Source organism: Vibrio sp. H11 (genome assembly GCF_004804295.1).
GTDB lineage: Bacteria > Pseudomonadota > Gammaproteobacteria > Enterobacterales > Vibrionaceae > Vibrio > Vibrio ostreae.
Map to the genome: position 1 here is coordinate 226,902 of NZ_SSHN01000005.1, position 115,343 is coordinate 342,244.

Below are 115,343 nucleotides of genomic sequence, written 5' to 3' on the forward strand. Positions count from 1 at the left end.
TTTGCCAATGAAGTCGTGAACGGCCTGGACGCAGTTCAGATGATGTCTGAACACTTCAAGAAAAATTCAACAACAGTCGATATGGGAGCCGCTATGACGGTTGCAACAAATAACCCTTCCGCCTCGGCAGACTTGCCAGCGGAAACCCAACCAACCCCTCAACAGCCAGAGCAACAAGCCACGGCTGATACAGGTGAAACCTCACCTTCTGCCCCGTCGCAAGATGCTGCGGCCATGGCCGCAAACGCGGCAAACCAAGAGCGTGAACGCTGCATGGGCATCATGGCGTTGCCGGAAGCTCAATCAAACCCGGCGCTGGCGATGGAACTGGCGAAGAACGCCAATATTTCCGTGGATATGGCGAAGAACTTACTGGCAGTCGCCGGTCCGGGCGCATCAACCAGCAACAACGCTGCGCTGGCGGCAATCGGCGCTGAGCATGGTGACCCACTGGCGCAGGATGTCAGCACCGGCGCTGCGTCGGAAGAGCAGAAAAACGCGAGCCGCCTGGCGGCTTCTTATTCACGCATTGATTAAGGACTAGTGCATGGAACTCCCTCAATACACCCCGGACGACTCGCTGCTGAGCGCCCCGGTCACCGGCCGCGTTTTGATTAAAGCTGGCCAATCTTTTCCGAAGTTGACACCTCTGATGCTGGATGCAACGGACGCTGCCACATTGGTGGCATGGGATGGCACACCGGGTAAAGCCCTGGTGATGTCCGCAAAGCCGGTCACTGACAACGGCTCAGATCAGCGCCAAGCCGCTTACCTGCAAGGCGGCTTTCGTATCAGTGCGGTGAACTGGCCGGAAGGGGTCGATACCGACAAGGCCAAGCGCGCCGCGTTTCTTGGCTCCGCCATTTATGTAGACGACGAAGCGTAAGCGTCGTCTTTTTTTTGAATTCTGATTAGAGAGAGCCACATGGCAGATAACTTCACCACACGCGAATTACTGATGGCAATTCATGAAGCCGGTGTTCGTCGTGACAACTTTTTCCAGCGCTTCTTTTTCCGTGAAAGCTATACGTTTGAAACGGAGAAAGTCGATCTGGATATGATCCCGAATAAAACCAAGATTGCGGTGTTCTGCTCACCCATGATTGGCGCGGCCATTGACCGCAATCAGGGTTTCAAAACCTCCTCGTTCAAACCTGCTTATGTCAAATCCAAGCACCAGGTCACCGCGAACCAAGCGGTGAAACGTCGCCCAGGCGAGAAATACACCGGTGAAATGAGCGCCGGTCAACGCCAGGAAGCGATTGTGATGCAAAACCTGGACATGGAAGAGCAAGCTATCCGTGACCGTGAAGAGCTGATGTGTGCGGAGATGGTTTACGACGGCAAAACCATCATCGACAGCGAGTTCATCGAAACGCCGTATGAAATCGACGCCGGTCGCCGAGCCAGCAATAACATCACGCTGATTGGTGAAGCGATGTGGGTTAATCAGGACTTTGAGACCTACGATATTTGCGTTGACATTGAAACGTGGGCTGAAAATTCCGATGGTTTGACCAACACCCTGATTTGTGACCCGAAAACCTGGGCGTTGATGCGCAAATTCAAGAAGTTCAACGAAAAACTGGAGACGCGCCGCGGCTCAACGTCTGAACTGGAAACGGCACTGAAAGACCTGGGTAAAACCGTCAGCATCAAAGGTCAGATTGGCGATGTCACTATCATCGTGGTGAACGAAGAGTACACCGCGCGTGATGGTTCTACCAAGAAAGTGCAGCGTGATTATCACCTCATTTTGGGGAACACATCAGTTCGCGGCGCTCGCCTGTACGGTCAAATCCAAGATATGGCGGCGCAGCGCGAAGGTGTGGATGTGGCCGAGCGCTATGTTAAAGACTGGACCGAAAACGGTGACCCGGAAATCCGTTACACCAAAACGGAATCGGCGCCCGCGATGTACATGATTGACGTGAACCACGTCGTCGTGGTGAAAGTCGCCGAGTAATCGCTCGGTTTAAATCAATCACAATGGGGCCATGGCCCCATTTTTTTTGGAAGGTCCCATGACTAAAAAACAACTCCTGCAAAAACGTATCGATGAGCTTTGCGAAGAGCTGGGTATCACCGAACCAAAATACACCGACAAAACGACGGAAGCGCAGCTCAACACCATCATTGATGAGCTGGAAGAACTCTTGCCAGATGAAGGGGATGGTACGAATGAGCAATCAGGAACGACCGCCACATCGTCAGATCCTGACGTTAACCATGCTGCCAGTGAAAAAACACCGGAAAGCACAACGTCAGATAATCCGGCACCGGCTGAAACGTCTGTGTTGGTCCAAGGTAACGTGCTGGCTGAAGGCGCCGTGTTGACAGACGAGGGTAACGCTCCGGAAGTCAAAACAAACGATACCGGCGATCTTCTGATTTATGCGAAGAAAACGTTTCAGTGCCGTTCACACGGTGAAATTGAAATCGTTTTGCAGGGGCAGGAAAAACACTTGGAAGAGCAAGCCGCTGTGGATGCGGTTGACGCCGGTGTTGCGGCTTTTGTTGCCAGCATTAAGGGCTAACCATGTTTGATAGCGAGTTCGATCGGTTGATGGATGACGCTGACCACGCCGTTTATAAGACCATGGGTGTTGAGGTCCGGATAAACGGCGGCGACTCCGTCACGGCCATTTATGACGAAAACCTCAACGAGTTTGATGCTATGTCTGGCCGGGTCAGTCGTCTGGCTTTTCGCCGCACGGACAATGTCCGGGTGAAGCGGAATGACCAGATCGAATTCGTTGCCAGCGGGAAAACAGCCAAAGTAACCAGTGGCCCTTTCTATGAAGACGGCGAGACGGTGGTGGTGTTATGAGCGCGATTGATGATCAATTAGCCCTTGCGGTTAAGAACCTGGCTGGCTTGCAAAAATCTGCGGTACCGCGAGCCAGCGCGATGGCGATTAACCGCGTCGCCACAAGGGCGGTGGTGCACTCAATCAAGGATGCGGCTAAAGCCATCAAAGTCACGCAAAAAGTCATCAAACCAAGGGCCACTGTTCGTCGGGCATCAGCTAAACGCCCGGTGGCTTATGTGCGGGTGCGTCGAAACGATTTACCCGCTATTTCTATCGGCACGGCCCGAACGCAGGTGAAGCGTAAAAAGGGCCGAATGCTGGTCAGCAGTGCGGTACGCGGGGAGCGAGGCCGTTTCGCCAAACGCGCGCACTCGGGTAATACCGCGATTGTGGTTGGTCGCCACAAGTTTGAGAACGCGTTTCTCCAGCAATTGAAAAATGGCCGCTGGCACATCATGCAGCGCACCAGTGACCGCCGTTATCCGATTCAGGTGTGTAAGGTGCCGGTATCGGCTGAAATCACCAGCGCGTTTGAGCGTCACAGTGCACGCTTAATGAAATCCGATATGCCCAAAGAACTGAACAGCGCGCTGCAGCAGCAAGTTCGTTTGGTTGTGAGACGAGGAGCCGTCCGTGGAAATTAACCGTCAGATACGACAGCAAGTGATCAGTGACTTGAAATCCAACCTGAACCCGCCGGATGGTGAGCCGACGATAGCCACCTTTTTTGACGGCTTTCCGGCGTACATCAATGTGCCTGAGAGCAGCGTTTATGACGAAGGTGGAGATATACCGGCCATCGCGGTCAGCTTAGGGGACGGAGAGTTAGGCTCCAGTTCACTGAGCGAAATCACCTGGTCAGCCAAGATGGTTATCCGGGTGTATCTGGTTGCAGATACGGATGTGGATGCTGATTTGGATGCGATTGGCGCGAAAGTCCTCAAGGCCATCGGTCAGCACTACGATGCTTCCGGTTTACTGGAGAACTGCAATCGAAGCGGTTTTGATTACGTGCGGGACGATGAGCAGCCTTGGGGCATGCTCGATCTTATTTTTAACGTGGAATACAACGAAGAGGTTTAACGATGAGTGGAGTCACTGATCTTACCAAAGCGATTAAAGGTGCCGGAACGGGCTTCTGGCGTTTAAAAGACGGGGAGGATGAAACCTCTCTGACTTATGCCGATTACTTGGCGGATGATAAATGGGAAAAACTGGCGGGCCTGAAAGAAATCACGCCCAATGAAATCACTGTGGCCGATGAAGACGACAGCCGTCTTGATGACGATGACGCGGAATGGACCAAAACCACACCGGGCCAGAAAACGCCTGGCGAAACCTCTCTGGTTTTAGAATGGAAACCTGGCGAACTCGGTCAGCAAAAACTGATTGCTGATGTGAACAATGGTGTCACCACGGTGTATCGCAGCAAATACCCCAATGGCGCAGTCGATGCGTTCCGCGGTTACATTAACCAGTTGGGTAAAACCGTGACCATCAATGAAAAAATGACGCGCACCGTCAAATTCATGCAAGTGGGTAAGCCAATTATCGCGGAAGACCTGATTGTTCAACAAGCTAATGCGGGGGCGTAAGCATGACGGCCTCATTCCTTAGCAAGAAAACAGTGCCTGTCGGTGACGGCTCGGTCACCGTGACCCAGCTGTCCGGGCTGGAGCGTTATGAGTATATCGAGTACACCTCGAACTTAGAGCAGCCAACCATGCCGGTTAAACCGGATGATTCTGCACCCGAAAGCGAAAAACAGCAGTATCTGGATGCGATGGCCAAGGTTATCAACTTATTCGGAAAAATCACGTTTCAGGCCCGCGCTCGATTAGTGGCTTATGGCATGAAAGATTTGGATATGCCAAATTTGGATGAACGGCACCAGTACGTGATGGCACACTTCACGGAAGAGCACATCAATACACTCCACGATGAAGTGGCTCTGTTTTCCGGCATCCCGTTACCCAAAGCCAAAGAAACGGCAGAAGAACCGAAACAAACCGAGCGTAAAGAGGGTCCCATTGACCCAAAAGCGTAGTCCTGGCTGAAAGAACCTTTGCTCAAAGTCTGGCGCGTGAATTCAAGCTGCTGTGCTGGCGTCGTGCGCTGGACTCCATCAGCGGAGAAATGGTGGTTGAGTGGCAAGACCATTTCTTACAGCATGGATTTACCCATGAAATGGATAACTGGCGGTTCGCCTCAGCTTGTGCATTTAACTGGAATGTCACGGAAATGGCTGCAGGCATCAAGAGAAATACACCTCTTTCCTATCGTGACTTCCTGCCTAACCCAGAACCGATAAAAACCGATGAACCTGACGAAGAGCAGCTGATGGCCATGGCGGCCGCTGCCGGAGGAGTGCGTTTTGAGTGCCCAAGTAGCTGATTTTAATATCCGATTTAACACGGAAAATGCGCAGTTTAATCGCGATATTGATTACGCCAAAAAGATGCTGCGTGGCTATGCGCAAGAAGCCGAAGCGGCCAATGATTCGACCGCTGGCTTTGTTAAGAAGTTAGACACCGCCAGTCAGAGTTTTCAGGATTTACGTTCAACGGCGCTCAAAGCAACCGGGGTTATTTCAGCCGGGCTGGGTTCTCTGGCCACCGCAACCACGATGATGATCAGCAAAACGGCAGATCAAGCCCGTGAAATTGAGCGCATGGCCGGTGTGGCTCAGGTTTCCGTCGAGCAGATTCAGGCGTTAGGTTATGCCTCTGAGCAGTACAACATCAGTGGCGATAAAATGGCGGAAATCCTGAAAGATACCAACGATAAGTTGGGTGATTTCACGGCTAACGATGGAGGTGAATTTCAGGACTTTTTTGACAATGTTGCGCAGAAAGTCGGCTTGACGGCAGATAAGCTGAGCAAGCTTTCCAGCCCAGAAGTGTTGGTCGCGGTAAAAAACGCGATGGATGAAGCCAACGTTCCGATGAAGGAGCAGATCACTTACCTGGAACAAATCGCTGATGAAGCGTCCAGTTTAATGCCCCTGTTGGAAAATAACGGCAAGAAGCTCTATGAGTTGACGGACCGTTACGATGATTTGAACGTTGCCATGTCGGAATTCGACATTCAGAAGTTCAAAGACATGGACCAAAAGCTCAATGAAGTGGGCATGAAGATCCAGCGCTCTTTTGCCAATGCGGTACTTGGCTCCAGTGATCAGATTGACTGGTTTACGGACAAGTTAACCACGGCAGTGGATTACTGGGGGACGCTGTTTGACAGCATGGCGGACACCCCTCGCACGGAATCAGGATTAGTCAGCCGACTGTCAGATTTGCGTTCTCAGCTGAAAGAAGACCAGGCTGCGCGGGAAAAACTCACTCAGGAGTTTGAGAAGTATCGCGGTGTGGATCGTCAGAGCCTGCCGAGTATTAACCCGTTTGGTCAAAGCAAAAATGAACTGGCTAACATTAACACTGACCTGAGTCTGGTCAATGAAAGCATTGAAAAGGGTCAGCAGGAAATTGACCGACTGCAGAAGAAATACAACACGCTGCGCTTCGGGATGAACTACGACACGCCTCAACCTGGCCTTCGAACTGATACAGGCACCAGCAGCGGCAGTGGTAACAGTGATGAAGTGGCCAAGCAGCAGAAAGCCAGCGCAAGCATCCTCTCCTCACTCGACAATCAATACGCCTCAGAGCGTGAAAAGCTCACGCTGGCTCATGCCGATCGTCTGGAGGAAATCGAGAAGCTGAATGTTTCTGAAGCAGAAATTCGCCGTCGGGGATATGACTCGATGGAAGCGCTGCGGGATGAGTATCGCGACCGGGAAAACGACTTTTACGAGCAGCAGCAACAGGAGTTTACCGAGCGCCAGGAAGAAGCGATGCAACGTGAACTGGATGCTTATGCTGCCAAGGAAGAAGCGAAAACCGAGAAGGCAAAAAGAGAAGCTGAAGTCAGAGCGGCGACAGAAGATCGCATGGAGAAGCAAGTTCTTCAAATGAAGATGCAGGTCGCGACTCAGGCTCTTGGCATTATTGCTTCAACAGCAAAAGAAGGGTCGGCGTTACAAAAAGCCGCTTTTTTGGCTCAGAAAACCATGGCTGCTTTGACTGTTTATCAGCAAGGTGAAGTTGCTGCGACAGCCGCTCTTGCACCACCACCTATCGGTTTAGGTCCGGTCGCAGGTATGGGTCAGGCTACCGCAATTCGTGGTTTGGCCGCAGTCAGCGCCGGGATGATCATGGGGCAAGGTCTTGCTGGTATGGCCCACAGCGGTATTTCTGAAATTCCGGCCGAAGGTACCTGGTTACTGAATAAAGGTGAACGGGTTTATACCAATGAATCTGCCAACCAGATCGACAGCATGTATGAGCGCATTATGTCTCTTCATGACAGACCGTCCTTTCATGAGGTGGGCAATCCGTCAATCAGCAGTTCAATGTCATCGGCGCCATCCTCAGACAGTCAGCCTATCAACCAATATTTCACCTATACCGCGCTCGGCTCTCGTGAAATGCAGCAGATGATCATGGATCATCGTGAGGATGTGTATAACGCGGTGGCGGCGGTGAAACGAGACCGAGGGGAGACCCTATAAGTGGATTTATCCAAGTATTGCAAAGACCTCCAGCTTAAATCTAATTACCCGTCAGAAAGCAATGAAAGCCCCAACCTCCACGTGGAAGTATTAGACATCCCGGGTCATCGGTTTGAACTTGAGTACACCAGCCGAAAACTGAAGAGCCAAGATGAACACATGGAGTTTTGGACCATGGTAGAAAGCATGCGGCCCGCCGTCGCATTCACCTGGAAACCACCGATTATCAGCAAAATCCGTGGGGTGGGTGGGAATGCCATTGCACAGGAAACCGCGCCGGGTGCCTTTGAGTTTTCGGTTTATAACGCACCGCCAGATGTGGTGTGGTTAAAAGCGGGGGATCTCATCACACTGGCCAATCAAACCAAAGTGTATCGAGTCATGGCTGATGTCACCACGAACCAGACCGGGGCCGGAGTGGTGAAAGTGAACTGCCCGATTAAGAAACGCATTCCTGCCGGTACGGTGGTGAACGGCAGCGGTGCAGAGTTCACTCTGATCAAAAAGCCCGGTTCTAAGCCGCAGTCTTATGACTTGAAAGCCGGAACCCCTTTTATCTCTTATGCCAAGTTAGATTTCATCGAGTTTCTATGAAAAGTTACCCTCAAAACATCGTGGCCATGCTTGAAAGCCGTCTGGTGACGTACGCCTACTTACTCAAGTTTTCGCTTGAAAATGAGCTGACGTTTACCAGCGCTGGCCATGACATTGAATATGGTGGCTCGGTCTATCAGGCATCCGGATCGTTTCAGGGGTTAGATTCACTCAACCGGACCGCTGAAATGCGTGTGTCAGAAGTCAAATTCGGGTTCAGCATGGCGGACCCTGCGATTGTCGCCACTATCCTGGGGACCGATGTTTTTAAGCGCGAAGTTCGAGTGGAACGTGCATACCTGAGCCAAACCACCGGTGAAGTATTGTTCGTTGAACGAGTGTGGTCCGGAACGGTAGTTGGCAAATCGGACGACGATGCTGACGCGCAGGTTCAGCTTACTGCCGCCAGCCGGTGGTCTCAGTTTGAACGGACGAACACCTGGCGAACATCCCCACATTCCCATAAAAAACGTCATTCCGAAGATGAAGCGATGAAATATGCGGCCATGGCCTCAAATACTGTGTATTGGGCAGGGAAAGCAGGAGCGAAATAGTGTTTGAGATTATTGCCTTAGTTGTCTCTATTGCAACTGCTGCCTATAGCATTGCTATGGCTAAGCGGATGAAAATGCCGGACCAGGAGCGCGGCGGCCTGGCCGTGAACCGTTTTGGCATTGATAAAGCGATTCCGGTGATTTACGGCACAAGACAAGTGCCGCCGGTTATCGTGTACCAAGGGGTTAAAGACGTATCCGGCGATCCGGATAATGAAGTGTACTATGCGATTCTGGTTTGGACCGTGGGTCCGGTCACCAGTATTTCGGATTTTACGTTTGATGATTTATCGTATTCAACCTTCGGCGTGTCTACGACGCCAGGGGACCAAAGATTGGAGCATTGCTACGGCAGTGATGATCAGACTATGCCTGCGTGGTTTCGTAATGAAGCCCCGGATGATATGTCCGGCATGGACTTTCGTGGCCTGGCGGTTACTTATCTAAAATTACGCATGGATGACGAATACAAGCGTTATCCTCAAGGCCGTCCGGAGTTTAAGGCGACGATAACAGCGCGCTCATCCAACCCCGTTGAAGCACTCTACGACTACCTGTTCAATGCAGACTATGGCTGTGGCTGGGATGTCGACTGGGATGCTGAGCATAACGAACTCATGCGTTCGTATTGCAATAACACCTATGAAGGGCAGCGATTGATGACCTGTAATATGGTCATTGATACCGAGAAAAAATTGCAGGAGAACGTGGAAGACATCCTGCAAACCTGTCGCGGTTATTTGATTGAGGGGCAGTTTGGTCTGAAGCTCGAAATTGACCGAGCCAAAGATCCGGTCATGCACGTCAGTGAAGATATGCTGACCGGCGGTATGTCTTCGGCGTCCGTTAATATCAACCAGCGCTACAACTCGGTGACTATTCGCTTTCCTAACAAGGATTTGAAGTGGAAAACGGATGAAGTCACGTTCCCTGAGAAAAACAGTGCACTCCATCTTCAATGGTTAGACGAAGACAATGGTGTTGATCTAACCAAAGAAGAAACGGTGTCGGGTATCGATACCTTTGAGCATGCCATGCAGTATGCCGAGGTGCTGGCGAGAGCCAGCCGGGACTCAACCACTCTGAACTTGTCGGTGCAGTCATTCATTGGCTGGCAGGTGGAAGAAATGGATGTGGTTACCGTGGCGTCTCAGTCGAGAGGCTGGACAGCGAAGCCCTTTTCCGTCCGGGAAATCAGCTACAAGGAAAAAGAGACCAAGTTAAAACTGGTCGAGTATCAGGACAGTCATTACTTGTGGCACCAAAAGCCACCGAAGCCGGATTATCCGGACACTGAACTGCCTAATCCAAATAAGGTCGCTCCTCCGAGCGACCTTTCTTTTTTAGTGTCAGACCTACCGGGTGTATCCGGCGTTCTGGCATGGAACAGCGCCGGTGGCTACACCGACGGCTATGATGTCATCGTCTTGGCCGATGGTGAGGAAATCTGGCGTCAGAGAACCCGAACCAAATACGTTTCTATTCCAGTATTTCTGAGCGGTCGCTATGAGCTTGCCGTCAGAACGGTCGGCGCGATTGCGGTATCTGGCTGGTCGGTGTTGAGCATCGACATGGTCGCCCCGGACGCCCCGTTTGAAGTGCAGGTGGACGCTGGGAATACCTACATCATCCTGCGCCCCAAATCGACCACACTGGCGTTTGGGACCGAGTACGAGTTTTGGTTTAACGACGAATTACGCGGTACGGGCGTGGCCTGGCAAATTGAGGGTCTGCAACCGGAAACCCTTTATTCATTTCGTGTCCGCGCAGTTAACGCCGTGGGTCAGAGTGAGTTTGTCCAGGTATCCGCTGCAACCACCAATGACGCCTCGGTGCTGCTGGATATTTTGGCCGGCAATCTGACCCGTGAGATCCTGGACGATAATCTCAACGCCTATTTTGATTCACTGGATGAGTCACTCAGTGAACTGAACCAGACCATCAAAGCCAACGAAATCACGTTGACGGAGATGATTGGTGATGTGGAAACGTCCGTGGTGGAGCTTAAAGACGTCACGGAAGTGAACCGGGTCGCGGCCACACAGGCGATTCAAAACATCACTGGTGATGTGGATGGCGTCAAACTGGACCTGCAGCGCAAAGACATGCAGCTGCAGGCGCTGACTCGCAGTAGCGAAGATGGCGCACGCAGTGCCTTTGATGCGGCGGTTCAGATGCACACGTTTATGCAGGAGCATGAACGGAGGTTACTGGAGGGTGAAACGCTCACCGATGCCGTGGTGTACCGAGATCCTGAAACTGGCCTCATCATCAACCGGGCCTACCAGTACACGGATACCCGTTACAGTGAAGCATCGCTGCGTATCGATGGCGTGGCCGCACAAATCCTGCTGGCGACACAAGACATCAGCCGGGTCGAAACGGAAACCGGTGATCGCCTGGTGTCGGCGGAGGCGGCGATTCAGCTCAATGCCAGCGCGATAACACAAAAAGCCTCTTACTCCGAAGTGAGTGAGGCGATTTCTGGGGCCATGGCCGCAATCACGCCTGCATACTCGTGGCAGTTCAACACCACCGAAGAGGGGTGGCCAAACGTCACCTGGAATGTGGGCGGCACCATCACCGGCACTGTTTTCTCGCGTGATGATTTGTCGTTTGACGGCGATGAAAACTCAGCGCTGCGCTTGCGTCTGAAATCTGATGCCGGTGGCACCCTGTCCTGGAACGGTGGCAATCAGAATGTGGCCATTCCCGCGCCCGGCGTGTCCGGCGAGTTTGAAACCATCATCGTGTCGCTGTCAGAGGCTGATGGCTGGACCGGTACCATTACCAGCATTCGCCTGGTCATGGACGCGGAAATCGCCAGCATCGAAATTGGTAAGCCGTCAGCGTCAGAGCTGCAACTGCAAGACCTGTCTTATCGGGTTACGCAGGCTGAGCAAGAGCTGGATGCCGAGAACGCGCGCTGGGGCGTGTACATCACTCAGGATTTCTGGAACGAGAACGCGCTCAAACAATCGGATGTGCGCGCTCAAATCGATGCCTGGAACAGCACGTATGGCGTCACAGCTACACTGCAGAAACTGTCTGACAATGGCACCGTAGATAAAGCCAACTCTGCACAAAGTTGGATTGATGGCGCTGACGCGCATATCACCGACCTGGTGGTGGCTTACAACGGAAAATCGGGCGGCACTGATGAGCAGATGGCCAAGCAGGCAGAGCAACTGCAGGCGGCGCAGCAGAAAATTGATGCTATAGATGCAGAGATTGATCAGACCGTCGTCAGTATCACCAATGTTGATAATGCGACCGGTGACCGCGACCGTGGTTATCAAGCCATGCTGGCGAGTTTTAATGACTTTTTGAGCACTGGCGAGTTTGAGACAGAAAAAGTGTCTTTGTCTTATGCACAGCAGAAAGTCAATGCTCACAGCACGGAACTGGCCAGCCAGGCTCAGTCACTGATGCAGCTGTTTGCAGCGAGAGATGCCCAGCAGGCTAGCATTATTCGGCTGGACAAAGCGACCGCTGATAACGAACAGGCGATTGCCGAGTCTAACCAAACGCTGACCGCGCAGATTGAGGACGAGAGCCAGGCGCGCATCAAGGCTGTATCTCAGGTGCTGAGTGACCTGAACCAGTCGATGGCGACGCTGCAGAGCAATCTGGAAAGTCAGCTGGACGACGAGAGCCAGGCGCGCATCAATGCCGTATCTCAGGTGCTGAGCGACTTGAATCAGTCCATGGCGACGCTGCAGAGCAATCTGGAAAGCCAGCTGGATGAGGAAAGTCAGGCACGTATTAGCGCCGTGTCGCAGGTGCTGAGTGACCTGAATCAGTCCATGGCGACGCTGCAGAGTAATCTGGAAAGTCAGCTGGACGATGAGAGCCAGGCGCGCATTAGCGCCGTATCTCAGGTGCTGAGTGATCTGAATCAGTCGATGGCGACGCTGCAGAGTAATCTGGAAAGTCAGCTGGATGATGAGAGTCAAGCGCGCATCAGTGCGGTATCTCAGGTACTTAGCGACCTGAATCAGTCGATGGCGACGCTGCAGAGCAATCTGGAAAGTCAGCTGGATGAGGAAAGTCAGGCGCGCATTAGCGCGGTGTCACAGGTGCTGAGCGACTTGAATCAGTCGATGGCGACGCTGCAGAGTAATCTGGAAAGTCAGCTGGATGAAGAGAGTCAGGCGCGTATCAATGCCGTGTCTCAGGTACTGAGCGACTTGAATCAGTCGATGGCGACGCTGCAGAGCAATCTGGAAAGTCAGTTGGACGAAGAGAGTCAGGCGCGTGTCCAAGACATTTCTAAAGTGGTGTCAGATACGAATCAGGCCAGAGCGGATTCGGAGCAGATGCTGGTGTCTCAGATTGCCAACGTTGAGAACCAGTTGCCGACCGATGCGGGCCGCGATGCGCTTTTGGCGGCGTTCGACAGCCATCGACAAGAGGAGAAGATTAGCGGTCAGGACATTTCATTGTCTTACGCCAATCAACGTCTGACGACACTGAGCACCGAACTGGCCAGTCAGGCTCAATCTTTGCTGGAGTTGTTCGCGGCGCGAAATGCCCAGCAGGCGCAACTGACCCGTTTGGATAAAGTGACCGCTGATAACGAGCAGGCGATTGCGGAGTCTAACGAAACGCTGAGCGCTCAGATTGATGACGAAAGTCAGGCGCGTATCAATGCGGTGTCACAGGTACTGAGCGACCTGAACCAGTCGATGGCGACGTTGCAGAGTAATATGGAAAGTCAGCTGGACGATGAGAGCCAGGCGCGCATCAGTGCGGTGTCTCAGGTACTGAGTGACCTGAACCAGTCCATGGCGACGCTGCAGAGCAATCTGGAAAGTCAGCTGGACGACGAAAGCCAGGCGCGCATCAATGCGGTGTCTCAAGTCGTCAGTGATTCCGCCCAGGCACTGGCCAGCGCGACACAGCAATTAACTGCTCGTCTCGATGATCAGCAAGCGCAAGTGTCCTATCACGCTGAGGCGTTTGTGGATGATGATGGCAAGGCTGTGGCCAAAGGTGGCTTGACTACCGATGTGAACGGCCGGGTCAGCGGCATGGTGAACACCAATGACGGTGAGCAATCTGCACTGGACATCATCGCTGATTATCTTCGTGTTGGGGTAATGCAGGATGAAAACTTTGTTCCGCTGATGCAGTTGGATGCAGAGCTTAGGGAATTAGTCTTGCGTGGCCGTTTGTTGCTTGGCGATGGCGTGGAGTTGAAAAACGCCTCGTCAATTCAAGCGCAAGTCGGTGCCGGTTCATACACGCTCACGCTGCGAAATGGTGCGTTCCCGGATGATGCAACGGCAACCAATGACTTTGTGTCGACCTACGGTCGCCAGCCAGAAAAGGATGCGCACCTGACCTACCGCAACGCGGCGGGTACAGCCTCATCCATGAAACGCTGGACCGGATCGGCATGGTCGACGCCGACCATGATTATTCACGGCGATCAGATTACGACCGGCACGGTAACGGGTGACCGTTTCGTGGCCGGAACGGAAATCCTGACCCCGGTTCTGACCGGCGGCACCGGTGATTTTTCCGGTACGGTTACGGCCAAAGACGGTTCCTTTATCGACAAGGTGGAAATCGGGTCAGCCGGTGGCTATCGGGTGTTTATCCGCAGCGTGGCCAATGCCGGTTACAACGTGATTGAGGTGGTTAATTCATCCGGTAATGTCGTGTTCGCGGTTCAGGGCAACGGCAACCTGTATTCGGTCGCCGGCGGTCACTTGGATAATCTGACAATAGGGAGTAACTGCGACATTCTGGGCAAACTGACGGCAAATCAGATCGTCGGTGATCTAGTGTCAGCGACCAAAGTAACAACGTCTAAGACTGAGTATGAAACCACTTGGGATCGCCGGAGATGGATAACGATTGGTAGCTTTTCTGGCAGAAATAACCAAAACAGTACAGTGACCCTGGCTGTGTTGCCGTTCTCTTTGTCTTACAGAATGACAAGGCCATATTCTACATCAGGGGGAGCCGTAACGACGTATTACTGTCGGGTCGTTTTTGATGGCGTTGAAGGTTCGAGAACCACGAGTAAGTTTAGATACAATCTTGAGTTGGACCCTGGGGAGTTCGTGTCACCAACGGCCAGTAAAGACTATGAACCAGGCGAGGAATTTAATGTGACCATCCAGGTTTATGCTGATATTGGTCAATCTGGTTTCTTCTCTTACATTAATGCACAAACCGACACGATCGCTCAGTTGTTCCGTAAAGGCTCAGCTTTTTACTAATCAAATCACCCTATTCAAACCCAGCTCCGGCTGGGTTTTTCTTTTTAAGGACACAAGTTTATGAGTTGGATCCAACTAAATGTATCAGTGGCCAACGGCAGCGATGTCGTGACCGTCAACAATAATCTGTCGACCGCTAAGGTGCGCGTTGGTGATGCGTTGATTTTGGCAGGCTTTCAGCCGGTTGAAATTGTTGGTGTGTACGCAAACAGCCTGACCATTGCCAGCAACTGGGAAAACTCTGCGCAGAATGGGGCCATGGCCGCAGTGATGCCCACTTTTGGCGACTTTGATAACGCCGCCGCTACGATGCGCCAGTTTACTCAGACCACGCAAGGCAATTTTGCAGCCATGGAAGCATGGTGGACCCAGCAAAGCGGGTCAGTGACCTTTAAAGGCCAGGATGGCGCAGAGCACCAGGTGCGCTCGGCCAAACAGATGGACCAGGACGTCCAGGAAAAAACGGATGCCGTACAGGCGGTGACCGATGAGATGGTCAGCCTGGTTGGCGCTCAGGTCGCGCTGACACAACCGGATGTGTATATCCCGTTTAACGATAGTCTGCAAATTGTCCGTGGCTACGGTACGCACGACAAAATCGACGTATCATCGGCTCAGGATGGTTCGGTGATGGTAGAACTGCCGACCAAATCGGTGGAATTTAGCCGGGCGAGTGGGCGACAGGTCATTAATAAAAACGGTGTCTATAAGTCACTTGAAATTGATAAACCAGGCATTAGCAGTAAAGGTATTGGAATCTTTAAAAACTTCACGAATAGTTTAATCAGAAGCCAAGACCAAGAATCAGCGTATACAATATCCAACGTCACGTTGACACCAGATGCAGACACTCCACTAGATTCTGATAGTTATCTTGTCGCTGAAACAACCGGGGATACGAGCCATTATGTCCAATCGAGGGTAGTTGTCACCGATCTTCCTGCAGGTGAAAAAATTTCGGGGGTCTGGCATATCAAGGTTGACCAAGAACAGTGGTATGGAAAATCAAATGAGTTTTTTTCATTTTTCATCTACAACTGGGACAACACGATCGACAATTCAAAAGTTAACATCGCGTTTGATGAACAAGGCGAACCGATAGTTACTTCTGGTGAGGGGTTCAATATTACCCCGTTGAACAATGGTTGGTATCGCGTCAATATCAGCCATGAATTGCAGTCCCCATCAACACAGATTCGCCTGCGATTACTTATGGTTAGAAATGGCTCGACGCTTTACACAGGCGACCCTAGCCGATACATGAAAACCGTCGGTTGGCAAGTGGTCATAGGTTCCTCATGCACTTTACTTCCTTATGTAAAAACGGAAGATAATCCAGTCACGACCTCATCCGATGTTGTGACATTTCCGGTTGAAGGTAACTTACCAGTGACTGGTCAGTCATGGTGTTTTGCCTGCGAGACAGACTTAGCGCAAGATCTTGGAGACTCAAATCGCACGGTACTTTCTGTGGGTAATGCCTCAACGATAGGTAACTTTATCGGCTTGGTGGCAACTGCGTCCAATTCATTTGTTTTTAGATCTGGAGGCAACGCATCCGGCGACACAAATCTTGGCTCAATATTTAATAACCCTGCTTATATACCAAATGGAGTTAACACTCTTTCGGTACAGTACAACGCTGATTCTTACACGGCATGCCTATATGTAAATGGGGTTAAGAATAGTATCGGTGACGTTTATGTGGGTAAGATAACAATGCCGTTTGATGGGGTTCTGCGTATCGGTGCTTCGTCTGGAACCTGGCATTTGAATTCTCACATCAAGAATATTAAGTTCTTTTTCCGGTTGCTATCTGAAGCGGAACACAAGTCTCTAGGTGGTGCTCAATGAACTATTTACCTTTGTATTTAAGAACCGAAAGTTACAACGAATTCTTCTTAGCTTGCGCGGATGCGGGGCTGGTATCAGACGGAGAAATCATCACATCCAGCCATAATCACTCAATGATTCTGATAGGCAAGCTCTACAAAGAGACCGGTGTTACCCTGAAAGATTCTGATGGGAACGACTATCCGGAAATGGCAGCTCTGCCGGGGTATCATGTAAACCTGCGCTTCAAAGAGCCTGTTGGTTTGGAACACCTGGCCGTTGAGCCGGAAAATATTCTGGTTCAATGGGCTTAATGATTTTAAATGAGTTGATTATCCTTAAAAGCAATAATTACTGTGACTCATCGCTTAATAAATAACATAGCGCTGACTTAATGCTAACTTATTGATCTGTAATAATTGAACAAGAGTCTCAATAGTGATATTTTCATATTTCTTCTGAAAGTGTCTTTGTATAGGCACTACCTAGCCAACTGAAGGTTTTATACAAGATCTGTATGACCTCATGGGGAAACCCGTGAGGTTTTTTTTCGATTTTGAGAGGATACAGGTCAGTTTAAAGCTGAGAAAATTGGCCAAAACTATACACTTCAAACTACTAACAATCTAAATTCCGCCTGCAAAAACTGTTAGTGCAACATTAGTAATACCAGCAATTACTTTAGAAATTCCTTTCCTAGTCCGAGTCTAGTATCAAACGCATTTCTTTCCATGTAACTCTCCTCCAGATTTACATTATCTCTGCTATGCATTTACTTGCATTTTAAGTTCCATTTTGTGAGGTTGTAGTGAAAACTGGAACATTACTATTCTAGATTTATCGCTCATATGTTATTGTTTGTCGCGTCCAGTCAGGTTTCTCACGAAAAAATTAAAGTAGGTACATTAAATGGAACAAGAGATTGAATATAAATACGCCAATTACTCAAGCGTCATACTTATGATTTTAAAGGACATAAGGTTAGAAAAAGGGGTTCATCAAGGAGCTATTGCTGAGCGTATAGGTAAAACACCTAGTGCCTGGACCAAAATAGAAAATGGCCAGTCAAATTTAACTGTTGATGTGCTTGTTGGAGCTTGCTCAGTATTACAAACGAGTCTCTCTCAGATAGAAAACTGGTGTAGCCTATACATCCCTATACTTAGCGCCCATGGATTTCATATACAAGTTGGTCACGTTAGCACAGAAGAGGATCAATTGTTAAAATATGTATCTGATTATTACAATAGTAAAGGGTATGAAAAAATTAAGCATACTCAAGAAAGAGTAGGCTTTTATAGTTACAATCCTTTATTTTTAGGAACTACTAAAACACCAACTATTGTTAGGTATTGTAGTTATATTCAATATAGAGATTGGATAAATAGTGGTGCTGAAGGAGTCCCCCCTGCATGTTATATGGATATAATGAATTTCGAAAACGGATTTTGAAAAATCGTATTTATTAAAATGTGAGTTTATCAACACTTAATCACCGGCACGTCGCGCCATTTTGTTGTGTATTGCGGGGTGAGCATATCTCTCCGCATATGCCATTTCTGATTAATTCCTTGTGCACCAAGAAACAGTGTATCGGTACCATATTGGCCATTCAGGGCATCGAACACTTTCATCAGCTTATCGTTGCCCGGGTTTGAATTCAGAAGGTCCAACTGCTCATGCCGGCCATCCACTAATTCAATCAAACCCACTCCGATTTTGTAATAACGCACACCAGGCTTAAACAGCTGACTGGCTGCTTCTGATGCTATTTTCACTAACTGCGTGGAATCAGAAGTAGGGTAGGGAAAGTGATGAACACTACGAAAACTGGCGGGCTGATCATCAAACGGAGAGCTAGACGCAAAGCACAACATGACACGGCAAAGAGAGTGCTGCTTACGCGCTTTATGTGCAGCAATGCCGGCATGTTTGCTTAATGCCTGCTGTAATGATCCAATATCAGTGATGCGCTCACCGACACTGCGGGTTGAGTATATCTGCTTCTTATCGGCCCGGGCGGTATCCCAACCTTTGCAAGGTAAACCGTTTAGCTCACGCACCGTTCTCTCAACTTCAACGGAAAAATCCCGGCGAGCCTGCTGAGGTGCGTATTGTGCCAAATCATAAGCGCTGTTGATCCCCATATGCTTAAGGCGTTCTGAGATACGCCGGCCAATCCCCCAGACATCCGCCGCATCAAGCTGCTTCAGAATATCAACGCGTGCCGGTTCGTTATCGATGACACAAACGCCCTGGTACCCGGGAATCTTTTTCGCGGCATGATTGGCTATTTTAGCCAGAGTCAGGGTGGCTCCCATGCCGACACAAACAGGCAGCCGGCACTCTTTCCATACTGTACGCCTGAGTAAGGTACAATGTTCGCGCATATCAGTAATGGCTGGAAAGCAATGATGGAAGGAGAGGAAAGACTCATCAATCGAATAGATGTGCTGCTCCGGTGCGAAACGTCCAATCACTTCCATCATCTTTGCCGACAAATCGGCATACAGCTCATAATTGGATGACAGAGCAATTACGCCTTTCAGCTCGCACAAAGCTTTTACCTGAAAGTAGGGTTTGAACTTCTCAACGCCGGATTCCTTAGCCTGGCGGTTGGCCGCAACTACGCAACCGTCATTATTTGATAGAACAATAACGGGCTTACCGCGCCAGTCCGGGCGGAATACCTGTTCGGCGCTGCAGTAAAAAGAATTGGCATCAACTAATGCAAACATCACCGGCTCCGGGAAGCGAGCAGATAACTCGGACGATGGCAGCGTATAGACCGGATCACCACACCTTCAATTGAGAACGTATCCTGGCTGCCGATATAAACAGGCGGCATCGCGTCATTGGCTGATACAAGCAGCCGACGAGACATATCTATCATCTTGCAAACAAACTCACCGTTGTAGTTCGCGACGATCACATCCTGGTTTTGTACAGTCACATGGCGATCGACAATCAGCAAGTCGCCGTCAAAAATCCCGATGCCCTGCATCGACTCGCCAAATGCCTGACCAATAAACGTTGCGCTTGGGTGCTCAACCAGGAGTTCATCAAGGTCCATTCCTAGCTGAGTATACTCTGCCGCAGGAGATTCAAAGCCGGTAATGCCGGCGCTTGCATGTATCGGGATAACTTTCATACCAATCAAAATAACTGTACATATATACAGTTATTTTGATCTTAAAGTGAGAATGAGTCAAATAGAGAATGAAAGAATAAGTGAGATACTGATGAAGTGAATAGGGAAAAACGTTGAGGTAAAGAAGGGGAGAATGGGATGTTGTAGGAGGAAGAAAATGACGCTAAACCTATGCTGATCCAACTACTGTATAACTACACCCTAACTACACCCTTAATACACCTACAAACTAGTCAAGTATTGTAAGTGTTTGATCTTAATTGGTAAGTTGGATTTTTCAGGCTTTAAAAACGGTGAAACCCCGATGTTGGTAGCATCGGGGTTTCGAATTTTTAGATATTTCGGATGGTAAGGCCGATAATCTTTATGCAAAAGGCTGGATTAAATCCGGCTAATTCCCTGGTGAGGAATTAGATGCGGATGAAGTCCATGTGCTCAACTTTTGGCTTGAACGCGTGACGTTGAACGTCTTGTGGTTTAACCTTAACTTCAGCACCATCGATTACTAGAACGATAGTTTCGTAGAATTCAGGCTTATCCATCTGGTTGATCACGTCATCGTGGTTCAGAGCGATAGAAACTGGCGCAGCCTCACCACCGTAAACGATAGCAGGGAATTGACCAGCGTGACGTAGGCGGCGGCTCGCACCTTTACCTAGCTCAGTACGTACTACTGCTTCAAATTTCATAGTATTTACTCTCAAATTAGTAAAAATAGATAGTGTTACAGCAACAATGCGACCTTGTTGCTGTGTTAAAGTTTTGAAACCAACGAAGAGTTAGCATCAAAACGAGCGCGGATACTAGCATTCAAACGGCTTGTGAGCAATAGAATTTCTTTCGGTTCGATGCTGTATGATGCTGATTTGCCCGATTTTCGCTGGTTTTGCAAGCGTATGGTTGATTGATTTTCAAAACTAGCTTGGTTGACTCTGTTTGGGCGCAGACAGCGGCAATGCTGATAGTCCGAGTCACGGTGTAGGCTGTTTCAGGGTCAGTGTGACTTTCAGTCCACCCAGTTTACTGCGTGATAAAGTCAGTTTGCCCTGATAACTGTGCGCCATTTCACTGACAATATTCAGTCCGAGTCCAGTTCCTGGTTCACTTTCGTCCAGGCGTACGCCACGTTTGGTTGCACGATGCAAATCAGCCTCATCGATGCCCGGGCCGTCATCTTCAACGGTAATTTCCACCCGTTGTTTATCAAGGGTACGGCTATAAACTCTAATCAGGGATGATGCCCACTTATAGCCATTTTCCAGTATGTTGCCCATCATTTCATCAAAGTCGGTGCTTTCGACACTGACTTCGAGTTCTGAATCCAATTCGTTGACCAAAATGATTTCACGTTCGGCGTATACTTTATCAAACGCGATGGATATGGCGTCAACCCGTTCACTCGGGTTGGTTTTGGCTGCCAGAATATTGGCCGAGCCGGCCATTCGGGCCCGGCCGAGATGATAGTCAATCTGAGATTGAATCTGATCAATAGAAGGTTGCAGCTTGTTTTGCTGATCCTGGGGCAGTTGTTCGCTTTCGTTTTTCAGTACCGACAGCGGGGTTTTCAGAGCATGGGACAGGTTACCTGCATGATGACGTGCGCGTTCCAGCAGTTCCTGGTAGTGAAACAGCAGGGCATTGAGATCGCGGATCAGCGGAGCGATTTCTTTCGGGTAACTCTCATCCAGACTCGATTGTTGCCCTTTGCGCAATGCAACCAGCTCTTTTTGCATTTTCGCCAGCGGCCACAGCGACCAGGAAATCTGTGCTCCAATCAATATCAGCACGCCGATAAACAGTAAACCGAGGATGCCCCACAATTGGCCTCCGACCTGTTTCAAGGTCGCCATGATGGGCGCTTCATCCACTCCGACCACAATGTTAATTGGATTGGAGAATTCCCGCAGATAAATGGTACGCGACAGCACAATCAAGGGTTCATCTTTGGCGCCAAAGTAACGGGTTTTAAGTGCATGGGTTTCTTTGGTCATCGAGCGGTCCCACAGAGAGCGTGAGCGCAACTCCTGGCTGCCGACTTTGGCGGTCCAGTACAGACCGCTGTAGGGCTGATAGAAACGGGGATCTGACAAGCGGATGCCAAGGCTCAGGCTGCCACGGTCATTGGCGCCGAGGTTCGCCGTGATTTCATCCATCGAGAGAGTAAGCTGCTGCTCGGCATCGGCAACCAGGTAATCTTTGATAAGGCTTGGAATCAGATAACCGGCCGCAAGAATCATCACGCCTAGCCATAAGGTTGCAGCAAGCAATAAGCGGGTTTTCAGACTGAGTTTTCTGAGCGGCGAGGACTTATTCGGCATTCAGCTGATATCCCAGGCCGCGCACGGTTTTGATGATTTCAGGTGCGACTTTTTTGCGTATCCGACCGATGAACACCTCTATGGTATTGGAGTCACGATCAAAATCTTGCTTGTAGATGTGCTCAACCAGTTCGGTTCGTGAAATCACCTTATCCGGGTTGTGCAGAAAATAGGCGATCACTTTATATTCCAAAGCCGTCAGGCTGACCGGCGCGCCCTGCCAGGTTACCGTGGAAGTGCGAGTGTCCAGACTGAGCTGGCCGTAAGACAAAACCGGTGAAGCACTACCGGATGCTCTGCGTAACTGGGCACGCAAACGCGCGATCAGCTCCAGAACTTCAAACGGTTTGGTGAGATAGTCATCTGCGCCCGCATTCAGGCCGTCAATCCGTTGGGTTAGCGTGTCACGCGCACTCAGAATAACGACCGGTGTGTTGATGTTCTCATCCCGGATGCCTTTAAGCACTGTCAGGCCATCGAGTTTTGGCAGGCCCAAATCGAGAACAATCGCATCCCAGGGCTCAGAAGTGGCGCGATACAGCGCATCGACGCCGTCTTGGGATAACTCTGCGACCCAGCCAGCCTGATCCAGGGCGTCGATAATTTGTTCGCCCAAGCGGGTATCGTCTTCGATAACCAGAATTTTCATGTATTTTCTCTTTGTTATTTTTTATTCAGCATAAGGCGCCCGGTGGACGCCATATCTTATTCCGAGTTAGCGTTTGATAAACTCAAGCACGTTACGTCCTTCAATAGACATTAGCTCAAGGGTGGTGGCGTTGTATTCCACCTCAATCACTTTATTGTCATGCACCAGTTTGAGTTCGTAGATCCATTCGTTGTCGTCTTCTTCGAGTTCGACTTTAATCACGCGGCCATAAAGCTGTTCATCAATCGCCGCATATAATTCTGAGAACGGGCGGATACGGCCCTGTTGTACAGCTGCAAACACTTTGTCTTGGTCTTCATCAATCTCGACTCGCGCTCCATGTCGTTCTGCATCTTGCAGAAATTCATGACCGGCACTTTGCTGAGCCATAACCGGTAATGACAGGCAGCCCAGCAGGGTGATCCAAGTACGAAGTTTTAAGCTTTGATTTAACATATGTGATTCCGTCCGATTGTGGTTAACGATTTGATGCTCAGTATACGAAGCACAAAATGAACCCAAGCTGAATTGTTTGTTAAGCTAACATCTGGTTGCATATTGGTGCAATGTCAACAAATCCATGGTATTGACGTTGGATGCTATCGTTCAACGCAGTTCATCTTCAAAAATTTTATCGCGCATTTTCCAGAAACGACCGGACTTGCGCGCGATGACAAACTGCGGCGGGCGGAAGCGATGCTGGTTGTTGACCACTTTGGCCGGCGATGCTTCGTCAAACGGACGATGTTTGTCTGCCAGATGAGGACGCACAAAACGCTGTTTAAAGGTTGCTTTTTGTTTCGGGGTACTTAATGACCAAAATTCATGCACTTGGGCGTTGTTGTCTCCGCGGTAGGTGACTTTCAGTTGGGACTTGCCTTTGTCGTCTTTAAGTACTGATAAGTCCATTTCCAGGCATTCGAACACCAGCGCATCTTTCAGATTGAGCGCTTCTTTAAGCTTTTTGTCCGGATCAACCAGGGTCGCGTCACACTCATGGCAGATGCGTGCGGCGATGTCATTATCAGCGCCGCACTCGCCACAATATTTGGCACGGAAACGGTAGCCACAATGTTCCCGCTCGCCGGTCTCTTCATCGGTAAAGTAGCCTTGGCAACGGCGGCCAAAATGTTCAAGCAGAAAGCCGTTGCTGTCGAGCTTACCCCAGAAATTATTATTGAAGCCGCATGCCGGGCAGGGAATAGTGATGATTTCACTGTCTGAATCCGGTTTCGGATCGCCGACCTCAGGCTGATACAAATCGTAAGTGTTGCCAGCATAGTCTAATACCAGACATTCGGTTTTACCCGGTGACAGACGCAGTCCGCGCCCGACGATTTGCTGATAAAGGCTGACTGACTCGGTCGGACGCAGGATCGCAATCAGGTCAACGTGCGGAGCGTCAAAACCGGTTGTCAGGACAGACACGTTAACCAGAAATTTTACTTCACGCAGTTTAAAGCGTTGAATAATGGTGTCACGTTCCGGTGAGGGCGTATCACCAATCACGATGTCGGACTGTCCTTGTGGCAGTAAGGCGAGAATTTCCTGCGCGTGACGCACGGTCGCCGCAAATATCATCACGCCTTGTTTGTCTTGGGCGAGGTGAATGATTTGCCCCACAATTTGTGGTGTTGCCCGTTTGGATTGCTCAATCACCATATCCAGTTCTGACTCTTTATAGCGGCCGGTATTCGCTGGCTTCAATTGAGAAAAGTCGTAACTCAGTACCGGCGCGTCAATCAATTTGGCCGGGGTGAGGAATCCCACATCGAGCAGATAAGTGATCGGCAGTTCAAAAATACAGTCGCGAAAAAAGCGCGCGTCTTCACTGCGCACCAGGCCGCGGGTGTGATACTGGTAGATCCAGCCCATGCCTAAACGGTAAGGGGTGGCGGTCAGTCCCAACACTTTCATACCCGGATTGAGGCTGAGTAAGTGGGTGATGACTTTTTGATAACTGCTGTCTTTGTCATCCGGGACACGGTGACACTCATCAATCACCAGCAACGAAAACTGATGTTTAAACGCATCCAGATTGCGCACCACAGACTGGACCGACGCAAACACCACCTGCTGATCGGTTTCTTTACGGCCCAGGCCGGCGGAAAATATAGCGCCCTTCTGGCCATAGCCTTCATATTTGGCGTGGTTTTGCTCAACCAACTCTTTGACATGGGCAAGCACTAATACCCGGCCTTTGGCCAGACGAGCCAGTTCCGCAATCACCAGGCTTTTACCGGCACCTGTCGGCAGGACGATAACCGCTGGCGTATTGTTGTGACGAAAATAATGAATGACGGCTTTTACCGAGTCAGCTTGATAGGGGCGAAGTGTATACATACAGTCGGACGATGAATTCTGTGAAATAGCTCAACTATTTAATGTGGGCTCTGTATAATACCCGACTTCGAGCAGATGAGGTATGCATGCGTTTAGATAAATTCCTGTGTGACGCCCTGGGCACCACACGTAAAGAAGCCACTCAGATCCTGAAAAGCGGCGATGTCACCGTTGATGGTCAATCGCAAAAAAGTGGCGCATTCAAAGTCAGCGAGACATCCGTTGTCGAATGGCAGGAGCGTGAAGTTACGCTGAGTGGCCCACGATACATCATGTTGTTCAAACCGGAAGGGTTTGTTTGCTCTCACGAAGATGGTTTTAATCAGACTGCATTTGTGTTGCTGGATGAAGCGAACATGCGCGGGCTGCATTTTGCCGGCCGCCTCGATGTGGATACCACCGGTTTGGTCTTGATTACCGATGATGGTCAGTGGTCGCATCGTATTACGTCGCCAAAACACAAATGTGATAAAACGTACCGTGTGTGGCTGGCTGACCCAATTCAACCGGATTACGCAGAGAAACTGGCGCAGGGGATTGAGCTGCGTAATGAACGTGACATGACGCTGCCAGCTCAGATGGAAGTGGTGGATGAAGCGGAAAACGAACTGCTGCTGACCATCCATGAAGGAAAATATCATCAGGTTAAGCGTATGTTTGCCGCTTTGGGTAACAAAGTCATTGGCCTGCATCGCGAACGGGTGGGGGATATCGTGCTGGATGATACCCTGGAGCCGGGTGAGTACCGCTTCCTGACTGAAGACGAAGTCGCGTCGATCTGGAAATAACCCTGTTAGAGGCTTGAGTCACAGTCGCGTCTGTCCTCTCTATTCCCTCTCTATTCCCACTCTGTTGTTTACTGAGTAAAGAGGAAGATATAAGCGGGACACACGTACTTAAGCGCACATACTTAAGCGGGACACTCGCAGTTCAGAGGTTTATACAGGTGCGGTATAGGCATGCAAGTGCATACTGGCGGTAAGAGAACAAGGACAGATGTCAGAAAAGGTGTGTGTCCTTTTTATTTTCTCCTTAGTAAGAGTGTGTCCCCGTAAATGGTCGCCCATAAATGCCTGACTGATTGCAACGACTTGTGTGTCTGAATAGGCGTTACTCAGATACTGCATCGATGCTGGTAAAGGCCTGGTTGGTGTTTGTTCTGTGCTGGACACTGAGTTCAATTAGGAACTAAAAATCGAATTAGGAAATAGTTTATTTCCTAATAAGAACTAGAAGTTTCTCGGCTTTGCCATAAGCTAGAGAGTGGAAGCAATGTTTTCGATATTACCCTGTCGATTTGAGTCTGACTTGGCGTTATCTGCCTTCGTTTCTCCGCGCATGAAATTTTCTGTTGCGGGCTCACTCATTTCTCGTCGTTAGACCTGATTGTTCGGGATGTCGAAATCGAATCAATAAGTGCGGCACCTGGTGTCGCACTTCGTATTTTTATCAGAGTGGAGATGTATGACCTCAACGAATTCCCCCCTTAACTACGATGCGTCGAAGATAGGCTTTTTGTTATTTATTGTGCTCGGTGCGATTGGTGCACTGACTCCGCTGGCCATCGATATGTATCTGCCAGCCATGCCAGCTATCGCCCAAGATCTGGGGACCACTGCTGGCCAGGTGCAGATCACGCTGACCGCTTACACGGCAGGCTTTGCTATCGGCCAACTTTTGCATGGCCCTCTCGCTGATAGTTATGGACGTCGCCCGGTGATGTTGGGCGGTATTTTCCTGTTTGCGGTAGCGGCTATGGTCAGCGCCACCACGCATGGTATTGACGCGCTGACTTATGTGCGGGCGGCACAAGGTTTTGCTGGTGCTGCTGCTGCCGTGGTGATTCAGGCTGTGGTACGCGATATGTTTGACCGTGAAGATTTTGCCCGCGCGATGTCGTTTGTCACCTTGGTGATCACGATTGCACCGCTGGTCGCGCCGATGATTGGCGGTTATCTGGCGGTTTGGTTTGGCTGGCGGTCGATCTTCTGGTTACTGGCTGCTTTTGCTGTGGTTGTTATTGCCATGGTGTTGTGGAAAATTCCGGAGACCCTGTCTGACGAAAACCGACAGCCGCTGCATTTTCGCAGTACGATGAAGAACTATCTGCGTCTGTGTCGCAGTGGTCAGGCGATGGGGTTAATTATGGCCGGAGCTTTCTCGTTCTCGGGCATGTTTGCCTTTTTGACCGCAGGTTCATTCGTCTATATTGATCTGTACGGCGTGAGCCCGAGCGAGTTTGGCTATCTTTTTGCGCTGAATATCGTCGCGATGATCGCTATGACGACTCTCAACGGCCGTTTGGTGAAAAAAGTCGGTTCGCATGCCATGCTGCGTTTTGGTCTTTTTGTACAGTTACTGGCTGGGCTGGGGCTGTTTATCGGCTGGTTCACCGGCGCTGGCCTGTGGGGGACGGTGCCGTTTGTGGTGATGTTTATTGGGACCATCTCTACTATCGGCAGTAATGCAATGGGGCTGCTGCTCAGCGGGTATCCGCGTATGGCCGGGACGGCGTCTTCTTTAGCGGGCACGTTACGTTTTGGTACCGGCTCGGTTGTTGGTGCATTGGTGGCAGCGATGCCTGGCGGAGAAAGTTGGCCAATGATTTTCGTTATGGCCGGATGTTCGTTATTATCTGCGAGTTTTTATTGGACATTAGGAAGAAAAGCATAGTGTCAGACTACTATCTGGAAATTCAGAACGTCGTAAATACGGCGTTAGCAGAGCTGAGCGCAGAGCATAGCGCCGGGAAAGTGGCCGATGCCCCGGTCGCAAATAACCATTTTCTGGTGCACTGGGTGACTAAGGCGATCAAAAGTCAGCGTTTCCACCGCTGTGTGAGTGACGATTTGCTGCGTTGGCAAAAGGCTGGCCGCTCAAAGGGCAATCAGTCTGAGCTACTTTTTACGTTTAAGCGCATTTCTGCTTACTACGCGCAATTTTTTGCCGGTGATGCCGCCGCGGAGTGCAACGTCATTACAGATAAAAAAATTGAGCAGTTCCTCGATACGATGGAGCAAGCGGATTGGGAAGTGTCAACTTCAGAGCCTCTGGTAGGTTGCGGTAAAGTACAGATCTTTACCGACGGCCAGAACTCGCTGGCACTGTGTGCCGAGCAGTGCGAGTCGTGTTTTGACGGTGAGCTGCTGGTTAAACCGATGAGCTGGTTTGTCCGTGGTTACCACGCCGGCTTTATTGAGAAGGCGGCCGAAGCAGGTTTTATGCTACATAAGCGCACCGATTATAAGTCGAACGTGAAGTACCACGGCGAGTATTTGATCTATCCGGGTAATCAGGGTCAGCAAGTGGCTGAAATCCCTCTTAGCTTTAAAGCTGATTAAGCCGGTAAATCACGCTTGAGTTTTGTAACAGGAGAGGAATACCTCTCCTGTTTTTTCATCTTTAAACAACCTACCTCAGAAACGGTAACGCCAATAGACGGCCCCAAATATCCCCTCATAGCTTTGCATCACATCCCCCATGTTCTCTTCCTGCACGAACAGGTAGTCACTTTCACGGTATTTTTCATAGCGGATATTAAGTAATACATTCTGGTCGTCGGAGATTTGATAGTCACCGGTCAGCTCGAAGCGATGTGCGCTTGCTCTGTTATCAGGATAGCGGTAACTGTTTGAGCTGGCGTCGGTTTCACCTGTACTGCGACTATGGGAATAGTCGAAAGAGATCTGCAGGGTATCGTGGAAAAAGTCATCTTTGCTTAATCCCAGACCAACCGTAGTGACGTAATCCCTTGAACGGGTGGTATAGCGGTTCCATCCGACTACGTCACTATTAGCATGATGTTGTGCTGCGCGAATATATTGCTGAGTAATAAAGGCGTGTCCGTTTACACCACTGTCGAGTGCAAAGTTGACCGAAGCATCATAGCCGTAATCTTTGCCATCACTGATGCCGATATCCGGAGTCGGGTACTGGTCATCGGCATACCAGGTTTCGACAACCAGCTGCAGGCCGGGGGAAAACTGATAACTGCCGTCAGCGCGCAGTTCCAGCCTGTCGCGATCGGCGAGATAATATTGTCTCAGGTGCGGGGCGTCGGGATCGCTGTTATTCCAGTCAGACCCGTCACGAGAGGCATAAGTGAGTTTGCCACCCAGTGTCCAATCGGCCTGAGGCCGATAGCGTGCCCCGATATAACCCGCTTGCTGTTCGGTCTGCTTCCGGTCGGCGTAAGGGCGTCTGTCCCGTTTATATTCATAGCCGGCGTTAAGACGCAGAGAGCGCGACAGTTTATGATTTGCCGCGACCTCTAACCGGGTGCGGTCGCGGTCATACGCTTTGCGTGTGGTGCCTATCACGGTGTGACGGTCTGAATCATCGTTGCGATCCAGATAATCAGCACTGACTTTAACGGCGGTCTTGCGGCTGAGCTGATTATGGTAATCAGCACTGAGCTGGACAGTGTTGATCTCACCGCGAAAGCTGTCTGACAGCACCGGGGATTGAGGAAATGGGTTCATGCCACTTTCTGATGTGCTGCGTGACCACAATAATCGACTGTTAAAGGTTTGTTCTTCGAGCCTGTAGTTGCCGGACAGTGCCAGTTGGTGGAAATCATTGTCAGGCTCATAGGCGATCTGGTTTTGATACGGGTTAGCGGCCAATCCGTAGTGTAGTGCGGGCTCATCATTACGGAAAAATGAGCCTTGGTAGGAGAGGTCGGTCATCCAGTCCTTGGCAATATAGCTGATACCGAAATCGGTATTGAGGGTTTGGTTATCTATCGGCTTAGGAATAAAGCCAGGATTATTGCCAAGGCCGGGATTCACAAAAGTATATAACGCGCGAGTGCCGGTCTTACGCTCGTGTTTCATCGCTGCATGAGGTTGCCACGGCGAATGGGGAGTATATTTAACGCTTAATTTGACGGATTCACGCGTGGTTTTTGGGCTGAACGTATCAAGTGTGCCACTAGTCAGGTAGCTGCCATTGTCGTGATAAACGCTGAGCCAGGAATAGCCAGCAAAATAAGGGGTTTCACTGTAACTGCCCAGGAAACGCAGACCATCATAGCGACCGTTTTCCCATTCCAGCAGGAATCGTTGCAGGCCGAGGTCGAGGGCCGTGATGCGATTGTAGTAGCCGTCGTCTTCATACTGTTCCATGTTGATACTCAAAGCGGGATTAATCGATTTATTGAGATCACCCGTGCCGTAGACCGGTGTGTTCCAGTTATTAAAGCGGGCGCCTTGATCGTTATCCAGATACCCCAAGCCGAACTGAATATCGCCGTGCCAGTTTCCATCGCTGCTGCAGGGCTCACATTGCCAATCTGCTGTATCGAAGCTGGCGCTGCGCTGCAAAGAATAATCTGCGTGGACAAGGCTGGCCGCGGGCAATGCCAAGGCAATCAGAACCGATAGTAAGGATAATTTCATCTCTGCTCCTTAGTTTCTCAGCGCCTGTCCACGAGGGTGACTGGAACCGTGCACCTGGCTGTGACAGTTGAGACAACTTCCGCCGCGTACGCGCAGGTCACTGACGGCGAATTCGACGTTAGCATGTGGGACCTGATGACATGACTGGCACAGCTGAGGCAGTCTCTGTTTCAGCATCGCCGGGTTGACAGAACCATGCGGGGTGTGACAGGCAGTGCAATCTTCACTGACCGGTTCGTGCTCCCATAAAAACGGGCCGCGTTTTTCTGCATGGCAGTCGTAACAGGCCGCGTTGACGGACGGTTGATTCAGGCTGAATTCATTGACGCTCTGGTGCGGGTTATGGCAATCGCTGCATTGCATTGTCCCGTTGAGCATCGGGTGACTGGTGCGTTTATGTAAGTCAGCTTTGGTCTGGCTGTGACAGGTAGTACAGGTCTGAATTTGTTGCCCGGCATCGAGCATGGGATCTTGTTTTTTATGCACCCGATGACAACTGGAGCAGGACAGGCCTTCAAAGGCGTGTTCGCTGCTGTGCCAACTGGCTCGTTGTGTGTCCTGATGGCAGGACAGGCATACGCTGTTTTGTTTTTCAGCCGGAACCGGCGAGTCCGGGCCAAAGGTGATCATGGGCTCTCGCAACTGGCCCTTACGCGGAGAACGGGCATGATTGCCAGCCGGTCCGTGGCAGGCCTCGCATTGCTTATCTCGCATCGGACCGTGGATGTTAGCTATCTTGCCGTGAACATTGGCAAAAATGCCGCTGCCCGGGTGGTCCGATTCGTCATCATGGCAGCGCAGACAACCCTCTGCGCCGCGGCGTGAATAATTTCCCGCGCTGAACTTTTGATCCAGCGTTGTCTCAGCTTCGAGCCTGGCATCATCGGCAACGCTCTCTTGCGCATTTAGCGTTGGGGACAATACCAGTAGCACGAGCATGATAAAACACCACAGCTGCACACCTTTTTTCATAACCCATTCCTGTTTTGATGCGTTATTGATCATTCGTTGGAAGGTTGTCTTGAAGCCTCAGTCGCGATAATCATAAACTTGGTGAACCTTATCAACGCCTTGCGATTGCCCGATGGCATGACAAGATGCGCACTGCTCTGAACCGACAGCGTCTGCCGCATTATCGGCGGCAAATACTGCGCCATTACTGAGCATATGCGTCAGTATTGCGTCGCCGGCAACATTATCGGGGTCGGCGTTGGCCAGCGCTGATTCCAGATGGCAGGCTCCGCAGGCAACCAACGCCGGGCTGAAATATTTGCCTGATGCCAGTGATGGGCGGGTATTTTCGCTCGTCGGCAGGTTGTATTGGCTGTTGGTATGGCAAGCTTCACAATTGTTGAGTGCGCCCGGAAAACGTGACTCTCCCGCTCTTGCCGAACCATAAGCATGAAAAGAGTGGACATGGTATTTGAGATCCGCGGCCATACCGGGATAGAACGCGGACCGCTCAGAATTGTGGCAGTTTTTACATTGCTGGAAGTCGCTTGCCGCATGAGGATGCTCGCCCAGTTTATGAATCGTTAACGCTTGGTGACAGGTATTGCACCTATTGATATCCGCCGCCACCGGCAGTTTGTGGGTCAGGCTGACACCACCGGTATCAAAGGAAGAGGCGCTATTATTGGCCGCGATGACAAACGGGTATTTAAGCAGGTCTATCCCGGTGAAGTTGCTGCAGTCGCTGAGTACGGCATTTCTTCTGTCGCCACAGAGCGGAATGTCAGCCAAATTGACCGTCAGTTTGGAGAGCGCCCCGGGTTTGAGAGCTGCCGTGCTGAAATCTTTGTGGCAGGTAAACAGACCACTTCCCAGGGCAATACAACCGTCACCCAGATTACCGTCTGCAGCCATATCCAGCCCGTTATTGGCTAACATCAGGCCATCGCCATTATCCCAGTTGAGTAATAAGTTAAGGTGGCCGTGTTCATTGATGAAGGAGGTAATATCATCCAGGCTACTCACCGCGCTGCCGTCTTTTTCGATGCGCACATCGACTTCAAATTGACTGTTAATGAAACGGGCCTGTTCAATCGAGATCTGCAGTGAATCTCTTGCGACAGCCAGGTTTTGTAAACGAGTCATGTGGACGGTTTTAGCGCTTCGGCTGGCATCCTGGCCAATAATGGGTTCATTGTTACCGTCGAGGTCGTATGGGCGGTGGCATCCGGTGCAACTGTTTTGCACGACGCCGTTACGAACCCAGTTGGTGCCGACCTGATTACTGTGCGCGCCACGATCCCGGTACAGGTGGCAGCTTTCACAGGCAACCTGACTCGGATGCTCGAACCAGTTGTTGGCATCCGAGGCAAGCGTGGTATTGTCCGAGTGGCAAGTGGTACAGTTGCGGGTATCTTGCGGGAAAGGGTTGCCTTCAATAACCAATCCATCGATGTCCGTCACTAATTGGTCATTACTATCAACGGGTTGCTTGTAGGTGGTCAGATCGCTGCTGCTGGTGCCGATTTTAAACACATTACCGTGATACTGATGCACCAGCACTGCCAATGGACGGCGGCGGGGAGCCGCTGCCGGATTACTGTCGTTATGGCACGCAGTACACACAGCAATGTTGTTGTCGATTGAGCGATAACCGGGACCGTGATGAAGGGGCTCATTCATATGACAGTTGGCACAGGTACCCTTTTCTATCACGTTTCGGGACACAGTATTGTCTGAACGGGTGCCGGGTACCCATTCAAAAATCTGAGTGAAGCCAAGGTCGTGATCGCCATAGGCCATCACAATGCGATGTAATTTATCCTCATCCCAGGCAATAAAACCGCCGTTATCGGCAGAGTCGGCGGGGTAGGGGTCGGCAACGTTCAAAATATCCGTGATAGCGAAGGTGTAACGATAACCTTGGGCCGTTTGTACAAGCTCTCCGTCCCAGACATTTTCCATTTGTGCCCGGTTATCGCTGGCATTGCTGCTGTGATGAAAACTCTTCCAGAAGGTGTTGCCGTTGCGTCCGTTGTAGGCATAAGCGGCGCTGGTGCTGTCATCGGTATCCATCCGGGCTGGCATCGCTTTCAGCACGGCAATGCGAAAGTCTTTGCTACTGTCGAATGTGACACGGCGTCCTGCGCCATCTGTGACTTGAAAGTCGACGACCAGTTTGGTGTCTGTCCCGTTCTCTGCGGTCAGCAGTGCAGGGGTGTCAATGTTGACACTGAAGGTGGTTACGTCAGGTGGCGCCTGATTTTGATCATTTTTGCTGCCGGGCCCACAGGCGCTCAGTAACAGGCTGAGCCCCAGGAATAGCACAGCTGTTTTGCTTATTGTCATTGTCGTGCTCCCACCTGAACTTTATCCCTACTTCAATGGAATAACAGCGCAACGGATTTCTTGTTTGCAGATTGTTTATTACTTATATGGCCGTAAACTGCTTATATATTTGAATCATCGGAATTTATTGTTTTGATTTCTGATAATCATTTTCCGCCGTTTTTAGGGCTGGTTTAGCCATGTTTTACAAAAGTATAGACAGAGAAAAAATCATCACCATATTTTTATTGTGGATTTTAATCTATAATCACAAAACTCGATTAGAATGATTTTGCAATGTCATCGTGAGATCTGGCTGGCTATTTTTTTATGATATTAGATAAGTAGCAGAATAACTGTAGTGAGTGAGAAAGCCGGGCTGGTTATGTTTATAAAATATGTTGCTTATCTTGTCGTTGCCTTGATGGTTGATGCTGTTTATTAATTAAAAATATTCTACTTACTAAACATGGAATTATAACATTGGATATAAGTATTAGTTTTATTACTCTAATTTAGGATGAGCGAACATGTTTAACTCTTTAAAATTAATAATGCTGCAACTATCTTTAATAACCACTAGTACATTTTTTAGCATTGCTTCATGTGCTTCCGGCACTGATCTAATCCAGCGCTTTGAATGTGAAGCCTGCCATGGCAAGGATGGTGTATCACAAAGTACAGACATCCCGACCATTGCCGGTATTGCTGAGTTTAATCTTATCGATCAAATGCTGAGTTATCAGGAGGGTCGACCAGCTGCCAAAGTGCACCATGTCAGCGGTGACACCAGTCAACAAGGGGATATGGCCACCATCGCAACTGCGCTCACTGAACAGGAAATTGAGCAACTGGCCGCTCACTACAGTGGGTTGCCTTTTGTTCGAACTAAGCAGACATTCGATGCAGCGCTCGCTGCCCGGGGTAAAGTGATTCATGCTGAAAACTGCGAAAGTTGTCATATCCAGGGCGGTAGTGATGCGATGGAAGAAGTGTCGGTTTTAGCTGGTCAGAAAAAAGGTTATTTAATTAAAACCTTGCAGCAATTTTATAACGGACAGCGTTACGTAGATAAGAAAATGGATCAGGCAATTAAAAGCCTCACTCAGTCAGACTTATTATCGTTGGCTGAATATTATGCGAGTATGCAATGAATTGCTTTTAGCGAGTGGTATCTATGAACTGGTGGAAAAAGCCTAATTCAAAATGGCTACTTGGAATCCCTTTAGGCGGAATGTTAGCATTTATTTTAGGTGCGCTGTCCCTTGGTGCATACCATGGAGTGATGGACTATACAAATAACAATGCTTTCTGTTTCTCGTGTCACATCGGCATGGATACCATAGTTGAAGAGTATCAACAGTCGGTTCATTTTAACAATACCAAAGGGGTTATTGCTGCCACTTGTGCCGATTGCCATGTACCACGTGAATTGATACCCAAGTTAATAGTAAAAATAACCGCCAGTGCGGATGTAATTCATAAACTGACGGGAGATATCAGATTAGATAATTTTGAAACTGAGCATCGGCCGCGTCTGGCAAAACACGTGACGCAGCAGTTTATCGACAATAAATCCAAACAGTGCCGTTATTGTCATCAGATAGAGCGGATGGAGCTTGAGAATCAGGCGCGCACAACAGCCCGGCGTCATCAGATGATGGAAGAGCGGGGACAGTCGTGCATAGATTGTCACGCCGGTATTGCTCACAAGTTACCCCAATCTGAGCAATCTTCCCAACCCGCGCAATCTGAAAATACCCAAGATGAAAGCAGCGAGCCGTCATCGAGGGCTGTGAATCCTTAGTCCTGGTGACGACTTGCCCCGATGTTGTTGTGACCCTTGGGGCTAATCGTCGTGCTCCGCCAATTGGCAGATTGCTCTCACCATGCCGTTAAAAATAAACAGGTGGGCCGGCATCATGGCAAACCAGTAAAGTAATCCTGCAAACCCTTTTGGGTGCCACCAGGCGGTAATATTCAGCTCCCTTACGTCACCTTGATCTTTAATCGTTACTTCTAAGCGACCAAGCCCCGGACCTTTCATACCAAATAACAGAGAGAGGAAATGCGGCTTTTCGACCCGAATCACTTTCCAGGAGTCGATAAAGTCACCCACCTTAAGTTCCGGGCCGGGAGGCGATACCCGGATTGGCTTGCCTCCACCGACCAGAAAATCCAGCCATTCTCGGGTGCGCCACAGAATGTTGGCAAAGAAATAGCCCTTCTCCCGGCTACCGATCTGCTGTGCCACCTGCCACAATGCGTCAGCAGAGGCGTGTGTCCTTATAGTGGCTCCGGCACATTTAGGATAATAGCCGTAGCCGGCTTGCCAGCGCTGCAAAGCGGCGGGGTCGAATCCCCAGACGTTGCTGCGCACGAAAGTGCCTTCCTGTTCGATGGTGGATTTCGCTGCGTCATAGTAGCTGATTAACGGTTGCGGATAACGAGTGCGAATCGTGTCGGAATCGGTGACGTAATCATGTTCCAGTCCGGCTAATAACGCCCGGCCAATGCTTGATGGTACTGAGGTGACCAGACCCAGCCAATAGGACGCCATGGCTGGCGTCAGCATGCGGGTTGACCAGAGTCGAAAAGGTTTGCCGGTCAGCTGACAGATGACTCTGAACTGATCACGATAAGAGAGTGTATCCGGGCCGCCGGCTTCCAGTATCTGATGTCCAGATGGATTTTCCTGTGCCAGTTTGAGCAGATAGTGATTCAGATTTTCCAAAGCGATCGGGTTGGCTTTGGAGTCGACCCATTGAGGCGCAATTAACAGAGGCAGGTTATAGACGAAATCACGCATGATCTCGAACGCTGCTGAGCCTGGGCCGACAATCACCCCTGCGCGCAATTCTGTCACCGGGACGTGACTCTGGCGTAGAATATCACCGGTCTCTTTCCTTGCCTTAAGATGGTTCGACTGGCCTGTGGCTGGTTGCAGCGCGCTGAGATAGATGACGTGGCGTACCTGGCTTTGGTCCAGTGCGGATTTAAAGTGATGAGCAAGGGATAACTCATATTCGATAAAGTCATGGCCTTGCGCCATACCGTGCACCAGAAAAAACACCAGCTCGAACTGAGGCACGAGCTGAAGTGTTGCCTGCTCATCAGCCAGGTCCAGATGGGTAATCGTCAAGTGCGGATGGGGTGAGGTTCTTAGCGTCAGGTAGTCGGTCTGGCGAGCAGCCGCGGTGACATCGTAACCTTGTTCCAGTAATAGAGGGAGGAGCTGCGATCCCACATATCCGGACGCGCCCAGAACCAGAACTCTCTTCATGATCGCCTCTTGCAATGGAGTGGTGTGATTAGGTGCATAAGCGTATAATAACGGTTCATTTTTAGCCTTGCTATCAAACTCTTGTCCAGAGGTGGTCGGTTGTCTGTTGTGTCTCAAGTTTTACATTACACCAAAGGTGATTTTTTTCGTCATCTGATTGCGATTGCGCTGCCGATCAGTTTGCAAAGCATCATGTTTTCCAGTCGCGGCTTAGTCGATGTGTTGATGCTGGGACAACTGGGCGAAGCTGAAATTGCCGCTGTCGGCGTCGCTGCGCGTGCAACCTTTGTGACCACGATTATGTTGGTGGGCGTGACAACCGGTGGCGCTCTGCTGACCGCACAGTACTGGGGGGCCGGTAATCAGCGCGGGGTGCGCGAAAGTACCGCATTAACCTGGCTGGTTTCTATGTTTTTTGCGCTGTTCACTGTGGCACTGTTTCTGATTTTTCCCAGTGAGATTATGGCACTGGCCACTGAGTCGCAGCGTGTTAATGGGCTAGGCTCCCAGTACTTAATCATCACTTCTTTCAGCATGCTGGCGGTTGCATGCGTCAGCAGTATGGCAGTCGGATTACGAGCCATGCATAAACCGGGTATCAGCACTTTTTTCAGCGGGATTGGGATCCTGGCGAACGTTTTCCTCAACTGGTTACTGATATTCGGTAAATGGGGATTTCCTGCCCTTGGTATTCAGGGGGCGGCGATTGCGACTGTGATCAGTGGATTGGTCGAAGTCGGCTGCCTGTTTGGTTATTTGTATGCCAAGCAGCATTTGTTGGCGTTCCATCTTGGCGATATTCGCGCGGTACTGGTGTGGAAAACGATAGTCCGGTTTCTTAAGCTCTCTTTGCCGACCACCGTCAATTTTCTCGGCTGGGCGGGTGGGCTGTTTGTCTATCATGCCATTATGGGGCAAACCGGTGTTCAGGGTTTAGCGGCACTGTCTGTGATGACGCCGGTAGAGTCAATCTCGCTCAGTCTTTTGATTGGGATGTCGAATGCGGCCGCGGTGTTAGTCGGCAACCAGCTTGGCGCCAGAAACTTTGACGCGGTTTATTATCAGGCGATTGGTATTGCGGTAGTGAACGTGGTCGCCGCCGTGGTGGTGGCATTTTTACTCTATCTGGTGCAGATCCCCATTCTGAATTCGTTTAGTGCACTGACTGAGCAGACTCGCGATCTGGCGGACAAATTCATCGTGATTCTGAGCCTTGGAATAGTTCTTCGTTCTGTGCCTATGATGCTGATTGTCGGGGTATTACGAGCTGGCGGCGATGTCAAATTCTGTCTTGCCCAGGATACCGTCGCCCAGTGGTTGATTGGCATTCCTCTGGCGGCATTTGCAGCCATCTATTTACAGGTGGCGCCGGAATGGATTTATCTGCTGTTTCTTACCGAAGAAGTGGTGAAATGGTTTGGTTCTATTTGGCGTACAAAAAGCAAGCGCTGGATGCGCAATTTGATCGAAAACTAGATATATGACATCTTACCAATGCATCTTGATGTATATTTTGTGACCCCATGTCCAAAATACTTTCTAGAGTGCGGGAATTAGTGTAGATTCTCAGTCCTTAATTTATCGACGGTGAGTGATTTAATGTTACAACTGATAGACCTGTCCAAAGGATTTATGGATGGCGATGAGTTTCACCCTGTATTACAAGGGGCAGAGTTGACGTTAAATCGGGGCGATCAGTTGGCATTAATGGGCGAAAGCGGCTCGGGCAAGAGTACGCTGCTCAATCTGATTGCAGGTCTAGACACCGTCGATTCGGGTGAAATCTGGTTTCCTGATTTTGCCATGCACAAGAATGCAGAGCATAAACGCACAGCCTTTCGCCGTAATAATATTGGTCATATTTTTCAGCAGTTTAATCTGTTACCAACCTTGAATGTTGCCGACAATATTCGTTTTTGTCGTCAGCTTAAAGGGCTGCCAGAGGATCAGGGATTATTGCGCCAGATTTTATCGGCGCTGGATTTAATGCCTTTGCTTGGTCGTTATCCGGAAGAAGTCTCCGGTGGGCAGCAACAGCGTGCTGCGATTGCGCGCGCCTTGTATATGGAACCGACATTATTGCTGGCCGATGAGCCGACCGGAAGCCTGGATGAACGTAATGCTGAAGCGGTAATGCGCTTGCTGACCTCACTGGCGCATCAACTCGAGTGTTCCCTGCTGTTAGTGACCCACAGTGAAAAAGTCGCGAGCCATATGGAAGGGTGTATCCGCCTGCAAGGAGGGCAGTTACATGTTATGGCCCGTAGTTAAAGCACTACTCGGGCATTACCGTCGTTACCCGCTACAAATTTTTCTCGTCTGGCTCGGCCTGACACTCAGTGTTTCCCTGTTAGTTGGCGTTACCGCAATCAACAACCATGCTCGTCAAAGTTACGAACATGGCGAAAAGCTGTTTTCTAACCCTCTTCCTTATCGAATCCGTACCAAACACGTCGCCAATAAAATTCCGCAGGGCTTCTACGTCCAGTTGCGTCGGGAGGGTTTCAACCAGTGTGCTCCGTTTGACAGTTACCGACTGACAACCAAATCCGGTGCTGATTTCACTCTGCTCGGTATTGATCCGGTCGCCATGCTGCCGCTGGGGAATGGTCTGACATTAGATCAGATGAGTATGTTGGCACTGATGCAAAAACCGTCCCCTTTGATGGTGAGTCAGGATTTTGCTGCGCTGCAAGGCTGGTCCGCCGGCGATCCGGTGACTCTGGACGATGGCACTGAGCTCGGCCCTGTGGTGATTGATACGCACAACTTGATTAACGGCACTCGGATTGTTGCGGACCTGTCATTAGTTCGTGAGCTGAGACCAAGCGCTGGCTTGTCGGTTATCGCCTGCACGGATATGCCGCCGGAGAAGCTACAACAACTGAAAAGAGCTCTGCCAAATGGAATGACGTTAGTGCGCAGTTCGCGCGCAGAGCTGGAATCTCTCACTCAGGCTTTCCATATGAATCTGACCGCGATGGGAATGCTGGCGTTTTTGGTTGGGTTATTTATTTTCTACCAGGCGATGTCGCTGTCGCTCATCCAGCGTCAGCCTTTGGTTGGTATATTACGTCAAACCGGGGTCTCTGGCTGGCAACTGGCGAAAGCGTTATCACTTGAGTTGCTTGTTCTGGTTATTCTGAGCTGGCTGTGCGGCAATGTGTTTGGCCTGATGCTGGCCAATAAGTTAATGCCAGCGGTATCGGCCAGCCTGGCTAATCTGTATGACGCCAACGTAGGGCTGGCGATAGACTGGGATTGGAGCTGGAGTTCATACAGCTTATTTATGGCGATTTTCGGGGCGTTTGCTTCTTGTGCATGGCCATTGATCCGGTTGCTAAAATCGCAGCCGATACGACTGACAACCCGTCTTTCCCTGATGCGTTTTGCCCGTTCTGAATTCACCTTACAAGCCTTGATTGCGAGCTGCCTGTTTGTGGCAGCAATGGCGGTGTATCAGGCGCCGAAAACTCAGTCGTCCGGCTTTGCCATTATCGCGTTACTGCTGATCAGTGTGGCTCTGATGACGCCATTCATAATCTGGAATGTATTTAAGAGTTTCTCTTACACCATGCGCTGGGTAAAAGTACGCTGGTTCTTTGCCGATGCAGCAGCGAGTATGAGTTATCGTGGCGTAGCGACAATGGCATTTATGCTGGCTATGGCGGCCAATATCGGGGTGGAAACCACGGTCGGCAGTTTCCGTGAGACGACAGAAAAATGGCTGTCACAGCGTCTGGCGGCTGACTTATATCTCTATCCAACCGTGAGTTCGGCTGCCCGGATGAGTGAATGGCTGTCGAAACAACCGGACGTCGATAATGTCTGGTGGCGCTGGGAGAAAGATTTCTCGACCAATAATGGTGCTTTGCAGGTGGTCAGTACCGGTACTTCGCAAGGGGAACTGGATGCTCTGACGGTGAAGCTAGGTGTGCCTGACTACTGGTATCATTTGCATCATTCGCGTGGCGTGATGGTCAGCGAATCCATGGCGATTAAACTGGGCATACGACCGGGTGATTATATCGATCTCTCGATGCCATTGGGCCAGGGCTGGCTGGTGGTCGGCGTCTATTATGACTATGGTAACCCTTATAATCAGGTGCTGATGTCTCATCGCAACTGGCTGTACGCTTTTGCTGGTACGGGGAATGTCGCTCTGGCCGTGAAGATGAAAGATGATACTCAGGTCAACGTGCTGAAAAAGCGTCTTGATTCGGTATTCAGGCTCGATTCGGAACGGGTGTTCGACAACCATAGCCTGCATAAAAAAGCCATGCGGGTCTTTGACCGGACTTTTGCTATTGCCGATACCCTGGGTAACATCACCTTGTTAATTGCGGTGTGTGGTATTTTCTTTGCGACCGTTGCCGGTGAAGTCTCCCGTCAGCGGCATATTGCTTTGCTGCGTTGTCTGGGCATGTCTGGAAAAGAACTGGTCGCAGTCGGGGCGTTACAGCTGTTTGTGTTTGGCGCGATTTCTCTGATTATTGCGCTGCCGTTGGGGATTGTATTGGCTAAGTTAATGATTGATGTTGTGATTCGTCAATCGTTCGGGTGGACAATGGCATTGCAAATGATTCCGTCTCTTTATATGCAAACCGCCATGTTGTCGATGCTGGCTCTGATTATTGCAGGGGCTCTACCTGTGATGCGATTGGTTCGTCGCTCGCCAATGAAATCATTAAGGGATGCGCTGTAATGGCAGTACTGAATAAAAGACTGGTGAAGCTGTTGGTGGTTACGACCGTATTGGCGGTTATCGCATTGATCGGTTCATTGCTGTATGCCATCTTCGCTCCGACCCAATACCAGCCCGATGACAACGATTTGGATTCTCTGTTTGCCTCACAATCGCAAAAAGTATTTGAATCGGCACTGCCGGGTAAGTCTGTGGTTTTACCCGCAGACTTCGCTATGCATCCGGACTATCAACATGAGTGGTGGCACTTCTTTGCCAATGTCAAAGATACGCACGGCAACGAATATGGTGTGCAATGGAATTATTTCCGTATCGCGCGTGATGATCTGGAGCATCCGGGCTGGGATAACTCCCAACTCTATTTTTCACATGTGGTGATCTCGACCCGTGATCACGTCTGGCGTGAACAACGTATGGCCCGCGGTGGTATCGGACTCGCCGGGCTCAATGCAAAACCTTTTCGGATGTGGATTGATAACTGGTCCTGGAGTGCTAAAGATGAGAACCCGTTCCCCGGGCGTTTGAGCGTTAATACCGATTCTTTCGCGTTGTCGCTGAAGATGGAACAAACCGGACAGTATGTGATTCCCGGTGAGCAGGGTTATCAGGCCAAGCATAACCTGATGCCGGTTGCGTCATATAATATTCAGGCGCCGTTTATCAAGGTACGTGGTTCGCTTAAACTTAGCAATAATATGCCTCCGGTTGCAGTTGAAGGGACGGCGTGGATGAGCAAAGAGTGGGGCAGCGGTTTGCTGGCAGAAGGTCAGCGTGGCTGGGACTGGTTCGTGCTTGACCTCGATCAGGATACCACACTGACAGTCAGTCGATTCCGACACAATCTGCAGTTACCCTATGTATTCGGAACCTTGTCGACCCGCAATGGTAGAGTGATCACACTGAATGAATCTGATGTGATGATCACCCCTCTGCACATGATGTCTTTGGCGAACGGTAAATTAGTCCCGTTGCAGTGGAATATTTCGATCCCGAGCCAGAATATCAATATTACCACCAGTGTACTCAACCAACATTTGTGGCTACCCTTCGCTCTGCCATACTGGCAGGGGCCGATTTACTCGTTCGGAACACACCGTGCTCACGGTTTTATGCAACTGACGGGTTACTAAACTATCATTTTCTGTAATACGTTAAAAACGACAAACACTTCATACTTATGAGTCGGAACGGGAACATCTTAGATCTTCCCGTTTTGTTATTTTCCCTCAAAAGCGGTTTTCTTTACTCGATTTCCTATACTTAGAGTTTGGGATTGTTTAAACGGAATAAACGTAACATGAAGCTTAACTGTTCGGGATTTTCGAGGTTTATGTTCATTACAAGCGATTTCTCAAGCGATAAGTGAGTGGATACACTCAATTTATTCTTTTGTTTATCGTTGACTAACATAACGACAAGGACGATTTAATGACTGACACAATTCGTGACTTTTTCAAAATGGAATCAGCCGGAGGGATCATCTTAGTGATCGCTGCGGTGGTTGCCATGACCATTGCAAACTCACCTCTCAATGAATTCTATCAGGGTGCACTGCACAGCTACCTGTTTGGTATGTCTGTTTCTCACTGGATTAACGATGGCCTGATGGCTGTGTTTTTCATGTTAATTGGCCTGGAAGTAAAACGTGAGCTGCTGGAAGGGGCACTGAAGTCGCGTGAAACGGCCATTTTTCCGGCTATCGCCGCTGTAGGTGGTATGCTTGCGCCGGCACTGATTTATGTGCTGTTTAACTCGGGAGATCCTCAAGCTATTCAGGGGTGGGCGATCCCGGCGGCAACTGATATCGCGTTTGCTTTGGGTATCATGGCGTTGTTGGGAAATCGGGTGCCGGTGAGCCTGAAAGTATTCCTGTTGGCGCTGGCCATCATTGATGACTTGGGTGTGGTTGTGATCATTGCGCTCTTCTATACCAGCGATTTATCAACCATAGCGCTGACAATTGGCTTTATCATGACGGGTGTGCTGTTCCTGCTTAATGCTAAACACGTTACCAAAATCAGTGTTTACATGGTGGTTGGCCTGATTTTGTGGGTTGCGGTACTGAAGTCGGGTGTTCATGCGACACTGGCCGGTGTGGTGATCGGTTTTGCAATTCCTCTGAAGGGCAAACAGGGTGAGCACTCTCCGCTGAAACATATGGAACATGCACTGCATCCTTATGTGTCGTTTGGTATTTTGCCTCTGTTTGCATTCGCTAACGCAGGTATTTCACTGGCCGGTGTTTCTCTGGCTGGTCTGGCTTCAACCCTGCCTTTAGGTGTTGCGCTTGGCCTGTTACTGGGTAAACCTCTCGGGATTTTCACCTTCAGTGTTGCAGCGGTAAAAATGGGTGTGGCTAAATTGCCGGAAGGTATTAACCTTAAGCACATCTTTGCAGTATCTGTGCTGTGTGGTATTGGTTTCACCATGTCGATCTTTATTTCCTCACTGGCGTTTGGTAGCGCCAATGCAGACTACGACACCTATGCTCGACTGGGTATTTTGATGGGTTCCACCACAGCAGCGATTCTTGGTTACGGCTTGCTGAGTCTGTCACTGCCAAAGAAGAAGGTTGAGAATGCGGCGTCTGCTCAAGTAGACAACAGAACCTGATAAGGGCAAATGTCCGAAAAATCTAAACGAAAGGCCCCGCAGGGCCTTTTTTGTTGTGTCTGGCTTCGTTCTTTACCACTTTTGCTGCATTATGACGCCCGTTTCGTGGTGGCGAAGGCCCAAGATGAAGATGGTCAGCTATTTCTTTTTGGTGGTAAAAATCGTCCATTCTTCAACTACTTTTTCTTTTAAGCCCACAACGGTTGCTGTAACGCGCCTGTTTACCGCATGCGCTGAATTGGAATCGCCATCGTCGACTAAGCGGCTTTCACCATAGCCGATAATCCTCACGCGCTTAGCGTCAATACCGTAAGAGAGTAATTTGCGTTCTACCGCGTCTGCGCGTTGTTTCGATAAGTCCAGGTTATAATCATTTGTGCCCACTTTACTGGTATAGCCCTGAATCTCAATAGAGGCACTGGGATATTTTTTCAGAAACATCGCCATTTCCTGAATTTGATCGGAAAATACCGGGTTGATTTCATAGGAGTCATGGGCAAACAAAATATGTAGCTGGCGCTTATCTGAATCCTGAATCACTTCACCGCAACCATCATTATCGATCAGTGCTCCTTTGGGTGTATCCGGACACAGATCACGTGCGTTGATCACGCCATCCCAATCGTCATCTTGCAGATCGGCAACCTGATTCGCCAGCGGCGTTTTGATGTAATCATATTCGTCACCAGCCAAGCTGGGACAAGCTGCCAGGCTGATCATGACAGAGAGTGAGAGAATGGTTATTTTCATATCAGTACTCCACTTTCTTGGTCCATTCCTGCGGAATATCGACCAGCAGGGCGTCAATCAATACGCCAACCGCATTCATAACACGATATTTTGCGTATTGCTCGGCATAGTGCGCATCCAGATAATCCCGGCGAGCTTCAAACAGTTCATTTTCTGTGTTTAGCAGGTCAAGCAGGGTTCGCTGGCCGATCTGATACTGCTTCTCGTAAGCAATCACGGTTTGCGATGCAGAATCGACATGGTCTGCCAGAAAGTCCTTTTGTTGCAGAGTTAAGTCGAGCGCGCTCCAGGATAGTCGCAGTCCTTCTTCCACCTGACGGTAGGCGTTATCGCGTAAATCTTTTGAGCGATTGAGCTGATATGCAGCACTTTCACTGCGGTCACTGTCGCTGCCCCCGTTATACAGGTTGTAGTTTAAGCGTAGCATCGCGATGGTTTCGCTCGCTCCGCCGCGATCACCACCTGCATCATCACGCCAAGTCTGGCGTGCTTCAAAATAGATGGTCGGATAGTAGGGGCTTTTCGACTGCTTATACTGGAAGCGGGCAGCGTCGACATCCGCGGCTGAGACCTTGATGACCGGATGGTTGTCCAGAGCAAGCGCCATAGCATCGGTCAACGACAACGGAATTTTAGCGGCGTCTGCGCGGGGATAAATCAGGCCGAGTGGAGCCTGACCGACCAGACGTTCAAACTGTGTGTGAGTGTCAAACAGATTATTCTGGGCAGCTAATAAGTTGCCCTGTGCCCGGGCTATCCGTGCTTCAACCTGCGTCAGGTCCGCAGTCGAGCCGATACCGGAGTCTACGCGTCGCTTGATATCCCGGTAGATGCGTTTATGCACAGCCAAATTACTTTCTGACAGAGCCAAAACTTCTTTTGCTTTAACTGCATTGAGATACACATCAGTCACCTGTAGCGCAAGGTTAGAGGCGTCATCAAGCAGTTGTAACCGCTCGGATTCTGCATCAGCGGCGGTACGGTCCATATCGTTCAGAGTGGCATTACCATCCCAAATCAATTGGTTAAGAATAATGCTGGCTTCTTTGCGGGTCAGGTCTGTGTCTTCGTTGCCGGTGGAAGAAGCAGGGCGGATACCTTCGTACCCGATGCCTGCATCAAGGTCCAGCGTAGGGAGATAAGCTCCGGCGGCAGCATCACTCTCTTTAACACTACTGACGTATTGGTTGTAACTGGCTTTTATTTCAGGATTATTTGCCAACGCAAGCGCTACAGCCTGCTCAAGTGTCTGAGCTGAAGCTTGCAAGGATATAGACAACAAACATCCTGCCAAAAGGGGAATGGTCCGTTTCACAGGGTCGCTCCTATTAGTATTTAAATGATTTGTTGAGGCATTCTGATTCGCACTGCAGACACGAATTTACAGCGATTGCTATCTCAAATCGGAGGTTACTGGAAGCTTAGTTGATAATTTAGAAAGTTGAGAGATTAGTTCAAAAAAGTGCTAATGAATAATTTCTATATATATTGATATCTTAGTCAGTATTAGGATTAAAACTCTAAATATTGAGTTGATTGTCATTAGTGAGGTCACTACGTTTGTGTTATGAGAATAGTTGACTAGGTGTCGGGTCTTTTCAGACCAGGCATCTGCATGCATACCGAGCCTATTCAAACTTCAAGGAATGATGCTCATGAACACACGTACTCTCGCTTCTACGATGCTGGCTAACGTTACCCTGATCATTGATAGAAATGGTCAGTTCCGCGAACAAGCTGCAAATATGCCCCTCAGACCGGGCGACGTTGTCGTTCAGGTCAGCGAAGGTCCTAATCCACAAGTCACCGCCGAGTTGGTGAGCCCTGCCAATACTGCAAACACCAATCTGGACGGAGAAATAGCCCAGATTATTCAACAGTTAGAACTGGGAGCTGACCCGACGCAAAATCCTGATTTGGCGACCGCAGCAGGCGGAACTAACGGTTCCAGTCTGACGACTTCTGCCAGTATCAGTCGTACCGGCGATGAAGTGCTGGCGTCCACCAGTTTTGATACTTCCGGCCTGGAAGGTCTGGGGTTGTCGGCAACGCAAAGTCTGGCGCTGACCGATTTGGTCGCAGATACCGTTACGACATTACTGTTGAGTGGAAGTGATAGTGCTGAGGCGGATGAAACGGATGAGCCGGTGACTCTGGAAGGTGTGTTGCAGGTAGAAGGTGCCGATGGACTGACATTTATTGCGCAGCAGGATGTGGCGGGAGATTATGGTCAGTTTTCGATTGATGCCGATGGCAACTGGGTGTTCGTTGCTAATAGTGCCTTCGATGAACTTAACACCGGTGATTCGATTGTTGACCAGTTTCAGGTGGTGGGTACGGATGGCAGCACCCACACGGTTATTGTGACAATTAATGGTACTAATGATGTGCCGGTGTTTGTCGATGTGAATGACGCGGGTGATTATTCATTTAGTTATGATGAGGGTCAGACAGAAGGACAGACGATTGGCCAGGTAAGTGCTATTGACCCCGATAATGAGGTTCTGGCTTTTTCGATTAAGAATAACGTTCAGGACGAGCAGGGTAATGATCTATTCCAGATTAATAGCGAGACTGGTGAAATCAGTTTGACCGCTGCGGGTGTTGCTTCGCTTGCCAACGATTACGAACTCCCGGCTAACACGCACGGCATAGTGGTGACGGTAACGGAAGTTGACGGTAACGGTACGCCTCAGTCGGCGGATGTTGATGTCATATTGATGGAACGTGATATTGACGACAATGCGCCGGTATTTAACCCCAACGATCCGGATAACCCGGACGGGGCGCAATACGCGTTTGAATATAACGAAAACAGCACGGTCAATGATGTGCTGGGCACGGTGCAGGCCACGGATGCGGACGGTGAAGAGGTCACCTACAGCATCAAACAGAACGTGTTTGACGGCGACAACAACGCGCTGTTCACCATCGATGCCACCACAGGGGCGATCCGTCTGACCGACGCGGGCGTGGCGGCGTTTGCCAACGACTTTGAACTCGACCCGAACGAGCATATGCTGATGGTGACCGCGACCGAAGTGGTGGGGCTGGGCGAGCAGCAATCGACCGATATTCCGGTCGCGCTGAGCGAGCTCAATCTCGATGATAACGCGCCGGTATTTAATCCCAACGATCCGGATAATCCGGGCGGGGCGCAATACGCGTTTGAATATAACGAAAACAGCACGGTCAATGATGTGCTGGGCACGGTGCAGGCGACGGATGCGGATGGTGAAGAGGTCACCTACAGCATCAAACAGAACGTGTTTGACGGCGACAACAATGCGCTGTTCACCATCGATGCAGAAAGCGGAGAGATCCGTCTGACTGACGCGGGCGTGGCGGCGTTTGCCAATGACTTTGAACTCGACCCGAACGAGCACAAGCTGATGGTGACCGCGACCGAAGTGGCGGGACTGGGCGAGCAGCAATCGACCGATATTCCGGTCGCGCTGAGCGAGCTCAATCTCGATGATAACGCGCCGGTATTTAACCCCAACGATCCGGATAACCCGGACGGGGCGCAATACGCGTTTGAATATAACGAAAACAGCACGGTCAATGATGTGCTGGGCACGGTGCAGGCGACGGATGCGGACGGTGAAGAGGTCACCTACAGCATCAAACAGAACGTGTTTGACGGCGACAACAATGCGCTGTTCACCATCGATGCAGAAAGCGGAGAGATCCGTCTGACTGACGCGGGCGTGGCGGCGTTTGCCAATGACTTTGAACTCGACCCGAACGAGCACAAGCTGATGGTGACCGCGACCGAAGTGGCGGGGCTGGGTGAGCAGCAATCGACCGATATTCCGGTCGCGCTGAGCGAGCTCAATCTCGATGATAACGCGCCGGTATTTAACCCCAACGATCCGGATAATCCGGATGGGGCGCAATACGCGTTTGAGTATAACGAAAACAGCACGGTCGATGATGTGCTGGGCACGGTGCAGGCGACGGATGCGGACGGTGAAGAGGTCACCTACAGCATCAAGCAGAACGTGTTTGACGGCGACAACAACGCGCTGTTTACCATCGATGCCACCACAGGTGCGATCCGTCTGACCGACGCGGGCGTGGCGGCGTTTGCCAACGACTTTGAACTCGACCCGAACGAGCATATGCTGATGGTGACCGCGACCGAAGTGGCGGGGCTGGGCGAGCAGCAATCGACCGATATTCCGGTCGCGCTGAGCGAGCTCAATCTCGATGATAACGCGCCGGTATTTGACCCCAACGATCCGGACGAAAACCGCTACGTGTTTGACTACTATGAAGGTCGGGTGATCACCAGTGAACTAGGTCGAGTATCGGCTTCAGACGCCGATGGGGAAAGAGTGACTTATAGCATCACTCAAAATGTCTACTTTAACGGCATGGCATTATTTGCCATCAATGCCGTCACCGGTGTAATTAGCTTAACTTCAGAGGGGGTCGCGGCGTTTACGAATAATTATGAGTTGGCTACGAATACGCATAACCTGGTAGTGACAGCTACAGAGGATGAAGGCTTGGGCATGGTTAAGTCGACAGATATTGAGGTGATACTTAACGAGTTAAATATCGATGATGCCCCGATTGCGGAGAACTTTACCGTTCTGCTCAGCGATAACGTTGAAAGCACGATCGTGTTCGATTCGGATGACCCACAGCAAGACCATATTTCGGATATAGACGATGATGCTGCCGGAATTCAGGTCATGATTGTGCTGACATCATTGCCTGAGACAGGAACCTTGCTCTATACCGATGAATTCGGTGTCACCCGTGAGCTGACAAACACCGATCTCTATGTGGAGGGAGGAGATAAAGTCCTGCTCGATCCGCATTACATCAGCTTCGTTCCTTCCGGGGATGAAGTGGTGATTGGCTCTTCAGAAGATGGCTCTTTAACTGATAACAACGATGGGACCTACACCTTTACGCTAGAGAATGGTAATCAGGTTGAAATCTCAGCAACTAAGGTCAACGGAAACCGGACCGTTGCTTCAGATGTTGATCTGATTAACCATAATACTCAGGGGACTGGTTTCTCTGTGGAAGGAGGGGGTGGTATCAATACTACCGAGACCCTGACCGTGGATTTTAGTGACAACCCATTCTACAAGATCAGCTTCGCGGTGGACGGACTGAATAATAACCACGTTGCGACCGTAACGTTTACCTTCCTGGATGGATCGACGCACGTCGAATATTATGATGTGAATCAGGCTGATTATAGTTATGTGTCAAGTCAGCCAATTGTTCAGATGGACTTTTCTGCATCCAGCAACGATGAAACGGCGGGTTCCAATTATGTCGTGACCTATCTGTCTGGCTCTGAAGTTGTTACCGAGGATACCAGCTTTAATTACATGGCGGTCGATTCTGATGACCAGCTCAGTAACCAGGCCACGGTCACCCTGGATGCCGACAGTACCACGCCATCTTTTGATGTCGTCATTGGAGATGACGGTGAGCCTATCATCCACGCGCAAATGGGCAATGATCTGCTCATTGGCTACGGCGGTCAGGCGGATGTATTCACCTGGCTGGATGCGGCCCTGGACAACAGTACTGACGTGGTCAAAAACTTCGAACGAGGCAGCGATACTTTAGACCTGACATCGGTGCTGAGCGATGATGAAACCTTCAACGATCTGCTGGCAAAAATCAGTATTGATGAAGTGGAAAGCGGCGATGAAGACCTCACGCTGAGAGTGGACCATGATGGTGGCGAACAGACCATCATCATTGAAAATGGTGTTGATATTTTCGACATCACAGGTGCGCTGGATACGGATACCGCCAACGCGATACTTAACCAAATAGTCAAAAATGATACCGTTTAATTAAGTGACCTGACATAGCCTCCGTTTAACCGACGGAGGTTGTGTAATTTCTTACTTTTATAACTTTCTGAATATTCGATAATTGTTATATTTTCTGTTGACTTAGTTGTAATTTATCGTTGAAAAGTGATTGCAGCGGAAAGTCATTTTATGGTAATTTCCGCAACAATCTCGGACAGTGCTTCTGGGGGATACGCGTAGTGACCATTCAGGCTGATTGGGACATTACGTAGGGTAGGTATCAGCAAGCCCTTTTGCTGATAGACGGGATACTCTTGCTGTGGGAACAGCATGTGAATGGGAAACCCAACATTGAACTCACTTAACTTACACACATTAATCAGCTTTGTACTTCCTCTGTGCCCTGTTCGCCAGGACAGTAGCATAACCGAACCTTGATTCCTATTTTTTAGTGATTAGTCATCAAGCTGATGACCTTTAAGTTAATTCCGAATTTGTCTGCGGACACAGTCGGGACGTTTTGCTATTTGTCATTTCTCTTATCAACCATTTCCCGAGAAATAGACAGAACTTTAACCATTCAAGGGGACGAAGATGAGTACAGCCTTTGAAGTCGATAACGCTATCGCAACTATGTTTTCCAACCAAGTACCAGTATTAGACGGTACTTATGATCTAACTCCGGATGACGTCCTTCTTGAACAGGCAGAACATGAGTCCGCAGTGCGTTCATACCCACGCCGTTTACCGATTGCTATCAAGCAGGCTTTTGGCTGTCTGGTAGAAGATACCCGTGGTCAGATCTTTTTGGACTGTCTTGCAGGTGCAGGTACGCTGGCACTTGGTTACAACCACCCAGAAATCAATCAGGCTCTGAAAGATCAACTGGATTCAGGTCTTCCTTACCAGACTCTGGATATTGCCACTAAAGCAAAAACCAACTTCATCAAAGCGGTGAAGGGATTCCTGCCAGAAGAACTGGGTAACAACTGTGTGATTCAGTTCTGTGGACCATCGGGTGCTGATGCGGTAGAAGCTGCTATCAAACTGGCTAAGCAAACCACAGGTCGTAACACCCTGTTCGCGTTCCGTGGTGCATACCATGGTATGACGAATGGCACCATGGGTATGATGGGTAACCTGAATACGAAAGCACGTCGTACTGGCCTGATGTCAGACGTACACTTCATGCCTTTCCCATACAACCTACGTTGTCCGTTTGGTCTGGGTGGCGATGAAGGTGCGAAAGCGAGCATCCGTTACATTGAGCGTCTGCTGAACGACGACGAAGCGGGCATCATGAAGCCGGCTGCGATCTTCGTAGAACCGGTTCAGGGCGAAGGTGGTGTCATTCCAGCACCCGCATTTTTCCTGCGTGAACTGCGTCGTATCTGTGACGAGCACGGCATCCTGCTGATTTTTGATGAAATCCAGTGTGGTGTGGGCAAATCTGGCTACAACTTCGCATTCGAAGAAGCGGGCATCGTACCTGACGTACTGTGTCTGTCTAAAGCGATCGGTGGTGGTATGCCAATGTCTCTGCTGGTGATTAACAAGCAACACGATACCTGGAAACCGGGTGAGCACACCGGTACATTCCGTGGTAACCAGCTGGCAATGGTATCGGGTGCGAAAGCACTGGAAATCATTCAGCGTGATAACCTGGTTGAACAGGCGAATATCAAAGGCCAATACCTGCGTATGGGTCTGGAAAAAATTCAAAGCCGCGTAAACTGCGTTGCAGAAGTGCGTGGTAAAGGTTTGATGCTGGGTCTGGAAATCAAAGATCCAAGCGGTGAGCTGAACAAATTTGGTGAGCCAAAAGCGGCACCACAACTGACTCTGGACATTCAGCGTGCAGCGCTGGAGCGTGGCCTGATGGTTGAAAAAGGTGGCCGTGAAGGTTCGGTTATCCGTTTCCTTCCACCGCTGGTCATCTCATTTGAACAGATTGACTTTGCTCTGCGCGTGCTGGAAGAAGCAATGCTGGTTGCCGGCGGCGGTCAAAAAGACCCTGAGCAGGCAAACCAAGAGTGGAAAAAGCATTTCATTCATACCGGTCATATGGGCAGCCAGGAGTTTGCTCAGGTAATGAACCACACGACCGCTGCAATGAAAGCCGTATTTGAAGAAGTCGATGCACCGTACTCTGGTATTGATCCTAAAGCGCTGGAAGCAGCGATTTACGCGGTTGATCTGGATAACAAGAATGCGTCACTGAAAGAGGTGATTACCGATACCGCTGAACTGGTGGCTAAGAACTCTATCATCGTTCAGCACCCGGATTGTATTGCACACCTGCATACGCCGCCGCTGATGCCTTCTGTTGTGGCTGAAGCCATCATCGCGTCTCTGAACCAATCAATGGATTCATGGGATCAGTCTTCTGCAGCAACCTTCGTTGAGCAGAAAGTGATTGACTGGATGTGTGAAAAATATGAGCTGGGCGCGCAAGCGGACGGTATCTTCACCAGTGGTGGTACTCAGAGTAACCAGATGGGTCTGATGCTGGCGCGTGACTGGATTGCTGACAAGCTGAGCGGTCACTCGATTCAGAAACTGGGTCTGCCTGACTATGCTGACAAACTGCGTATCGTGTGTTCGAAGAAATCACACTTTACTGTTCAGAAGTCTGCTTCTTGGATGGGACTGGGTGAGAAAGCGATCCTGGCTGTCGATGCTCTGCCAAACGGCACCATGGATGTGACCAAGCTTGAAGCTGTGGTTGAACAAGCGAAAGCAGACGGTCTGATCCCATTTGCTATCGTAGGTACTGCAGGTACTACTGACCACGGTGCTATCGATGATCTGGTGACGATCGCTGACGTTGCTGACAAGCACGAAATGTGGATGCATGTGGACAGCGCATACGGTGGCGCTCTGATTCTGAGCAGCCATAAAGATCGTCTGAGTGGTATTGAACGCGCGCAATCAGTGAGCGTTGACTTCCACAAGCTGTTCTTCCAAACCATCAGCTGTGGCGCGCTGCTGCTGAAAGATAAGAGCAAATTCAAGTACCTGCTACACCATGCAGATTACCTGAACCGTGAGCATGACACGCTGCCAAACCTGGTTGATAAGTCTATCTCAACAACAAAACGCTTTGATGCCCTGAAAGTGTTTATGACCATGCAAAACGTAGGTCCTAAACAAATGGGCGCAATGTACGATCACTTGCTGGATCAAACCCAACAAGTGGCCGAATTGGTTCGTCAGCATGAAGCTTTTGAGCTTCTGGCTGAACCATCTTTGTCTACCGTGTTATTCCGCGCGGTAAACAATCAGGCGTCTGACCTGGATGAACTGAACAAAGTTGTTCGTCTGGAAGCCCTGGTACGTGGCGTAGCTGTACTTGGCGAAACCATTGTGGATGGCAAAACTGCCTTGAAATTCACAATCTTGAACCCATGCTTAAAGACTTCGGATTTCGAAGCTTTACTGGCTAAAATTGAAACTCTGGCTATTGAGCTAGCGAAATAAAGGTATACGGATACTATGTCTATTCTACAGATTGGGGCGGGCGGCGTTGGCTGGGTGGTCGCACATAAAGCGGCACAGAACAACGACGTGCTGGGTGATATTACCATAGCTTCGCGTTCTATCGCGAAGTGTGAGAAGATCATTGAATCGATCAAGGGTAAACAAAACCTGAAAGATTCTACTAAGAAGCTAGAAGCTCGTTCAGTGAATGCTGACGATGTAGACGCTTTGGTTGCGTTAATCGAACAAGTGAAACCGGATCTGGTGATTAACGCCGGTCCTCCATGGGTTAACGTGCCAATCATGGAAGCCTGTTACCGTGCAAAAGTGTCCTATATGGACACTTCTGTTGCGGTTGATCTGTGCTCGGAAGGTCAGCAAGTACCTGAAGCGTACGATCAGCAATGGGCGTATCGTGATAAGTTTAAACAAGCGGGGATCACCGGCATACTGGGCGCGGGTTTTGACCCGGGCGTAGTGAGTGTGTTTGCCGCTTATGCGGCAAAACATCTGTTTGATGAAATTGATACTATCGATGTGATGGACATCAATGCGGGTGATCACGGTAAAAAGTTCGCCACTAACTTTGATCCTGAAACCAACATGCTGGAAATTCAGGGTGACTCTTTCTTTTGGGAAGAGGGGGAGTGGAAACAAGTACCGTGTCACACTCGTATGATGGAGTTCGATTTTCCTAACTGTGGCCCTTTCAAGGTTTACTCAATGGCGCACGATGAAGTTCGTTCGCTGAAAGAGTATATCCCGGCTAAGCGCATTGAATTCTGGATGGGATTCGGTGACCGCTACCTGAACTACTTCAACTGCATGCGTGACATAGGTTTACTTAACCCGGAACCAGTGACTCTGCACGATGGTACCAGTGTTCATCCGCTGCACGTGCTGAAAGCACTGCTGCCGGATCCGACGTCTCTGGCGCCGGGCTATACTGGTCTCACGTGTATCGGTACCTGGGTTCAGGGCAAAAAGAATGGTGAGCAGCGCAGTGTCTTCATTTACAACAATGCCGATCATGAAGTGGCTTACCAGGATGTTGAGCATCAGGCTATTGCTTACACGACAGGTGTTCCGGCAATCACGGCTGCTCTGCAATTCTTCCGTGGTGAATGGGCTGAAGCTGGCGTGTTCAACATGGAGCAGTTGAATCCAGATCCGTTCCTGGAAACCATGCCGTCAATCGGCCTGGACTGGGAAATTCAGGAGCTGCAACCTAGCGAACCAGTTATCAACATTCTAAAGTAATTTTGACTTGCGGTTTGTCAGTTGAAATGAACTTAGATTGAGATGTAATAAACAGCCGTCACTTGTGATGGCTGTTTTTTCCATTTAAAGACTCAAATGATGATGCCTGCAGCAGGCAGTAATCAGGAAGCGAGACAATGCAAAAAAGCGAATTGAAAACCCCATACTTCATGATTGATGAAGGGAAATTGATCGAAAATCTGGAAATAGCCAAACGTCTGAAAGAAGTGTCAGGTGTTAAGCTAGTTCTGGCTCTGAAATGTTTTTCTACCTGGGGTGTGTTTGACATCATCAAACCTTACCTGGACGGCACCACAAGTTCAGGCCCGTTTGAAGTTAAACTGGGCTATGAAAAATTTGGTGGTGAAACTCACGCTTACAGCGTGGGCTATAGTGAAGATGACGTAAAAGAAGTCGCAGATATCTGCGATAAGATGATTTTTAACTCCCAGTCACAGCTGGCAGCTTATCGTCACCTGGTAGAAGGAAAAGCCTCTGTGGGTCTACGCCTTAACCCAGGTGTAAGCTACGCTGGCCAGGATCTCGCTAATCCGGCACGTCGTTTCTCTCGCTTGGGTGTGCAGGCAGACCACATTGATCCGGCCGTGTTCGAGAGTATCAATGGTGTCATGTTCCATATGAACTGTGAGAACAAAGATGTCGATGCCTTCATCAGCCTGCTGGATGCTATCTCTGAGCGCTTTGGCGCGCATCTGGATAAGCTGGACTGGGTGAGTCTGGGCGGTGGCGTATTCTTTACCTGGCCGGGCTATGATGTCGATAAGCTGGGTCTGGCGCTGAAAGCTTTTGCTGAAAAACATGCGGTGCAACTGTACCTGGAACCGGGTGAAGCGATCATTACCAAAACCACTGATCTGGTGGTCACCGTTGTTGACCTGGTTGAGAACGGCATGAAAACCGCGATTGTAGATTCTGCAACCGAAGCGCATCGCCTGGATACGCTTATCTACAATGAGCCTGCCTCTGTCCTGGAAGCAAGCGACAACGGTGAACACGAATACGTGATCGGTTCTTGTTCTTGCCTGGCAGGTGACCAGTTCTGTGTGGCGAAGTTTGAGCAGCCACTTAAAGTCGGTCAAAAACTGCATATCCTCGACAGCGCTGGTTATACCATGGTGAAGCTGAACTGGTTTAATGGCCTGAAGATGCCTTCTGTGTACTGCGAACGTACTAATGGCGACATTCAGAAGCTGAACGAATTTGGTTATGAAGACTTTAAGCGTTCTCTGTCGCAATGGTCAGTAAAATAATACCGTTGCCGCTTTGACAGCATAAAAAAATCCACCGCTAACGGTGGATTTTTTATTCGTGCCGATGTGGTTATGTGGTGGCCGGAACCCTTATCAAAGTTTAAAGCGGGTCAGCTTACCATCTAACTGGCGTGACAAGTCGGCCAGCTTTTCGCTCTCTTCAGCCAGATAATTGGCGGCTTGCGACATCTCCAGCGCAGCGTCATTGATACCGCTAACGTTACGGTTCATATCTTCTGCAACGGCACTTTGTTCTTCGGCTGCCGTTGCGATTTGCGTTGCCTTGTCACTGACGTGCTGAATATGGCTCACTATCTGTGACAAATCACTGCCTGCATTTTCTGCGCGTTCGACGCTGTTATAGGCCAGGTCCTGGCTCTTCTGCATCGCGCTGGCGGTCGTCACGGCAAGTTGCTGCAGCCGATTAATAGTCGTCTGAATCTCTTCGGTGGAGTGGTGGGTGCGGCTTGCCAGGTTACGCACTTCATCGGCTACCACGGCAAAGCCGCGACCTTGTTCGCCAGCGCGGGCAGCTTCAATCGCGGCATTGAGTGCCAGTAAATTGGTTTGTTCTGAAATGCCGCTGATAACAGCCGTCACTTCACTAATCTGCATCACGCCTTCTTTCAGTTTGTTAACCTGTTCGGCAGCCACTTCCAGTTCGTTCGATAAACTTTTAATGCTGTCGACACTTGAGTGGACATCATTGTTGCCGGTACCGGCTTCGCTGCTGGCATCGAGAGTATCTCGCGCGGTCTCTTCGGCGTGTCCGGCAACTTCTGCCACGGTCGCACTCATTTCGTTCATTGCCGTCGCTAACTGGTTTAACTGATCCCGTTGTGCGACCACGGCCTGGCTGGTCTCCTCGGCCGAAGAAGCTATTCGTATCGCAGCCTCAGCGACTTCACCGGCTGAATGGACGGACTCGCGCAGCGCCGAGCGCATCGAGCTAACGCTCTCATTGATACGCCGGGCGACAACACCGATTTCATCTTTACCTTCTATCTGAACTTCAGCCGTTAGGTCGCCCTGTGCCACAAGCTTCATGGTATCTTTAATGCGTTCGAGCGGCGTCACAATAGCCCGGCTGATGATAAAGCCGAACAGCGACATCACCACGATCACTGCCAGAGTGGCGAGCGCCATTTTCAGAAACTGTTGTTGTACCGCCGTTTGAATATCATCGACCAGCATGCCTGAGCCCAGGATCCAGCCCCAGGGTGCAAAACCTTGTACGGAAGAGAGTTTTTCGGCAGGCTGACCTTTATCGTTCTGCCAGTCGTAAGTGAGAATACCTTGCTGACCATTGCTGGCCAGGTTAACCATATCGAACCAGAAACGTTCGCTGTCGCTTCCCATCTGCTGACCGACCAGTTCCGGGTGCAAAGGATGAACAACCGCCTCGCGTGACTCATTAATAACGAACACATAATTGTCGCCGTCAAATCGTAACGCGTTAATCAGTTTCTTCGCTTCAGCCTGAGCCTGATCTTTGGGAAGTGTTTTTTCAAGAAATGAAACTTGTGAGAGAGTGCTTTTTAAAACGGCATTGAGGCGTGCTTCACGTTCAGTACGCAGATTATTTTGCAATGCGTTCGATGCGATCAGCAGTAAACTGATGAAGCCAATGATCCCGACAGCAATAATGATCGCCAGCTTGTGGCTGACTTTAATATTCTTAAGCTTAAACATCTTTATCCTACCCAACGTTGATTGACAGCATGCTTGTTTTGGCTTTGTACAGAAGGAATATTGTTCGAATTATAAGTGTTGTATCAGAGTACGTTGTTACTGCTGGGACTCTGCTTCTAAGCATCAAGTTAATTTCAAAAAAAATCAATATAAAAAATGTGGTTTGTTATCTGCTTCAAGAAAACACAGGCAGTTATTTTCATCATTATTTATTTGCTAAAAAATAATTATTTGCATTCGAGAAGAGAATTATTCTAACCGTACGTCATGTTATTTTTTGTATGAATTTCCTTCATAAAAAGAAAGGCCATCGACCTCCTGAATAACGATATATTCTATATTGTTGTCATTTTATAACGTCCTGATAGGGCGCAATTATAATGAGGTCGGTTTTATGTCTCGATAATTACCCGGGTATCTTCGCTCAGAGCTTCGAGTTCCTTAGCGACGTCTTGTATGGCTATTTCCGCGGGCAGACGAATGGCTAAATTAGCCGTAAACAAACTTGAACTGACGCCGCCACCTCCGGCGATAAATACCCGTTGGCAATCCATATCGAGAATATGAATGCCCTGGTTATCCAGCACATGAGTGATCTCGTTGACAATTCCATAACGGTCATTAGCATCAAGCCGAATCTGATAAATCGTGTCTGATTGATGTGGGGTCGTATCACAGTCGACAATTTGCACCAGTAAATCGGGGTAGGAATGAAAGGCCTCTTTCACCGTTTGGACTTTTGCGGTGGGGACTTCAACCTTAATCACAGCAGCCACTTGTTCCTCGATAAAATTAACCTTACTAATTAGCCACTTACCATCATTCTCATGGGTAATCGCAGCAAGTTGTTTAATCGTTGACGGGGTTGCTGTACCAACAAAGTTCACTATAAAAGTGCTGTTCATTCCGACCTCCGAACCTCATTCAATTCATCGCTATTAAAGAGTTTAGATGTTGTGTGTGTTTAAATATTGACCGCTATCAACCTTTTCGATAACCAGCGCGGAAAATTTTGGATTAATCCGCCGCTGTTCGCAATTTTAACTAAACTGCACAAAGGCTTATGTTGTGGTGGTTATAAAAATAACATCAGTAAGCTGGATGTTAATGAATGTTTAAAAGCTGTGATCAACTTCATGGACAGCCAATGGGAGTTACCAGTAACATTCACACCGCAAGTTACCGGTAACATAATATTCATAAACCGGTGTTAGACGTGAAACTCGAAAGGATAATTCAATGAAAGCTATGACGAGAACAATTATCGCCGCAGCGGTAACAGGTTTGGTATCTATGTCTGCAATGGCTGCGGATTTCAAGCTGAAAATCCAATCTTCGGATCCATCCGGAGATCGCAACTTCCAGATTCAGCAAGACTGGGCCGAGCGGGTCGAAAAAATGTCCGGCGGACGTATCGATATTGACCTGTTACCTGTTGGGGCAGTGGTTAAACACACCGAAACCCTGAGTGCGATCAAAATGGGGATCCTGGATGGTCATCTGACCGCGACTGAATTCTTCTCTGGTCAGGATCCGGCTTTCGGCCTGTTAGGTAACATGGTGGGTGCCTGGTCAGATACAACCCAACTGCTGCAATACATGAACTACGGTGGTGGCAACGAACTTTTAACCGAACTTTACAAACCATACGGTGTTCATTTTGTTGGTGCTTCAACAACAGGTGTTGAATCTCTGGTATCTAAGAAGCCGCTTGATGGTGTTGCAGATCTGAAAGGTCTGAAACTGCGTGCGCCAGAAGGGCTGGTGCAGCAAGTCTTTGCGGCGGCGGGGGCGACACCGGTTAACCTGCCGGGTTCTGAAGTATTCACCGGCCTGAGTAAGGGCGTCATTGATGCGGCTGATTACACCGTATTCTCGACTAACCAAAAAGCAGGCATGAATGATGTCGCGGCTCATCCGGTTCAACCGGGTTTCCACTCTCTGCCTCTGATCGATGTTTCTATCAGCGAGAAGAAATGGGAAAAAATGCCGGCAGATTTGCAACAAATTCTTGTGACGTCAGTACGTGATTTCTCTTATGACATTACCACTCAGCTGAAAATTGCCGACCAGGCAGCGGTGAAAGAAGCCAATGCCAATCCTAAAATTACCATTCATAACTGGTCTGATGAAGAACGTAAGAAATTCCGTGCTATCGCCCGCGATCAGTGGGCGGTATTTGCAGAGCGTTCTCCGAATGCGAAGAAGGTCTATGATTCTGTGACTACCTTCCTGCAAAACAACGATCTTCTATAACTATCCTATATATTTTCTTTCCATTGAGAGAGGGCGACTTTGCCCTCTCTGTTAAAGCAAGAGTTCGTTATGAGCGAGAAGAAGCTACCGGCTGCGCCTATTCATGATGAGCAGCCTAAAAACGCGCTGGACGTTTGGATTGTGCGTGCTGGTAATGCGTTCAGTCTGCTGTTTCTGGTAACGGTTGCGATTTCTTTTTATGAAGTCGTCATGCGTTATGTGTTTGACTCTCCCACCACTTGGGTACATGAGACGGCGGCCTTTATCGGTGGTGCGTTATTTGTGTTTGGCGGTGTCTATGCCATGGCATCGAATAAACATGTTCGTGTGGTGCTAATTTATGATCATGTGTCACCACGTGCACGTCATTATCTTAATTTAGTCCATCACATTGTCGGATTAGCCTTTGCCGGCATGATGGCGTATGCCTCTTATATTACTGTTGAAGCTTCCTGGTTTGCACCGTGGGGCGAGATGCGTCTGGAAACCTCAGGTTCTGCTTTTAACCCGCCTTATCCGGCGCTGCTGAAAGCGGTTATTTTTGTCACTCTGGTGATTTTGGTCGTGCAATTTGTGTTGCACCTGATTCAGGAAATTCAAGCCCTAAGGAAAAAGCGCGATGTTTGATCTTTCTTCAATTGGTATTGAATGGGGCAGTCTGCTCATGCTGGTGATGATGATCGGCTTGCTGCTGACAGGTATGCAGCTGGCGTTCGTTACCGGTTTCGTTGCCATCTTCTTTACCCTGGGATGGTTTGGTGTCGATGCTATTCCTCTGATTACCAGCCGTATGTACAGCTTCGCTTCGGACTACATTTTCCTGGCTATTCCGATGTTTGTACTGATGGCGGCGATGCTGGATCACTCCGGGATTGCGCGCGATTTATTTGATGCGATGAAATCCGTCGGACGCCGTGTGCGTGGCGGTGTGGCCGTACAAACGCTGCTGGTTGCAGTACTTTTGGCATCGATGTCCGGCGTTATCGGTGGTGAAACCGTTCTGTTGGGTATCCTGGCACTGCCACAGATGCTGCGACTCGGTTATGACCGCAAACTGGCTATCGGTACAACCTGTGCCGGTGGTGCGTTGGGTACTATGTTGCCGCCAAGTATCGTACTGATTATTTATGGTATGACCGCCAGTGTATCAATCGGCGACCTGTTTAAAGCCGCCTTTGTTCCGGCGTTTATTTTGGCGATGTGTTACGTTGCATATGTGCTGATTCGTTGTTATCTGAATCCTTCACTGGCACCGGAATTTGATCAGCAAGAGCTGGAAGAAGATAACGAGCGCCCGAATTACTTTAAAGCACTGTTCTTCCCGCTACTATCGGTGGCTGTGGTATTAGGCAGTATTTATACCGGTGTGGCATCGGTCACCGAAGCATCGGCCCTTGGTGTCGTCGGTATTATGTTCAGTGCGGTTATTCGCGGTGAGATGGGCTGGACGATGCTCAAAGAGAGTGCCATCGCCACTATGCGTACCTGTGGGATGATCATCTGGATCGGTATTGGCGCGACGGCTCTGGTCGGGGTTTACAACCTGATGGGTGGTATCGACTTTGTTGAAGAGACGATTCTGGCTCTGTCGGGCGGTAGTGCCATTGCGACTTTGCTGATCATGATGGTGATTCTGCTGGTGTTGGGTATGTTCCTGGACTGGGTCGGTGTTGCTCTGCTTACCATGCCTATTTTCGTACCTATCATCATCAATCTGGGCTATGACCCAATCTGGTTTGGTGTTGTGTTCTGTCTGAACATGCAGGTTTCTTTCCTGTCACCACCATTCGGTCCGGCGGCTTTCTATCTCAAATCGGTAGCGCCGAAGGACATCAGTCTGGGATTGATTTTCTCGTCACTGATTCCGTTTATTTGTATGCAAATTCTGGTACTGGGACTGGTTATTGTGTTCCCGCAACTCGCGATGTGGTGGCAGTAACCTTAAGCGACCAATTTCAATTTGAGCACAAAGGCCCCATTTGAGTGGGGCCCAGGGAAGTATTGTCCTATGAAAGCGAAAAAAATCTTAGTAATGGGTGTATCCGGTTGCGGTAAGAGTTCAGTTGGCAGCCAGATGGCGCAGCGATTGGGTCTGACCTTCTTTGACGGTGATGACTTTCATCCTCAGCACAATGTCGACAAAATGAGTCAGGGTATTCCTCTGACCGATGAAGACCGTTACGGTTGGCTGCAAACGCTCAATCGTCTGTTTATTGATAATGACTCAGCGGTCATTGCCTGCTCGGCGCTTAGGCCGCAGTATCGCGATATCTTGCGCGAGAATAATGACGAGTTAGTGATCATCTATCTGCAAGGCGATTACGACACCATTTGGTCGCGCTTAAGTCAGCGTGCAGACCACTATTTTCAGGGTGAAAAAATGCTGCGTAGCCAGTTTGAAACTCTGATTGAGCCTGGTGCTGATGAAGCGATATTTATCGATATTACTCAGCCGATGGATGAGGTGGTTGCGAAAGCGCTACAGGCGATTGCGGACAAAACCTGAACTCGATAGTAGGATCATAACCTTCATTGCTGCTGTGATGACTATATCGATAACAAAGCGCCTCCGGGCGCTTTGTTGTTTATGTAACTCAAGGATTGGCTCTGAAGCTGAGCCACAAAGTGCCAGAGCCGCTGGGTTGCACCAGCACATCGATATGAAATTGATATAAAACTGGGAAATTGACATGAAACTAATAGAGAGATACGGTCGATCGGCGATATAGTGAAACAACAAGCAGTCTGTCCTATCAGACGCAATGAGAACAACAAGGTTATATCTATGCTTAAAATAGCAATGTTAAGTACCGGTGAGGAAGTACTGCATGGTGACATCGTCGATACTAATGCAGCCTGGATGTCCCGCGAATTTTTTGAACACGGCTTTTCTTTATCCAAGCGTTCGACAGTCGGCGATGCACAGCCTGTATTAGCAGAAGAAATGCTGATGCTGAGCTTTAATAACGACATTGTGATTGTGAATGGTGGCCTTGGGCCTACCACTGATGACTTAAGTGCGGCTGCGGCATCACAGGCCGCTGAGCAGCAACTGGTTCTGTTCCCGCAGTGGCTGGAGCGTCTGGAGACCTTTTATGCGGCCCGAAACCGCACCATGCCGGAAAGCAATATTAAGCAGGCGATGTTGCCGGAAAACGCGACCATTATCGATAACCCGATCGGTACTGCGTGTGGTTTCAAAATGCAGATTAACGACTGCTGGTTCTATTTTACGCCCGGTGTCCCAAAAGAGTTTAAGCGTATGGTGGCTGAGCAGATCCTGCCTGATCTGAAGCGTAACTATCCGGAGCAGGCTGGGCTGGAGTGCAGCCGTTTGTATACCTTTGGTTCCTCTGAATCAGGGATCGCAGACAAACTGGATAAGCTGCATCTGCCGCAGGGCTATGTGCTGGGTTACCGTTCCTATATGCCCTTTATTGAGGTGAAGCTGTTTGGTCCGAAGAGTGATCTCGATACGCGGGTGAAATTCCTCCAGCTTATGTATTCCCTCCTGGAGCAGCATGTGGTGAGTGTTGATGAACCGATGCTGGCCCATATCGGCCATCTAATGGCCGATAAAGGTCTTTCATTGTCGATAGCAGAACAAGCAACCAAAGGGTGGTTATCGCACTGGTTGCTCAGTAATGAGCAGGTCGAAGTGTTGAGTGGCCATAGTTGGGTTCTGAGTCATGGTACGGATGCCGGACTGGGTGAAAAAGATCCGCTCGCAGCGGTGTTTGCTCTGGCCGGTGCGACCAAAGATAAATGCACGACCGACCTGGCACTGGTTACCGGCCCTCTGAATGAGGATACATTCAGTGTCGCGCTCTCTTCTCCGCAGGGAGAGTGGGGGCAACTGTTTAAATTCAGCCGTGCGTTCAGCGCTCAGGAACAAAAGGAGCTGATGGGTACCGTTGCGGCCGATATGCTGCGTCGTTATTTGTCCGGTAAAAACGTTCTGGCACAGTACGGTTCGCTGTCGACGTTGAAGGAACTCTACTTGCCGGCCAATGTACTTAAAGGCTGAGTAGATGGTTAACGGTTAATGAGTCGGTCTGATTTCTCTTTAGAAATAACCCGAATGCTAATAAACGGATTGTCTATCCATCGAATGGGTAATAAGACATTGAATTATATGCTTATTACCCATCTGACTTTATCCCCGCCAGTTATACCAAAATTATCTAAATGTTAAGCACATGATTTATTGGGTGATGCTAAAACTGTCTTAAATCTGAGCCATCTCGTTTGCGTGATTGCACTTAAACTAAGTTCTGTTGTGTTCCATTTCAGCGGGAGGCTGGTATGTTCCATCAATCAAGGATTTTGGTTTGGTATGAAGTGGCAAGTCAGAAAGTGGTTCTGGGAGAGGCTGTAGGGAGTGTGAATCGGGATGTGGTTTCTTTATGGCTGCATGCCCCGGCAGACAGCAATCAGATCGATTATCAGGGTTATCGTTTGTCTCTGTATGATGATGGTGGAAGAGAGATCGCCAATAAGTCGGTCTCTATGGGGACCGCCGATCAGATTTTAGGTGGTGAGTTTAAGTAGGGAAGGAGCACAGCCGCTGTTAATGCCTGCATTTTATATTGTTCCGCTTAAAAATTCGTATTGTTCCAGCTAACTCGTATTGCTTCACTTAAATGTGTGGCGACAAGAGGTGTATGTGGATAGATGTGCTTAGGGCAGGCAGCGAGTTGAAGAAAAAGCGCAACTAAAAAGCCAGAGTCGTGCACTCTGGCTTTTTTCATTGCGTTGCTCAGTGTGTTCGGACGGTGACACCGCTAAACCACTGAGTGGAGACTAGGCGCGTTTGGCTTTGACATGATAGTTGACGTTGACCAACTCTACAGCCGTTTTGGCCTTACAGATACACGGCAAGATTTCATCACTTTCCGTGTAGGCCATAGCAAAACCAACGTATTCGACTTCACCTGATAGCAGAGTACAGCGGCAGGCGCCACAATGGCCGTCCCGGCAGTTGTATTCAGGGTTCAATCCGGCCTGCTCCATGGTTTCGAGCAGAGTATTAGACGGATTGGACTCAATGTTGACGATTTTGTTGATTTTAATCGAAGCCATTACAGTTCAAAGCCCTCGAAGTCATTGGCTTTGACTTCGTTGTCGATTTGACCGACGAGGTAAGAACTGATTTCTGCTTCCTGTGGCGCAACCTGAACGTTGTCAGAAGATAACCAGGCATTGATCCACGGAATCGGGTTGCTGGTCGCACCAGGGTACGCAGGCTCGAGACCAACCGCATGCATACGAATGTTGGTGATGTACTCAACATACTGACACAGGATGTCTTTGTTCAGGCCAATCATCGAGCCGTCTTTGAACAGATATTCTGCCCATTCTTTCTCTTGCTCAGCGGCCTGCTTGAACAGGTCAAAACTCTCTTGCTTACACTCTTCAGCGATCTGCAGGAAGGCAAAATCATCCATACCGTTGCGCAGCAGGTTGATCATATGCTGCGTACCGGTCAGGTGCAGTGCTTCATCACGGGCGATCAACTTGATGATTTTGGCATTACCTTCCATCAGTTCACGTTCGGCAAAAGCGAATGAACAGGCAAAGCTGACGTAGAAGCGAATCGCTTCCAGCGCGTTAACCGACATCAGGCATAGGTACAGCTTTTTCTTCAGGCCGTTTAGCGTGATGTGAACAGTTTCGCCGTTGATTTCGTGGCTACCTTCACCGTAACGGTGGTAATCGTTACTCATTTTGATCAGATCATCGTAGAAGTGAGCGATGTCTTTCGCGCGCTTGATGATGTGCTCATTCTCAACGATGTCGTCAAACACCAATGCAGGATCGTTCACGATGTTACGGATGATGTGCGTGTACGAACGAGAGTGGATGGTTTCAGAGAATGACCAGGTTTCAATCCAGGTTTCCAGCTCAGGAATAGAGACCAGTGGCAGCAGAGCGACGTTCGGGCTGCGGCCCTGGATTGAGTCAAGCAGGGTCTGGTATTTCAGGTTGGAGATAAAAATGTGTTTCTCGTGATCTGGCAATTTCGCGTAGTCGATACGGTCGCTGGAGACATCAACTTCTTCCGGACGCCAGAAAAAAGAAAGCTGTTTTTCAATCAGCTTTTCGAAAATATCGTATTTCTGCTGGTCGTAGCGTGCGACGTTAACCGGCTGACCCAGAAACATAGGTTCTTTAAGTTGGTTATTTTTTGTTTGAGTAAAAGTACTGTAAGCCATTGTGCCTTCATCCGTTTCGCCCCCTGCAGAGCAGAGGGCATTCAAGTCAATTAGTGTCAGTTCAAATCTGATTAGATCTTACAAGCACCGCTTGCGCAATCGTCGTCGGCTGGTTGAACCGCATCTTTCTGATCGTCTTTCGCACCATCACGAGTGTTATGGTAGTACAGTGTTTTCACACCAAATTTATACGCAGTCAGCAGGTCCTGAAGCAGTTTCTTCATTGGAACCTTGCCGCTTTCGTAACGACTTGGGTCATAGTTAGTATTGGCTGAAATTGCCTGGTCAACAAATTTCTGCATGATACCGACTAAGTGCAAATAACCATCATTTGAACCGATGTTCCACAGCAGTTCATAGTTGTCTTTCAGACGAGTGAACTCAGGAACAACCTGTTTCAGAATACCATCTTTAGACGCTTTGACGGAAACGTAACCACGTGGCGGCTCGATACCGTTGGTTGCGTTTGAAATCTGTGATGACGTTTCTGAAGGCATCAGAGCAGTCAGCGTTGAGTTACGCAGACCGTGCTCCATGATCTCGCTACGCAGTGCATCCCAGTCGTAATGCAGTGCTTCGTCACAGATCAGATTGATGTCGTTCTTATAGGTATCAATCGGCAGCAGACCTTTCGCGTAATTGGTCTCGTTAAATGCCGGACATGCACCTTGCTCTTTAGCCAGGTTCACCGACGCTTTCAACAGGTAGTACTGCATCGCTTCAAAGGTTCGGTGAGTCAGGGCATTCGCGCTGCCATCTGAGTATTTCACACCGTGTTTCGCCAGGTAGTATGCATAGTTGATCACGCCCACACCCAGAGTACGACGATTCATGGTTGACTTGTAAGCCGCTGGCAGAGGGTAGTCCTGATAATCCAGCAGTGCATCAAGCGCACGTACCACAAGCTCAGCCAGTTCTTCAAAATCATCCAGATTCTGGATTGCACCCAGGTTAAATGCAGACAGAGTACACAGCGCGATTTCGCCGCTGTCATCTTCAACGTTCACCAGAGGTTTGGTCGGCAGAGCAATTTCCAGACACAGGTTAGACTGACGTACCGGAGCAACGCTCGCATCAAACGGGCTGTGAGTATTACAGTGGTCGACGTTCTGAATGTAGATACGACCAGTTGATGCGCGCTCCTGCATCAGCAGGGAGAACAGCTCAACCGCTTTAACGCTACGCTGTTTGATCGAAGGATCGTTTTCGTATTTAACATACAGGCGTTCGAACTCGTCCTGGTCCTGGAAGAATGCATCGTACAGGCCCGGTACATCAGACGGTGAGAACAGAGTGATGTTGCCACCTTCCACCAGACGTTTGTACATCAGCTTATTCAGCTGCACACCGTAGTCCATATGACGTACACGGTTTTCTTCAACACCGCGGTTGTTTTTCAGTACCAGCAAAGATTCAACTTCACCGTGCCAGACAGGGTAGAAGACAGTCGCTGCGCCACCACGAACACCACCTTGAGAACAGCATTTCACCGCCGTTTGGAAGTATTTGTAGAACGGGATACAACCTGTGTGGAACGCTTCGCCACCACGGATCTCAGATCCCAAAGCACGAATACGACCCGCGTTAATACCGATACCGGCACGTTGGGAAACGTATCGTACGATCGAGCTCGCTGTTGCGTTGATTGAATCCAGGCTGTCACCACACTCGATCAGTACACATGAACTGAACTGACGGGTAGGCGTGCGCACGCCAGACATAATTGGTGTAGGCAATGAAATCTTGAACGTCGATGTCGCATCGTAAAAACGTTTTACGTAATCCAGACGCGTATCTTTCGGGTACTTAGCGAACAGGCATGCTGCTACCAGAATGTACAGGAACTGTGCACTCTCGTAGATCTGACCGGTTACGCGGTTTTGTACAAAGTACTTACCTTCCAGCTGTTTGACTGCAGCGTAAGAGAAATTCAAATCACGGCGATGGTCGATGAAGCCATTCATCAACTCGAATTCTTCGCGTGTATAGTCTTCCAGCAGGTGTTTGTCGTACTTACCTTTTTCCACCATCGCAGATACGTGATCCAGCAGCAGTGGCGGCTCATACTGGCCATACGCTTTCTTACGTAGGTGGAAAACCGCCAGGCGTGCAGCCAGGTATTGGTAATCCGGCGTCTCTTCTGAAATCAGATCCGCAGCGGATTTGATGATGGTTTCATGAATGTCAGAGGTGGTAATGCCATCGTAGAACTGGATATGAGCACGAAGTTCTACTTGTGATACAGAGACATTGTCCAGACCTTCAGCGGCCCATGCGATCACACGGTGGATCTTTTCTAGATCAATCTTTTCTTTGCGGCCATCACGCTTGGTGACAGTGAGTTGTTGGTTCATTCTACTTTATTTCCCTAACAAAACTGATAAAAGCCGTATTTTTGAGTAATTCTTGTAAAGTGAATCCCGGCTTTGTGATCAAGTTCGCCCTACATATAGAGTCCTAAACACTATATGTAGGGGTGCATCAGTATTCGGGTTACAAGATAGTGCTATTGAGGGGGTAATGCAAGTTGGAGATCTTGAACAGTTTGTGGATAACTTGCGAAATAAAAAAATTCAGTTAGTAGACACTCACCGATGACGAAAGGGCAGAATTACGTGTAAGAAATTGTGATTCTCAGATCGCTTTTTTCGTAACCAAGAGAGAAAAAAAATCTCTTGATCTTTAGGTAAAAACTCTATCGCCGTTTTCGTCAGATCAACGGCGAGGATCAATACAAAAATACGCTAAAACTTGACCATGTGGTGATAAACCAGACGGCGGGTTTTAGCGTACACTATATGTAATTAATGTAATTAAAGAGTCCGTTGCCAAAGCATACAAGTTAATACTGTCGTCGTTTACGTCTTACGCCAGCTCACTGAGGTCTGAAACCGACGTTACTTATGCTCGGGTCATCAGATTAACAGCTTGGGCCATCAGATTAACCTTGTGTGCACAATGTAATTGACATCCACATTGCGACCGAGGCGGTAGGTATCTGTCAATGGATTGTATTGCAGACCGGTAATCCCTTGCTCTTGCAGGGAAGTGGTGTCAATCATTTTCATCATTTCTGAGGGACGAATAAACTTCTCGTGATCGTGAGTGCCTTGCGGAACAATCTTGAGTAACTTCTCTGCGCCGACGATGGCGAACAGATAAGATTTAAAGTTACGGTTCAGGGTCGAGAAGAAGACATGACCGCCAGGTTTGACCAGCGCTGCACAAGACTGAATGACGGACAGCGGATCCGGGACATGTTCCAACATTTCCATACAGGTTACGACATCATAAGCCTGCGGGTTTTGCTCTGCGTGATCTTCAATAGTACTTTGGATGTAATCGAGTTTGGTTCCCGTTTCCAGGGCATGCAGTCGGGCTACTTCCAGCGGCTCTTTGCCCATATCCAGCCCGGTCACCTGAGCGCCTTCACGCGCCATGCTTTCTGCCAGGATGCCTCCGCCGCAACCGACATCGAGAACTTTTTTGCCAAACAAGCCGTTGACACGTTCTTGTACATAGTTGAGACGTAGTGGGTTGATCTGATGCAGTGGTTTAAACTCGCCTTCCAGATCCCACCAACGTGATGCCATTTCTTCGAACTTCTTGATTTCGTTCGGGTCGACGTTTTGAGGTTTACTCATACTTGTTATGCCTGTATTACGCGTCCATGGATGAGTCCGCATTATAGCGCTGATCGCTTGTTACACCAGTTGTTCTGCCTGAATAAAAAAAGAACGAACAAAAAATAATCTGTTTTCAGTTGGATATGGGAGTAGTGTGTAAATTCTCGGCAGTTGATTCACAACAAAGGTCACAACCTGATAAAAGGGGAGGGAAAGTGATGCCGAACCTTAGAAACTTGTGTTATATTTTTTCACCTTATAAGTATCAATAATATCCAGGTGTGTGGACGAAACCATTTATGTTGATTCCGGCATAGGGTTCGTTTTGTCTGGATATACCGATCAAACTATAGAGGGATAATGGCTCTATGAGCGATCTAGCTAAAGAGATCACGCCCGTAAACATTGAAGATGAGCTACGAGGTTCATACCTTGACTACGCGATGTCAGTTATCGTGGGTCGTGCTCTTCCTGATGTGCGTGATGGCCTAAAACCAGTTCACCGTCGCGTACTGTTCGCGATGAATGTGCTGGGTAACGACTGGAATAAACCATATAAAAAATCTGCCCGTGTGGTTGGTGATGTAATCGGTAAATATCACCCGCATGGCGACAGTGCTGTATACGATACCATCGTACGCATGGCGCAGCCTTTCTCGCTGCGTTACATGCTGGTCGATGGTCAGGGTAACTTTGGTTCTATCGACGGTGACTCCGCCGCGGCAATGCGTTACACCGAAGTACGCATGTCTAAAATTGCCCATGAGCTGCTGGCTGACCTGGACAAAGAAACGGTTGATTACGTACCGAACTATGACGGTACCGAACAGATCCCTGCGGTTCTTCCGACTAAAATTCCAAACCTGCTGGTGAACGGTGCTTCCGGTATCGCTGTAGGTATGGCGACCAACATTCCTCCGCATAACCTGACAGAAGTTGTTGACGGCTGTCTTGCTTATATCGACAACGAAGAGATCACTATCGATGAACTGATGGACTACATTCCAGGTCCTGATTTCCCGACAGCGGCTCTTATCAGTGGTCGTAAAGGCATTATCGATGCTTACAAAACGGGTCGCGGTAAGATTTACATGCGTTCCAAAGCGGATATCGAAACAGACAAAAATGGCCGTGAGACCATTATTGTCAGCGAGATCCCGTACCAGGTAAACAAAGCGCGTCTGATTGAAAAGATCGCTGAACTGGTGAAAGACAAGAAAGTTGAAGGTATTAGTGCACTGCGTGACGAGTCGGATAAAGACGGTATGCGCATTGTTATTGAGTGTAAGCGTGACGCTGTCGGCGAAGTTGTTCTGAACAACCTGTACACGAACACCCAACTGCAGACCACTTTCGGTATTAACATGGTCGCGCTGGACAATGGTCAGCCTAAACTGTTTAACCTGAAAGAGATGCTGAAGTGCTTCGTGGATCACCGCCGTGAAGTGGTGACGCGCCGTACTATTTTTGAGCTGCGTAAAGCACGCGAACGTGCCCATATCCTGGAGGGTTTGGCACTGGCTCTGGCGAACATCGATGACATCATTGATCTGATTCGTAAAGCGCCAACGCCGGCAGAAGCCAAAGCGGGTCTGATTGCCCGTGGTTGGGATCTGGGTAATGTTGCGGCTATGCTGGAACGCGCCGGTACTGATGCTGCTCGCCCTGAATGGCTGGAGCCTCAGTACGGTATTCGTGATGGTCAGTACTTCCTGACTGAACAACAGGCTCAAGCGATTCTTGACCTTCGTCTGCACAAGCTGACTGGTCTTGAGCACGAGAAGATCCTGGACGAATACAAACAGTTGCTGGAGCAAATTGCAGAACTGATGCACATCCTGGCGAGCACTGAGCGTCTGATGGAAGTGATTCGTGAAGAACTGGAAGCGATTCGTGACGGATTCGGTGATGCTCGCCGCACTGAAATCACGGCAGCCAGCCACGATATCGATCTGGAAGAGCTGATTGCCCGCGAAGATGTAGTTGTGACGCTGTCACATGAAGGTTACGTTAAGTACCAGTTACTGAGCGACTATGAGTCTCAGCGTCGTGGCGGTAAAGGTAAGAGTGCGACCCGCATGAAGGACGAAGATTACATCGAACGTCTGCTGGTGGCGAATACTCACGACAATATTCTGTGCTTCTCGACCCGTGGTAAGACCTATCGTCTGAAAGTGTACCAATTGCCGCTGGCAAGTCGTACTGCACGTGGTAAGCCTATCGTCAATCTGCTTCCTCTGGAAGAGAACGAACGTATCACTGCGATTCTGCCGGTAACCGAGTTTACGGAAGATAAGTTTATCTTCATGGCAACCGGTGACGGTACAGTTAAGAAGACTTCGCTTGATCAGTTCGCTAACGTACGTGCGAACGGTCTGATTGCCGTCAATCTGCGTGACGACGACTCGTTGATTGGTGTCGATATCACTGATGGCGAAAATGAAATCATGCTGTTCTCGAAATTCGGTAAAGTCGTTCGCTTTAAAGAAGCCGAAGAATCTGTGGTTGTGGATGAGAACGGAAATCCGGTTCTTGATGAGAATGGTCAGCCAGAGATTAAGTTCAAAGGTGTTCGTCCTATGGGGCGTACCGCTTCAGGTGTACGAGGTATGAAACTGGCAGAGGGCGATAAAGTGGTATCTTTGATCGTTCCTAAGACTGACGGTGACGTTCTGACGGTAACTGAAAACGGTTATGGTAAACGCACGGTGTTGGCGGAATATCCGACCAAAGGTCGTGGCACCCAGGGTGTGGTTTCTATCAAAGTTTCTGATCGTAACGGCGAAGTCGTAGGTGCGGTACAGGTCGACGAAGGTGATGAATTTATGATGATCACTAACGCCGGTACTCTGGTACGTACCCGTGTCGCTGAAGTGAGTCAGGTTGGTCGTAACACCCAAGGTGTGACACTGATTCGTACCGCTGAAGACGAGAAAGTCGTTGGCCTGCAGCGCATTGAAGAAATTGAAGATGCGGATTTACCGGAAGATATCGATGCTGAAGCGCAGTCGGTTTCATCGGATGAATCAGAGCAGCCAGAGAGCAACGCAACTGATTCAACAGATAGTGACTCTGACGAGTAATGACTGTCGTTGTTAAAAAGTACTGTCGTTGTTAAAAAGTACGATGCTTGAAAAACACTATAGTTGACAAAAAGCCGGGCCGTTGAGCCCGGCTTTTTTATAACGCCACTGACGGTTTATTATGAACAGATAGTCTGTTACGGCACTAATGGGTTATCACTAAATGGGATATCAGGAACGGATAGTCTATTAAGTCATAAATAGCTATATCAGCCGAGTCACTGCTCAATCAAATCACGACTGCGAAAAACACACGCCTTGCCAGACTCATTATTGTTAAACCATATTTTGGCGTATGGGAAGGTTTGGTATTTGGATTAGCTTTGAACCAAGGATCATTGGTTTTGATCCGGAGGCGGTGACGATCGCTAAATCTCAATTAGTGCACAAACAATCATCAGGATGGCTATAAAACCCGATTAAATACAGTGCGTTAAGTGAGTTTGAGTTTAATTGTGTATCTATTAATAATATAGATTTGATGGTTGTATTTATTGAATATATCTATTGGCATGATCATTAGTATTTATATTGCGATCATATTGATAAGCAGAATCTAAATAAAAATAACAACATATAAAATGTGACAATTATTCCAAAAATTAAATTTCAGTCACATTGATTTCGATAAAATGATATTATTTTGACATAGAGACAAATAATCAGCGGGAAAAGGCAGTGGACTATTCAGTGATTAAGCAATTAAAGCAGGACTTTTATGCACAGATTAGTGCATTGCAGTCTTATGCTCTGCCACAATCAAAACCTACTTTGTCTTTCCTGACGCCGGAAGAACTTAAAGAGCTGGAACAGCTTTGGGTTGAACTGGCGGTATGGAAAAAGACACAGAGCCATTAATTTACTGAATTATAAGTACTTTTCTCAAACCCAGCCCTTATCAAAAAGCGCTGGGTTTTTTATTGCAGTTTTTCTAAATTGTTATATTATAACATTTAGATGTTTTTGTGATCTTTTCGTTGAAAATTGGGGTATCAGTCCCCATAGTATGTTCACAGAGAGAGTTTTAGAATGCATACAATAACAAGCATGCATCCAGTAATGATTCAGGTGAGTGCAGATATGGCGGAAGTTAGAGCCAGAGTTGATTTTAAAGTAGGTGCGCAGAGCAATATTGATGCAGAAATCCTCTCTTTCAGAGGGTTGAAGACCGATAAAGAGCATGTCGCTGTTATTTTCAAATCAGCAGATAAAAATCAAGAAGTTCCTTTAGTGCGTATGCATTCAGAGTGTCTGACCGGCGATGTTTTTCATTCGTCGCGCTGTGATTGTGGCGAGCAGCTGGAGGAAACCATTAATAAGATGGGTGAGCATGGCGGGATTATTTTATACCTGCGCCAGGAAGGTCGCGGTATCGGTTTATATAACAAAATCGATGCGTACCGTCTGCAGAGTGAAGGTATGAACACTTATGAAGCTAATAACCATCTCGGTTTTGGGGATGATCTGCGTGATTTCAGTGAAGCTGCACAAATGCTGCAGGCTTTAAACGTAGAAAAGATCCGTCTGGTGACCAACAATCCGAAAAAGGTACGTGAACTGAAAGAGTACGGTATCGACATCGTGGAAGTGGTACATACTGCAGCCCACATTAAATCAGGTAATGAGAATTACCTCCGTGCCAAAGTGTCTCACGGCAAGCATCAGCTCAAGTGGTAGTTTTGTAAGCGCTGATAAGCCGACTTCACATTTCATTGATAAAAACCTCACTTCGGTGAGGTTTTTTTTGTTACCACTTGAAAAAGAATTGTAAATTTGTATTATCGCGGCTAAGAGTGAAAATGATAATAATTAGCACTACGTATTAATCAAAGCAAAACAAGGATGCTTTAATGAAAGTTAAGTCACTTTTAGTCCAATCTATTGCAGCCTCTTTGGCCCTCTCTTCTGCGGCCAGTTTCGCGGCTGTGAGTCAGGACCAGGTCGTTGAACATTACGCAGACGTTGCCCACGCCGTGTTCGCGGATGCTCTGGTTACTGCGAAAAAACTCAATCAGTCAATCGATGCTTTTCTGGCTCAACCGTCACAAGCTCAGCTACAACAAGTCAAACAAGCCTGGTTACAAGCGCGTGTACCATACCAACAATCTGAAGTTTTCCGTTTTGGTAACGCGGTTGTCGACGACTGGGAAGGCCAGCTGAATGCCTGGCCGCTGGATGAGGGGCTGATCGATTACGTAGCGGATGATTATCAGTATGAACTGGGTAACGCGGGCGCAAGCGCTAACATTATTGCCAATAGAAGTCTGACGATTGGCGCGACGACGATGGATGTGGCTGAAATTACCCCTGAGCTGATTGCCAGCCTGAATGAACTGGGTGGTTCAGAGGCGAATGTGGCATCAGGCTATCACGCGATTGAATTCCTGCTGTGGGGGCAAGATCTTCATGGCACGCAGCCAGGTGCGGGCGAACGTCCATATACGGATTATGTCCAGGGCAGCGAATGTACTCATGGCAACTGTGACCGTCGTGCGCAATACCTGAAAGCATCCGCTCAACTGCTGGTACAGGATCTGGAGTGGATGGAAAAGCAGTGGTCTGCGGATGAGAAAGGTAACTACCGTCAGGAGCTGCTTGCTGATTCTGCACAAAATGGCCTGCGTAAAATGTTGTTTGGTATGGGTTCGCTTTCACTGGGAGAGTTGGCTGGCGAGCGTATGAAGGTCGCTCTGGAAGCGAACTCTACAGAAGATGAGCATGACTGTTTCTCTGATAACACTCATAACTCTCACTTCTATAACGAGCAGGGTATTTACAACGTTTATACCGGTACTTACGCTCGCGTTGACGGTTCAACGTTAAAAGGTGCGTCAATCTTTGATCTTGTTGCCCAGAAAGACGACAAAGCCGCCAAAGAAATCATGCAGCAGTTTGACGCTGCACGCGATCAGGTTGGTGAGCTGGTGACGTCAGCAGAGAAAAACAATCAACACTTTGATCAACTGATTGCTGCCGATAATCCGCAAGGTAACGCTCTGGTTAATAAAGCCATTGCGTCTTTGGTTGCACAGACCGCATCTATTGAGCGAGCCGCGAACGTGATTGGTATTGATAACCTGAATCCGGACACCGCTGATCACGAGTTCTGAGCCAGTAGTTATAGTTATTGAACCTCTGAATTAACACGACCCAATCGCCCGGGAGTTCACGCCAGTGACTTTTCGGCCGGTTGGGTTTCTCGCTTTGAATAATAAGAGAATAACGGAATGAAATGGGTTTACTCTGCGCTCCTTGTGGGGATAATTTCAGCTCAGGTATGGGCCACTGATGTTGCATCAGGCGGGGCAACCAGTACCCGTAAAGATGGGCAGAATGCCTATTCGATGCCAGCCTCAAATCTCCCGTTATCGAAACGACTCGATTTCAGCGTAGGAAATAGCTTTTTTCGTAACCCCTGGGTGGCCGCGCCATCTTCTACTGAAGCTCGTGACGGTCTCGGACCTCTGTTTAATACCAACGGGTGTCAGAATTGCCACATTAAAGACGGGCGAGGGCATCCCCCTGAACAGGGTGATCAACAAGCGGTATCTATGCTGGTTCGTCTGAGCATTCCGGCGTTGACTGAACAGCAAAAATCGGTTTATCGTCAACAAGGCGTGGTACCCGAACCAACCTATGGTGCGCAACTGCAGGATTTTGCATTGCCTGGCCACAAGGCGGAAGGACAAATTCGTATTACCTATGATGAAGTCTCGATTCAGTTTGCTGACGGGACACCGGTGCTGCTGCGAAAACCGAATCTTGCCATCACCCACCTTGCTTACGGTCCGATGCATCCGGACACTCAGTTTTCCGCCAGAATTGCACCGCCTATGATTGGTCTGGGGTTGCTGGAGAGTATTCCTGACAGTACGTTATTGAGTTGGCAGGATGTTAACGACCATGATAACGATGGCATATCCGGACGGGCGAACAAGGTCTGGGATATCGAGCAGGATAAAACCGTCATCGGTCGTTTTGGCTGGAAAGCCGGACAACCTTCACTGATGCAGCAAAATGCCTCAGCATTTAACGGTGATTTAGGCCTGACCAGCCGCCTGTTTCCTACTGAGAACTGTTCGCCACATCAAGCATTGTGTGCCAGTCTGCCGAATGGCGGTGAACCTGAAGTGAGCGACAATATATTGAATTTTGTCGAGTTTTATTCACGACATCTGGCGGTGCCGGTACGACGTAACGTCGACGACCCTGACGTCTTAGCCGGAGAACAACTGTTTCAAAGTGCAGGCTGCGCAGGTTGTCATAAAACAGAGGTTAAGACGGATAAGCGTCCTGAATTGCCTGCACTATCTGAACAAATCATTCATCCGTATACCGATTTGTTGTTGCATGATATGGGAGAAGGCCTGAGTGATGGCCGGCCGGAGGCACAAGCCCGTGCCAGCGAGTGGCGCACACCGCCGCTGTGGGGGATTGGTTACACTCAGGAAGTGAACGGTCATACCTATTATCTGCACGACGGACGCGCACGTAATTTAATGGAAGCCGTACTATGGCATGGTGGTGAAGCCCTCACTGCACGTGACCAGGTACTGCAGTTTGATCACAAGCAGCGCGCCGCGCTGATCGCATTTTTGAACTCTTTATAGGTGTGAGAATGACATTCAAATCTATAACACCGTTTGCTTTGACACTCCTTGTCTCTGCTTGTCAGAGCACTGGCTTTGGGCAGGGACAACCGCAGCAGACCCATCATATCAGCCAGCCGGTTTACCTGGCCGAGTATCAGGCAGCTTATCGTTTTAAACACCAAGCTGAACAGCTTCAGTCCGCTTTTACTGATTTTTGTGACAATTCTAATCTGTCCGGTGACGCATTAAAGCAGCAGTGGCATAGCACTATGCTGGCCTGGATGGCACTGCAAGGCCAGGAACGTGGCCCGGTAGCAGCACTGGAGCAGAGCTGGAATGTTCAGTTCTGGCCGGATAAAAAGAACACCACAGGCCGTAAGATGCAGAGACTGCTGAAGCAGGACCAGAGCTGGAGCAGCGCCGATATTGCCCGGCAAAGTGTGACTGTGCAGGGGTTGGGTGCGTTGGAATGGGCACTGTATGACAGTCAGTCACCATTGATGTCAGCGCCTGAAAAGGCGTGCCCGGCTGTCACAGCGATCAGTGCAAACCTGGCGACCAAAGCCGCTATCATTGAACAGGCCTGGCAACAAAACCCATGGACGAAAATGGATGAGCCGACCTGGCTGTCGGCGTATATTGCTCTGCTCTCAAATCAGCTTGAGTACAGCATGTCGAAAATGAGCCGTCCGCTGGCCAATATCGGTCAGCCACGTCCGTATTTCTCTGAGTCCTGGCGTTCAAAAACCTCGATGCTCAATCTGAAGGCGAACATTGAAGCGATGCAGACGCTGTATCTGAGCAGCCTGGATGGTGAACTGCGAGCACGCCAACTCAATGCTCTGGCGGATCGGGTCAAAACCCAGTATGCCAACCTGGTCTCGACCTGGCCACAAGATCCGAGTCTATTTGACATGCTGCAAAGCAAAGAGGGCTATCGTGATGTTTTGTCGCAATATAACAAGCTAGAACAATTAAAATATCTGCTGCATGACGAAGTCGCCGTTGAACTGGGCGTTGTAATAGGATTTAACTCAAGTGATGGTGACTGATCAGAATCGTCGTTCGCTGTTAAAAGCGGCATTATTCGGCGCGTGTGCTCCGGTAATGCCACTTGGCTGTGCGAGCCAGCCTGCATCGAAGCCTGCCTTGATTGGCTGCGCAATCAAAGGACGAGATAAGTTCAGTGCTGTGATTGCCGACCGGAATGGGCAAGCGATCAAGCAACTGCCTCTGCCGGGGCGCGGGCATGGCGTCGCCGTACATCCTAAACTCACCCAGGCCACTGCGTTCGCGCGTCGCCCGGGGACATTTCTGATGGTGTTTGATTATCAGAGCGGTGAAATGATTCAGCTGCGTCCGGCAGATGATCAGCGTCACTACTATGGTCACGGGGTGTATTCCAATGGCGGTGAGTGGTTATATGTCACTGAGGGAGAGCGCGGAACCAGTCGCGGCATTATTGGTGTGTACGATGTTGCCCACCAGTACCAGAAAGTTGCCGAGTTTTCCGGTTTCGGAATTGGTCCGCATGAAGTGATTGTGATGCCGGATGATCGTCTGGTGATTGGCGTCGGCGGTGTGCATACCAACGGCCGTGAGCCCCTCAATCTGGACAGCATGCAGCCAAGCCTGACTTACCTGACTCCGAACGGGACGATCCTTGAACAGGTGGCGTTGCCTGACCATCATCTCAGTATTCGCCACCTCGCGCACGATGGCAGTGACACAGTACTGTGCGGCCAGCAATATCGCGGCAAACCAGAGGATTACCCGTCACTGCTGGCAATGCATACCCAGGGAGGGGCGTTAAAACCGTTGCTGGCAGAACCTGAACAGTGGGCTCGTTTTAACCATTACATTGCCAGTATAGCGGCTAACGAACAATGGATTCTGGCGACATCGCCACGCGGAAGCTGTTACGGCATCTGGTCCAAACAAACCGGTGAGCTGGTTGAGCTGGCTGCGTTACCTGATGCATCCGGCGTGGTGGCTTATGGTGATGAATTCCAGGTGAGTTCCGGCTCGGCTTTAGTGATTAACCATCGTTATCCTGAGCGCGCGGTTCAGCATGTCTCAAATGTGCAGTGGGATAATCACTGGTCGCCAATAGCGTAAACCGCAGCACAAGGCAGAAAAAATTCCCAGTGCAGGAATCGTGTGTCAAGGCTGTAACAGGGTAAATGCCCTGGACGTAATGAAAACGACGCAGTTTTAACACACGTCAGAGTTATCATATGCCCATATCTTTTGCCATACTGAAGTATTGGCGGGCGACATGGGCATAATATCATGCAACGTTTAGGCATCCTTTTCTTGTTACTGATTTGTATCAGCACTCCGCTGTCTGCTTCTCCCTATTTCAATAAACTGGGCTGGCTTGAAGAGCCTTCTTCGGTCGAACCACTGTTACAGTTCCCCGCGCAATTAGAACGTATTTACCATGAGAATAATGATCAATTGATCTGGGGGGATATGCGGGATACTCAACATTTTGAACGCCAGCTTGATTTGGTGCGTCTTGCCAATATCAGCCCGTTGTTTGAACGTCAGTTACAAGCCCTCATTCATTATCGCAACCAGGGTAACTGGTTTGAATATGAGCTGCTGGCGACCGATACGCTGATGCTTTACTTAAGTTATGCCGAACAGGCACCACAGCAGGGGGTTAGCTGGTTTTTTGAACAGAAAAAACTGTTGAGTCTGCCTCAGCCAAGCGAGCAGGCATTGCTGGATCTGCATATTGCCATCGGTACGCAAAACATCAGTAGGCTGATTGATCAATACACGCCGTCCGATCCCGCTTATCGACAGCTACTCAGTGCCTACCGTTACCTGAATCAGCAAACGCCATTGATTATGCCGGTCTATGTTCAGGCCGGACTTAAGAAGCCCGGTGATAGTCTCGAGGACCGTAACACGTTGATCACGCGGTTGGCTTTGGTGAATATTGATGTGAGCGAGGTAAGTGACGCTGTCACGTGGTATGACAATACTCTGGTCGAGCCGGTCAAACAGTTTCAGCGTATGCATGGACTGAAAGTGGATGGTTTCATCGGGAGCAACACTCTGAAATGGCTGAATCTCAAGCTGGAGGATCGTTTGGCTTTGCTGGCTATCAATGCGGAGCGGATGCGATTATGGCCAACTGATACTGACACCAGTATTGTGGTCAATGTCCCCGGTTTCGAACTTAAATACTGGCACTCGGGTAAAGAGGTGTTTCAGTCCAAAGTGGTGGTAGGTAAGGTCAGCCGGCCGACCCCCGTGATGAATACCCGGCTTGACTCTCTGATTCTCAATCCGACCTGGAATGTGCCTTATAAAATTATGGTCGAGGATATTTTGCCGCTGGCTAAACGTGACCACACCTATCTCAGCCGGCATCATATTGATATTATTGAGAGCTGGAACTCCAGTCAGAAAATGGACCCGACTCAGATTGACTGGACTAGCGTCAAACCTAAAGCCTTTCCGTATCGTTTACGTCAGCAGTCAGGCAATCAGAACGCGCTGGGTTTGTATAAATTTAATACGCCGAACAAGCGCGCCATTTACTTGCATGATACACCGAGCAAACACCTGTTTAATAATCCGTCCCGCGCGTTCAGCTCCGGTTGTATCAGGGTTGAGCATGCCGATCGTCTGGCTGTGACTTTACTGGAGATGCAGGGAATCAATGATAAAGATTTGATGCAGGAGCAACGGGGAAGTAATCATTCGATCCCGCTTAAAAAACGCATACCTGTGCATATTATCTACCAAACAGTGTGGTACGAGGCCGGAAGCATCCACTATCGGGACGATATTTACCGCTTTGACCGCCTGAAAAATGACAGGGGATGATCCAAATCTAAATTTGCGAAAAAATGACACAGGGAAAATCCCTTTATTGGTCAAATAGTAAACTTATCTTATGACGTTCTGTGACCAAACTAGCACAAATTATGCATTTGATCTTGTCTGAGGAGTCCGGTAGTTTGCCGGATTATTAAGATCGAATTCCGTAGTTAAAGGTGTTGTTTTGAGTCTGTCACGTCGCGATTTTTTAAAGTTCGCCGGTTCTGGTTTGGTGCTTGCAACCTGTGCTCCGGGCATAGCCCATGCTTCTTATCCCCATAAACCTCGTGTGTTGGCTCTGAATAACCTGCATACCGGTGAATCATTAGAATCTTGTTATTTTAATGGTCAGCGCTATGTGCGTTCTGAGTTACAACGCCTGAATCACATTTGCCGTGATTTCCGCCAGGACGAAACCCATCCGATGGATAAAAATCTGTTCGACCAGATTTCTCGTATTCAGCAATTACTGGGGGTAGAAAGCGAAGTTCAGATTATTTCTGGTTATCGTTCGCCGGTAACTAATGCCATGTTGCGCAATCGCTCTTCCGGTGTGGCGAAAAAAAGCTTCCATATGCTGGGACAGGCAATCGATTTTCGCCTTGATGGTGTGTCACTGAAACAAGTGCATGATGCAGCGTTAAGTCTCAACGCGGGCGGTGTCGGGTACTATCCCAAGAGCCAGTTTGTCCACATAGATACTGGCCCGGTGCGTCGCTGGCAAGGCTCGTAAACGAGGCTCGGAAATTATCCACAATCCGGGGCGCAACTTGTCAAAATGAGGCGGTAATGTCATAGTTCGGGCAACTTATTTTATTGTTTCGAACAAGGTTGCCCATGTCTTTAAAATACCAGATCGTTCCTGTGACGCCTTTTGCGCAAAACTGCTCCATTGTATGGTGTGATGAAACCATGCAGGGGATTGTTGTCGATCCGGGGGGGGATGTTCAGCAACTCAAAGCGTTGATTGATGAACTTGGTGTCAAGGTCGAGCAACTGGTGTTGACTCATGGCCACCTAGATCATGTTGGCGGTACTGAACCACTGGCTGACATGCTGGGTGGGGTGGCCATTGTTGGTCCGCATCAGGACGATGATTTCTGGCTGCAAGGGCTGGAAGGTCAGAGCAAGATGTTTGGTTTTCCTCTGACCAAAGCGTTTACGCCGTCTCAGTGGCTGCAGGAAGGGGATACCATCACCTTCGGTAAGCAGGTTCTTGATGTCGTTCATACCCCGGGCCATACCCCGGGCCATGTTGTCTTGTTCAGCAATGAAGCTCGTCTGGCTTTCGTTGGTGATGTACTGTTTAACGGCAGTATCGGACGTACAGACTTTCCGCAAGGTGACTTCAATACCCTGATCAATTCCATCAAAACTAAATTGTGGCCGATGGGTAATGATGTGACTTTTGTCCCCGGTCATGGCCCGATTTCCACCTTTGGTCACGAGCGCGCCAGCAACCCATTTGTTGCGGATGAAATGCCGTTGTACTGATCACATTGAACGGACAGCTTAGTACTCAGACTCCGTTAATGTAGCATTAGGAATCTGCTAATTTTCTGCACTGTGATCAGGTAAAGGTTCTGGCTCGGCCGCGGCAAGATAGCGCCGGGTCAGACCGACAAACGCCTCCGCACTGCGATCCAAATCACTGCTGGCAATAAACACATCATAGCCGTAAAAGCGGCGCTGATAGCACATGCGATTGGCCAGCATCGCCATCAGACCACGATAGATCTTGCCGCCATGTTCGCAAAACGGGCGACTGTCGAGCACCATGTCTTCAAACTGATGATGCTGGTTGTGTTGCCTGGCACCCAGATAAAGCAGTGCCCGCTGCCGGAGCAGGATCTCGGTGGCAATACGCGGGCAAATAGCGTCCAGATACGGCTCGTAGCTTTTGAGTCGTATGCCAATCCAGGGCAGAGGTTGATGCCATCCTTCCTGTTCGTAGCTGCAAATGCCTATCTGGCTGATGTTATTCCACTTTACTACCCAGCCGCCATGAAACAGGTGCTGCTGAAAATGGGTGGGTGTCAGCGTATAACCGATCCAGCTTTTACGGATCAGCCAGTAGCCGCTACCACACAATATGCTCATAGCGATGAGAGACAAAAGGGCTTGTTGCCACCCCGGAGCCAGAATGACCAGAAACAAGGTCGCGACGATGGCAATAAAACCAATCATGCGCAGATAGGGAGAGCGCAGATCAAAATGGTGGTTGGATAAATGAACGGTTTGCATAAGGTTCACGGCAATTGTCTGTTATTTCTCTGTATTTATACTCAGTAGTGCAACAAGGGATCAGTCAGGCGTATGTCTAAATTGTAGCCAATTATGGCCGAATATCGTGTTTTTGTAGCCTAACTTGACCAACACCCTACAAAAGGCTGACGAATTTTGATATAAAACGCGCTTCAAATTTTCACCACTGCGCTTTGTGCAGTGAAATGGAGACATACTCGATGAGACTTGCTCATAAGCGTAACGTGCAGGCTAAACTGCAAAAACGCATTAAAGCGATTGCAGCAAACCTTGCTTCAGCGCCGAAAACAGCAAAGCCTGCAACTGCAAAACCTGTTGTTGAAAAGAAAGCCACGGTTAAGCCAGTGGCTCAACAAGTAGCAGCAGCGAAAAAAGTAGACGTAGCATTAACTCCAAAACAGCAACAGGTGCTGGATATCGTTGCCGCCAATGCTGAAGGCATCAATCCTAAGTCGATTGGTCTGGCAGCAGGTCAGGAAGATACCAAAGCAGCTTCCTGGGCAACCGGCGCTCTGAAAAAACTACTGGACGAAAACCTGGTCGTTAAAGAGCAACTTTCAGGCAACAAAGTTATCTACAAAACGATTTAACGTCATCTGTTTCGGATCACTGTTGTTTGCAAAAAAGCTCCGTGTGTCGGAGCTTTTTTCGTTTTCATTCCTGCCGTTTGTCACAAATTGGCCACTTTTTGCCTGAGTCACCTCCAGACAAACAACTACGTAGTTCTGACCGTCGTTATCCGCATTTTGATTTGTGACTGACCTGTAAAATTAAGCAGATAGACAAAACTTATCATTAATCACTTACGTGGTTCTACTTATCCCTTTCGTTTGAGCCCTCTACAAGCCTGTTAATTACTGCGTAATCACGCTCATTTCATCATCACGTAAGTTATCCCAAAGTAGAGGAGGAGATAAGGCTCACCAGAGCCTTAATAAAAACAAAGGGACGTGAAAATGAGTCTGATTTCAAAATCTGTAAAACGTGTCGTCGCCGGAGTGGTTGCCGTCACTGCCTGTTTTACTCTGTTGACTGCCAATGTAAGCGCGGCTGAAAAAGTGTATCGTCTGAAACTTGCCGAAACCTGGGGGCCAAACTTCCCGGTTTTTGGCGATACCACGAAAAATATGGCTGCCATGGCAGAAAAAATGTCAAATGGTCGTCTGCAGATCCGGATTGATTCCGCCAACAAACATAAAGCGCCATTAGGCGTGTTTGATATGGTCAAATCCGGTCAGTACGACATGGGGCACTCGGCTTCTTATTACTGGAAAGGCAAAGTACCGAATACCCTCTATTTCACGTCCATGCCGTTTGGCATGACCGCGCCTGAACAGTATGCCTGGTTCTACCACGGTGGCGGTATGGAACTGATGCAGAAAGTGTACGCGCCGCATAACATGTTGTCTTTCCCCGGCGGCAATACTGACGTACAGATGGGGGGCTGGTTCCAGAAAGAGATCAACTCAGTAGAGGATTTGCAAGGTCTTAAAATGCGTATCCCTGGTTTTGCCGGGGAAGTGCTGGCAGAACTGGGTGCTAAACCGACTAACATTGCCCCTGGAGAGCTATACACCTCGCTGGAGCGCCGTACTATCGATGCGCTGGAATGGGTAGGTCCTTCACTTGACCTGCGTATGGGATTCCACAAAATTGCACCTTATTACTACACCGGCTGGCATGAGCCGGCGACAGAACTGCAGTTCCTGATTAATAAACGCAGTTGGGAACGCCTGCCTGCTGATTTACAGGAAATTCTGCGTGTTGCAATGCGTGAAGCGGCCTATGACATGTATATCCAGTCTGTACATGAAAGTGGTAAAAACTGGGCGTCCATCACGACTGAATACCCGGATGTGAAGGTAAAAACTTTCCCGCCACAAGTGATTAAAGCGCTGCGCGAGGCCAATGACCGTCTGTTAGCTCAACATGCGGCGGCCGATCCTGAAGCAAAAGAAATTCAGCAATCCCAAGCCAAGTATATGAAGGAAGTTCGTGCCTGGACTGACATTTCAATGCGTGCTTACCTCAATAGCGAACAGTAGAGTCTGGGCTGAAGCATTAACCTGATAATAACAAACCAAGCTCCGTGTTTCACTGATGTCACGGAGCTTATATTCGAGTTTCAGGGAGTTTGAAATGAGAAGTCTGGTCTATATCGAGCGCTTGTTTAATCGTATCAGCGATTTCTGGGGATGGGTCTCCAGTATTCTGTTTATTCTGCTGGTGCTCAACGTCGTGTACGACGTTGTGATGCGTTATGTGTTTAATGATGTGTCGATCGCTTTTCAGGAGCTGGAATGGCATCTGTTTTCTGCCGTTTTTCTGCTGGGTATTCCTTATACCGTGAAAGCGGGCGGTCATGTTCGGGTCGATATTATTTATGAGCGGCTATCGTATAAAGCTCAGGCCGTGGTCGATATTGCAGGCACCTTACTGTTTTTACTTCCGTTTTGCCTGCTGGTGGCTTACTTCGGTATTGATTTCGCCAAAGAAAGCTTTGAACTGGGGGAAACCTCAGGTGATCCGGGCGGGTTACCGTATCGATGGATCATCAAAGCCATCATCCCGCTGTCCTTTCTGTTTATGGCGATCAGTGGCCTCGGGCTGATACTTCACTCCGTGAATAAATTTGCCAACCCTCGTCTGTTATCCGCTGGCAACACTGACTCGAAGTAAAGGATGACCTTATGATTGGTATTGTGATGTTTTTTGTGGCGCTGTTTGCGTTGCTGATCGGATTCCCTGTTGCGTTTACCTTTGGCGGCATTGCGTTAATTTTTGGTGTGTGGGCGGAAGGGATCGATATGTTCGCGTTCATGCCATATCGTATCCAGTCTATTATGGAAAACACGGTTCTGATGGCGGTGCCGCTGTTTGTCTTCATGGGATTGGTTTTGCAAAAAACCAAGCTTGCAGAGCAACTGCTGGAGTCGATGGGGCGCCTGTTTGGCGGTGTTCGTGGTGGTATCGCTATTTCGACGGTATTGGTTGGTGCTCTGTTGGCTGCATCCACTGGTGTGGTAGGTGCGTCGGTGGTGGCAATGGGGCTGATCTCACTGCCGGTGATGCTGAAATACAATTACGATAAAGGCCTGGCGTGCGGCACTATCTGTGCCTCCGGGACATTGGGGCAAATTATCCCGCCATCCATTGTCTTGATCCTGCTCGGTGATGTACTCGGTGTACCGGTCGGTGACCTGTTTCAGGCGGCCCTGTGGCCTGGTTTAGTGCTGGTGGGCGCTTATGTTCTGTATATCCTGATTTACGCGAAGCTGAATCCGCTCGCCGCTCAGCCGATAGAACGCGACAGCAGTAAAAGCCGTTCAGAGGAAGTCATAGAGGCATTGAAAGCCGTTGTTCCGCCTCTTGCTCTGATCATTGTTGTACTCGGGTCGATATTTGCCGGTGTGGCGACTCCGACTGAATCGGCTGCTTTAGGGGGAGCGGGTGCACTGCTGCTGGCGTTAGCCTACCGTCAGTTCAGCTGGAAGATGGTCTATGCTGCATCGAAGGAAACGGTGAAAGTGACCGCCATGGTGTTTGCTATTTTGATTGGTGCAACGGCCTTCTCCATGGCGTTTACCTACACCGGCGGTGACTTATTGGTAGAAGAGTGGATGCTGGCGATTCCGGGCGAAAAATGGGGATTCCTTGTTGTGACCATGCTGGTAATTCTGGTGCTGGGGTTTTTCATCGATTTCGTCGAGATCTGTTTTATCATTGTCCCTATCATTGCTCCGGTTGCCAGTCTGCTCGATATTGATATGACCTGGTTTGCCATTTTGATTGCGATGAACCTGCAGACTTCATTTCTGACACCACCATTCGGTTTCAGCCTGTTCTACCTCAAAGGTGTCGCGCCCAAAACAGTAACAACCGTTGATATCTATCGTGGTGTCGTTCCCTTTATCGCGATTCAAATTGTGGTTTTGGCTTCTTTGCTGGTTTTCCCTGGGTTTTATGGAATGTGATCGGATTCGAGGTTGTTACTTCCTTATTTCTTAAGTTGAAAACAAATTGATAAAGTAGGGCGGCTTGCTGATATGCAGTGAGCCGCTTTTATATTTGGGGAAACGGATGCCTCTTAAAGCCAAATTGATATTATTGACACTGTTACCTCTGCTGTTGGTGACGGCAAGTATCAGCTGGATCTCGATACATCAGGCCAAACGCCTTGGTGAAAGGGAGGTGGAGAGTTTCCGCGCGAATCTGATTAAAGCGCGTGAAACGGCTCTTAAAGACAGTGTCGATTTGGCATTGGACTCTATTAGTCTGGTGTACAACGATCCCCAGTTGTCACAGCAAGATGCACAGGACAGGGTAAAGCAGATCCTCACCCGTTTGCGTTACGGCGCAGACGGATACTTTTTTGTTTACGACCAACATGGCGTCAATCTGGTGCATCCCATTCAATCGGAGCTGATTGGTCGCGATTTACTGAAACTTCAGGATAGTGAAGGTGACTACCTGATTGAGGCGTTGCTGTTTCAAGCGCAGTCAGGTGGTGGATTTCATCAGTATCTGTGGCAGAAACCATCCAGTGGCGAGATTGTTCCCAAGCTGAGTTATGTTGAGTGGCTGGACAAATGGGGCTGGATGGTTGGCACTGGGCTGTATATCGAAGATGTCAGTCAGGAAGTGGCTGCCATGCAGGCCACGATAAATAACAATATCGATACCACCTTCTTTTCAGTGGTTGTCATTCTGGTGGTCACGGTCGCAGTCATTATCGTACTGACATTGGCTATTAATTTGCACGAGCATCGTCTGGCCGATAAAAACCTCAAAGAACTGGCGCATCAAACCGTCATGTTTCAGGAAGATGAGAAAAAACATCTCGCGCGGGAACTGCATGATGGCATCAACCAACTGCTGGTCTCGAGCAAATGTCATCTGGAGCTGCTGAGTTATAAGCTGAAAGATGACGTACTGGCCCGGCATGCCGAGAAAGCGCAGCAATCCTTGATGACCGCGATTAATGAGGTACGCAGAATCTCGCACAATCTGCGTCCTAGTGCGTTAGATGATATCGGTCTCCAGGCTGCGATCGTCACCTTGCTTGATGATTTTCAGTCGCATTCCGGCATTCAGGCCGAAAGTCTGTTTGATACTCCGCCTGGTTATAAACTCAAATCTGAGGTGTCCACCACCTTATATCGAGTGGTGCAGGAATCGCTGAATAATATTGAAAAACACGCGCGGGCGAAGCATGTCAGTGTGATCGTGCAGCAAATGGGGAGCATGCTGCAACTGATTATTCGTGACGATGGCGTCGGTTTTCATCTCAAGGGAGCGTTGGCGAAAAGTGGAATCGGGTTACGCAACATGCAAGAGCGGGTCGAGTTTCTCGGCGGTGATCTGGAACTGATGAGTGAGCCCGGATTCGGTACCGAAATTACAGTTCTGCTGCAACTGGATGGATCAATGTATGGAAAAGCCAATTAGAGTCGTGATTGTGGATGACCATCAGGTCGTCCTCGAAGGTTTTATGGCCCGTCTTGAAATGGAGCCGGAAATAGAGGTCGTTGCAACGGCAGGAAACGGGGTTGAAGCACTAGAAGTGGTGAAGCAGCATCGACCGGATGTGATTCTGATGGACGTCAGCATGCCGATTATGAACGGTATTGATGCGACCCGTCTGATTAAGGAAGCGGTCCCCGATGCTAAAGTTTTGATGCTGACGATGCACGATAACCGTGAATACATCATGAAAGTGATGCAGGCTGGTGCAGTGGGCTATATGCTTAAGGAAATTTCAGCTGAAAAAATGGTTCAGGCGATTAGAACCGTGAATCTTGGCTCAACTTACTTTTGCGAATCCGCGACCCAGACGTTATTTACGCAGGATGTGGAACCTGTGGCGCTAAAGCCGAATCCGCTCAGTCGCAGAGAAGAGGCGGTATTGAAGCTTGTCGCACAGGGCCACAGCAGTAAGAAAATCGCGTCCCTGCTTAGTATCAGCTACCGAACGGTCGAGACGCATCGTCAGAACATCAAGCACAAATTAGATATTCACAGTACCGCTGAACTGGCCCAATACGCTGTTCAGCATGGGTTGCTGGAATAAACTGTACTATGGTTAACAAACAAAGGGTTAACAAACAAAGGCTGGATGTGGCAAACCTTTTGCATTATCTCGATATAAGAACAACGGATTACGTTTGCAATCCGTTGATTAGGCGAAAGTAGTATGGATTCAAACGATTTATTCAGCTTTAGTAATACTGCCGATTTCCAGCATGGGTGCCACATCGTAGTTTTCGGCATTCATCATTGAGGATAAACGCTGAACTGAAGAAAGCAGGAGGCTCTGTTCCCAGTCTTCCAGTTTTTGGAATCGCTCAACAAAGTCTTGCTGCAGTGGCTGAGGTGCATCTGCAAGCAGCTTAAGGCCTTCGTCGGTCAGGTGCGCATGGACTTTACGCTTGTCAGAGACACTGCGAATGCGCTGTACATAACCATTACGTTCGAGGCGATCAAGGATAGTCGTCGCTGTTGCCTGACTCATATTGGTATGCTTGGACAGTTCACGAATGGTGACTTCACCCAACTCCTGAATTGATCGCATTAAAATCAACTGAGGACCAGTCAATCCAGCGTTTTTGCTAAGCTTTTTAGAGTGCAGGTCAATGGCTCGGATGATCTGGCGAATGGCAACCAGTACTTCTTCATGTCTTTCCAAAATGTTCATCCACGACTTATAGGAGAATTTAGGCGCGACGATACATTAGTTGAAGCGCGATGAAAAGTGTTGACATCATACTTTTTTTACAGGGATTTTAGACGCTTTTTATGTATCTAAAACGACATAAAATGTTTTGTACACGAAGTACATGCTTGTTCTTTTTGAACAAAAAGTCTACGCTCGTTAACGAATTTAAGTAAAAACTGGTTACAAAACAATCTTTGGGTAGATTTGAGATCAATGGTGTGTAAACTGTAAGTCAAGTGTTGTATCGGACAATAGTTATGACCACGAAATATATTTGATGTGTTTAATAGCAAATTGTGTCGTTGTTATGGTTATAGAGTTCAACAAGGATCTGTAGAAGAGAGGACAAATGACGAAGGGTATTGATAAATATAGTATCGACAGTACCGACTATACCGTGGGGCAGGATAACGTCCAGAAATGGGGTTTTGATGTTCACAATCCGGTATTCGGTATTAGTGCGGGTCTGATAGGTCTGTTTTTGTTGGCGACACTTTTAGTGGACGCAGACACGGCAAAAACAGCGTTAGACGGAATTAAGTGGCAGATTATCGGTTCCTTTGACTGGCTATTTATATGGTCTGGTAACATTTTTGTGATTTTCTGTCTGGTTTTGGTGGTATCTCCATACGGTAAGATTCGTCTGGGCGGAGAAGACGCTGTTGCCGATCACTCAATGATTTCGTGGCTGTCTATGTTGTTTGCTGCGGGTATGGGTATCGGTCTGATGTTCTGGAGTGTGGCTGAGCCGGTGGCGTATTTCACCGGTTGGTACGAGACTCCATTAGGTGTTGCTCCTAATTCTCCGGAGGCGGCGACGCTGGCTCTGGGCGCGACCATGTTCCACTGGGGGCTGCATCCTTGGGCTATTTACGGCGTTGTTGCGCTGTCACTGGCTTTCTTCTGTTACAACAAAGGTCTTCCGCTTTCTATCCGTTCTATTTTCTACCCGATTCTGGGCGATCGCGCCTGGGGCTGGGCAGGTCATATCGTGGATATCCTCGCGGTATTAGCGACGTTGTTTGGTCTGGCAACCTCGTTGGGACTCGGTGCTCAACAAGCGGCAAGCGGCATCCACCATGTATTTGGGGTTGAAGCGGGTATCGGTCTGCAGATTGTGGTGATTATTGGTGTGACTCTCTTGGCAACGGTGTCGGTTATGCGTGGCATTGATGGCGGTGTGAAAGTCATTTCAAACATCAACATGGTCGTCGCATTCCTGCTGCTTATTCTGGTTGCTCTGATTGGCTATGCGGTGACGTTCGGCTCGATTCCGACCACGTTTATGGCTTACGTTGAGAACATTATTCCGCTGAGTAATCCGGTAGGTCGTGAAGACGTTGCCTGGTTCCAGGGCTGGACTGTGTTCTACTGGGCATGGTGGATCTCATGGTCGCCATTCGTCGGTATGTTTATCGCACGTGTTTCCCGTGGCCGTACTATCCGTGAATTTATTGTCGCAGTGCTGCTGGTTCCGACTGCTGTCACCCTGGTGTGGATGTCAGTATTTGGTGGCCTGGCGATTGAACAAGTGGCTGACAAAATTGGTGAGTTGGGTGCTAACGGTCTGACCGACGTATCACTGGCGATGTTCCAGATGTTTGATGTACTGCCGTTTGGTACGCTGCTGTCAATTATTGCTGTTGTGCTGGTTCTGGTGTTCTTCATTACCTCATCAGACTCAGGCTCTCTGGTTATCGACAGCATTACGGCGGGCGGTAAGATGGATGCTCCGGTACTGCAACGTATCTTCTGGGCGTTGATGGAAGGCGCGATTGCGATTGCTCTGCTGTGGATTGGCGGCACGCAAGCGGTGCAGGCTCTGCAAGCAGGTGCGATCTCTACCGCGTTGCCGTTTACCTTTGTACTGTTGCTGATGTGTGTCAGTTTGGTAATGGGCATGCGGACAGAACCGTTTAAACGTTAAATTCGTTTTGTGATAAAGCCGGCATTTGCCGGCTTTTTTTTGGCCATAATAACATGACGCATGTCACATTATTGACGACCTGTTGGTTAACTCCTTAATTGGTCAAATAATATGCAATTATCTTTACATAACACGTGCAACCTTGTCATATTCCCGTTACTATCTGCGCCGTACTATTCAAACCCAACCTCTTATAAAGTAATCAGATGAAACTGACTCTTAAGCAAAAACTCATTGGAGCAAGCTTGTCAGCTGTGGTGGTCATGGCCGCCGTACTGACCTGGCTGTCTGCTGACAAATTAAGTCAACAAACTCACCGTGGCGTTCTTGATCGGGCTGAAGCGATTTCAATTGCCGCTTCAAAAGGTATTTCCGACTGGATCTCCATTCGTAAAGATATCACTTCGGCGTTCAACGATTATACCGAACAACAGGACATGGTTCCGTACCTGCAACAAGCACGTAATGCTGGTGGTTTCGACGACATCTTCTTTGGTACACCGAAAGGAGAAATGTTTCGTTCTCATCCAGAGCGTAACCGCGCCGACTATGATCCTCGTACCCGTCCTTGGTATAAAGATGCCTCAGCGGCTGGTAAACAGCTGATCACAACAGCGTATCAGGACGCGATTACTAATGCTTTACTTGTGACCATCGCTGAACCTGTGCGTCACAACGGCCAGTTTGCCGGTGTGGTTGGTTCTGATGTACTGATCGACCAACTAGTGAATGATGTTCTGGCTATTGACGCCGGTGAAAATGCTTTTGCTATGTTGATCGATACCCAAGATGGTACGTTCCTGGCTCACCCGGATAAAAAGCTGCTGCTAAAACCAGTCAACAGCGTTTCGAAAACATTCAACATGAATATGATCGAAAAAGCATCAGGCGAAAGCCGTCTGGTTGAACTTGAGCTGAATGGACGTGACTCACTGTTTTACTTCAGCAAAGTACCCAATACGCCATGGATTTTTGCGATTCAGATGGATCGTGATACTGAATTCGCGGCCGAAGATGAATTGCTGACCGGTCTGCTGATATCTGCCGTGATCGTGACCATCATTGTGGTACTGATTGTGTCATGGCTGGTGAGCTTCCTGTTCCAGGATCTGGGCCGCGTATCGCGTGCTCTGGCTGAAATTGCTTCTGGTGAAGGCGACCTGACTCAGCGTCTGGAACCGCGCAGTGACGATGAAGTGGGCCTGTTGGCCACTAACTTCAACGTGTTTGTCGGCAACATGCACACCATGATTCTCAAGTTAAGCCATGTATCACAATCTCTGTCTGAGCAGTCGAAAATGACCGCACAGCATGCAGAAGAGCGTAGTGCTCGTATCCGCATGCAGCAGGATGAAATCAACATGGTGGCGACGGCGATTAATGAGATGGCGGCGGCCACTCATGAGATTGCCCACAACTCAGAAAATACCGCTCGTCACTCAGAAGAGTCTGTAACGGCGTGCCGTGATGGTTCAAACCAGGTATCTCAGGCGCAGAACTCACTGAACTCTTTGGCGGATGAAGTTCGTCTCGCAACCAATGTTGTGACTGAACTGGAAGAGCACGGTAATCAGATCAGCACTATTTTGTCGACCATTCAGAACATTGCTGAGCAAACTAACCTGTTGGCTCTGAATGCCGCGATTGAAGCGGCACGTGCCGGTGAACAAGGTCGTGGTTTTGCGGTGGTTGCTGATGAAGTGCGTATTCTGAGTCAGCGTACCCACGCATCGACAGAAGAGATCCAAACCATGATCGAAACGCTGCAGTCTACGACTAAGAAAGCGGTGGGTATCATGAATGACAGCCGTATGCTGGCTGACACCAGTGTCGATGACTCACATGCCGCGGCAGCCAGTCTGACACAGATCCAGCATGCTGTTGAAAGCATCAGTGATATGGCCACTCAGATTGCCTCAGCGGCGGAAGAGCAGGCATCAGTGACCTCGGAAATCACCCGAAATACTGAAGGCATCCGTGATGTGTCAAATGAACTGGCAGAAGAAGCACATGATGCTGCTGCTCAGGCAGCTGCGCTGTCTGACCTGTCAGGTGAGCTGGAGCAGGAAATTCGTCGCTTTAAGCTGTAATCACACCACAGAGATGTGACCCAAAAAAGGAGCCTGATGGCTCCTTTTTTTATCGGCCCTGTTCTATTTATACCGCCGCCTGCGATACATTGACCTAATGATGCGGACGGTATGGCCTTTGCCAGAACGGGGAGCACAAGGCAGCTAAAACAGCTAAGTCATGCTAATTTGCGTTTAGAGCCAGAACTGACGCAGCGGTTGATCACCGGAAAAGTGGTGGGCAATTTGTGCCTGCAGCAGCTCAGCTGTAGCGATGGCATCGGTCAGCGCGTGGTGCGGCGTGTAGGCGGGCAGGTTGTAGCGCATACGCGATTGCCCTAATCGCACCGAGTCAGGCCGTTTACCCATGATTTTATTGACAATACCAGCGGTCTGCCGTTTCTGAATCTGGCTCTCAAGCTCCATAGTATCAATCACCGGAAACTCGATGCCTTCACCAATCCGGCGTTTCAGGGCGCGGTCAAGAAACTCGCGCTCAATCTTGTGGTAATGCACCACCAGGACGTGTCCGGCCAGCTCATTAAGCACTTCCTCAACGATTTCACTCAGATCCGGAGCATCCATGATATCGTTATGGGTGATGCCATGAATGACAATCGAGTTCTCATCGAGTTTTTGCCGCGGTCTGACCGTCCAGTGTTTAGCCCGGTTGAGATAGACCCGGTTGAGAGTAAACGGCACCAGCCCGATAGTAATGATTTCGTCTTTGTCGGCGTTAAGGCCGGTCGTCTCAAAATCCATAGCCACAAAGGTCATCTCACTCATCGGTGTGTCCGGGTTGGGTAACTCGGTCTGGTAGAACTGCTGTAACAGCGGATCTTTCACCACATTCTGTTTGGCTTTGTACTTATACTGCCAGTCTATACTGGGCGGCTGAAAAAGTTTTATCATGCTGCGACCTTACTTAATGCTGCTGCTGGCTTGGTAACGGTACTTGAGGAAGTTCTGGGCGTTACTCAGGATCTGGAAAGCATCTTTGAGGTTACGGCGTTCAAAATCAGACAGATGTTCCGGTTCGATATTGTTATCGGCGGCAATGTCATTCTCAACATCAATGGCCTGGTGACGGATACGTACCATGGAGATAAATTCCAGTGCATCACGCAGGTCCATACCGCGGCCTTTAGGCAGGATGCCAGCGTTAATAATATCATCCAGACGTTCAAACGAGTTCTTCGCTCGTGAGCCGACGGCCAGCGCATGCACGCGGATTAAATCGGCCAGCGGCGCAGTACCACGGCGTTTAAGGTTAATGGAGTTATTATGACGGCCATCTTTTTCCATCACGAAGCTCTTAAAGAAGCCGAGTGGCGGGGTACGGTTCAGCGCGTTGCGTGCCAAGCAGGCCAGAAAACGGTTGTTACGACGCGCACGGCGCACGATAAACCCGGTCAGCTGTTCTGCCCATTTCAGGCGGCCATAAACGCCGTCCAGATCGAAGAAGATTGAGGCATTCAGCAGCGCTTTAGGATTCGGATTGTCGATCCAGTCAGCAAAGCAGTCTTCCCACTCACGACGGGTCATACGCCACATCGGGTTGGTGGCCATAATGTCGCCAGTGCAGTAGCTGTAGCCACATTCGGCCAGACCATCACAGACGAACTTGGAGAACTGGGCAAAATATTCACCGTGTTCAGCTTCGTTATAACTGTCATCCAGAATGATGGCGTTGTCCTGATCAGTGACGACTAACTGTTCATCACGACCCATTGACCCAAGGGCCAGGAAGCAATAGGGAATTGGGGCGGGGCCGAGATTTTCTTCAGCCAGTTCAATAATGCGCTGTTTGAAGCTGCGGCCGATCACCGACATTGCGGTACCGACCATGTGCGAGTTGGCATCTTCATTAACCAGACGCACAAAACTGTTCTTCACCTGTTTGGAAATCTGTGCCAGGTCCTCAATGCTGTTTTGCTGGAAGATGCTGCTGACCAGTAACAGTGAGTTTTGTGATTCATGACGAACGATGTCCGTGATATCCAGAATCCCGATGGGTTTACGACCTTTCAGGATCGGCAGATGGTGCACGTTGTATCGCAACATCATCAGCATGGCTTCATAGACGTAGGCGTTGTGATCAAGCGAGATGACATCTGATGTCATGACACTTTCTACCGGTTCAACGTATTTCACGCCCTCAGCCACAACTCTGCGACACAGGTCGCGGTCCGTCAGAATGCCAATCAGAGGACGGCTGTCTTCCTCATCATCTTCAAGAATGTCCGGGTCGATGATCAGCATGGACGAGACGTTCTCTTCCGCCATTTTGACCGCGACGTCCTGGATGCTGGCGCCTTTATTCACATATGGGGCTTCGCGGGTAATAAGACGTTTGACTTTCACTGTGGTCAAGTCGTTCTGTTCCGCAGTACTGGAAACGGCCTGGCGTAAACGGGCATTATCCTGTACTTCGACAAAATCAGCGAACGTATCGTAGGATTCATACAGAGACTGAAATACGGCTTCAGGAATACAGTACACCAGAGTATCTTCAATCGCGGTAACCGGGAAACGCACTTTGTTGTTGGTCAGTAAGCCCATCTGACCAAACAGGCCGCCTTCTGTCAGACGGTTATACAGTTCCCCTTTACGACGGTACACTTCCACCACGCCACTACGGATCATATACAGTTCTTCGGTATGGTCGCCAAAGCGAATGATCGGAGTATCTTGTCGGTAATAAGTGATCTCGACGTTGTGTGCAATGTCTTCCAGCGTTTCTTCAGGTAAATCGCTGAACGGCGGATGTTGGCTGAGGAAGTTTTTTATTTCTAATAGTTCCGCTTCCATCTATGGCTCCTTGCGTGGTGACGTGTACGCTGGTTAAGGATATACAGCTCAGTGCTGTTGGAAAGTATTCATACTACACGAATTTTTCCGATAACACAGAAATGCACGCCAAAATAGCGGTCGGCTGATGGCTATCTGTGCGTTGCTGGTTACCTGCCTGATAAATCATGTCTTGAGCTGACGGTTATCATCCGGCTGTGTGACCTATCAATGCAATAAGCAAAAGGCGCTGATGTGATTTCAGTCTAGCTTAAGTGGCTGGGTATTCAGAACTATTTTCAATTTTCGAACGACTTGCCAGCTTCTCAACCATTCCTGGAGAGGTTCTCAACAATCTTCCCGGTTTAAACCAGTGATGTGCACAAAATGCGGGGAGAGGGAAAACAACAAAGCCGGCATGGGGCCGGCTTTGTAAAACAGAGAAACGGATAACAGCGCGAGTTACAGAACCGCTTTGATGCCGTCACACAGAGGCTGCATGTTGGATTTGGTCATACCGGCAACGCTGATACGGCCAGAACCTACGATGTAGATACCGAACTCGTCTTTCAGACGGGTCACTTGCTCTTTGCTCAGGCCAGAGAAAGAGAACATGCCGTTTTGACGCTCAATAAAGCTGAAGTCTGCAGTAACACCTTTCTCTTTCAGCGTTGCAACGAAGAGTTCGCGCATTTCCTGAATACGTTCACGCATTTCTGCCACTTCTGCTTCCCATTCCTGACGCAGTTCTGCATTGTTCAGAATGTGAGTCACTACCGCTGCACCGTGGGCTGGTGGGTTTGAGTAGATAGAACGGATGATCGCTTTAACCTGAGAAAATGCAGTGGTCGCCACTTCTTCTGATTCTGCCACCAGAGTGAAGGCACCGACACGCTCGTTGTACAGACCAAAGTTTTTAGAGAATGAGCTCGCAACCAGGATCTCTTTATTGTACTTAGCAAAGGTACGCAGGCCGGCAGCATCGTCTTCCACACCTTTTGCAAAGCCTTGGTATGCAAAGTCAAACATTGGCAGCAGACCTTTGTCTGCAACCAGTTTAGCCAGGGTTTCCCACTCTTCAGCCGTTGGATCGATACCGGTTGGGTTGTGGCAGCATCCGTGCAGCAGCACGACATCGCCGGCAGAAGCTTGCTCAAGGTCTGCGACCATGGCCGCAAAGTCTTTATCTTTCGCTTCTGCGTTGTAGTATGAATAAGCAGCAGTTTCCAGACCAGCAGCGTTAAACACACCGTGGTGGTTTGCCCATGTCGGGTTGCTGATCCACACCTTAACATCGCCAATTTGACGTTTGATGAACTCACCCGCGATACGCAATGCGCCAGTACCACCCGGGGCTTGAGCAGTTTTCGCCAGCTTCTGAGCAACGATATCAGAATCTGCACCGAACAGCAGTTTTTGTACAGCCAGGCTGTACTCTGCCATACCTTCAATCGTCAGGTAAGATTTGGTTTTTTCTGATTCCAGCAGCGCGGCTTCTGCTTTTTTCACTGTCGCAAGAACGGGAGTTTCGCCAGCTTCATTCTTGTAAATACCAACACCCAGGTTGATTTTGTCTGTACGAGGATCATTTTTAAACTCTTCAGTCAGACCAAGAATCGGGTCAGCCGGAGCTGCGACAATTTTTTCAAACATAATGCTCATCCATGTTAGTTAAGGTGGGAAGAAAAATTTCGATGAAATTTATCGTATTTATACCTTTCTGCCCTTGTCGTGACAACAGCACTTCACAGAAAAATTTAAAAAATTTTAATGAGTTGATGAAGTCACACTAAACCTGGGATTTTGGCTGATTAATTTGGCTCTGTTTTGTCAAATTAATCAGGGTTTAATGAGAAATCGATGCATGTATCGTCGGGATAAAAAGCCGTTTATCGGCTCTGCGATAAGGCTTGGCTGAATATTGAGTGACGGCAAAATGTCAGGTAATCGTTAACTTTTACGTAACAAAGCGAAGGTGCGCTATTCTCACAGTTTGTCGGGGATTATCCGGTTCGGGTTGAACCGGATAATGGTTGGAGTGGCGATAAAATAACCACTAAGATGATTGCTCATCATTGAGATGTTTAATGATGGCTTTCTTGGCGTCTTCTTCAGTGGCCTGTTCACCATCTTGGACATCCAGTGGTTGTTTCGGATACAGGCCAGTTGCATCTTCGGCAATATGCAACCAGTCCGGGTGCCAGTAATAGGGGTTTGAAGCGTTAGGATGGTCCCAGCTATGAACCCCGTCTTTGACCCCGTTGTAATAGAGGTCCTCGATTTTAAACACTTTCATCATCTGCTCCCTAAGTTCTTCACTTGGTCACTATCAACAGAGCTGAATAGCAATATCCTTGGTAAGTATGAACAAGCCCCGTCACTTGATCGAATTAAATTCGCTGCAAATTGAGTTTACATTTGGCATGACGCCGAAGTAACGTAAGCGGGAGAGGCAATAAAAAAAGCCTCCGTAAACGGAGGCCTATGCGATGTTTGCTGCGCTGGCTTCTGCGTTAGCGCCGCTAGCGCAGGCTTAGAAGTTTGCGCTGCGTGGTGTACGTGGGAATGGGATCACGTCACGAACGTTACCCATACCGGTTACGTAAGAAACCAGACGCTCGAAGCCCAGGCCGAAACCTGCGTGTGGTACTGTGCCGTAGCGGCGCAGATCACGGTACCAGTTCATGTGCTCAGGATCGATACCCATTTCCACCATACGTGCATCCAGTACGTCCAGGCGCTCTTCACGCTGTGAACCACCGATGATTTCACCGATTCCCGGTGCCAGAACGTCCATTGCTGCCACAGTTTTGCCATCGTCGTTCATACGCATGTAGAACGCTTTGATGTCTTTCGGATAGTTCTTCACGATAACCGGAGCTTCGAAGTGCTCTTCGGCCAGGAAACGCTCGTGTTCTGAAGCCAGGTCGATACCCCATTCAACCGGGAATTCGAACTCTTTACCTGATTTCAGCAGGATCTCGATGGCGTCAGTGTAGTCAACCTGAGCGAAGTCAGAAGAAACGAATTTCTCCAGACGAGTCACGGCATCTTTGTCGATACGTTGCGCGAAGAATTCCAGGTCATCACGGCGCTCTTCCAGTACCGCTTTAAACACGTATTTCAGCATGTCTTCGGCCAGTTTTGCGACGTCGTTCAGATCAGCAAACGCGACTTCAGGTTCAACCATCCAGAACTCCGCCAGGTGACGGCTGGTGTTTGAGTTTTCAGCGCGGAACGTCGGGCCAAAGGTGTACACTTTGCTCAGCGCACAAGCGTATGCTTCGGCGTTCAACTGGCCAGATACGGTCAGGAAGGTTTCTTTACCGAAGAAATCTTCGTTGTAATCCACAGCACCTTTGTCGGTACGTGGCAGGTTTTCCATATCCAGAGTGGAGACTCTGAACATCTCACCGGCACCTTCGGCATCGGATGCGGTGATCAGTGGTGCAGATACCCAGTAGTAGCCTTGCTCGTGGTAGAAACGGTGAATCGCTTGTGACAGACAGTTACGCACACGGGCAACCGCACCGATAACGTTAGTGCGCGGACGCAGGTGCGCCACTTCACGTAAGTACTCAATTGAGTGACGGGTTTTTGCCATCGGGTAGGTATCAGCGTCTTCAACCCAGCCAACCACTTTTACGCCCGTTGCTGCCAGTTCAAAATCCTGACCGCTCGCCGGAGACTCAACCACTTTACCTGTTACTTCGACAGAGCAGCCGGTTGTCAGCTTCAGTACTTCGTCGTTGTAATTATTCAGATTATTAGGGACCACGGCCTGAATCGGGTCGAAACAAGAGCCGTCATAGATGGCAAGGAAAGAAATTCCAGCTTTGGAATCGCGACGTGTACGGATCCAGCCGCGAACAGTTACTTCACTGTCAACCGCCAGCTTACCGCTTAGTACGTCTTTTACAGGCGCGTAAGTCATGTTTGATATAATCTCCATTGAGGTAAAAATTCCACCCGAATTTCAAACGGTCGCCACTGTTTCAGCGCAGTTGTTGATGCGCTTGTTGTGGTTAACAAATAAGCGAACTTTCGGATGGATTGAATTTTACAGATTCAACGGAACATATTACCTGTCAATTCGTCAGCATCAACCATTAATGTTGCCTAACTGCTCATTTCTTATGCGAAATCGTGAATTGATTGAGCAGAGCTTCCAGCTGCTGGGACAATTGTTCGAGATTCAGGCTAATTTGCCGGGTTTGGGTGGCAGACTGGGAGGTCTCATCAGCATGTTTGGTGATGATATCAATCTTAACTTCCACCTCCTGGCTCACGGTTGCTGTTTGTCGGGTTTGCTCCTGAATACCACTGGCATGGTCAAGTACCTGTTGCATTTCAGCACCCACTCGGGTCATCACAGATGACAACGCCTCAATTTCGGTAGAGCGCTGGTGCGCCTGGGCAGAGACGCTATCGACCGATGTGAGAGACGTTTCACTATCACGCTGGAACTGGGCAATGATATTTTCAATATTACCAGTTGCTTCAGCAGTCCGTGAGGCGAGTTGACGTACTTCATCGGCCACTACTGCAAATCCGCGTCCTTGTTCGCCGGCACGGGCCGCTTCAATCGCCGCATTGAGTGCAAGTAAATTGGTCTGTTCGGCGATGCCTTTAATCACTTCAAGAATTGAAGTGACTTCATTGGTCTGGTCGTTCAATTGGGCAATCTTGTTTTTTACGCCATCAATATCGTCGACCAGAAGCTTGATGTCCTGGCTGGCGATGTGAGCCTGTTGTGCACTCTGTTGTGCGGCGTTGGTGGTGTGATTGATCAACGCTGCAGCGTCGATAGTGGCTTGTTCAACCTGACGCTGTTTGGTTTGCATTTCTTCAATGTTCATCTGCACCACGGCCGTTTCACTCTGTTGGTGGTTGGCAGCCTGATCGGTAACTTGTGCCACATCGGTCAGTTGGTTGGCAGAGTGACTCAGGCTGCGCGAGGTATCTTGTACCTGGCTGAGGCTGTGTGACACGGTATCAATCAACGAATTGATTGAGGAGGCCAGTTGGCCTAATTCATCCTGGTTGCCTGGTCTGAGCCGTTGCGACAGATCCTTACTGTCACTGACACGCTGCATAAACAGTGAGGTGTGTTGGATAGGGCGCACGATCAGTTTACGAATCAGCCACATGGTGAGCAGGAAACCGAGCAGGGCAATGGCAGCCATGATACCGATCCCAATCAGCGTGCGATGAGCAACCCGTTGTGTCAGCTGGCTGAGATTATATTCAAGGCGAATGACGCCGAGTACTTCACCTTCGGCGGCCATATGGCACGCAACACAATTTGTACCGCGATAGTTTTCACTTGACCTCATTGGCAGCGCCACGACCAGTCCTTTGCCCCAGTCGGCCTGATAAGGCTCCAGTACCAGTTCGCCGCCCAACGCGCGGCGGTCAATCTCATCTTGCGGCTGCTGGTAATCCTCACCGGGTCCGTAAAGCTTGGTGACGGCGTCGCTTCTCAAAACCCGAACCTGTTCTATGCCTTGTTGGGACAGTGCTTTTTGGCGCAGTGTTTCTTTTTGCGCCATGGTACCGGTCAGCATCATCATGTTGAGGCTGTCGAAATAGTTGCTGGCTTTATCGTGCAGTTGTTCACTGAGTACGGAATGGATAAGGTCACGTTGCTGCCAGTATTGATAGGCAGTCGAGCCGGCTAAGACCATGAAAAACACAGTCACAAGTGTGAACAGCAGTTTGGCAGTGATGGTTAAGCGCATGATTATTTATCTTATTATCGTTGTAGGGAACAGACCTAATGACTTTAGCGGTAAAGAGTCAGCACTACAAAAATGAAACTTAAGTTATTGTGACCTTAGACAAAATGTGGATTTTGGATTTGTGACCCAGGGAGAATGTTGGGTGATCTTTTTTCATTGGGTACGTCATTCTTTATCTGCTGCGTCGCTTTTCGCTGCTAAACGCTTAATTAGTGTTAGAGTGACTTGTCTCACACTGTGAGATTCCGTAGTATTGCGTCTCTTTTGAAAGCCTGAGAACCGAGATGAAAACTGAGATTTACAAAGAGTTCATGTTTGAAGCAGCTCACCATCTGCCACATGTGCCTGAAGGTCACAAGTGCGGTCGTCTGCATGGACACTCTTTTTTAGTTCGCCTGTATGTAGCAGGTGACGTGGATCCTCATACAGGTTGGCTGGTGGACTTTGCGGAAATCAAAGCCGCGTTTAAACCGATTTACGATCGTCTGGACCACTACTACCTGAATGACATTGAAGGTTTGGAAAACCCAACCAGCGAAGTGCTGGCCAAATGGATTTGGCAACAGCTGAAGCCTGATCTGCCGATGCTGAGCAAAGTCGAAATTAAAGAAACCTGTACCGCAGGTTGTATTTATACCGGCTGATTAGGTCACAGATGAAAAGAAGCCCGGCATAGTTCCGGGCTTCTTTTATTTTGTTTTTCAGGTGAATGTTCAGCTTAAATGACACGGTTTTTTAAATCACAATGTCCTTTAAAAAAACAGCACTTGAAAACAACACCGCAGGTTTACTCGAAAGAGTAGACGTCCGTCCACACTTCACCTTCGTCGGTTTCCTCGATGCCTTGCCATTCTGTTGAGCGTGACATCACTTTCAGTGAGAAGTTAACCCCGTCAGTATCGACAATATGCATGTTGTCAACATAAATGGTCGTTCCCGCGGTCAGGGTTACTGCCAGCTCACCACTTGCATCATCAACTGTCCAGGTGAATGCGTAGCTGTCGGTACCGTCAGTGAAGCTGCCGACTCCATCCGAATTGAAGATGTAGGCTTCGCTATCTTCCGGATTCGTGCTCGACATTGTGCGTGGCAATTGCGCCATAAATGCGTTGCTGAATGCGGCTTGAGACTCACTTTGCAGTAAGCAGTCGTTCACCGCCTGGAGATAGGTGCTGTAATCGACGTAGGATAGTGGCACATCATTCACATCGTCCCAATCCGTATTACCCTGGGTGCACTCGCTGATTTCAGGATTGCCATCGATGCTGGTGTATTGGGTCAGCCAAATCTCTGCATCTTCCGGGCTAAAGACGGCAAACTCCAGAACATCATCTCCCTGCGGTTCAGCCAGCAAGGCGAGGTATTCCGCTGTGCTGTCGTCGCTGTAACGCAGTTCAATAAAGCCATCGTCATTAATCAACCACTTGCGTGTGCGTACCATGCCATCGCGATAATATTCGGCGCTGCCGTCCGTGGCGAAGGTGTACAAACGAGTCTCGCCATTGGAACGTATCCGCAGCAGTTCAGCACCGTACAAATCGCTCGCGCTGACGGTTGGCAGGACGCCACTACAGCTTTGATAGGTGTCCAGTGTAGCGGTAAAGTCAGTGTAACTTTTGCCAAGACCTTGTTCGACTGAACAGGCGCCCAACTCTATGAGCGCGACGGTGTCTGACCAGATTTCTGTGACAACGTCACCGTTTCCGTCGCTGTAGGTTTCAAAGAACTTGAGTGACCATTGCGTGTCTGACGAGTCGACTAATGCCCAGTACCAGCTTTCGTCTGGCAGACTACTATCGGTGATCTTTATATAACCGTTTTCAATGGCCCAGGTCGTGGTATCGCCTTCCTGACCGTCACGGTATATGGTCATGGTGTAATCGGCATTAAAGCTGTAATCACGAGTAGAACCGTCACCGCGTACCCGGTGGAAATTATTACCGGCGACCATATCCTCGCTGATCGCGGCTGACCCATAACAGCTTTCGATAGCAGCTTCGAAGTCGCTCATGGTCACGCTGGTTAACCCGTCATTGTCACCTTCACTGCATTGATTTAGCGGGATATCGGCAGCAGCGAGCAGCGCGTTTTTAGCACTGTCACTAAACAACGTGATATCTTCGTCATCCAGCATAATGCCGGCCATTTCCATGTTACCTATGTACACCGCTCCCTGATAAACACTGGCCAGCATATGTGGCGTTGGCTCATCAAATGCGTCACCAAACGCAGTCAGTGCATCCTGCGGAAGAGTGAACAACAGCAGTGACTCATTATTGATGGTCTGCTGTTCCCAGGTTGAAGATGCGACCAGAGTTGCGATGCCTGCTTGCCAGTCGGCTTGATAGTACTGCGCTACGCCGCCTTCGACAAACTTAACCAGGATACTGTCGCCAATACTCATTCCCTGCAGTTCTGATGTCGCGAGACTCGAACTGCCAGCCTCAGCAAAAATTAGCTCTGACAGGCTGGTGGCACCTTCATGGCTGTTGTCCGGTCCATCGTGAATGTACGGCGTCCAGTCCCACATGTAGTAGTTATTCTGAGCCGGAGTCAATCCGAGAGAAATCAGATAAGCATCTTGCGGATAGGTCGCGGTTTGATTGTTGAAGTTATCCCAGTCGATATCGGTGTCAGCCACCAGACTGCCTGCCAGGGAACGTAAACTACCACTCAGGGTATAACGCAGATTGGTGTGATCGCTTGGATAAGCCACCAAAGCGTTATCAGAGAAATCGATAGTGTAAAGCCCGGTTTGGGTACTCCAGCCCGATTCCGTCAGCACCAGATCTGAATTTTCGCTGCTGACACTAACCTCGGTTTTATCGGCTTTGACCAGTGTAGTACTGTCCATCATTGCCATTGTACCGTTGATGGTCAGCATTTCACTGTATACCCGAACCTGGTCGTTGTCGTCATCATCGGCGTACAGAGCGTAGACGGCCGTTTGTTGCTGCAAATACTGGATTATCTGACCGGTGTCGCCTGCACCGACTGAATCATCGAGCGGATCATCGTCAATCGCATCTGGAACCCCGTCATCATCGTCATCGGTATCTGCGTTGTTACCGGTGCCGTCACCGTCTGTATCGACACTCTCATCTTCATCGAGCGGGAAGGCGTCATCGCCGTCTGCGACGCCATCGTTATCATCGTCTGGGTCAGCGTTGTTACCGGTGCCGTCGCCGTCAGTATCGAGGCTCTCGTCTTCATCAAGCGGGAAGTCATCCTCACCGTCTGCCACACCATCGTTGTCATCGTCGGTATCGGCATTATCACCGATACCGTCACCATCGGTATCGACACTTTCGGCCGGATCAAACGGGAAAGCATCGTCTTCATCTGCGACGTTATCGCCGTCATCATCGGTGTCGGCATTGTCGCCGATGTCATCATTATCACTGTCCGCCCATTCAGTGGCATCATCGGGAAACGCATCGTCGCTATCAGCAACGCCATCACCGTCAGAATCAGTATCCACTGCACCGTCACTATTGATATAGGTTGAATCGAGTTGTTCCGGGGATTTGCTTTCTACCTCAGCTTTGATCACAACGGCAACGATAACCGCGTTGTCGAGTAATTCATTGCTACCATCATTATCCGTCGCTGCTGCATTGAGATCTTGCGGAGTCTGAGGCATTGAACCCGACGATACCAGACTGCGTGCAGCAAAGGCGGCACCGCTGCTGCCACTGGCTTTATAGTCAGAAAGCGTATCTTGTTCACTGATGCCGAGTTGATTGGCTATTTTTGTTTGCGCGCTGGCCACATCGGCTGAGCTGCCTGACGTCACTTCAATATGGACTAAGGTGGAAAGGGGCGTGACCTGCGCAGTGCCCGGTGGAGCGGAGAGGGTAAAGTCGTTTGAAACCGTATTTCCGGTATCTTCATCGACCGTTTCTCCGCGGATGGCCTGCACCACAACCGGGTAGTCTTCCGGATTGGTGATGCCACTGACATCAAGCTCCGCCACGCCACCGCTTTGTGAGGTTGCCGAAGGCTCGTTGTCATCCAACTGGAAATCCTGATCCAGATCGAGCCACACCAAAGCTCCGCGTAAGTAGCCATCAATCGCTTTGACACTGTAAGTGGAACTGGCAGCTGCGGGTGAATCGTTATCACTGCCGCAGCCGTACAGCGTCAGGCTGCTGAATAATCCCAGCGCCATCACTGACGTTTTCATTCGCATAGACAAATCCTTATTTCTGATGTGTATTGTTCTTTATTTTTGGTATTGATTGAATGAATATCACAAAAGAAGCTAATTGAGGCTGATGATTTATTCAAGTTAAGGAATTTTGACGAAATAGCGATTCAGGAAATGGATTTAGACCAATATTAACGGTCTATATTTTATGTGAATATCAATAAGGCAGCAGGTAGATAGAGGACAATCAGGAAATACGCTTAAGAAACAAAACGATGCTCAAGATGAGGTGGTTTTTACAGAAGTGTCGGTAACGAGAGGTGAAAGCTGTGACTGATGTCAAAATAAACCTGAGTAAATGCAACGAAGTCTCAGCATGAAATCAAAATATCCACCCAAGTTGTAAGTGGATATTTAAACGCCATACTGAAACTTCTTCATAATTTATTGGAGAACATCTTCCCCGCCGAGGCTCTGATATATGGTTGCCAGGTTGACTAAGCGGTTATAGCGGTTTTCCAGTAAAGATGCTTTGGCACTGCGCTCATTTTCCTGAGCGTCGAGCAGGGTGGTGATATCGATGGCACCATATTGGTACTGGCTTTTGTAGATACCTGCGGCCTCTCTGGCGCTGTCGTATTGTTGCTGTAATTTTTCTGCCTGATAACGGTAGTTGTCACGGGCGGAAAGCGCGTTGTCGACATCCTGAAAGGCACTGTACAAGGTCTGGCGATAGTTAATGATCGCTGACTGATAACGTACATCGGCAATATCGCGGTTGAGCTGCATCTCATTCCAGTTAAGGAATGGTAAAGCCAGATCTGCGCCGAGGCTGCCAATCGGGTCGCTGAGCAGATGACGTAGCTGAGTCGAAGAGCCCCCCAAAGCGCCGGTCAGGGTCAGAGACGGGAAGTAACTGTTATCTGTATTGTCTTTGTCAGCCAGCGCCGATTTAAGCTCAAACAACGCCTGTTTTACGTCCGGACGGCGGCTGAGAACGTCGGCAGGAATACCTGCTTCGATCTCTGGCAGAGCCGTGTCGGGCAGGGTACTGATACCTGGTTTGCTCTCTTGTGGCGGTTGGTTGAATAACAGCGCAAACGCATTTTTGGCTTCGGTGTACTGCTGAAGATAATCACGATGGGTGGCTTCAATCCCCGCCAGTGAACGCTGCGCTTCCAATACATTGATGCGCGAGACTGAGCCATAACGATACTGGCTTTCCGTTAAAGCCAGGGTTTGGCGCGCTTCATCAATATCGGCGTTACTGAGCGCGATACGCTGGCTGAGGTAGCCGATTTGCCAGTACAGCTGAGCTGTAGTCGCTACCAGAGATTGCGCGGTTGCTTCACGCTCTTCCTGGCTGGCCATAGCCGTCCACATCGCGGCGTCTTTCGCGGCCGCCAGTTTACCCCATAGATCCAGCTCATAGCTCACACCCAATGATGCCTGATAGCTGGCAGAGCTGTCACCGCCGTCCAGCGGTTTGCTGCGCTGCGCTGAAGCGTTGGCAGACAAGTCAGGGTATGTGTCACTCACTGCAAGGCCAGCCTGTAAGCGGGCTTCACGCAGGGTCAGTGTCGCTAAAGCCAAATCGTTGTTGGTTGCCAGAACCTGATCGATCAGAGTGTTTAGTTGAGGATCATTAAAGCTCTTCCACCACTGTTCGATAGCTGCCGAGGAAGATTCACTTTGGCTGCTTTGCCAGTTGTCCGGCACCTGCACATCCTGTGGCTCCAGCTCAGAGCGGCTAACACAACCTGTGGCCAGCATGACACACAGAGCCAGGGTTGAGATCTGATAACTACGCATTCTTATTCCCTCGCCAAGGCATCAATCGGATTCAGTCGCGCTGCATTACGCGCGGGCAGATAGCCGAACAGCACACCGATTAGGGTGGAACAAAGGAAAGCCGATACGATCGACGTGGTGGAATAAATCATATTAAAACTACTACCCAAGGTGGCAAACAGCACACCAATTAAATAAGCAAGACCAATACCTATCGTACCGCCGCATAAACAAACCAGCACCGCTTCAATCAAGAACTGACGCAAAATATCATTTTGTCGTGCACCCACGGCCATACGGACACCAATCTCGCGGGTACGCTCTGTCACTGACACCAACATGATGTTCATCACGCCGATGCCGCCGACAATCAGTGAAATCACCGCAATCGCCGAGATCAGTAACGTCATGGTGGCGGTGGTCTTCTGAATATTCTGCTGAATGGTATCGGTGTTGATGGTGAAGAAATCCTGAGTACCGTGGCGCATTTTCAGCAAAGTAATGATCGCCTGTTCCGCCGCATCACTGGGTGTGTTGTCATTGACCCGCACCGAGATACGATTAAGGTAATTCTGGCCCATCATTCGTGCGCTGACTGTGGTGTAGGGAGCCCAGATGTTGAGTGAATCACTATTACCAAAAGCGCTCTCTTTCGGCGCAGTGACTCCGATAATTCGCAGTGGCAGATTGCCGGCAAAAATGACTTTACCAATCGGATTCTCATTTGGAAACAGCGACTTAAGGGTATTGCTGTCAATCACCACATCTTGGGCAATGCGCTCGACGCTGCTTTGATCCCAGAACTGGCCGTAATCCAGGGTGTAACCTTTAACCCGGAAATAGTCCGGTCCGACACCTTGTACCGACGCGGATACCGCCTGATTACCGAATTTCACTGTTGCGGATGTACTCAGGGTCGGAGTGACACTGTCAACAAAGCCCAGGTTGGTTAAAGCATCGGCATCGGCAGCGGTTAGCGTGCGTACCTGCCCGGAGCGCCGGTCGCCAAAGCCGCTGCCCGGCATGATGTCAATGGTGTTGGTACCCATGGACGAGATGCTGTCGAGGATCGACTTTTGCGAGCCGTTACCCAATGCCACCACAGAGACCACGGAAGCAATACCGATAATAATCCCCAGCATAGTCAGGAAGGTGCGCAGGCGGTGATTGGACATCGCCAGCAAGGCCATCTTGAGCGCTTCCCAAAACGAATCCCACAGTCTGCGGCTGCTGGCAAGGGCATTATTATTGCTGGCTGCTGCGACAAAATCCTGATTACTGACTTTCTGACCGGTTTTATTGACGGTATCACTGAGTATTTCACCATCTTTGATCTCGATGATACGGTTGGCATATTCAGCCACCTTCATGTCGTGGGTGACGATGATAATGGTGTGACCCAACTGATGCAGCTCCTGCAACAGGGTCATCATTTCCGAGCCGCTTTTACTGTCCAGTGCGCCGGTCGGTTCGTCCGCCAGAATGACATCCCCACCATTGACCAGGGCGCGGGCCACGGAAACACGTTGCTGCTGACCACCACTGAGCTGGTTAGGTTTGTGATCGAGGCGGTCGGACAGTCCAAGGCGGCCCAGCAGGCTCTGCGCTCGTTCCTGACGCTCTTTTTTGTCATAGCCGGCATAAATCGCCGGGATTTCCACGTTGCCCAGTGCAGTCAGGTCGCCCAGCAGATGATAACGCTGGAAGATAAAACCGAAATATTCGCGGCGCAGACGTGCCAGCTCATCAGACTCGAGCTGTGACGTGTTCTGACCATTAATCCAGTATTCACCGGAGGTTGGCTGATCGAGACAACCGAGAATATTCATCAGGGTCGATTTACCGGACCCGGACGTACCGACAATCGCCACCATCTCACCACGATCGATGCTCAGGTTGACGTTATTCAGCACCGTCAGGGTTTCATCACCGGCGGAAAAACAGCGGGTGACGTTGCTGATATTAAGTAGTGGCTGGGTCATTAAAAACGCATCCCCCGTGGGCCCATACGACGGCTGGCGGTGTCACCATTTTGTCCTTGTGTGCCTAAGATGATCTGGTCACCTTCTTGCAAACCGGATGTGATTTGCGCGTTGATTTTGTTATTGATGCCGACGGTCACGTCACGCATCTCTTCCTGACCATTGACCAGCACAGGTACCTGGTATTGCTCCTTGCGGCCCGGCTTGCGGATCAGCACCTGGGCCGGAACCAGCAGTGCTTGTTCGGCTTTGTCGAGTACAACCGACACTTGCGCCGTCATACCTATACGGAGCGTGCGATCCGGGTTATCAACTTCAAACAGGCCATGGTAGTAGATCGCTTCATCGTTGCTGACCGCGAGATCTTTGTCATCACCGTCCATCAGAGTAGGGCCGGGTTCGATCGCACGCAGGGTACCGTGGTAACGCTTATTTGGCTTACCCAGGATGGTGAAGTAAACAGGCAGGCCGGGCTGAACGTTCACCACATCCGCTTCAGAAATCTGCGCTTTGATGGTCATTTTATTCAGCTGAGCCAGTTCAATAATGGTGGGCGTGGTCTGGTTGGCGTTCACCGTCTGACCTTCTTCCACTGCGCTGTAAACCACAGTACCGTCAAACGGCGCACTGATGGTGGTATAGCCGAGGTCGACTTGTGCGCTGTCGACATTGATATTAGCTTGTTCGAGTTCGGCGTTCAGTTGCTCAAGTTCTGCTTTATAAACGGTGAGTGTCGCTTGCGCGCTTTCATAGTCAGCACGTGAACTGGCGTTATCGGCCAGCATGCCTTTCTGGCGAGTGAACTCGGCCTGTGCCTGAGCAATTTGCGCGCGTTTGGCACGAATCTGGGCTTTCAGGCTGTTGAGCGAAGCATTGGCTTCTTTGAGATTGTTTTGTTGGGTCAGGCTGTCAATCTGGGCGACCAGATCGCCTTGTTTAACCTCATCGCCCAACTGTACCGCCAGCTTTTCGATCTGACCTGAAACCTGAGCACCGACAGCGACCAGCTTAGAGGCCTGCAACATGCCGGTCGCGAGTACGGTATTTTCAATATTACCTTTCTGTACCGGCTGGGTAGCAAAAGTGAGCGGGGCTTCTTTGGGGTAAAAATAATAACTGGCACCGCCAATGACGAGCAAAAGGCCCCCGATGACGAGAAGTTTTTTCTTTATAGTAGTTTTTGGCATGAGAATGAGCATCGTTACTTGAAATAGAAATTATTATCATATTTATAAACTGATGCTGATTTGAAACAAGCGTTTAGTGCGTAAAACTAGGTAAAGAAGCGTAAATCGGGCGATAACTCTTTGTTGGAAAGGGAAAATAATAAAAAGCCCGCGGTCGGGGACCGCGGGCTTGAGACAATCCAACGCTCAATAAATCAGCAAATTACTTTAACTGCCAAGCCGCCTTGAGACGTTTCGCGGTATTTCGCGTTCATGTCTTTCCCGGTTTCCAGCATGGTCTCAATCACTTTGTCCAATGACACACGTGGCGCAGAAGAGCGGCGTAGTGCCATGCGGGTCGAGTTAATCGATTTGACGGCTGCAATACCGTTGCGTTCGATACAAGGAACCTGTACCTGACCAGCAACCGGGTCACACGTTAGGCCCAGGTTGTGCTCCATCGCGATTTCCGCCGCCATACACACCTGCTCCGGGCTACCACCCAACAGCTCAGCAAGGCCCGCTGCCGCCATAGAACAGGCAACACCCACTTCACCCTGACAACCCACTTCCGCACCTGAAATAGAAGCGTTCTGCTTGTAAAGACCACCGATTGCGCCTGAAGCGGCGAAGTAGCGGATGTAGTCTTTCTCGGTCACGGTCTGGATAAATTTGTCGTAGTACGCCAATACCGCCGGAATGATACCGCAAGCACCATTGGTCGGCGCGGTAACCACACGGCCACCAGCTGCGTTCTCTTCATTCACCGCGAATGCGTACATGTTGACCCAGTCGACCACAGCCATCGGATCGTTGGTGATCTTTTCTGAAGTCAGCAGTTGCTGGCGCAGCGCTGCAGCACGGCGCGGTACGCGTAGCGGGCCAGGCAGGATGCCTTCAGTGCTCATGCCGCGTTCCATACATTCTGTCATGGTACGCCAGATGTTAGCAAAGTAGTCGCGTACTTCTTCATCCGAGTGCAGGGCTTTTTCGTTTTTCATCACCAGCGTGCTGATCGACAGTCCACTTTCACGGCACTGCTCAACCAGTTGTTCTGCGGTGTTGAACGGGTAAGGCACCTGAACCGGAGATTCAACCGCTTTACCGAAATTCTCTTCATCGACGATAAATCCGCCACCGATAGAGTAGTAAGTTTTCGAATACACTACTTCATCGTTTACCCAAGCATGGATCTGCATACCATTTTCATGCAGCGACAAGTTGGTTTTGTGGAAATTCATTCCGCCGTCGCGCGGGAAAGCAACCGAATGATCGTGCATACCGACAGTCAGGCGTTCGGTCTGTTCAACATTGGCGATGAACCCCGGGATCGCATCAATATCCACAGACTGTGGCGAATTACCCGCCAGGCCCATGATGATGGCGATATCTGTATGGTGACCTTTCCCTGTCAGTGATAGTGAACCATAAACATCGACGGTAATTTTAGTGACGCTGAGCAGTTTTCCGTCTGCAACCAGATCATCAATAAATTGTTTACCTGCTTTCATTGGTCCAACGGTATGCGAGCTCGAAGGACCGACGCCGATTTTATAGATATCAAATACACTAATCATATTGATTACCTCAAAATTAAGCCCCCCTTATGATAAGGGAGGCCTTTATTATCGTTATATTCTGTGTTCTAAGCTGGTAACTGAGATTACAAAGCGCCGTAGATTACAGAACTAATAGCAGCAAGACCACAAAAAACTGTAAACAGTTGAACAGCTGCTGAAGTCTTGTACTTCGCCATTGCTGGCACCTTGTGCATGGCAAAAACTGGCAGCAAAAACAGGATCGCCGCAATCATTGGAGCGCCCATAGTTTCGATCATGCCAAGGATACTTGGGTTGATGATCGCGACGACCCATGTTGTCACAATGATAAAGAATAGTGAAATTTTCTCGATAGATTTAACCGGCATTTTACTGCGTGATTTCACCAGACCAACCAGACCTTCATGTGCGCCCAGGAAGTGGCCGAAGTAGCTTGAGGTAATTGCCGCAAATGCCACAATTGGCCCCAGGTAAGAGATCAGTGGTGACTCGTGTACGTTAGCCAGGTAAGACAGTACGCTGATGTTCTGTTCTTTTGCCATCGACAGCTGCTCCGGTGACAGAGACAGCACAACCGAGAACACGAAGAACATTACAAAGCCCATCAGCATCATTGCTGCACCGCCAGTGATCATGTCGGTTTTATTGACGGCATTGTCGCCATACTGTTGGCGCTGCTCTTTTGCAAACTGACTGATAATCGGGCTGTGGTTAAACGAGAACACAATGATAGGAATTGCCAGCCAGATGACGGTCGGCATTGACGACCAATCAGGAGACACTTCGATCATCGAAGTATTCCACTCCGGGATCAGGAAGACAGACAGAGCCAGCAGGATAAATACCAGCGGGTAAACCATAGCCGAAGTCGCTTTCAGCATCAGGTCTTTACCAAACACTACGCCAGCGGTCATCGCAGCAATCAGCGCACCAGATAATAACCAGCGAGGAATGGATGCCATACCTACCTGGTTGACCAGGAAAGAATCGAC

The 115,343-nt window shown here is 49.3% G+C and carries 89 protein-coding genes (2 of these 89 cut by a window edge); 56 read left to right on the top strand and 33 right to left on the bottom strand.

The window, feature by feature from the left end:
- The 17 genes from E6C74_RS10205 to E6C74_RS10285 form a co-directional block, all read left to right on the top strand.
- Positions 1–537, top strand: the end of a protein-coding gene (locus E6C74_RS10205; protein ID WP_136484719.1) for a S49 family peptidase. 822 nt of this gene lie to the left of the window's left edge; only the last 537 of its 1,359 coding nucleotides appear in the window; its start codon lies off the left edge, out of view; the stop codon is at positions 535–537.
- 10 nt (positions 538–547) lie between these two features.
- Positions 548–886, top strand: coding sequence for a head decoration protein (locus E6C74_RS10210; RefSeq protein ID WP_136484727.1), 339 nt, complete (start codon positions 548–550; stop codon positions 884–886).
- A gap of 39 nt (positions 887–925) precedes the next feature.
- The gene (locus tag E6C74_RS10215) at positions 926–1,966 is read left to right on the top strand and encodes a major capsid protein (RefSeq protein WP_136484730.1); all 1,041 of its coding nucleotides are present in this window, start codon (positions 926–928) and stop codon (positions 1,964–1,966) included.
- Positions 1,967–2,024: 58 nt separating this feature from the next.
- Positions 2,025–2,537, top strand: a complete 513-nt coding sequence (locus E6C74_RS10220) for a hypothetical protein (RefSeq protein ID WP_136484732.1) — start codon at positions 2,025–2,027, stop codon at positions 2,535–2,537.
- Between the two features lie 2 nt (positions 2,538–2,539).
- On the top strand, positions 2,540–2,830 hold the full coding sequence (locus tag E6C74_RS10225; RefSeq protein WP_136484734.1) for a hypothetical protein: 291 nt from the start codon (positions 2,540–2,542) through the stop codon (positions 2,828–2,830).
- Positions 2,827–3,456 carry a phage tail protein gene (locus tag E6C74_RS10230; RefSeq protein ID WP_136484736.1) on the top strand — a complete coding sequence of 210 codons (630 nt, stop codon included), beginning with the start codon at positions 2,827–2,829 and terminating at the stop codon, positions 3,454–3,456. The genes E6C74_RS10225 and E6C74_RS10230 overlap by 4 nt, the downstream gene beginning before the upstream one ends.
- Positions 3,446–3,895: a phage tail terminator protein gene (gpU, locus tag E6C74_RS10235; RefSeq protein ID WP_136484738.1), complete on the top strand. Its 450-nt coding sequence runs from the start codon at positions 3,446–3,448 to the stop codon at positions 3,893–3,895. The genes E6C74_RS10230 and gpU overlap by 11 nt, the downstream gene beginning before the upstream one ends.
- A 2-nt stretch (positions 3,896–3,897) precedes the next feature.
- A complete protein-coding gene (locus E6C74_RS10240) occupies positions 3,898–4,407 on the top strand; it encodes a phage tail tube protein (RefSeq protein WP_136484740.1) in 510 nt (169 codons plus the stop codon).
- Positions 4,408–4,409: 2 nt separating this feature from the next.
- On the top strand, positions 4,410–4,859 hold the full coding sequence (locus E6C74_RS10245) for a phage minor tail protein G (protein ID WP_136484742.1): 450 nt from the start codon (positions 4,410–4,412) through the stop codon (positions 4,857–4,859).
- 89 nt (positions 4,860–4,948) lie between these two features.
- Positions 4,949–5,206 carry a phage tail protein gene (locus E6C74_RS10250; RefSeq protein ID WP_240798169.1) on the top strand — a complete coding sequence of 86 codons (258 nt, stop codon included), beginning with the start codon at positions 4,949–4,951 and terminating at the stop codon, positions 5,204–5,206.
- On the top strand, positions 5,187–7,382 hold the full coding sequence (locus tag E6C74_RS10255; protein WP_136484746.1) for a hypothetical protein: 2,196 nt from the start codon (positions 5,187–5,189) through the stop codon (positions 7,380–7,382). Before E6C74_RS10250 ends, E6C74_RS10255 begins: the two co-directional genes overlap by 20 nt.
- Positions 7,383–7,976, top strand: coding sequence for a hypothetical protein (locus tag E6C74_RS10260; RefSeq protein ID WP_136484749.1), 594 nt, complete (start codon positions 7,383–7,385; stop codon positions 7,974–7,976).
- Positions 7,973–8,530 (top strand): DUF2163 domain-containing protein, encoded by a 558-nt coding sequence (locus E6C74_RS10265; RefSeq protein ID WP_136484751.1) that lies wholly within the window; start codon positions 7,973–7,975, stop codon positions 8,528–8,530. Before E6C74_RS10260 ends, E6C74_RS10265 begins: the two co-directional genes overlap by 4 nt.
- A complete protein-coding gene (locus E6C74_RS10270; protein ID WP_136484753.1) occupies positions 8,530–14,763 on the top strand; it encodes a hypothetical protein in 6,234 nt (2,077 codons plus the stop codon). Before E6C74_RS10265 ends, E6C74_RS10270 begins: the two co-directional genes overlap by 1 nt.
- Positions 14,764–14,823: 60 nt before the next feature.
- Complete coding sequence (locus E6C74_RS10275; RefSeq protein WP_136484755.1) at positions 14,824–16,617, top strand: hypothetical protein; 1,794 nt, start codon at positions 14,824–14,826, stop codon at positions 16,615–16,617.
- On the top strand, positions 16,614–16,910 hold the full coding sequence (locus E6C74_RS10280) for a hypothetical protein (RefSeq protein ID WP_136484757.1): 297 nt from the start codon (positions 16,614–16,616) through the stop codon (positions 16,908–16,910). Before E6C74_RS10275 ends, E6C74_RS10280 begins: the two co-directional genes overlap by 4 nt.
- Before the next feature lie 595 nt (positions 16,911–17,505).
- Positions 17,506–18,048 carry a helix-turn-helix transcriptional regulator gene (locus E6C74_RS10285; protein WP_136484759.1) on the top strand — a complete coding sequence of 181 codons (543 nt, stop codon included), beginning with the start codon at positions 17,506–17,508 and terminating at the stop codon, positions 18,046–18,048.
- A gap of 29 nt (positions 18,049–18,077) precedes the next feature.
- On the opposite strand, the gene E6C74_RS10290 is transcribed toward E6C74_RS10285, so the two are convergent.
- The 7 genes from E6C74_RS10290 to E6C74_RS10320 all read right to left on the bottom strand — a co-directional run bounded on the left by E6C74_RS10290 (position 18,078) and on the right by E6C74_RS10320 (position 25,057).
- The gene (locus E6C74_RS10290; RefSeq protein ID WP_136484761.1) at positions 18,078–19,334 is read right to left on the bottom strand and encodes a Y-family DNA polymerase; all 1,257 of its coding nucleotides are present in this window, start codon (positions 19,332–19,334) and stop codon (positions 18,078–18,080) included.
- Positions 19,334–19,747: a translesion error-prone DNA polymerase V autoproteolytic subunit gene (gene umuD, locus E6C74_RS10295; RefSeq protein ID WP_136484763.1), complete on the bottom strand. Its 414-nt coding sequence runs from the start codon at positions 19,745–19,747 to the stop codon at positions 19,334–19,336. The genes E6C74_RS10290 and umuD overlap by 1 nt, the downstream gene beginning before the upstream one ends.
- Positions 19,748–20,157: 410 nt before the next feature.
- On the bottom strand, positions 20,158–20,436 hold the full coding sequence (gene rplY, locus E6C74_RS10300) for a 50S ribosomal protein L25 (protein ID WP_136484765.1): 279 nt from the start codon (positions 20,434–20,436) through the stop codon (positions 20,158–20,160).
- A 282-nt stretch (positions 20,437–20,718) separates the two neighbouring features.
- Positions 20,719–22,065 (bottom strand): ATP-binding protein, encoded by a 1,347-nt coding sequence (locus E6C74_RS10305; protein WP_136484767.1) that lies wholly within the window; start codon positions 22,063–22,065, stop codon positions 20,719–20,721.
- Positions 22,055–22,714, bottom strand: a complete 660-nt coding sequence (locus tag E6C74_RS10310) for a response regulator transcription factor (RefSeq protein ID WP_136484769.1) — start codon at positions 22,712–22,714, stop codon at positions 22,055–22,057. The genes E6C74_RS10305 and E6C74_RS10310 overlap by 11 nt, the downstream gene beginning before the upstream one ends.
- Before the next feature lie 66 nt (positions 22,715–22,780).
- Positions 22,781–23,104: a PepSY domain-containing protein gene (locus tag E6C74_RS10315; RefSeq protein WP_240798173.1), complete on the bottom strand. Its 324-nt coding sequence runs from the start codon at positions 23,102–23,104 to the stop codon at positions 22,781–22,783.
- 216 nt (positions 23,105–23,320) lie between these two features.
- On the bottom strand, positions 23,321–25,057 hold the full coding sequence (locus E6C74_RS10320; protein ID WP_136484773.1) for a DEAD/DEAH box helicase: 1,737 nt from the start codon (positions 25,055–25,057) through the stop codon (positions 23,321–23,323).
- 86 nt (positions 25,058–25,143) lie between these two features.
- Between E6C74_RS10320 and rsuA the strand changes: the two genes are divergently transcribed.
- From rsuA to E6C74_RS10335, 3 genes are all read left to right on the top strand, one after another.
- Entirely contained in the window at positions 25,144–25,845 is a 702-nt protein-coding gene (gene rsuA, locus E6C74_RS10325) for a 16S rRNA pseudouridine(516) synthase RsuA (RefSeq protein ID WP_136484775.1), read from the top strand.
- Between the two features lie 676 nt (positions 25,846–26,521).
- Positions 26,522–27,730: a Bcr/CflA family multidrug efflux MFS transporter gene (locus E6C74_RS10330; RefSeq protein WP_136484777.1), complete on the top strand. Its 1,209-nt coding sequence runs from the start codon at positions 26,522–26,524 to the stop codon at positions 27,728–27,730.
- Positions 27,730–28,398: a DUF2913 family protein gene (locus E6C74_RS10335; protein WP_168797007.1), complete on the top strand. Its 669-nt coding sequence runs from the start codon at positions 27,730–27,732 to the stop codon at positions 28,396–28,398. The genes E6C74_RS10330 and E6C74_RS10335 overlap by 1 nt, the downstream gene beginning before the upstream one ends.
- A gap of 75 nt (positions 28,399–28,473) precedes the next feature.
- Here the strand turns inward: E6C74_RS10335 and E6C74_RS10340 are convergent, their stop codons facing one another.
- Genes E6C74_RS10340 through E6C74_RS10350 form a run of 3 tightly spaced genes read right to left on the bottom strand, consistent with a single transcriptional unit; the run spans position 28,474 to position 33,756 of the window.
- Positions 28,474–30,456, bottom strand: a complete 1,983-nt coding sequence (locus tag E6C74_RS10340) for an MtrB/PioB family decaheme-associated outer membrane protein (protein WP_136484781.1) — start codon at positions 30,454–30,456, stop codon at positions 28,474–28,476.
- Positions 30,457–30,465: 9 nt separating this feature from the next.
- Positions 30,466–31,428 carry a DmsE family decaheme c-type cytochrome gene (locus E6C74_RS10345; RefSeq protein WP_136484784.1) on the bottom strand — a complete coding sequence of 321 codons (963 nt, stop codon included), beginning with the start codon at positions 31,426–31,428 and terminating at the stop codon, positions 30,466–30,468.
- Between the two features lie 57 nt (positions 31,429–31,485).
- Positions 31,486–33,756 (bottom strand): OmcA/MtrC family decaheme c-type cytochrome, encoded by a 2,271-nt coding sequence (locus E6C74_RS10350; RefSeq protein WP_136484786.1) that lies wholly within the window; start codon positions 33,754–33,756, stop codon positions 31,486–31,488.
- A 509-nt stretch (positions 33,757–34,265) separates the two neighbouring features.
- On the opposite strand from E6C74_RS10350, the gene E6C74_RS10355 reads away from it, so the two are divergent.
- Entirely contained in the window at positions 34,266–34,889 is a 624-nt protein-coding gene (locus E6C74_RS10355) for a c-type cytochrome (RefSeq protein WP_136484788.1), read from the top strand.
- A 23-nt stretch (positions 34,890–34,912) separates the two neighbouring features.
- The gene (locus E6C74_RS10360) at positions 34,913–35,542 is read left to right on the top strand and encodes a NapC/NirT family cytochrome c (protein WP_136484790.1); all 630 of its coding nucleotides are present in this window, start codon (positions 34,913–34,915) and stop codon (positions 35,540–35,542) included.
- A 42-nt stretch (positions 35,543–35,584) separates the two neighbouring features.
- On the opposite strand, the gene E6C74_RS10365 is transcribed toward E6C74_RS10360, so the two are convergent.
- Positions 35,585–37,018, bottom strand: coding sequence for a DUF2867 domain-containing protein (locus E6C74_RS10365; protein ID WP_136484792.1), 1,434 nt, complete (start codon positions 37,016–37,018; stop codon positions 35,585–35,587).
- A gap of 99 nt (positions 37,019–37,117) precedes the next feature.
- Between E6C74_RS10365 and E6C74_RS10370 the strand changes: the two genes are divergently transcribed.
- The 5 genes from E6C74_RS10370 (at position 37,118) to nhaA (ending at position 44,336) form a co-directional block, all read left to right on the top strand.
- Positions 37,118–38,494 (top strand): MATE family efflux transporter, encoded by a 1,377-nt coding sequence (locus tag E6C74_RS10370; protein ID WP_136484794.1) that lies wholly within the window; start codon positions 37,118–37,120, stop codon positions 38,492–38,494.
- Between the two features lie 123 nt (positions 38,495–38,617).
- Positions 38,618–39,289 carry an ABC transporter ATP-binding protein gene (locus E6C74_RS10375; protein WP_136484796.1) on the top strand — a complete coding sequence of 224 codons (672 nt, stop codon included), beginning with the start codon at positions 38,618–38,620 and terminating at the stop codon, positions 39,287–39,289.
- Positions 39,270–41,723, top strand: coding sequence for an FtsX-like permease family protein (locus E6C74_RS10380; protein WP_136484798.1), 2,454 nt, complete (start codon positions 39,270–39,272; stop codon positions 41,721–41,723). Before E6C74_RS10375 ends, E6C74_RS10380 begins: the two co-directional genes overlap by 20 nt.
- A complete protein-coding gene (locus E6C74_RS10385; RefSeq protein WP_136484800.1) occupies positions 41,723–42,853 on the top strand; it encodes a lipocalin-like domain-containing protein in 1,131 nt (376 codons plus the stop codon). The genes E6C74_RS10380 and E6C74_RS10385 overlap by 1 nt, the downstream gene beginning before the upstream one ends.
- Positions 42,854–43,151: 298 nt before the next feature.
- Positions 43,152–44,336 (top strand): Na+/H+ antiporter NhaA, encoded by a 1,185-nt coding sequence (gene nhaA, locus E6C74_RS10390; protein WP_136484802.1) that lies wholly within the window; start codon positions 43,152–43,154, stop codon positions 44,334–44,336.
- 138 nt (positions 44,337–44,474) lie between these two features.
- Here nhaA and E6C74_RS10395 read toward each other — a convergent pair whose 3' ends face one another.
- Positions 44,475–45,086 (bottom strand): OmpA family protein, encoded by a 612-nt coding sequence (locus E6C74_RS10395; RefSeq protein ID WP_168797008.1) that lies wholly within the window; start codon positions 45,084–45,086, stop codon positions 44,475–44,477.
- A gap of 1 nt (position 45,087) precedes the next feature.
- Positions 45,088–46,365, bottom strand: a complete 1,278-nt coding sequence (locus E6C74_RS10400; RefSeq protein WP_136484805.1) for a TolC family outer membrane protein — start codon at positions 46,363–46,365, stop codon at positions 45,088–45,090.
- A 376-nt stretch (positions 46,366–46,741) separates the two neighbouring features.
- Here E6C74_RS10400 and E6C74_RS10405 point away from each other — a divergent pair, with 376 nt between their 5' ends.
- From E6C74_RS10405 to nspC, 4 genes are all read left to right on the top strand, one after another.
- Positions 46,742–50,920, top strand: coding sequence for a VCBS domain-containing protein (locus E6C74_RS10405; RefSeq protein WP_240798170.1), 4,179 nt, complete (start codon positions 46,742–46,744; stop codon positions 50,918–50,920).
- Between the two features lie 555 nt (positions 50,921–51,475).
- Positions 51,476–54,361 (top strand): pyridoxal phosphate-dependent class III aminotransferase, encoded by a 2,886-nt coding sequence (locus E6C74_RS10415; RefSeq protein WP_136484809.1) that lies wholly within the window; start codon positions 51,476–51,478, stop codon positions 54,359–54,361.
- 15 nt (positions 54,362–54,376) lie between these two features.
- The gene (locus tag E6C74_RS10420) at positions 54,377–55,621 is read left to right on the top strand and encodes a carboxynorspermidine synthase (protein ID WP_136484811.1); all 1,245 of its coding nucleotides are present in this window, start codon (positions 54,377–54,379) and stop codon (positions 55,619–55,621) included.
- A gap of 137 nt (positions 55,622–55,758) precedes the next feature.
- Positions 55,759–56,892 (top strand): carboxynorspermidine decarboxylase, encoded by a 1,134-nt coding sequence (nspC, locus tag E6C74_RS10425; protein WP_136484813.1) that lies wholly within the window; start codon positions 55,759–55,761, stop codon positions 56,890–56,892.
- Between the two features lie 93 nt (positions 56,893–56,985).
- On the opposite strand, the gene E6C74_RS10430 is transcribed toward nspC, so the two are convergent.
- Both E6C74_RS10430 and E6C74_RS10435 read right to left on the bottom strand, forming a co-directional pair.
- On the bottom strand, positions 56,986–58,584 hold the full coding sequence (locus tag E6C74_RS10430) for a methyl-accepting chemotaxis protein (protein ID WP_136484815.1): 1,599 nt from the start codon (positions 58,582–58,584) through the stop codon (positions 56,986–56,988).
- Positions 58,585–58,976: 392 nt separating this feature from the next.
- Complete coding sequence (locus E6C74_RS10435; RefSeq protein WP_136484817.1) at positions 58,977–59,489, bottom strand: ACT domain-containing protein; 513 nt, start codon at positions 59,487–59,489, stop codon at positions 58,977–58,979.
- A 334-nt stretch (positions 59,490–59,823) separates the two neighbouring features.
- On the opposite strand from E6C74_RS10435, the gene E6C74_RS10440 reads away from it, so the two are divergent.
- From E6C74_RS10440 to E6C74_RS10465, 6 genes are all read left to right on the top strand, one after another.
- Positions 59,824–60,840: a TRAP transporter substrate-binding protein gene (locus E6C74_RS10440; protein WP_136484819.1), complete on the top strand. Its 1,017-nt coding sequence runs from the start codon at positions 59,824–59,826 to the stop codon at positions 60,838–60,840.
- A gap of 69 nt (positions 60,841–60,909) precedes the next feature.
- Positions 60,910–61,467, top strand: a complete 558-nt coding sequence (locus tag E6C74_RS10445; RefSeq protein WP_136484821.1) for a TRAP transporter small permease subunit — start codon at positions 60,910–60,912, stop codon at positions 61,465–61,467.
- Positions 61,460–62,779 carry a TRAP transporter large permease subunit gene (locus tag E6C74_RS10450; RefSeq protein ID WP_136484823.1) on the top strand — a complete coding sequence of 440 codons (1,320 nt, stop codon included), beginning with the start codon at positions 61,460–61,462 and terminating at the stop codon, positions 62,777–62,779. The genes E6C74_RS10445 and E6C74_RS10450 overlap by 8 nt, the downstream gene beginning before the upstream one ends.
- A 69-nt stretch (positions 62,780–62,848) precedes the next feature.
- On the top strand, positions 62,849–63,346 hold the full coding sequence (locus E6C74_RS10455; protein ID WP_136484825.1) for a gluconokinase: 498 nt from the start codon (positions 62,849–62,851) through the stop codon (positions 63,344–63,346).
- A gap of 279 nt (positions 63,347–63,625) precedes the next feature.
- A complete protein-coding gene (locus E6C74_RS10460) occupies positions 63,626–64,867 on the top strand; it encodes a CinA family nicotinamide mononucleotide deamidase-related protein (RefSeq protein WP_136484827.1) in 1,242 nt (413 codons plus the stop codon).
- 278 nt (positions 64,868–65,145) lie between these two features.
- A complete protein-coding gene (locus tag E6C74_RS10465) occupies positions 65,146–65,391 on the top strand; it encodes a 30S ribosomal protein S6 modification protein (protein WP_136484829.1) in 246 nt (81 codons plus the stop codon).
- Positions 65,392–65,643: 252 nt separating this feature from the next.
- Here E6C74_RS10465 and yfaE read toward each other — a convergent pair whose 3' ends face one another.
- From yfaE to ubiG, 4 genes are all read right to left on the bottom strand, one after another.
- Positions 65,644–65,922: a class I ribonucleotide reductase maintenance protein YfaE gene (gene yfaE / locus E6C74_RS10470; RefSeq protein ID WP_136484831.1), complete on the bottom strand. Its 279-nt coding sequence runs from the start codon at positions 65,920–65,922 to the stop codon at positions 65,644–65,646.
- On the bottom strand, positions 65,922–67,055 hold the full coding sequence (gene nrdB / locus E6C74_RS10475; RefSeq protein WP_136484833.1) for a class Ia ribonucleoside-diphosphate reductase subunit beta: 1,134 nt from the start codon (positions 67,053–67,055) through the stop codon (positions 65,922–65,924). Before nrdB ends, yfaE begins: the two co-directional genes overlap by 1 nt.
- 71 nt (positions 67,056–67,126) lie before the next feature.
- Positions 67,127–69,409, bottom strand: a complete 2,283-nt coding sequence (gene nrdA, locus E6C74_RS10480) for a class 1a ribonucleoside-diphosphate reductase subunit alpha (protein WP_136484835.1) — start codon at positions 69,407–69,409, stop codon at positions 67,127–67,129.
- Between the two features lie 582 nt (positions 69,410–69,991).
- Complete coding sequence (ubiG, locus tag E6C74_RS10485) at positions 69,992–70,699, bottom strand: bifunctional 2-polyprenyl-6-hydroxyphenol methylase/3-demethylubiquinol 3-O-methyltransferase UbiG (RefSeq protein WP_136484837.1); 708 nt, start codon at positions 70,697–70,699, stop codon at positions 69,992–69,994.
- Between the two features lie 350 nt (positions 70,700–71,049).
- Here ubiG and gyrA point away from each other — a divergent pair, with 350 nt between their 5' ends.
- From gyrA to E6C74_RS10535, 10 genes are all read left to right on the top strand, one after another.
- Positions 71,050–73,764, top strand: a complete 2,715-nt coding sequence (gene gyrA / locus E6C74_RS10490; RefSeq protein ID WP_136484839.1) for a DNA topoisomerase (ATP-hydrolyzing) subunit A — start codon at positions 71,050–71,052, stop codon at positions 73,762–73,764.
- Positions 73,765–74,442: 678 nt separating this feature from the next.
- Positions 74,443–74,622 (top strand): hypothetical protein, encoded by a 180-nt coding sequence (locus E6C74_RS10495; RefSeq protein WP_136484842.1) that lies wholly within the window; start codon positions 74,443–74,445, stop codon positions 74,620–74,622.
- 171 nt (positions 74,623–74,793) lie between these two features.
- Positions 74,794–75,441 carry a GTP cyclohydrolase II gene (gene ribA, locus E6C74_RS10500; RefSeq protein ID WP_136484844.1) on the top strand — a complete coding sequence of 216 codons (648 nt, stop codon included), beginning with the start codon at positions 74,794–74,796 and terminating at the stop codon, positions 75,439–75,441.
- 173 nt (positions 75,442–75,614) lie between these two features.
- On the top strand, positions 75,615–76,874 hold the full coding sequence (locus E6C74_RS10505; RefSeq protein ID WP_136484847.1) for an imelysin family protein: 1,260 nt from the start codon (positions 75,615–75,617) through the stop codon (positions 76,872–76,874).
- 117 nt (positions 76,875–76,991) lie between these two features.
- Positions 76,992–78,374, top strand: a complete 1,383-nt coding sequence (locus E6C74_RS10510; protein ID WP_136484849.1) for a di-heme oxidoredictase family protein — start codon at positions 76,992–76,994, stop codon at positions 78,372–78,374.
- Between the two features lie 8 nt (positions 78,375–78,382).
- Positions 78,383–79,408, top strand: coding sequence for an imelysin family protein (locus E6C74_RS10515; RefSeq protein WP_136484851.1), 1,026 nt, complete (start codon positions 78,383–78,385; stop codon positions 79,406–79,408).
- Positions 79,398–80,474 (top strand): DUF1513 domain-containing protein, encoded by a 1,077-nt coding sequence (locus E6C74_RS10520; protein ID WP_136485000.1) that lies wholly within the window; start codon positions 79,398–79,400, stop codon positions 80,472–80,474. The genes E6C74_RS10515 and E6C74_RS10520 overlap by 11 nt, the downstream gene beginning before the upstream one ends.
- A gap of 174 nt (positions 80,475–80,648) precedes the next feature.
- Positions 80,649–82,202, top strand: coding sequence for a L,D-transpeptidase family protein (locus E6C74_RS10525; protein ID WP_136484853.1), 1,554 nt, complete (start codon positions 80,649–80,651; stop codon positions 82,200–82,202).
- A gap of 178 nt (positions 82,203–82,380) precedes the next feature.
- Entirely contained in the window at positions 82,381–82,929 is a 549-nt protein-coding gene (locus tag E6C74_RS10530; protein WP_136484856.1) for a YcbK family protein, read from the top strand.
- Positions 82,930–83,033: 104 nt separating this feature from the next.
- Positions 83,034–83,690: an MBL fold metallo-hydrolase gene (locus E6C74_RS10535; protein WP_136484858.1), complete on the top strand. Its 657-nt coding sequence runs from the start codon at positions 83,034–83,036 to the stop codon at positions 83,688–83,690.
- Positions 83,691–83,747: 57 nt separating this feature from the next.
- On the opposite strand, the gene E6C74_RS10540 is transcribed toward E6C74_RS10535, so the two are convergent.
- Positions 83,748–84,440 (bottom strand): DUF2982 domain-containing protein, encoded by a 693-nt coding sequence (locus E6C74_RS10540; protein WP_136484860.1) that lies wholly within the window; start codon positions 84,438–84,440, stop codon positions 83,748–83,750.
- Positions 84,441–84,661: 221 nt separating this feature from the next.
- Between E6C74_RS10540 and E6C74_RS10545 the strand changes: the two genes are divergently transcribed.
- The 6 genes from E6C74_RS10545 (at position 84,662) to E6C74_RS10570 (ending at position 90,531) form a co-directional block, all read left to right on the top strand.
- Positions 84,662–85,051, top strand: a complete 390-nt coding sequence (locus E6C74_RS10545; protein WP_136484862.1) for a MarR family transcriptional regulator — start codon at positions 84,662–84,664, stop codon at positions 85,049–85,051.
- A gap of 366 nt (positions 85,052–85,417) precedes the next feature.
- The gene (locus E6C74_RS10550) at positions 85,418–86,506 is read left to right on the top strand and encodes a TRAP transporter substrate-binding protein (RefSeq protein WP_136484864.1); all 1,089 of its coding nucleotides are present in this window, start codon (positions 85,418–85,420) and stop codon (positions 86,504–86,506) included.
- A gap of 94 nt (positions 86,507–86,600) precedes the next feature.
- Complete coding sequence (locus E6C74_RS10555; RefSeq protein ID WP_136484866.1) at positions 86,601–87,140, top strand: TRAP transporter small permease subunit; 540 nt, start codon at positions 86,601–86,603, stop codon at positions 87,138–87,140.
- Positions 87,141–87,151: 11 nt separating this feature from the next.
- Positions 87,152–88,435 (top strand): TRAP transporter large permease subunit, encoded by a 1,284-nt coding sequence (locus E6C74_RS10560; RefSeq protein WP_136484868.1) that lies wholly within the window; start codon positions 87,152–87,154, stop codon positions 88,433–88,435.
- Positions 88,436–88,541: 106 nt separating this feature from the next.
- Positions 88,542–89,909: a cache domain-containing protein gene (locus tag E6C74_RS10565; RefSeq protein WP_136484870.1), complete on the top strand. Its 1,368-nt coding sequence runs from the start codon at positions 88,542–88,544 to the stop codon at positions 89,907–89,909.
- Positions 89,893–90,531, top strand: coding sequence for a response regulator transcription factor (locus E6C74_RS10570; protein WP_168797009.1), 639 nt, complete (start codon positions 89,893–89,895; stop codon positions 90,529–90,531). The genes E6C74_RS10565 and E6C74_RS10570 overlap by 17 nt, the downstream gene beginning before the upstream one ends.
- Before the next feature lie 138 nt (positions 90,532–90,669).
- On the opposite strand, the gene E6C74_RS10575 is transcribed toward E6C74_RS10570, so the two are convergent.
- Positions 90,670–91,146, bottom strand: coding sequence for a MarR family transcriptional regulator (locus E6C74_RS10575; protein WP_136484875.1), 477 nt, complete (start codon positions 91,144–91,146; stop codon positions 90,670–90,672).
- A gap of 379 nt (positions 91,147–91,525) precedes the next feature.
- Between E6C74_RS10575 and E6C74_RS10580 the strand changes: the two genes are divergently transcribed.
- Positions 91,526–93,103, top strand: coding sequence for a BCCT family transporter (locus tag E6C74_RS10580; RefSeq protein WP_136484877.1), 1,578 nt, complete (start codon positions 91,526–91,528; stop codon positions 93,101–93,103).
- 206 nt (positions 93,104–93,309) lie between these two features.
- Entirely contained in the window at positions 93,310–95,193 is a 1,884-nt protein-coding gene (locus E6C74_RS10585; RefSeq protein ID WP_136484879.1) for a methyl-accepting chemotaxis protein, read from the top strand.
- Positions 95,194–95,367: 174 nt separating this feature from the next.
- Here E6C74_RS10585 and E6C74_RS10590 read toward each other — a convergent pair whose 3' ends face one another.
- The 6 genes from E6C74_RS10590 to E6C74_RS10615 form a co-directional block, all read right to left on the bottom strand.
- A complete protein-coding gene (locus E6C74_RS10590; RefSeq protein ID WP_136484881.1) occupies positions 95,368–96,084 on the bottom strand; it encodes a 3'-5' exonuclease in 717 nt (238 codons plus the stop codon).
- 9 nt (positions 96,085–96,093) lie between these two features.
- Positions 96,094–97,983 (bottom strand): DUF294 nucleotidyltransferase-like domain-containing protein, encoded by a 1,890-nt coding sequence (locus E6C74_RS10595; protein ID WP_136484883.1) that lies wholly within the window; start codon positions 97,981–97,983, stop codon positions 96,094–96,096.
- A gap of 441 nt (positions 97,984–98,424) precedes the next feature.
- Positions 98,425–99,624 carry an amino acid aminotransferase gene (locus tag E6C74_RS10600; protein WP_168797010.1) on the bottom strand — a complete coding sequence of 400 codons (1,200 nt, stop codon included), beginning with the start codon at positions 99,622–99,624 and terminating at the stop codon, positions 98,425–98,427.
- 394 nt (positions 99,625–100,018) lie between these two features.
- Positions 100,019–100,258, bottom strand: a complete 240-nt coding sequence (locus tag E6C74_RS10605) for a hypothetical protein (RefSeq protein ID WP_136485003.1) — start codon at positions 100,256–100,258, stop codon at positions 100,019–100,021.
- A 237-nt stretch (positions 100,259–100,495) separates the two neighbouring features.
- Positions 100,496–101,896 (bottom strand): asparagine--tRNA ligase, encoded by a 1,401-nt coding sequence (gene asnS / locus E6C74_RS10610; protein ID WP_136484887.1) that lies wholly within the window; start codon positions 101,894–101,896, stop codon positions 100,496–100,498.
- Between the two features lie 193 nt (positions 101,897–102,089).
- The gene (locus E6C74_RS10615) at positions 102,090–103,703 is read right to left on the bottom strand and encodes a methyl-accepting chemotaxis protein (protein ID WP_168797011.1); all 1,614 of its coding nucleotides are present in this window, start codon (positions 103,701–103,703) and stop codon (positions 102,090–102,092) included.
- 284 nt (positions 103,704–103,987) lie between these two features.
- Between E6C74_RS10615 and queD the strand changes: the two genes are divergently transcribed.
- Complete coding sequence (queD, locus tag E6C74_RS10620) at positions 103,988–104,347, top strand: 6-carboxytetrahydropterin synthase QueD (RefSeq protein WP_136484889.1); 360 nt, start codon at positions 103,988–103,990, stop codon at positions 104,345–104,347.
- Positions 104,348–104,490: 143 nt separating this feature from the next.
- On the opposite strand, the gene E6C74_RS10625 is transcribed toward queD, so the two are convergent.
- The 6 genes from E6C74_RS10625 to E6C74_RS10650 form a co-directional block, all read right to left on the bottom strand.
- Complete coding sequence (locus E6C74_RS10625) at positions 104,491–107,895, bottom strand: hypothetical protein (protein ID WP_136484891.1); 3,405 nt, start codon at positions 107,893–107,895, stop codon at positions 104,491–104,493.
- A gap of 402 nt (positions 107,896–108,297) precedes the next feature.
- Complete coding sequence (locus E6C74_RS10630) at positions 108,298–109,665, bottom strand: efflux transporter outer membrane subunit (protein ID WP_136484893.1); 1,368 nt, start codon at positions 109,663–109,665, stop codon at positions 108,298–108,300.
- A 2-nt stretch (positions 109,666–109,667) separates the two neighbouring features.
- Complete coding sequence (locus E6C74_RS10635) at positions 109,668–111,626, bottom strand: MacB family efflux pump subunit (RefSeq protein WP_136484895.1); 1,959 nt, start codon at positions 111,624–111,626, stop codon at positions 109,668–109,670.
- Entirely contained in the window at positions 111,626–112,813 is a 1,188-nt protein-coding gene (locus E6C74_RS10640; RefSeq protein ID WP_136484898.1) for an efflux RND transporter periplasmic adaptor subunit, read from the bottom strand. Before E6C74_RS10640 ends, E6C74_RS10635 begins: the two co-directional genes overlap by 1 nt.
- Before the next feature lie 194 nt (positions 112,814–113,007).
- On the bottom strand, positions 113,008–114,369 hold the full coding sequence (locus E6C74_RS10645) for an L-serine ammonia-lyase (protein WP_136484900.1): 1,362 nt from the start codon (positions 114,367–114,369) through the stop codon (positions 113,008–113,010).
- A gap of 86 nt (positions 114,370–114,455) precedes the next feature.
- A protein-coding gene (locus E6C74_RS10650; protein WP_136484902.1) for an aromatic amino acid transport family protein crosses the window boundary here: on the bottom strand, positions 114,456–115,343 show its 3' portion. Its footprint extends 366 nt past the window's final position; 888 of the gene's 1,254 nt are visible here — the last part of the coding sequence; its start codon lies off the right edge, out of view; its stop codon occupies positions 114,456–114,458.

What these genes read in the sequence shown, in the direction of transcription:
- E6C74_RS10210 (WP_136484727.1), top strand. Translation starts at nt 548, where the DNA reads ATGGAACTCCCTCAATACACCCCGGACGACTCGCTGCTGAGCGCCCCG.
- E6C74_RS10215 (WP_136484730.1), top strand. Translation starts at nt 926, where the DNA reads ATGGCAGATAACTTCACCACACGCGAATTACTGATGGCAATTCATGAA.
- E6C74_RS10220 (WP_136484732.1), top strand. Translation starts at nt 2,025, where the DNA reads ATGACTAAAAAACAACTCCTGCAAAAACGTATCGATGAGCTTTGCGAA.
- E6C74_RS10225 (WP_136484734.1), top strand. Translation starts at nt 2,540, where the DNA reads ATGTTTGATAGCGAGTTCGATCGGTTGATGGATGACGCTGACCACGCC.
- E6C74_RS10230 (WP_136484736.1), top strand. Translation starts at nt 2,827, where the DNA reads ATGAGCGCGATTGATGATCAATTAGCCCTTGCGGTTAAGAACCTGGCT.
- E6C74_RS10240 (WP_136484740.1), top strand. Translation starts at nt 3,898, where the DNA reads ATGAGTGGAGTCACTGATCTTACCAAAGCGATTAAAGGTGCCGGAACG.
- E6C74_RS10245 (WP_136484742.1), top strand. Translation starts at nt 4,410, where the DNA reads ATGACGGCCTCATTCCTTAGCAAGAAAACAGTGCCTGTCGGTGACGGC.
- E6C74_RS10250 (WP_240798169.1), top strand. Translation starts at nt 4,949, where the DNA reads ATGGTGGTTGAGTGGCAAGACCATTTCTTACAGCATGGATTTACCCAT.
- E6C74_RS10265 (WP_136484751.1), top strand. Translation starts at nt 7,973, where the DNA reads ATGAAAAGTTACCCTCAAAACATCGTGGCCATGCTTGAAAGCCGTCTG.
- E6C74_RS10275 (WP_136484755.1), top strand. Translation starts at nt 14,824, where the DNA reads ATGAGTTGGATCCAACTAAATGTATCAGTGGCCAACGGCAGCGATGTC.
- E6C74_RS10280 (WP_136484757.1), top strand. Translation starts at nt 16,614, where the DNA reads ATGAACTATTTACCTTTGTATTTAAGAACCGAAAGTTACAACGAATTC.
- E6C74_RS10285 (WP_136484759.1), top strand. Translation starts at nt 17,506, where the DNA reads ATGGAACAAGAGATTGAATATAAATACGCCAATTACTCAAGCGTCATA.
- E6C74_RS10290 (WP_136484761.1), bottom strand. Translation starts at nt 19,334, where the DNA reads ATGTTTGCATTAGTTGATGCCAATTCTTTTTACTGCAGCGCCGAACAG.
- umuD (WP_136484763.1), bottom strand. Translation starts at nt 19,747, where the DNA reads ATGAAAGTTATCCCGATACATGCAAGCGCCGGCATTACCGGCTTTGAA.
- rplY (WP_136484765.1), bottom strand. Translation starts at nt 20,436, where the DNA reads ATGAAATTTGAAGCAGTAGTACGTACTGAGCTAGGTAAAGGTGCGAGC.
- E6C74_RS10305 (WP_136484767.1), bottom strand. Translation starts at nt 22,065, where the DNA reads ATGCCGAATAAGTCCTCGCCGCTCAGAAAACTCAGTCTGAAAACCCGC.
- E6C74_RS10310 (WP_136484769.1), bottom strand. Translation starts at nt 22,714, where the DNA reads ATGAAAATTCTGGTTATCGAAGACGATACCCGCTTGGGCGAACAAATT.
- E6C74_RS10315 (WP_240798173.1), bottom strand. Translation starts at nt 23,104, where the DNA reads ATGGCTCAGCAAAGTGCCGGTCATGAATTTCTGCAAGATGCAGAACGA.
- E6C74_RS10320 (WP_136484773.1), bottom strand. Translation starts at nt 25,057, where the DNA reads ATGTATACACTTCGCCCCTATCAAGCTGACTCGGTAAAAGCCGTCATT.
- rsuA (WP_136484775.1), top strand. Translation starts at nt 25,144, where the DNA reads ATGCGTTTAGATAAATTCCTGTGTGACGCCCTGGGCACCACACGTAAA.
- E6C74_RS10330 (WP_136484777.1), top strand. Translation starts at nt 26,522, where the DNA reads ATGACCTCAACGAATTCCCCCCTTAACTACGATGCGTCGAAGATAGGC.
- E6C74_RS10340 (WP_136484781.1), bottom strand. Translation starts at nt 30,456, where the DNA reads ATGAAATTATCCTTACTATCGGTTCTGATTGCCTTGGCATTGCCCGCG.
- E6C74_RS10345 (WP_136484784.1), bottom strand. Translation starts at nt 31,428, where the DNA reads ATGAAAAAAGGTGTGCAGCTGTGGTGTTTTATCATGCTCGTGCTACTG.
- E6C74_RS10350 (WP_136484786.1), bottom strand. Translation starts at nt 33,756, where the DNA reads ATGACAATAAGCAAAACAGCTGTGCTATTCCTGGGGCTCAGCCTGTTA.
- E6C74_RS10355 (WP_136484788.1), top strand. Translation starts at nt 34,266, where the DNA reads ATGTTTAACTCTTTAAAATTAATAATGCTGCAACTATCTTTAATAACC.
- E6C74_RS10360 (WP_136484790.1), top strand. Translation starts at nt 34,913, where the DNA reads ATGAACTGGTGGAAAAAGCCTAATTCAAAATGGCTACTTGGAATCCCT.
- E6C74_RS10365 (WP_136484792.1), bottom strand. Translation starts at nt 37,018, where the DNA reads ATGAAGAGAGTTCTGGTTCTGGGCGCGTCCGGATATGTGGGATCGCAG.
- E6C74_RS10375 (WP_136484796.1), top strand. Translation starts at nt 38,618, where the DNA reads ATGTTACAACTGATAGACCTGTCCAAAGGATTTATGGATGGCGATGAG.
- E6C74_RS10380 (WP_136484798.1), top strand. Translation starts at nt 39,270, where the DNA reads ATGTTATGGCCCGTAGTTAAAGCACTACTCGGGCATTACCGTCGTTAC.
- E6C74_RS10385 (WP_136484800.1), top strand. Translation starts at nt 41,723, where the DNA reads ATGGCAGTACTGAATAAAAGACTGGTGAAGCTGTTGGTGGTTACGACC.
- nhaA (WP_136484802.1), top strand. Translation starts at nt 43,152, where the DNA reads ATGACTGACACAATTCGTGACTTTTTCAAAATGGAATCAGCCGGAGGG.
- E6C74_RS10395 (WP_168797008.1), bottom strand. Translation starts at nt 45,086, where the DNA reads ATGAAAATAACCATTCTCTCACTCTCTGTCATGATCAGCCTGGCAGCT.
- E6C74_RS10405 (WP_240798170.1), top strand. Translation starts at nt 46,742, where the DNA reads ATGAACACACGTACTCTCGCTTCTACGATGCTGGCTAACGTTACCCTG.
- E6C74_RS10415 (WP_136484809.1), top strand. Translation starts at nt 51,476, where the DNA reads ATGAGTACAGCCTTTGAAGTCGATAACGCTATCGCAACTATGTTTTCC.
- E6C74_RS10420 (WP_136484811.1), top strand. Translation starts at nt 54,377, where the DNA reads ATGTCTATTCTACAGATTGGGGCGGGCGGCGTTGGCTGGGTGGTCGCA.
- nspC (WP_136484813.1), top strand. Translation starts at nt 55,759, where the DNA reads ATGCAAAAAAGCGAATTGAAAACCCCATACTTCATGATTGATGAAGGG.
- E6C74_RS10430 (WP_136484815.1), bottom strand. Translation starts at nt 58,584, where the DNA reads ATGTTTAAGCTTAAGAATATTAAAGTCAGCCACAAGCTGGCGATCATT.
- E6C74_RS10435 (WP_136484817.1), bottom strand. Translation starts at nt 59,489, where the DNA reads ATGAACAGCACTTTTATAGTGAACTTTGTTGGTACAGCAACCCCGTCA.
- E6C74_RS10440 (WP_136484819.1), top strand. Translation starts at nt 59,824, where the DNA reads ATGAAAGCTATGACGAGAACAATTATCGCCGCAGCGGTAACAGGTTTG.
- E6C74_RS10445 (WP_136484821.1), top strand. Translation starts at nt 60,910, where the DNA reads ATGAGCGAGAAGAAGCTACCGGCTGCGCCTATTCATGATGAGCAGCCT.
- E6C74_RS10450 (WP_136484823.1), top strand. Translation starts at nt 61,460, where the DNA reads ATGTTTGATCTTTCTTCAATTGGTATTGAATGGGGCAGTCTGCTCATG.
- E6C74_RS10455 (WP_136484825.1), top strand. Translation starts at nt 62,849, where the DNA reads ATGAAAGCGAAAAAAATCTTAGTAATGGGTGTATCCGGTTGCGGTAAG.
- E6C74_RS10460 (WP_136484827.1), top strand. Translation starts at nt 63,626, where the DNA reads ATGCTTAAAATAGCAATGTTAAGTACCGGTGAGGAAGTACTGCATGGT.
- E6C74_RS10465 (WP_136484829.1), top strand. Translation starts at nt 65,146, where the DNA reads ATGTTCCATCAATCAAGGATTTTGGTTTGGTATGAAGTGGCAAGTCAG.
- yfaE (WP_136484831.1), bottom strand. Translation starts at nt 65,922, where the DNA reads ATGGCTTCGATTAAAATCAACAAAATCGTCAACATTGAGTCCAATCCG.
- nrdB (WP_136484833.1), bottom strand. Translation starts at nt 67,055, where the DNA reads ATGGCTTACAGTACTTTTACTCAAACAAAAAATAACCAACTTAAAGAA.
- nrdA (WP_136484835.1), bottom strand. Translation starts at nt 69,409, where the DNA reads ATGAACCAACAACTCACTGTCACCAAGCGTGATGGCCGCAAAGAAAAG.
- ubiG (WP_136484837.1), bottom strand. Translation starts at nt 70,699, where the DNA reads ATGAGTAAACCTCAAAACGTCGACCCGAACGAAATCAAGAAGTTCGAA.
- gyrA (WP_136484839.1), top strand. Translation starts at nt 71,050, where the DNA reads ATGAGCGATCTAGCTAAAGAGATCACGCCCGTAAACATTGAAGATGAG.
- ribA (WP_136484844.1), top strand. Translation starts at nt 74,794, where the DNA reads ATGCATACAATAACAAGCATGCATCCAGTAATGATTCAGGTGAGTGCA.
- E6C74_RS10505 (WP_136484847.1), top strand. Translation starts at nt 75,615, where the DNA reads ATGAAAGTTAAGTCACTTTTAGTCCAATCTATTGCAGCCTCTTTGGCC.
- E6C74_RS10510 (WP_136484849.1), top strand. Translation starts at nt 76,992, where the DNA reads ATGAAATGGGTTTACTCTGCGCTCCTTGTGGGGATAATTTCAGCTCAG.
- E6C74_RS10515 (WP_136484851.1), top strand. Translation starts at nt 78,383, where the DNA reads ATGACATTCAAATCTATAACACCGTTTGCTTTGACACTCCTTGTCTCT.
- E6C74_RS10520 (WP_136485000.1), top strand. Translation starts at nt 79,398, where the DNA reads ATGGTGACTGATCAGAATCGTCGTTCGCTGTTAAAAGCGGCATTATTC.
- E6C74_RS10525 (WP_136484853.1), top strand. Translation starts at nt 80,649, where the DNA reads ATGCAACGTTTAGGCATCCTTTTCTTGTTACTGATTTGTATCAGCACT.
- E6C74_RS10535 (WP_136484858.1), top strand. Translation starts at nt 83,034, where the DNA reads ATGTCTTTAAAATACCAGATCGTTCCTGTGACGCCTTTTGCGCAAAAC.
- E6C74_RS10540 (WP_136484860.1), bottom strand. Translation starts at nt 84,440, where the DNA reads ATGCAAACCGTTCATTTATCCAACCACCATTTTGATCTGCGCTCTCCC.
- E6C74_RS10545 (WP_136484862.1), top strand. Translation starts at nt 84,662, where the DNA reads ATGAGACTTGCTCATAAGCGTAACGTGCAGGCTAAACTGCAAAAACGC.
- E6C74_RS10550 (WP_136484864.1), top strand. Translation starts at nt 85,418, where the DNA reads ATGAGTCTGATTTCAAAATCTGTAAAACGTGTCGTCGCCGGAGTGGTT.
- E6C74_RS10555 (WP_136484866.1), top strand. Translation starts at nt 86,601, where the DNA reads ATGAGAAGTCTGGTCTATATCGAGCGCTTGTTTAATCGTATCAGCGAT.
- E6C74_RS10560 (WP_136484868.1), top strand. Translation starts at nt 87,152, where the DNA reads ATGATTGGTATTGTGATGTTTTTTGTGGCGCTGTTTGCGTTGCTGATC.
- E6C74_RS10565 (WP_136484870.1), top strand. Translation starts at nt 88,542, where the DNA reads ATGCCTCTTAAAGCCAAATTGATATTATTGACACTGTTACCTCTGCTG.
- E6C74_RS10570 (WP_168797009.1), top strand. Translation starts at nt 89,893, where the DNA reads ATGGAAAAGCCAATTAGAGTCGTGATTGTGGATGACCATCAGGTCGTC.
- E6C74_RS10580 (WP_136484877.1), top strand. Translation starts at nt 91,526, where the DNA reads ATGACGAAGGGTATTGATAAATATAGTATCGACAGTACCGACTATACC.
- E6C74_RS10585 (WP_136484879.1), top strand. Translation starts at nt 93,310, where the DNA reads ATGAAACTGACTCTTAAGCAAAAACTCATTGGAGCAAGCTTGTCAGCT.
- E6C74_RS10590 (WP_136484881.1), bottom strand. Translation starts at nt 96,084, where the DNA reads ATGATAAAACTTTTTCAGCCGCCCAGTATAGACTGGCAGTATAAGTAC.
- E6C74_RS10595 (WP_136484883.1), bottom strand. Translation starts at nt 97,983, where the DNA reads ATGGAAGCGGAACTATTAGAAATAAAAAACTTCCTCAGCCAACATCCG.
- E6C74_RS10600 (WP_168797010.1), bottom strand. Translation starts at nt 99,624, where the DNA reads ATGAGCATTATGTTTGAAAAAATTGTCGCAGCTCCGGCTGACCCGATT.
- E6C74_RS10605 (WP_136485003.1), bottom strand. Translation starts at nt 100,258, where the DNA reads ATGAAAGTGTTTAAAATCGAGGACCTCTATTACAACGGGGTCAAAGAC.
- asnS (WP_136484887.1), bottom strand. Translation starts at nt 101,896, where the DNA reads ATGACTTACGCGCCTGTAAAAGACGTACTAAGCGGTAAGCTGGCGGTT.
- E6C74_RS10615 (WP_168797011.1), bottom strand. Translation starts at nt 103,703, where the DNA reads ATGCGCTTAACCATCACTGCCAAACTGCTGTTCACACTTGTGACTGTG.
- queD (WP_136484889.1), top strand. Translation starts at nt 103,988, where the DNA reads ATGAAAACTGAGATTTACAAAGAGTTCATGTTTGAAGCAGCTCACCAT.
- E6C74_RS10625 (WP_136484891.1), bottom strand. Translation starts at nt 107,895, where the DNA reads ATGCGAATGAAAACGTCAGTGATGGCGCTGGGATTATTCAGCAGCCTG.
- E6C74_RS10630 (WP_136484893.1), bottom strand. Translation starts at nt 109,665, where the DNA reads ATGCGTAGTTATCAGATCTCAACCCTGGCTCTGTGTGTCATGCTGGCC.
- E6C74_RS10635 (WP_136484895.1), bottom strand. Translation starts at nt 111,626, where the DNA reads ATGACCCAGCCACTACTTAATATCAGCAACGTCACCCGCTGTTTTTCC.
- E6C74_RS10640 (WP_136484898.1), bottom strand. Translation starts at nt 112,813, where the DNA reads ATGCCAAAAACTACTATAAAGAAAAAACTTCTCGTCATCGGGGGCCTT.
- E6C74_RS10645 (WP_136484900.1), bottom strand. Translation starts at nt 114,369, where the DNA reads ATGATTAGTGTATTTGATATCTATAAAATCGGCGTCGGTCCTTCGAGC.